This window comes from Streptomyces sp. NPDC007901, from assembly GCF_042959465.1.
Classification (GTDB): domain Bacteria; phylum Actinomycetota; class Actinomycetes; order Streptomycetales; family Streptomycetaceae; genus Streptomyces.
This window is the reverse complement of the sequence record NZ_JBIBKW010000014.1, coordinates 57,282-171,176: the sequence shown is the minus strand read 5'-3', so window position 1 is coordinate 171,176 and position 113,895 is coordinate 57,282. Positions and strand designations below refer to the sequence as shown.

102 protein-coding genes, 2 tRNA genes and 1 riboswitch (1 of these 105 cut by a window edge) are annotated in these 113,895 nt (G+C 71.7%); of the genes, 64 read left to right on the top strand and 40 right to left on the bottom strand.

Features of this window, described 5'->3' with window-relative positions:
• Positions 1-245: 245 nt before the first annotated feature.
• The 10 genes from ACFZDK_RS37145 to ACFZDK_RS37100 all read left to right on the top strand — a co-directional run bounded on the left by ACFZDK_RS37145 (position 246) and on the right by ACFZDK_RS37100 (position 13,214).
• A complete protein-coding gene (locus ACFZDK_RS37145; RefSeq protein WP_390978996.1) occupies positions 246-665 on the top strand; it encodes a hypothetical protein in 420 nt (139 codons plus the stop codon).
• Positions 666-712: 47 nt separating this feature from the next.
• On the top strand, positions 713-1,603 hold the full coding sequence (locus tag ACFZDK_RS37140; protein WP_390978994.1) for a TatD family hydrolase: 891 nt from the start codon (positions 713-715) through the stop codon (positions 1,601-1,603).
• Positions 1,604-1,760: 157 nt separating this feature from the next.
• The gene (locus tag ACFZDK_RS37135; RefSeq protein ID WP_390978992.1) at positions 1,761-3,290 is read left to right on the top strand and encodes a ubiquitin-like domain-containing protein; all 1,530 of its coding nucleotides are present in this window, start codon (positions 1,761-1,763) and stop codon (positions 3,288-3,290) included.
• 38 nt (positions 3,291-3,328) lie between these two features.
• Positions 3,329-4,207 carry a 16S rRNA (adenine(1518)-N(6)/adenine(1519)-N(6))-dimethyltransferase RsmA gene (gene rsmA / locus ACFZDK_RS37130; RefSeq protein WP_390978990.1) on the top strand — a complete coding sequence of 293 codons (879 nt, stop codon included), beginning with the start codon at positions 3,329-3,331 and terminating at the stop codon, positions 4,205-4,207.
• Entirely contained in the window at positions 4,204-5,118 is a 915-nt protein-coding gene (locus ACFZDK_RS37125; protein ID WP_390978988.1) for a 4-(cytidine 5'-diphospho)-2-C-methyl-D-erythritol kinase, read from the top strand. Before rsmA ends, ACFZDK_RS37125 begins: the two co-directional genes overlap by 4 nt.
• A gap of 276 nt (positions 5,119-5,394) precedes the next feature.
• Positions 5,395-6,435: an N-acetylmuramoyl-L-alanine amidase gene (locus ACFZDK_RS37120; RefSeq protein WP_390978986.1), complete on the top strand. Its 1,041-nt coding sequence runs from the start codon at positions 5,395-5,397 to the stop codon at positions 6,433-6,435.
• Positions 6,436-6,504: 69 nt separating this feature from the next.
• A complete protein-coding gene (locus ACFZDK_RS37115; protein ID WP_390978984.1) occupies positions 6,505-8,307 on the top strand; it encodes an ATP-binding cassette domain-containing protein in 1,803 nt (600 codons plus the stop codon).
• Between the two features lie 349 nt (positions 8,308-8,656).
• Positions 8,657-10,492 (top strand): hypothetical protein, encoded by a 1,836-nt coding sequence (locus ACFZDK_RS37110; protein ID WP_390978982.1) that lies wholly within the window; start codon positions 8,657-8,659, stop codon positions 10,490-10,492.
• 81 nt (positions 10,493-10,573) lie between these two features.
• Entirely contained in the window at positions 10,574-12,319 is a 1,746-nt protein-coding gene (locus ACFZDK_RS37105) for a PQQ-binding-like beta-propeller repeat protein (protein ID WP_390978980.1), read from the top strand.
• A 202-nt stretch (positions 12,320-12,521) separates the two neighbouring features.
• Positions 12,522-13,214, top strand: coding sequence for a response regulator transcription factor (locus ACFZDK_RS37100; protein ID WP_365694041.1), 693 nt, complete (start codon positions 12,522-12,524; stop codon positions 13,212-13,214).
• 79 nt (positions 13,215-13,293) lie between these two features.
• Here the strand turns inward: ACFZDK_RS37100 and ACFZDK_RS37095 are convergent, their stop codons facing one another.
• Entirely contained in the window at positions 13,294-13,635 is a 342-nt protein-coding gene (locus tag ACFZDK_RS37095) for a hypothetical protein (protein WP_390978978.1), read from the bottom strand.
• 27 nt (positions 13,636-13,662) lie between these two features.
• Entirely contained in the window at positions 13,663-15,363 is a 1,701-nt protein-coding gene (locus ACFZDK_RS37090) for a sodium/solute symporter (RefSeq protein WP_390978976.1), read from the bottom strand.
• A gap of 136 nt (positions 15,364-15,499) precedes the next feature.
• On the opposite strand from ACFZDK_RS37090, the gene galT reads away from it, so the two are divergent.
• The 3 genes from galT to galK are packed head-to-tail and all read left to right on the top strand — an operon-like array spanning position 15,500 to position 18,675.
• Complete coding sequence (gene galT / locus ACFZDK_RS37085; RefSeq protein WP_390978974.1) at positions 15,500-16,558, top strand: galactose-1-phosphate uridylyltransferase; 1,059 nt, start codon at positions 15,500-15,502, stop codon at positions 16,556-16,558.
• A complete protein-coding gene (galE, locus tag ACFZDK_RS37080; protein WP_390978972.1) occupies positions 16,558-17,520 on the top strand; it encodes a UDP-glucose 4-epimerase GalE in 963 nt (320 codons plus the stop codon). The genes galT and galE overlap by 1 nt, the downstream gene beginning before the upstream one ends.
• Complete coding sequence (gene galK, locus ACFZDK_RS37075; RefSeq protein WP_390978970.1) at positions 17,521-18,675, top strand: galactokinase; 1,155 nt, start codon at positions 17,521-17,523, stop codon at positions 18,673-18,675.
• 3 nt (positions 18,676-18,678) lie between these two features.
• Here the strand turns inward: galK and ACFZDK_RS37070 are convergent, their stop codons facing one another.
• Complete coding sequence (locus ACFZDK_RS37070; RefSeq protein ID WP_390979163.1) at positions 18,679-19,137, bottom strand: GNAT family N-acetyltransferase; 459 nt, start codon at positions 19,135-19,137, stop codon at positions 18,679-18,681.
• 260 nt (positions 19,138-19,397) lie between these two features.
• Between ACFZDK_RS37070 and ACFZDK_RS37065 the strand changes: the two genes are divergently transcribed.
• Positions 19,398-20,171, top strand: coding sequence for a response regulator transcription factor (locus ACFZDK_RS37065; protein ID WP_355708682.1), 774 nt, complete (start codon positions 19,398-19,400; stop codon positions 20,169-20,171).
• A gap of 151 nt (positions 20,172-20,322) precedes the next feature.
• Here the strand turns inward: ACFZDK_RS37065 and tamR are convergent, their stop codons facing one another.
• Positions 20,323-20,820, bottom strand: a complete 498-nt coding sequence (gene tamR, locus ACFZDK_RS37060) for a MarR family transcriptional regulator TamR (protein ID WP_390978968.1) — start codon at positions 20,818-20,820, stop codon at positions 20,323-20,325.
• An 89-nt stretch (positions 20,821-20,909) separates the two neighbouring features.
• Between tamR and ACFZDK_RS37055 the strand changes: the two genes are divergently transcribed.
• A complete protein-coding gene (locus tag ACFZDK_RS37055) occupies positions 20,910-21,725 on the top strand; it encodes a trans-aconitate 2-methyltransferase (protein WP_390978966.1) in 816 nt (271 codons plus the stop codon).
• Positions 21,725-22,087 carry a glyoxalase gene (locus ACFZDK_RS37050; RefSeq protein WP_390978964.1) on the top strand — a complete coding sequence of 121 codons (363 nt, stop codon included), beginning with the start codon at positions 21,725-21,727 and terminating at the stop codon, positions 22,085-22,087. The genes ACFZDK_RS37055 and ACFZDK_RS37050 overlap by 1 nt, the downstream gene beginning before the upstream one ends.
• Here ACFZDK_RS37050 and ACFZDK_RS37045 read toward each other — a convergent pair.
• Both ACFZDK_RS37045 and ACFZDK_RS37040 read right to left on the bottom strand, forming a co-directional pair.
• Complete coding sequence (locus ACFZDK_RS37045; RefSeq protein ID WP_355708689.1) at positions 22,084-22,761, bottom strand: TetR/AcrR family transcriptional regulator; 678 nt, start codon at positions 22,759-22,761, stop codon at positions 22,084-22,086. The genes ACFZDK_RS37050 and ACFZDK_RS37045 overlap by 4 nt on opposite strands.
• A complete protein-coding gene (locus ACFZDK_RS37040) occupies positions 22,758-23,768 on the bottom strand; it encodes a fatty acid desaturase (RefSeq protein ID WP_390978962.1) in 1,011 nt (336 codons plus the stop codon). Before ACFZDK_RS37040 ends, ACFZDK_RS37045 begins: the two co-directional genes overlap by 4 nt.
• 308 nt (positions 23,769-24,076) lie before the next feature.
• On the opposite strand from ACFZDK_RS37040, the gene ppc reads away from it, so the two are divergent.
• Entirely contained in the window at positions 24,077-26,809 is a 2,733-nt protein-coding gene (gene ppc, locus ACFZDK_RS37035; protein ID WP_390978960.1) for a phosphoenolpyruvate carboxylase, read from the top strand.
• 56 nt (positions 26,810-26,865) lie between these two features.
• Here ppc and ACFZDK_RS37030 read toward each other — a convergent pair whose 3' ends face one another.
• The 7 genes from ACFZDK_RS37030 to ACFZDK_RS37000 all read right to left on the bottom strand — a co-directional run bounded on the left by ACFZDK_RS37030 (position 26,866) and on the right by ACFZDK_RS37000 (position 32,592).
• The gene (locus ACFZDK_RS37030) at positions 26,866-27,366 is read right to left on the bottom strand and encodes a hypothetical protein (RefSeq protein WP_390978958.1); all 501 of its coding nucleotides are present in this window, start codon (positions 27,364-27,366) and stop codon (positions 26,866-26,868) included.
• A 64-nt stretch (positions 27,367-27,430) separates the two neighbouring features.
• A complete protein-coding gene (gene pth / locus ACFZDK_RS37025; protein ID WP_390978956.1) occupies positions 27,431-28,048 on the bottom strand; it encodes an aminoacyl-tRNA hydrolase in 618 nt (205 codons plus the stop codon).
• Between the two features lie 74 nt (positions 28,049-28,122).
• On the bottom strand, positions 28,123-28,719 hold the full coding sequence (locus ACFZDK_RS37020; RefSeq protein ID WP_390978954.1) for a 50S ribosomal protein L25/general stress protein Ctc: 597 nt from the start codon (positions 28,717-28,719) through the stop codon (positions 28,123-28,125).
• A gap of 231 nt (positions 28,720-28,950) precedes the next feature.
• On the bottom strand, positions 28,951-29,931 hold the full coding sequence (locus ACFZDK_RS37015) for a ribose-phosphate diphosphokinase (RefSeq protein ID WP_390978952.1): 981 nt from the start codon (positions 29,929-29,931) through the stop codon (positions 28,951-28,953).
• Positions 29,932-30,072: 141 nt separating this feature from the next.
• Complete coding sequence (gene glmU, locus ACFZDK_RS37010; protein ID WP_390978950.1) at positions 30,073-31,521, bottom strand: bifunctional UDP-N-acetylglucosamine diphosphorylase/glucosamine-1-phosphate N-acetyltransferase GlmU; 1,449 nt, start codon at positions 31,519-31,521, stop codon at positions 30,073-30,075.
• A 116-nt stretch (positions 31,522-31,637) separates the two neighbouring features.
• Positions 31,638-31,708, bottom strand: a tRNA-Gln gene (locus ACFZDK_RS37005).
• Positions 31,709-31,719: 11 nt separating this feature from the next.
• Complete coding sequence (locus tag ACFZDK_RS37000) at positions 31,720-32,592, bottom strand: hypothetical protein (protein WP_390978948.1); 873 nt, start codon at positions 32,590-32,592, stop codon at positions 31,720-31,722.
• A 166-nt stretch (positions 32,593-32,758) separates the two neighbouring features.
• On the opposite strand from ACFZDK_RS37000, the gene ACFZDK_RS36995 reads away from it, so the two are divergent.
• Positions 32,759-34,090, top strand: a complete 1,332-nt coding sequence (locus ACFZDK_RS36995; protein WP_390978946.1) for a histidine kinase — start codon at positions 32,759-32,761, stop codon at positions 34,088-34,090.
• A gap of 26 nt (positions 34,091-34,116) precedes the next feature.
• On the opposite strand, the gene ACFZDK_RS36990 is transcribed toward ACFZDK_RS36995, so the two are convergent.
• Both ACFZDK_RS36990 and ACFZDK_RS36985 read right to left on the bottom strand, forming a co-directional pair.
• Positions 34,117-34,614: an SUKH-3 domain-containing protein gene (locus tag ACFZDK_RS36990; RefSeq protein ID WP_390978944.1), complete on the bottom strand. Its 498-nt coding sequence runs from the start codon at positions 34,612-34,614 to the stop codon at positions 34,117-34,119.
• 54 nt (positions 34,615-34,668) lie between these two features.
• Positions 34,669-35,214: a YwqJ-related putative deaminase gene (locus tag ACFZDK_RS36985; protein ID WP_390978942.1), complete on the bottom strand. Its 546-nt coding sequence runs from the start codon at positions 35,212-35,214 to the stop codon at positions 34,669-34,671.
• A 298-nt stretch (positions 35,215-35,512) separates the two neighbouring features.
• Between ACFZDK_RS36985 and ACFZDK_RS36980 the strand changes: the two genes are divergently transcribed.
• The 5 genes from ACFZDK_RS36980 (at position 35,513) to ACFZDK_RS36960 (ending at position 42,211) form a co-directional block, all read left to right on the top strand.
• Complete coding sequence (locus ACFZDK_RS36980) at positions 35,513-36,496, top strand: HNH endonuclease (protein ID WP_390978940.1); 984 nt, start codon at positions 35,513-35,515, stop codon at positions 36,494-36,496.
• A gap of 7 nt (positions 36,497-36,503) precedes the next feature.
• Positions 36,504-39,440: an SUKH-4 family immunity protein gene (locus ACFZDK_RS36975; protein ID WP_390978937.1), complete on the top strand. Its 2,937-nt coding sequence runs from the start codon at positions 36,504-36,506 to the stop codon at positions 39,438-39,440.
• Between the two features lie 114 nt (positions 39,441-39,554).
• Complete coding sequence (locus ACFZDK_RS36970) at positions 39,555-40,490, top strand: RNA polymerase subunit sigma-70 (RefSeq protein ID WP_390978935.1); 936 nt, start codon at positions 39,555-39,557, stop codon at positions 40,488-40,490.
• A 114-nt stretch (positions 40,491-40,604) separates the two neighbouring features.
• On the top strand, positions 40,605-41,162 hold the full coding sequence (locus tag ACFZDK_RS36965) for a dihydrofolate reductase family protein (protein ID WP_390978933.1): 558 nt from the start codon (positions 40,605-40,607) through the stop codon (positions 41,160-41,162).
• 161 nt (positions 41,163-41,323) lie between these two features.
• Entirely contained in the window at positions 41,324-42,211 is an 888-nt protein-coding gene (locus tag ACFZDK_RS36960; RefSeq protein WP_390978931.1) for a cellulose-binding protein, read from the top strand.
• Here the strand turns inward: ACFZDK_RS36960 and ACFZDK_RS36955 are convergent.
• The 3 genes from ACFZDK_RS36955 to ACFZDK_RS36945 form a co-directional block, all read right to left on the bottom strand.
• The gene (locus ACFZDK_RS36955; protein ID WP_390979160.1) at positions 42,177-43,772 is read right to left on the bottom strand and encodes a cation acetate symporter; all 1,596 of its coding nucleotides are present in this window, start codon (positions 43,770-43,772) and stop codon (positions 42,177-42,179) included. The genes ACFZDK_RS36960 and ACFZDK_RS36955 overlap by 35 nt on opposite strands.
• Before the next feature lie 26 nt (positions 43,773-43,798).
• Positions 43,799-44,227 carry a DUF485 domain-containing protein gene (locus ACFZDK_RS36950; protein WP_390978929.1) on the bottom strand — a complete coding sequence of 143 codons (429 nt, stop codon included), beginning with the start codon at positions 44,225-44,227 and terminating at the stop codon, positions 43,799-43,801.
• Between the two features lie 190 nt (positions 44,228-44,417).
• The gene (locus ACFZDK_RS36945; protein ID WP_390978927.1) at positions 44,418-45,911 is read right to left on the bottom strand and encodes an MFS transporter; all 1,494 of its coding nucleotides are present in this window, start codon (positions 45,909-45,911) and stop codon (positions 44,418-44,420) included.
• A gap of 489 nt (positions 45,912-46,400) precedes the next feature.
• On the opposite strand from ACFZDK_RS36945, the gene ACFZDK_RS36940 reads away from it, so the two are divergent.
• The 18 genes from ACFZDK_RS36940 to ACFZDK_RS36855 all read left to right on the top strand — a co-directional run bounded on the left by ACFZDK_RS36940 (position 46,401) and on the right by ACFZDK_RS36855 (position 70,255).
• Positions 46,401-47,189, top strand: coding sequence for an ATP-binding cassette domain-containing protein (locus ACFZDK_RS36940; RefSeq protein ID WP_390978925.1), 789 nt, complete (start codon positions 46,401-46,403; stop codon positions 47,187-47,189).
• Positions 47,186-49,765 (top strand): FtsX-like permease family protein, encoded by a 2,580-nt coding sequence (locus ACFZDK_RS36935; protein WP_390978923.1) that lies wholly within the window; start codon positions 47,186-47,188, stop codon positions 49,763-49,765. Before ACFZDK_RS36940 ends, ACFZDK_RS36935 begins: the two co-directional genes overlap by 4 nt.
• Positions 49,766-50,015: 250 nt before the next feature.
• The gene (mfd, locus tag ACFZDK_RS36930) at positions 50,016-53,549 is read left to right on the top strand and encodes a transcription-repair coupling factor (protein ID WP_390978921.1); all 3,534 of its coding nucleotides are present in this window, start codon (positions 50,016-50,018) and stop codon (positions 53,547-53,549) included.
• 112 nt (positions 53,550-53,661) lie between these two features.
• On the top strand, positions 53,662-56,049 hold the full coding sequence (locus tag ACFZDK_RS36925; protein ID WP_390978919.1) for a hypothetical protein: 2,388 nt from the start codon (positions 53,662-53,664) through the stop codon (positions 56,047-56,049).
• 199 nt (positions 56,050-56,248) lie between these two features.
• Complete coding sequence (locus tag ACFZDK_RS36920) at positions 56,249-56,968, top strand: DUF1524 domain-containing protein (RefSeq protein WP_390978917.1); 720 nt, start codon at positions 56,249-56,251, stop codon at positions 56,966-56,968.
• Positions 56,969-57,022: 54 nt separating this feature from the next.
• Positions 57,023-57,766: a GNAT family N-acetyltransferase gene (locus ACFZDK_RS36915; RefSeq protein ID WP_390978915.1), complete on the top strand. Its 744-nt coding sequence runs from the start codon at positions 57,023-57,025 to the stop codon at positions 57,764-57,766.
• Between the two features lie 234 nt (positions 57,767-58,000).
• On the top strand, positions 58,001-58,624 hold the full coding sequence (locus tag ACFZDK_RS36910) for a hypothetical protein (RefSeq protein WP_390978913.1): 624 nt from the start codon (positions 58,001-58,003) through the stop codon (positions 58,622-58,624).
• Positions 58,621-60,159, top strand: a complete 1,539-nt coding sequence (locus tag ACFZDK_RS36905) for a protein kinase (protein ID WP_390978911.1) — start codon at positions 58,621-58,623, stop codon at positions 60,157-60,159. Before ACFZDK_RS36910 ends, ACFZDK_RS36905 begins: the two co-directional genes overlap by 4 nt.
• A gap of 78 nt (positions 60,160-60,237) precedes the next feature.
• Positions 60,238-61,065, top strand: a complete 828-nt coding sequence (locus ACFZDK_RS36900) for a glycoside hydrolase domain-containing protein (RefSeq protein ID WP_390978909.1) — start codon at positions 60,238-60,240, stop codon at positions 61,063-61,065.
• Between the two features lie 148 nt (positions 61,066-61,213).
• Positions 61,214-61,861, top strand: a complete 648-nt coding sequence (locus ACFZDK_RS36895) for a SurA N-terminal domain-containing protein (protein ID WP_390978907.1) — start codon at positions 61,214-61,216, stop codon at positions 61,859-61,861.
• 92 nt (positions 61,862-61,953) lie between these two features.
• Positions 61,954-62,994: a nucleoside triphosphate pyrophosphohydrolase gene (locus ACFZDK_RS36890; RefSeq protein ID WP_390978905.1), complete on the top strand. Its 1,041-nt coding sequence runs from the start codon at positions 61,954-61,956 to the stop codon at positions 62,992-62,994.
• A 27-nt stretch (positions 62,995-63,021) separates the two neighbouring features.
• Complete coding sequence (locus ACFZDK_RS36885) at positions 63,022-64,296, top strand: cytochrome P450 (protein ID WP_390978903.1); 1,275 nt, start codon at positions 63,022-63,024, stop codon at positions 64,294-64,296.
• A gap of 178 nt (positions 64,297-64,474) precedes the next feature.
• Entirely contained in the window at positions 64,475-65,458 is a 984-nt protein-coding gene (locus tag ACFZDK_RS36880) for a transglycosylase family protein (RefSeq protein WP_390978901.1), read from the top strand.
• A 197-nt stretch (positions 65,459-65,655) separates the two neighbouring features.
• Positions 65,656-65,856, top strand: a riboswitch (cyclic di-AMP (ydaO/yuaA leader).
• A 4-nt stretch (positions 65,857-65,860) separates the two neighbouring features.
• Entirely contained in the window at positions 65,861-66,535 is a 675-nt protein-coding gene (locus ACFZDK_RS36875) for a transglycosylase family protein (protein WP_390978899.1), read from the top strand.
• 332 nt (positions 66,536-66,867) lie between these two features.
• Complete coding sequence (gene eno, locus ACFZDK_RS36870) at positions 66,868-68,154, top strand: phosphopyruvate hydratase (RefSeq protein ID WP_390978897.1); 1,287 nt, start codon at positions 66,868-66,870, stop codon at positions 68,152-68,154.
• Between the two features lie 103 nt (positions 68,155-68,257).
• On the top strand, positions 68,258-68,734 hold the full coding sequence (locus tag ACFZDK_RS36865) for a septum formation initiator family protein (protein WP_390978895.1): 477 nt from the start codon (positions 68,258-68,260) through the stop codon (positions 68,732-68,734).
• 28 nt (positions 68,735-68,762) lie between these two features.
• Positions 68,763-69,317, top strand: coding sequence for a DUF501 domain-containing protein (locus ACFZDK_RS36860; protein ID WP_390978893.1), 555 nt, complete (start codon positions 68,763-68,765; stop codon positions 69,315-69,317).
• Positions 69,314-70,255: an exopolyphosphatase gene (locus ACFZDK_RS36855; protein ID WP_390978891.1), complete on the top strand. Its 942-nt coding sequence runs from the start codon at positions 69,314-69,316 to the stop codon at positions 70,253-70,255. The genes ACFZDK_RS36860 and ACFZDK_RS36855 overlap by 4 nt, the downstream gene beginning before the upstream one ends.
• Here the strand turns inward: ACFZDK_RS36855 and cutA are convergent.
• Complete coding sequence (gene cutA, locus ACFZDK_RS36850) at positions 70,209-70,526, bottom strand: divalent cation tolerance protein CutA (protein WP_390979158.1); 318 nt, start codon at positions 70,524-70,526, stop codon at positions 70,209-70,211. The genes ACFZDK_RS36855 and cutA overlap by 47 nt on opposite strands.
• Before the next feature lie 371 nt (positions 70,527-70,897).
• Here cutA and ACFZDK_RS36845 point away from each other — a divergent pair, with 371 nt between their 5' ends.
• Together ACFZDK_RS36845 and ACFZDK_RS36840 are read left to right on the top strand one after the other, a co-directional pair.
• The gene (locus tag ACFZDK_RS36845) at positions 70,898-72,277 is read left to right on the top strand and encodes an NAD(P)/FAD-dependent oxidoreductase (RefSeq protein ID WP_359212913.1); all 1,380 of its coding nucleotides are present in this window, start codon (positions 70,898-70,900) and stop codon (positions 72,275-72,277) included.
• Positions 72,278-72,488: 211 nt separating this feature from the next.
• A complete protein-coding gene (locus tag ACFZDK_RS36840) occupies positions 72,489-73,775 on the top strand; it encodes a class I SAM-dependent methyltransferase (protein ID WP_390978888.1) in 1,287 nt (428 codons plus the stop codon).
• Positions 73,776-73,838: 63 nt separating this feature from the next.
• On the opposite strand, the gene ACFZDK_RS36835 is transcribed toward ACFZDK_RS36840, so the two are convergent.
• On the bottom strand, positions 73,839-76,367 hold the full coding sequence (locus ACFZDK_RS36835; RefSeq protein ID WP_390978886.1) for an FtsX-like permease family protein: 2,529 nt from the start codon (positions 76,365-76,367) through the stop codon (positions 73,839-73,841).
• Complete coding sequence (locus ACFZDK_RS36830) at positions 76,367-77,140, bottom strand: ABC transporter ATP-binding protein (RefSeq protein WP_355716271.1); 774 nt, start codon at positions 77,138-77,140, stop codon at positions 76,367-76,369. The genes ACFZDK_RS36835 and ACFZDK_RS36830 overlap by 1 nt, the downstream gene beginning before the upstream one ends.
• A gap of 410 nt (positions 77,141-77,550) precedes the next feature.
• Between ACFZDK_RS36830 and ACFZDK_RS36825 the strand changes: the two genes are divergently transcribed.
• Positions 77,551-77,633 (top strand) — tRNA-Leu (locus tag ACFZDK_RS36825).
• Between the two features lie 31 nt (positions 77,634-77,664).
• Here ACFZDK_RS36825 and ACFZDK_RS36820 read toward each other — a convergent pair.
• Positions 77,665-77,925, bottom strand: coding sequence for a hypothetical protein (locus tag ACFZDK_RS36820; RefSeq protein ID WP_359212922.1), 261 nt, complete (start codon positions 77,923-77,925; stop codon positions 77,665-77,667).
• A 143-nt stretch (positions 77,926-78,068) separates the two neighbouring features.
• Complete coding sequence (locus tag ACFZDK_RS36815) at positions 78,069-78,467, bottom strand: transcriptional regulator (RefSeq protein ID WP_390978883.1); 399 nt, start codon at positions 78,465-78,467, stop codon at positions 78,069-78,071.
• A 228-nt stretch (positions 78,468-78,695) separates the two neighbouring features.
• Between ACFZDK_RS36815 and ACFZDK_RS36810 the strand changes: the two genes are divergently transcribed.
• The 6 genes from ACFZDK_RS36810 to ACFZDK_RS36785 all read left to right on the top strand — a co-directional run bounded on the left by ACFZDK_RS36810 (position 78,696) and on the right by ACFZDK_RS36785 (position 84,344).
• Positions 78,696-78,911, top strand: coding sequence for a hypothetical protein (locus tag ACFZDK_RS36810; RefSeq protein ID WP_207921928.1), 216 nt, complete (start codon positions 78,696-78,698; stop codon positions 78,909-78,911).
• A gap of 52 nt (positions 78,912-78,963) precedes the next feature.
• A complete protein-coding gene (locus ACFZDK_RS36805; RefSeq protein WP_355716335.1) occupies positions 78,964-79,182 on the top strand; it encodes a hypothetical protein in 219 nt (72 codons plus the stop codon).
• Positions 79,183-79,269: 87 nt separating this feature from the next.
• Positions 79,270-81,174 (top strand): hypothetical protein, encoded by a 1,905-nt coding sequence (locus ACFZDK_RS36800; RefSeq protein WP_390978880.1) that lies wholly within the window; start codon positions 79,270-79,272, stop codon positions 81,172-81,174.
• Positions 81,175-81,282: 108 nt separating this feature from the next.
• Complete coding sequence (locus tag ACFZDK_RS36795; RefSeq protein WP_390978878.1) at positions 81,283-81,957, top strand: hypothetical protein; 675 nt, start codon at positions 81,283-81,285, stop codon at positions 81,955-81,957.
• A 192-nt stretch (positions 81,958-82,149) separates the two neighbouring features.
• A complete protein-coding gene (locus ACFZDK_RS36790; RefSeq protein ID WP_390978876.1) occupies positions 82,150-83,325 on the top strand; it encodes a 4-hydroxybenzoate 3-monooxygenase in 1,176 nt (391 codons plus the stop codon).
• Between the two features lie 158 nt (positions 83,326-83,483).
• A complete protein-coding gene (locus ACFZDK_RS36785) occupies positions 83,484-84,344 on the top strand; it encodes a Bax inhibitor-1/YccA family protein (RefSeq protein WP_390978873.1) in 861 nt (286 codons plus the stop codon).
• 74 nt (positions 84,345-84,418) lie between these two features.
• On the opposite strand, the gene ACFZDK_RS36780 is transcribed toward ACFZDK_RS36785, so the two are convergent.
• Positions 84,419-84,649, bottom strand: coding sequence for a DUF4287 domain-containing protein (locus ACFZDK_RS36780; RefSeq protein ID WP_355716349.1), 231 nt, complete (start codon positions 84,647-84,649; stop codon positions 84,419-84,421).
• 118 nt (positions 84,650-84,767) lie between these two features.
• Here ACFZDK_RS36780 and ACFZDK_RS36775 point away from each other — a divergent pair, with 118 nt between their 5' ends.
• On the top strand, positions 84,768-85,079 hold the full coding sequence (locus tag ACFZDK_RS36775) for a hypothetical protein (protein ID WP_390978871.1): 312 nt from the start codon (positions 84,768-84,770) through the stop codon (positions 85,077-85,079).
• 34 nt (positions 85,080-85,113) lie between these two features.
• Here ACFZDK_RS36775 and ACFZDK_RS36770 read toward each other — a convergent pair whose 3' ends face one another.
• The 3 genes from ACFZDK_RS36770 to ACFZDK_RS36760 form a co-directional block, all read right to left on the bottom strand.
• Positions 85,114-85,896 carry a hypothetical protein gene (locus ACFZDK_RS36770; protein ID WP_390978869.1) on the bottom strand — a complete coding sequence of 261 codons (783 nt, stop codon included), beginning with the start codon at positions 85,894-85,896 and terminating at the stop codon, positions 85,114-85,116.
• A 295-nt stretch (positions 85,897-86,191) separates the two neighbouring features.
• Positions 86,192-87,412: an acetyl-CoA C-acetyltransferase gene (locus tag ACFZDK_RS36765; RefSeq protein ID WP_390978867.1), complete on the bottom strand. Its 1,221-nt coding sequence runs from the start codon at positions 87,410-87,412 to the stop codon at positions 86,192-86,194.
• A gap of 231 nt (positions 87,413-87,643) precedes the next feature.
• Entirely contained in the window at positions 87,644-88,693 is a 1,050-nt protein-coding gene (locus tag ACFZDK_RS36760; RefSeq protein WP_390978865.1) for a GDSL-type esterase/lipase family protein, read from the bottom strand.
• A 150-nt stretch (positions 88,694-88,843) separates the two neighbouring features.
• Between ACFZDK_RS36760 and ACFZDK_RS36755 the strand changes: the two genes are divergently transcribed.
• Positions 88,844-90,235, top strand: coding sequence for a cystathionine beta-synthase (locus tag ACFZDK_RS36755; RefSeq protein WP_390978863.1), 1,392 nt, complete (start codon positions 88,844-88,846; stop codon positions 90,233-90,235).
• Between the two features lie 351 nt (positions 90,236-90,586).
• Here ACFZDK_RS36755 and ACFZDK_RS36750 read toward each other — a convergent pair whose 3' ends face one another.
• From ACFZDK_RS36750 to ACFZDK_RS36725, 6 genes are all read right to left on the bottom strand, one after another.
• The gene (locus ACFZDK_RS36750; protein WP_390978861.1) at positions 90,587-90,994 is read right to left on the bottom strand and encodes a hypothetical protein; all 408 of its coding nucleotides are present in this window, start codon (positions 90,992-90,994) and stop codon (positions 90,587-90,589) included.
• Between the two features lie 72 nt (positions 90,995-91,066).
• The gene (locus ACFZDK_RS36745; RefSeq protein WP_390978859.1) at positions 91,067-91,741 is read right to left on the bottom strand and encodes a carbonic anhydrase; all 675 of its coding nucleotides are present in this window, start codon (positions 91,739-91,741) and stop codon (positions 91,067-91,069) included.
• A 133-nt stretch (positions 91,742-91,874) separates the two neighbouring features.
• A complete protein-coding gene (locus ACFZDK_RS36740; protein ID WP_390978857.1) occupies positions 91,875-92,804 on the bottom strand; it encodes a glycine betaine ABC transporter substrate-binding protein in 930 nt (309 codons plus the stop codon).
• Between the two features lie 10 nt (positions 92,805-92,814).
• A complete protein-coding gene (locus tag ACFZDK_RS36735) occupies positions 92,815-93,477 on the bottom strand; it encodes an ABC transporter permease subunit (protein ID WP_390978855.1) in 663 nt (220 codons plus the stop codon).
• A 1-nt stretch (position 93,478) separates the two neighbouring features.
• The gene (locus ACFZDK_RS36730; protein ID WP_355717305.1) at positions 93,479-94,120 is read right to left on the bottom strand and encodes an ABC transporter permease; all 642 of its coding nucleotides are present in this window, start codon (positions 94,118-94,120) and stop codon (positions 93,479-93,481) included.
• The gene (locus tag ACFZDK_RS36725; RefSeq protein WP_390978851.1) at positions 94,117-95,160 is read right to left on the bottom strand and encodes an ATP-binding cassette domain-containing protein; all 1,044 of its coding nucleotides are present in this window, start codon (positions 95,158-95,160) and stop codon (positions 94,117-94,119) included. Before ACFZDK_RS36725 ends, ACFZDK_RS36730 begins: the two co-directional genes overlap by 4 nt.
• A 141-nt stretch (positions 95,161-95,301) precedes the next feature.
• Here ACFZDK_RS36725 and ACFZDK_RS36720 point away from each other — a divergent pair, with 141 nt between their 5' ends.
• From ACFZDK_RS36720 to ACFZDK_RS36710, 3 genes are all read left to right on the top strand, one after another.
• Positions 95,302-96,810 carry an aromatic amino acid lyase gene (locus ACFZDK_RS36720; protein ID WP_390978849.1) on the top strand — a complete coding sequence of 503 codons (1,509 nt, stop codon included), beginning with the start codon at positions 95,302-95,304 and terminating at the stop codon, positions 96,808-96,810.
• The gene (locus ACFZDK_RS36715) at positions 96,807-97,649 is read left to right on the top strand and encodes a MurR/RpiR family transcriptional regulator (RefSeq protein WP_390978847.1); all 843 of its coding nucleotides are present in this window, start codon (positions 96,807-96,809) and stop codon (positions 97,647-97,649) included. The genes ACFZDK_RS36720 and ACFZDK_RS36715 overlap by 4 nt, the downstream gene beginning before the upstream one ends.
• 96 nt (positions 97,650-97,745) lie before the next feature.
• Positions 97,746-98,348, top strand: a complete 603-nt coding sequence (locus ACFZDK_RS36710) for a hypothetical protein (RefSeq protein WP_390978845.1) — start codon at positions 97,746-97,748, stop codon at positions 98,346-98,348.
• A 12-nt stretch (positions 98,349-98,360) separates the two neighbouring features.
• On the opposite strand, the gene ACFZDK_RS36705 is transcribed toward ACFZDK_RS36710, so the two are convergent.
• From ACFZDK_RS36705 to ACFZDK_RS36685, 5 genes are all read right to left on the bottom strand, one after another.
• Complete coding sequence (locus ACFZDK_RS36705; protein WP_355717317.1) at positions 98,361-98,735, bottom strand: hypothetical protein; 375 nt, start codon at positions 98,733-98,735, stop codon at positions 98,361-98,363.
• A 16-nt stretch (positions 98,736-98,751) separates the two neighbouring features.
• On the bottom strand, positions 98,752-99,252 hold the full coding sequence (locus ACFZDK_RS36700; RefSeq protein ID WP_390978842.1) for a roadblock/LC7 domain-containing protein: 501 nt from the start codon (positions 99,250-99,252) through the stop codon (positions 98,752-98,754).
• A gap of 31 nt (positions 99,253-99,283) precedes the next feature.
• Positions 99,284-100,078 (bottom strand): transcriptional regulator, encoded by a 795-nt coding sequence (locus ACFZDK_RS36695; RefSeq protein WP_390978840.1) that lies wholly within the window; start codon positions 100,076-100,078, stop codon positions 99,284-99,286.
• A complete protein-coding gene (locus tag ACFZDK_RS36690) occupies positions 100,075-100,464 on the bottom strand; it encodes a hypothetical protein (RefSeq protein ID WP_359212981.1) in 390 nt (129 codons plus the stop codon). Before ACFZDK_RS36690 ends, ACFZDK_RS36695 begins: the two co-directional genes overlap by 4 nt.
• 171 nt (positions 100,465-100,635) lie before the next feature.
• Entirely contained in the window at positions 100,636-102,024 is a 1,389-nt protein-coding gene (locus tag ACFZDK_RS36685; protein WP_390979156.1) for a diaminopimelate decarboxylase, read from the bottom strand.
• 179 nt (positions 102,025-102,203) lie between these two features.
• On the opposite strand from ACFZDK_RS36685, the gene hutU reads away from it, so the two are divergent.
• From hutU to hutI, 4 genes are read left to right on the top strand one after another with little or no spacing between them, the layout of a single operon-like run.
• Entirely contained in the window at positions 102,204-103,868 is a 1,665-nt protein-coding gene (hutU, locus tag ACFZDK_RS36680) for a urocanate hydratase (RefSeq protein ID WP_390978838.1), read from the top strand.
• On the top strand, positions 103,865-105,082 hold the full coding sequence (locus ACFZDK_RS36675) for an allantoate amidohydrolase (RefSeq protein ID WP_390978836.1): 1,218 nt from the start codon (positions 103,865-103,867) through the stop codon (positions 105,080-105,082). Before hutU ends, ACFZDK_RS36675 begins: the two co-directional genes overlap by 4 nt.
• Positions 105,079-106,419: a formimidoylglutamate deiminase gene (locus ACFZDK_RS36670; RefSeq protein WP_390978834.1), complete on the top strand. Its 1,341-nt coding sequence runs from the start codon at positions 105,079-105,081 to the stop codon at positions 106,417-106,419. Before ACFZDK_RS36675 ends, ACFZDK_RS36670 begins: the two co-directional genes overlap by 4 nt.
• 20 nt (positions 106,420-106,439) lie before the next feature.
• Positions 106,440-107,618: an imidazolonepropionase gene (hutI, locus tag ACFZDK_RS36665; RefSeq protein WP_390978832.1), complete on the top strand. Its 1,179-nt coding sequence runs from the start codon at positions 106,440-106,442 to the stop codon at positions 107,616-107,618.
• Position 107,619: 1 nt separating this feature from the next.
• Here hutI and ACFZDK_RS36660 read toward each other — a convergent pair whose 3' ends face one another.
• Both ACFZDK_RS36660 and ACFZDK_RS36655 read right to left on the bottom strand, forming a co-directional pair.
• The gene (locus ACFZDK_RS36660) at positions 107,620-109,104 is read right to left on the bottom strand and encodes a ricin-type beta-trefoil lectin domain protein (protein WP_390978830.1); all 1,485 of its coding nucleotides are present in this window, start codon (positions 109,102-109,104) and stop codon (positions 107,620-107,622) included.
• 147 nt (positions 109,105-109,251) lie between these two features.
• Positions 109,252-110,145, bottom strand: a complete 894-nt coding sequence (locus tag ACFZDK_RS36655) for an RNA polymerase sigma factor SigF (RefSeq protein WP_355717470.1) — start codon at positions 110,143-110,145, stop codon at positions 109,252-109,254.
• Positions 110,146-110,450: 305 nt separating this feature from the next.
• Between ACFZDK_RS36655 and ACFZDK_RS36650 the strand changes: the two genes are divergently transcribed.
• The 5 genes from ACFZDK_RS36650 to ACFZDK_RS36630 form a co-directional block, all read left to right on the top strand.
• Positions 110,451-110,837 (top strand): anti-sigma factor antagonist, encoded by a 387-nt coding sequence (locus ACFZDK_RS36650; RefSeq protein WP_390978828.1) that lies wholly within the window; start codon positions 110,451-110,453, stop codon positions 110,835-110,837.
• 182 nt (positions 110,838-111,019) lie between these two features.
• Positions 111,020-111,538, top strand: coding sequence for an ATP-binding protein (locus ACFZDK_RS36645; RefSeq protein ID WP_390978826.1), 519 nt, complete (start codon positions 111,020-111,022; stop codon positions 111,536-111,538).
• Between the two features lie 214 nt (positions 111,539-111,752).
• Positions 111,753-112,451, top strand: coding sequence for an LPXTG cell wall anchor domain-containing protein (locus ACFZDK_RS36640; RefSeq protein ID WP_390979154.1), 699 nt, complete (start codon positions 111,753-111,755; stop codon positions 112,449-112,451).
• Positions 112,452-112,480: 29 nt separating this feature from the next.
• Positions 112,481-113,350, top strand: coding sequence for a hypothetical protein (locus tag ACFZDK_RS36635; RefSeq protein WP_390978824.1), 870 nt, complete (start codon positions 112,481-112,483; stop codon positions 113,348-113,350).
• Between the two features lie 62 nt (positions 113,351-113,412).
• Positions 113,413-113,895 carry the 5' end (the start) of a hypothetical protein gene (locus tag ACFZDK_RS36630; protein ID WP_390979152.1) on the top strand. 522 nt of this gene lie beyond the right edge of the window, so 483 of the gene's 1,005 nt are visible here — the first part of the coding sequence; the start codon lies at positions 113,413-113,415; its stop codon lies beyond the right edge, outside the window.

The window sequence follows — 113,895 nt, the reverse complement described above, 5'->3', positions numbered from 1 at the left end:
TCCTCTGAGCGCGCGCCCCACGGGACGGTAAAGCGAAGAGGGGAAAGGCAAAGCCAATCCCCCCGTCGCGAGGCCGATTTGGCAAGCAAAGTCCAAAACGGCTCCAACACTCGGCAGGCCAGTCGCATTCGCGTCGGCGAAGGCGTCCACTGGTCAGCAGGGACGCACCCGTCCCTCGTCCCCAGGGGATTCCGGGGGGAATTCCCGCGCCGGGGACGCTTGTCCAGCGGACAGCAGGAGCTGGCATGAGTGAGATCGCAGGGCAGACGGGCCTCCGCGGTGCAGCCACAGCCGTCGTTCACGAGTCGTATTCGTTCGCCTGCATGCGATGCGGGCACGGCTGGGAGCAGTCGTTCGAGATAGAGCACCACACCGACGCGGACAACCACGAGTTCGTCACGTACGTGGCGGACGGCCGGGTCGTCCCGTCGCCGCTGAGCAGGCCCTCGTGCCAGAACTGCGACGGCCAGGTCGTGCGCATCATGCGCGCGGGACAGGTCTCGTCGGTGCGGAGCGCGGCGCAGCGGTCGTCGCGGCCGTCGGCGCAGGGCCGTCCGGCCGGTGCGGAGCCGGAGGAGGCGACGGAGGCCGGCGCCGAGGTCGGGGAGCCGCACCACTGGCACCTGTCCGACCTGCTGCACGCGTTCCAGCGCAAGGCGAGCTGACCCGGGCGCGGGTCCGGCGGGGCATGCCTCTTTCGTAGGATCGGGGCATGCCTTCGAACGCCTCCCGCACGGCCGACAAGAACGCGGCGCCGCCGCTCCCGGAACCCCTCCGGGTGCCGGTCGCCGACTCGCACACCCACCTCGACATGCAGTCCGGCACGGTCGAGGAAGGCCTCGCGAAGGCCGCGTCGGTGGGGGTGACGACCGTCGTCCAGGTCGGCTGCGACCTCAAGGGCTCGCGGTGGGCGGCCGAGACCGCCGCCGCGCACGCGAACGTGCACGCGACCGTCGCCGTGCACCCCAACGAGGCCCCGCGCATCGTGCACGGCGATCCCGACAACTGGTCCCGGCAGGGCGCCCGTGCGGGCGGCGGTGACGCGGCGCTGGACGAGGCGCTCGCCGAGATCGACCGGCTGGCCGGGCTGCCCCAGGTGAAGGGCGTCGGCGAGACCGGCCTCGACTACTTCCGCACCGGGCCCGAGGGCAAGGCCGCCCAGGAGCGCTCCTTCCGTGCCCACGTCGAGATCGCCAAGCGGCACGGCAAGGCCCTGGTCATCCACGACCGGGACGCCCATGCCGACGTGCTGCGCGTCCTCAAGGAGGAGGGCGCCCCCGAGCGGACCGTGTTCCACTGCTACTCCGGGGACGCCGAGATGGCCGAGGAGTGCGCCCGTGAGGGCTACTTCATGTCCTTCGCCGGCAATGTCACCTTCAAGAACGCCCAGAATCTGCGGGACGCGCTCGCGGTCGCCCCGCTGGAGCTGGTCCTCGTGGAGACCGACGCGCCCTTCCTGACCCCGGCGCCGTACCGCGGACGGCCCAACGCCCCGTATCTCGTTCCGGTCACGGTGCGCGCGATGGCCGCCGTACGCGGCATCGACGAGGACGCGCTGGCGACGGCGCTGAGCGCCAACACGGCCCGCGCCTTCGGTTACTGAGCGTATAGCGATCATAACTGTCGCATAACGCCCGCGGCGGCGCCCCTCGGGTCCGATCGCGACCGTGCGTAGTCGTGCCACTTTGGAGAGTCACCGGTGCTCCGCTAGGTTCTGGGGGCCCGATCCGGACCCGCCTGGCCCTCTGGAGCGTGTCGGCGTGAGCACACCGCAGTACGAGACGTTTGAGGCGTACGGCCCCTACACCGCGCCGGGAGCGCACGGCGCGAGTGGCGCGCACGGGGCGCACGGCACGCAGGGCGCGCCTGGCGCGCAGGGTAAGCCGGGAGCGCACGGGGCGCCGGGTACGCGTGGTGCGCCGGGTACGCGTGGTGCGCCGGGCGCGCCCGGTACGCATCGTGCGCCGGGCGTGCACGACGCCGAGACGCTGGCCTACGCCACGCCGTACGGGAACGACACCTACCGGCCGGCGTACGAGGTCGCGGCGGGCGCGGCGCCCGGGCGGGCGGGCGAACCGGCGCTGCCGCGGCAGGGCGGCGGGCGGATGCCGGAGAGCGGGGCCCCCGGGACGGACGGACGCGAGGTGGTGGGCCGGCGGGCCGGACGGCGGCGGAAGACGCGGTACGGCACGCGCTCGGAGTCGGCCGTGCGCCGGCTGCTGCCGCAGGCACTGGTCGTCGCCTTCCTCGCCGGCGGCACCACCGCGTTCCTCGCCAAGGACAAGGCGATCGAGCTGACCGTCGACGGCCGCCCGCGCACCCTGCACACCTTCGCGGACGACGTGACCGAGCTGCTGACCGAGGAGGGCGTACCGGTGGGGGCGCACGACGTGGTGGCGCCCGCCCCCAGCACGGCGTTGGCCAGCGGCGACGAGGTCGTGGTGCGCTACGGCCGCCCCGTACGACTCACGCTGGACGGCGAACGGCGCGAGGTGTGGACCACGGCGCACACGGTGCAGGGGGCGCTCGACCAGCTGGGGGTGCGTGCCGAGGGCGCGTATCTCTCGGCCTCGCGCTCCCGGAACATCGGCCGCGCCGGGCTCGCGCTCGACGTACGCACCGAGCGCACCGTCACGATCCTGGCCGATGGCCGGACCCGCACCATCCGCACCAATGCCGCGACCGTCCGCGAGGCCGTCGAGGAGGCCGGGATCTCCCTGCACGGCCAGGACACCACCTCCACGCCCCTCGACGGCTTCCCGCGCGACGGGCAGACGGTGACCGTGCTGCGCGTCACCGGCAGCAGGGAGGTGCGCGAGGAGGTGATCCCGTTCGAGGTGCGGCGGACCGCCGACCCCACCCTGTTCAGGGGGACCGAGGTGATCGAGCAGGCGGGCCGGCCTGGCCTGCGCCGGGTCACCTACTACCTGCGGACCGTCAACGGCGTCCGGCAGAAGCCGCGCCGCCAGACCTCCGAGCTGGTGCGCGAGCCGCGCACCCAGCTGGTGAAGGTGGGCACCAAGCCGCACCCGGACTCCGTGAAGGGCGCCGACGGACTGAACTGGCACGGTCTCGCCGCCTGCGAGTCCGGCGGCCGGCCGCACGCGGTGGACGCCTCCGGGACGTACGGCGGGCTGTACCAGTTCGACGCCCGCACCTGGCACAGCCTCGGCGGCAGCGGGCGCCCGCAGGACGCGCCCGCCGAGGAGCAGACGTTCCGCGCGAAGAAGCTCTACCTGAGCCGCGGCTCCACCCCCTGGCCGCACTGCGGGGCGCGCCTGCACAGGTGACCGCCGGAGGCGTTCCCGGCGGCCCGTACCCTTGTCCCGTGAGCAGCCCCACCCCCGACGCCCTTCTCGGCCCCGCAGACATCCGCGAACTCGCGGCCGCGCTCGGTGTACGCCCCACCAAGCAGCGCGGCCAGAACTTCGTGATCGACGCCAACACGGTCCGCCGTATCGTCCGCACCGCCGGGGTCCGCCCGGACGACGTCGTCGTCGAGGTCGGCCCGGGACTGGGGTCCCTCACCCTGGCCCTGCTGGAGGTCGCCGACCGGGTGACCGCCGTCGAGATCGACGACGTCCTGGCGGGCGCGCTGCCCGCCACGATCACGGCGCGCATGCCGGCGCGCGCCGACCGGTTCGCGCTGGTGCACTCCGACGCGATGCATGTCGCCGAGCTGCCCGGCCCGCCGCCGACCGCGCTCGTCGCGAACCTCCCCTACAACGTGGCCGTCCCCGTCCTGCTGCACATGCTCGACACCTTCCCGAGCATCGAGCGGACGCTGGTGATGGTGCAGTCCGAGGTCGCCGACCGGCTCGCCGCCGCACCCGGCAACAAGGTGTACGGCGTGCCCTCCGTCAAGGCCAACTGGTACGCCGAGGTGAAGCGCGCCGGAGCGATCGGGCGGAACGTCTTCTGGCCCGCGCCGAACGTCGACAGTGGACTGGTCTCCCTCGTGCGGCGCGCGGAACCGCTCAAGACGACGGCCTCGAAGAGAGAGGTCTTCGCGGTGGTCGACGCGGCGTTCGCGCAGCGGCGCAAGACCCTGCGGGCGGCGCTCGCCGGCTGGGCCGGGTCCGCTGCTGCCGCCGAGGCGGCGCTGGTCGCGGCCGGGGTCTCGCCGCAGGCCCGCGGTGAGTCGCTGACGGTCGAGGAGTTCGCGAGGATCGCCGAGCACGCCGAGCACAGGGAGTCCGGTCAGTGAGCGTCACGGTACGCGTCCCCGCCAAGGTCAACGTCCAGCTCGCGGTGGGCGCCGCCCGCCCCGACGGCTTCCACGACCTCGCCAACGTCTTCCTCGCCGTCGGCCTGTACGACGAGGTCACGGTCACCCCCGCCGACGAGCTGACGATCACCTGCGAGGGCCCGGACGCCGACCAGGTCCCCCTGGACCGCACCAACCTCGCCGCGCGCGCCGCCCTCGCGCTCGCCGCACGCCGGGGCATCGAACCGGCCGTCCACCTCCACATCGCCAAGGACATCCCCGTCGCCGGCGGCATGGCCGGGGGGAGCGCGGACGGGGCGGGCGCGCTGCTCGCGTGCAACGAGCTCTGGCAGGCGGGCGCCTCCCGCGCCGAACTCCTCGCCATCTGCGCCGAGTTGGGCAGCGACGTGCCCTTCAGCCTGGTCGGCGGCGCCGCCCTCGGCACCGGCCGCGGTGAACGCCTCACCGCGCTCGACGTCGGCGGCACCTTCCACTGGGTCTTCGCGATGGCCGGGCGCGGGCTGTCCACCCCGGCCGTCTTCCGCGAGTTCGACCGGCTCGCCGAGGGCCGGGACATCCCGGAACCCGTCGCCTCCGCCGACCTCCTCGACGCGCTCGCCAAGGGTGACCCCGACGCGCTCGCCGCCGCCGTCTCCAACGACCTCCAGCCCGCCGCGCTCTCCCTCTTCCCCGAACTCGCGGCCACCCTCGACACGGGCCGCGCGGCCGGCGCCCTCACCGCCCTGGTCTCCGGCTCCGGCCCGACCACGGCATTCCTCGTCCGCGACCCCGCCTCCGCGGAGAAGGTCGCCGAAGCCCTCCTCACCTCCGGCACCTGCCGCACGGCCCGCACCACGACGTCCCCCGCACCGGGCGCCACCATCCTCACCTCGGCGCACGCCGGAGCCTGACCGCAGCCCGCACTCCGGCGCACGAGGGGGGCGTCCCCGAGCCGGTGCGGGCCGCGCTTTTGCGTTGCGTTCACAACAAGTGCGGTATCTCCACCGGGAATTGGCCTGGATTACTACTGCCGCAGTACGCGTGGGGCTGCTGGGACGGATAAGTTCGTTTGACGTTTCAACCGATCATCCGAACGACCGAGCGCCCGAACGTCTGCGGAAGGCACGTCCGTGTCCGAATCCCCCACCCCGTCCCATCGCAGGAAACCGTCCCTGTCCCGTCGAGGCGTGATCGGGGCCGCCGGCGCCGTGGCCGCGGGAGCCGCGCTGACCCCGGTGGTGTTCGCGGCCACCGACTCCTCCGGCACGGCCGGCGACACCACCGGCACCGAACCCGAGACCTTCCCGGCGACCCGGACGGCCGCCGCCACCGGCACCGGCACGGCCACCACCGCCTTCGCCGCCGCCTTCGTCGGCGTCCGCTGGGACGGCACCGAGGACGGTGTCTCCATCCGCTTCGCGGGCGGTGACAGCAAGCCCGTCACGCCCGGCTGCGCGACCCTGGAGGACGGCGGCCGTACGGCGCTGATGGCGGCCGGCAGCGCCAAGGCGTACGACCTGACGGCACCGGACGGCACGACGGGCCTCGGCTCCCTCGCGATCGACACCACCGGTGGCCCCGACCGCACCTTCCAGGTGCCGAAGGAGCCGACCCGCGTGCGGGGCGTGCGGTACCTGTCCCGTCCGGCCTGGGGCGCCGACGAGTCGAAGCGGTACAAGAACGGCGAGGTGAACTCGCCGGAGAAGTACTACGCGCCGCAGTCGATCACGGTCCACCACACGGACACGCCCAACAACGACCCCGACCCGGCCGCCACCGTCCGCGCGATCTACGAGTACCACGCGGTCACCCTGGACTGGGGCGACATCGGCTACCACTTCCTGATCGACGAATCCGGCACCGTCTACGAGGGCCGCTACTCCGGCGCCGACGGCATCCCCGCCTTCGACCCCGACGGCAACGTGGTCACCGCGTTCCACACCTCCGGCTACAACTCCGGCAACATCGGCATCGCCCTCCTCGGCACCCTCGTCGACCAGGGCCCCACCGACGCCGCCAAGGCCTCCCTGACCCGGCTGATCAAGGTGATCGCCCGCTTCAAGGGCCTCGACCCGAGCGCGAGGATCACCTACGTCAACCCGGTCAACGGCGTCACCAAGGACGTCACCACGGTCTCCGGCCACCGCGACTGGCTGCAGACCGACTGCCCGGGCCGGACCATGTACGACCTCCTCGACGAGGTACGCGCGCGGGCGGGCGGAAAGTAGCTCCCGGCCAGGCGGCCTCCCGGCGCGCATTACGCTGGGAGGCTGACCGTCCCCGTGCGCAGGAGTGAAATGGCCGTCAACCTGGTCAATGTCGAGAACGTCAGCAAGGTCTACGGCACCCGTGCCCTGCTGGACGGCGTCTCGCTCGGCGTGTCGGAGGGCGACCGCATCGGTGTGGTGGGCCGTAACGGCGACGGCAAGACCACCCTCATCCGGATGCTCGCCAAGCAGGAGGAGGCCGACACCGGCCGCGTCACGCACTCCGGCGGACTGCGCCTCGGCATCCTCACCCAGCACGACTCCCTGGACCCGGCCGCCACCGTCCGGCACGAGGTCATCGGCGACATGGCCGACCACGAGTGGGCCGGCAACGCCAAGGTCCGCGACGTCCTCACCGGCCTCTTCGGCGGCCTGGACCTGCGGGGCTTCCCCAAGGGCCTGGACACCGTCATCGGCCCGCTCTCCGGCGGCGAGCGGCGGCGCATCGCGCTCGCCAAGCTGCTCATCGAGGAGCAGGACCTGCTCGTCCTGGACGAGCCCACCAACCACCTCGACGTCGAGGGCATCTCCTGGCTGGCCCGGCACCTGCGCGGGCGCCGCTCGGCCCTCGTCTGCGTCACCCACGACCGGTGGTTCCTCGACCAGGTCTGCACCCGCATGTGGGACGTCCAGCGCGGCGACGTCTACGAGTACGAGGGCGGCTACTCCGACTACGTCTTCGCCCGCGCGGAGCGCGAGCGGATCGCGGCCACGGAGGAGACCAAGCGGCAGAACCTGGTCCGCAAGGAGCTGGCCTGGCTGCGCCGCGGCGCCCCCGCCCGTACCTCCAAGCCGCGCTTCCGCGTCGAGGCCGCCAACGAGCTCATCAAGGACGTGCCGCCGCCGCGCGACACCTCCGAGCTGATGAAGTTCGCCTCGTCCCGGCTCGGCAAGACCGTGTTCGACCTGGAGGACGTGACCGTCCAGGCCGGGCCCAAGGTGCTGCTCAAGCACGTCACCTGGCAGCTCGGCCCCGGCGACCGCATCGGCCTGGTCGGCGTCAACGGCGCCGGCAAGACCTCGCTGCTGCGTGCCATGGCCGAGGCCGCGCGGACGGAGGGCGAGGCGCAGCCGGCGGCCGGCCGGGTCGTCGTCGGCAAGACCGTCAAGCTCGCCTACCTGTCCCAGGAGGTGGCCGAGCTGAACCCCGCCACCCGGGTCCTGGAGGCCGTCCAGCAGGTCCGCGAGCGCGTCGACCTCGGCAAGGGGCGCGAGATGACCGCCGGGCAGCTGTGCGAGACGTTCGGCTTCAGCAAGGAGAAGCAGTGGACGCCGGTCGGCGACCTGTCCGGTGGTGAGCGCCGCCGCCTCCAGCTGCTGCGGCTCCTCATGGACGAGCCGAACGTCCTCTTCCTCGACGAGCCCACCAACGACCTCGACATCGAGACCCTCACCCAGCTGGAGGACGTCCTCGACGGCTGGCCCGGCTCGATGATCGTCATCTCCCACGACCGGTTCTTCGTCGAGCGGACCACCGACCGCGTCTTCGCTCTCCTCGGCGACGCCACGCTGCGGATGCTGCCGCGCGGTATCGACGAGTACCTGGAGCGACGGCAGCGCATGGAGGAGACGGTCGCCGCCACCGCCGTCGCCCCCAAGGCCCCCACGGCCGAGCGCAGCGCCGCCGACCAGCGCGCCGCCAAGAAGGAGCTCCAGAAGATCGAGCGTCAGCTGGACCGCGTCTCCGAGAAGGAGACCAAGCTGCACGACCAGATCGCCGCCAACGCCACGGACTTCGCCAAGGTCGCCGAACTCGACACCCAGCTGCGCGACCTGGCCGGCGAGCGCGAGGACCTGGAGATGCGCTGGCTGGAGCTGGCGGAGGACGCGTAGCGCTCCGCCGAGGGGGCCGCGGATGGGCCGTCGGTCGGGTGCGGGTGCGGGTGCGTGGTGGCTGGTCGCGCCGCGCGGCGGTAGCCGCATGTCGACACAGCCCCGCGCCCCTTCGGGGGCGCTGACCGTCGTGAATCAGCCGTGCGCGATTCCCTTGCGTGCGGGTGGTGAAGGCGCGTAACGGAGGCATCACGGGGCGGTTCTCCCTTGGGAACGGGGGCTTGGACGGCCCCGTGGGCTGTCGGTGCCGAGTGGTAGAAAGGTCCGTCTGAGAACACTCTGAGAGCGCCCTGAGTCCGTCACGGGCCTCGGGATTGGCCAGAAATCAGTGAACGGGGGAAGACCGCTGATGAGCCAGCCGCCCAATCAGCCGCCGCAGCAGGGCGGTTACGGAGCACCACAGGACCAGCCGCCGCCGGGCGGCGGCTTCGGTGCGCCGCAACAGCCGTCGGCGCAGGGCGGTTTCGGCGCGCCCCCGCCGCCTTCCCAGCCGCCCCACGCGCCCTCGGTTCCGCCGCAACCGCAGCCCCAGCCCGGCTACGGCTACCCGCAACAGCCCGGCGGCCCCTACGCGCAGCAGCCGCCCGGCCCCTACGGCGCACCGGGACCGTACGGCGCACCCGGCCCGTACGGCACGCCGGGCCCCTACGGCTCCTCGCAGCAGCCGACGCCCCCGCAGCCCGGATACGGCTACCCCCAGCAGCCGCCGCAGTACCCGGGCGGGCCGGGCATGACCCCGCCGCCGGGTGGCGGAGGTGGTGGCCCGTTCAAGGGGAAGCCCGCGTTGATCGTCGCGGCGGCGGTGGCGGGCCTGTTGGTCGTCGGCGGGACGGTGTACGCCGTGACCGGCGGCGGGGACGGCGGCAAGAAGCCGGTCGCCCAGTCCTCCGGCGACCCCAAGGCCTCCGGCACCGACACCCCGGCCGACCTCGGTGACGGCAGCGGCGGCGGCGCGGACCCGGAGAACCTCAACGAGGGCCGCAAGTCCGGCGAGGCCAAGGTGCTCTGGTACAAGTCGGCACCCGACGCGCCCGCGTCCGGCGCCGACGCACCCGGCATGTGGATCACCGGGAAGACGGCGGTGAAGGCGGCGTACAAGCAGGTCTTCGGCTACCGCGTGGCCGACGGCGACCCGGCCTGGGCCCCGATCACCTTCCCGCAGAAGATCTGCGCGGTCACCTCGGGCAAGTCGGCGGACGACAAGGTCGTCGTGGCGTACATGAACGGCACCAGCGACCGGGCCAAGTGCAACCAGTTGCAGGAGATCGACCTCGACACCGGCAAGAAGGGCTGGACCGCGACCGTCGCCGACGGCGGGCTCTTCGACAGCGCGATCAGCGTCGAGCTGACCATCAGCGGCAAGACGTTGATGGTGGGCCGCTCCCAGTCGGGCACGGCGTACGACCTCGCCAGTGGCGGCAAGCTGTACGACAAGGAGAAGTACGGCGCGGCCTGCTTCCCGACGGCGTTCGCGGGCGGCACGAACCGGCTGATCGAGGTGGCCTCCTGCGCGGCCGGCGCGAGCAACGAGCACGACGAGATCTCGGAGCTCGACCCGGCCACCGGCAAGGTCAGGTGGACCCAGCCGGTGAAGAAGGGCTGGACGGTCGAGCGGACCTACTCCGTCGATCCCCTCGTGGTCTACATGACCAACGAGGCGAAGAAGGCCTGGAACATCTCCACCCTGGACGCCAAGGGCGCGTTCCGCTCCGAGGTGAAGGTCGACGAGAAGTTCGCGCCCGAGTGCGGCTGGGCCTTCCTCGCCCGTGACCTGCAGGGCTGCCAGGGTGTCGCCGTCGACGCGAACACCCTCTACCTGCCGACGGACACCAGCGGCGGCGCCAACGAGATCGTCGCGATCAGCCTCGCCGACGGCAAGGCGAAGTGGCGTGCCAAGTCCCCGACGGACGAGTCGATGTACCCGGTCGAGGTCGAGGGCGGCAAGCTCGTCGCGTACGTGAAGCCGTCGTACGACGCGGGCGGCCGGGTCGTGTCCATTCCGACCGCCGGCTCCGCCCACGGCACCACCACGCTGCTGCAGAACCCGCGGCACACCGCCGACATCGAGGACGGCTTCTACGACGGCGCGGTCGACTGGGTCGACGGCCGCTTCTACCTCTCCTCCACCCGGCTGACCGGCAGCGACGACGCGAAGGAGAAGCTGATGATGGCCTTCGGTGACTGAGCGCGCCCGTTCCCTGTCGTCCGCCATCAGCCCGCGTCGTCCCCAGCCGTCCCACGCGCCGTCCTCCGAGGTACCTCCGTCATGACCCAGCCGCCCCCGCCGCCGCCCAACCAGCCCCCGCAGCAGCCCGGTTTCGGCGCCCCCGCCGGCCCGCCGCAGCAGCCCCAGCCGGGCTACGGCTACCCGCAGCAGCCCCCGCCCCAGCCGGGCTACGGCTACCCCGCGCAGCCGCCGGCCGCCCCCAACCCGTACGCCCAGCAGCCCCCCGCGGCCGCCAACCCCTATGCCCAGCAGCCCGGTTACGGCTACCCGCAGCAGCCCCCGCAGGGCTACCCCGGCCAACCCGGCCATCAGGGCGGCTCCGGTGGCTCCGGCGGCTCCGGCGGCAACAAGGCCACGCTGCTCATCGTCGTCGCCGCGGTCGTCGCGATCGCGCTGATCGTCGGCGGCGGAATCTGGTACTCCAAGTCCTCCGGTTCCTCCGGCGACGACGGAAAGAAGAACGACACCGCGCACTCCAGCGGCGGCAGCACCGGCGGCCAGGACACGGACGGCGGCAAGGGCGGCAGCGAGAAGGTGCCCGCCGACCCCGCCTCCAAGGTCCTCTTCCGGGTCCCGCTGCCCGCGGCGAAGGACACCACCGTCACCTCCGGTTCCTGGCTCACCGACAAGGTGTACGCCAAGAGCGGCATCGCCGAGATCACCGGCTACGACCCCGACTCGGGCGCCAAGCTGTGGACGGTCCCGCTGTCCGGCCCGGTCTGCTACGCGAGCGGGCACGTCAGCGAGGACGGCAGGACGGCGGTCGTCTTCCAGCCGAAGACGCCCCCGAAGGGCTCCACGGCGGGCTGCACCCGGATCGCCGCGATCGACCTGAACGCCGGTAAGAAGCTGTGGACGCAGACGGTCAAGTCCGGTGATGTTCCGGTCAACTTCAACAATGTGACGGTCTCCCAGCACACCGTCGCGGTCGGCGGCACCAGCGGCGGCGCCGCCTTCGACCTCTCCTCCGGCAAGATCCGCTGGCAGCCGAAGCCGGCCGACAGCTGCTACGACGCCGGGTACGGCGGCGGCGCCAAGCTGGTCGCGGTCCGCAAGTGCGGCAGCGGCGACTCCGGCCAGCTGCACATCCAGACCCTCGACCCGGTCTCCGGCAAGGTGGTCTCCGAGTACAGGATGACCTCGGGCATCGACTACGCCAGCGTCGTCTCGACCGACCCGCTGGTGGTGGCCGCCGACGTCAACAACAGCGCCGGCGACGGCAGCGGCTTCTCCGACGTCTTCTCCATCGACAACAGGACCGGCGCGCTGCGCACCCGTATCTCCACGCCGGGCAGCTCGTACGCGGTCCGCTGCGACAACATCTACCAGGTGGAGAAGTGCACGGGACTGGCGGTCGGCAACGACCGGCTGTACCTGGCGACCGAGGAGCACGACGGCGACGGGGACTTCGCCAAGACCAACGAGATCGTCGCTTTCGACCTCGCCACCGGCAAGCAGACCGGTCAGCGCGCCGACGCAGGTGACAACTACACGATCACGCCGCTGCGCATGGACGGTCCGAATGTGATCGCGTACAAGAGCCCTCCGTACGACAAGGGCGGTCAGATCGTCAGTATCGACGGCGGCTCGTTCAAGGAGACCAAGCTGCTGGAGAACCCGGCGACCGAGGCGGTCAAGGCGGTGGAGACCAGCATGTCGCCGGAGTACGCGGAGGTCCTCTACTCCCAGGGGCACCTGTACATGTCCGCCGAGTACGCCCACACCGCCGGCCCGTCGTCCTCGGGGAAGTCGTACCTGGTCGTCGCGTTCGGCGCGGGCGGCTGACGTCACGTCAAGCGCGCGAATACCAGAAAAGCAAGAGATTCCTCCGATCCGGGGCACTTCTCACCAGTAGGGGCAGCGCGACGTCGAACAAGCGTGTAGCTTCCGGGGGCATGAAGGACGAGGTGCCGGGGGGCCCTCTGTCCATGCGGTCCAGTGGGCATCCATAGTGGGGCATCCATTGGGGGGACTGGGGGGTTGCTCTATGGGAGTGCGGCTCATGGTGGTCGACGACCACCGGTTGCTCGCGGAGGCGCTGGCCTCCGCGCTGAAACTGCGCGGCCACCGGGTGCTGGCCGCGGCGGCGCCGGCGGCGGGCGCGGCGGAGCTGGTGATCACACGGGCACCCGAGGTGTGCCTGCTCGGTACGGCGACACCGGCCGAGCCGGGCATCTTCGACCCGGTGGTGCGGATCAAGAAGGAGCGGCCGCAGGTCGCGGTGCTGGTGCTGGGCCCGGTGCCGTCCCCGCGGGGCATCGCGGCGGCCTTCGCCGCGGGCGCCTCCGGATACGTACGGCACGACGAGCGGATAGAGGGCGTCGAGCGGGCCATCATGAAGGCGCGGGCCGGGGAGGCCGCCGTGGCCCCCGCCCTGCTCCAGGGCGCGTTCGGCGAACTCCTCAACCCGGCCGCCCAGCCCGACGACGAGGGTCAGCGCCTCCTCCAGATGCTCACCCCGCGAGAGGTCGAGGTCCTGGTCCGCGTCGCCGACGGCGAGGACACCCGCCTCATCGCCGCCGGCATGGGCATCGCCCCCAGCACAGCCCGCACCCATGTGCAGAGGGTCCTGATGAAACTGGGCGTGGGATCGAGGCTGGAGGCGGCGGCCCTGGCGGCAAGGACAGGCCTACTGGACAGGGCGGGCCCTCTCAACGGCGGAACTGAAGCGCCCCGATAGGGGCGCGGGACTGTATCGATGTGCGGCTGTCGCCGCGTGGGCGCGCTCAGCCCCCACGCACCCGCAGGCGACAAACGACCTACTCCGCTTCTTTCTCCTCCTCCGCAGGAGGAAGCGGCGGCGGCGTGGGACGCAACTTCAGCCACGCCAGGAAGAACACCCCGAGCAACAGCATTCCGATGCCCGTCCACAGGTTGATGTTGATCCCCTGCGCCTTGTCGATCTCGGCCTGCGAGTCGGTGATCCCGGTGATCGTGACGATGATCCCGTACACGACGAACAGCCCGCCGATGATCCGCCGCAGGTCGAAGATCCGCGCGGCGGTCGTGGACCTGCTCTCCAGCTCCGTGACCTCACGCTGGACGTCCTGCTCGGAGTAGTGGAACCCGGAGTGCTCCGAGTGCCCGGAGTCGTCGGTCATGGTTTCTCCATCCTCCCGCGACCGGGACTAGAACGAGAACGGGATGTAGCAGAGGGCGGCGATGATCACGGCGCCCCAGCCGAGCAGCGCCGGCCGGCGGTACCAGGCCTCGTCGCCGGGCGCGGGCGCCTCGGTCATCCCCGGGGACGTCGTGCCGTAGACGAGCCCCGCGAGCTCCGCGTCCGGCTTGGGCGCGGTGAACAAGGACACGATCACCATCACCACCGCGCCGGCGACGAAGCCGGCGATCGCGGAGACGAAGTTGGCGCCCTGGTCGGAGGGGATGCTGATGATGTCCTTCTTGTAGAGGACGAAGTAGTTGACCATCGCGGTCACCGTCCCCGCGAGCAGCCCCCAGAAGCCGGATTTCGCCGAGGCGCGCTTCCAGAACATGCCGACGATGAAGACGACGAACATCGGCACGTTGAAGAAGGAGAACAGCGTCTGGAGGTAGCTCATGATGTTCGAGAAGGACGACGCGAGGAACGCCGTCCCGACGGACGCGCAGACGCCGATCACGGTGATGAGGCGTCCGAAGCGCACGTAGTACGCGTCCTCCCGGCCCCTGACCACGTACTTCGCCCAGATGTCGGTGGTGAACACGGTGTTGAAGGACGACACGTTGGCCGCCATGCCGGCCATGAAGGCCGCCAGCAGACCGGTCACCGCGATGCCGAGCACGCCGTTGGGCAGCAGCTGTGACATCAGGTACGGGATCGCGTCGTTGTACTGGAGTCCGGACGCGGACGTGCCGATGTTCGGCACCAGCGCGGCGGCGACCAGGCCCGGGATCATCACCAGGAAGACGATGAAGATCTTCGGGTAGGCGGCGATCAGCGGGGTGCGCTGGGCGGCGGAGAGGTTCTTCGCCGACAGGGCGCGCTGGACCTCGGCGAAGTTCGTCGTCCAGTAGCCGAAGGAGAGCACGAAGCCGAGGCCGAGGACGATGGTCAGCCAGTTCGCGCCGAGCGGGTTGGCGGAGCCGATGCCGGTGCCGCCCCAGGCGGTCGTGAAGTTGTGGCCGTGGGTGGCGGTGAGCTTGTCGACCAGGCCGTCCCAGCCGCCGGCCTTCTTCAGGCCGAGCACGGACAGCGGGATGAGGGCGGCCAGGATCACGAAGAACTGGAGCACCTCGTTGTAGATGGCCGAGGAGAGGCCGCCGAGGGTGATGTACGCCAGCACGAACGCGCCGGCCACCACGATCGCCACCCACTGCGGCCAGCCCAGCAGCGCCTCGACGACGATCGCGAGGGCGTACAGGTTCACACCGGCGATCAGAATGGCCGCGAAGGCGAACAGGATCGAACTCAGCAGGTGTGCGGCTCTGTCGAAGCGGAGCAGCAGCATCTCGGGGACCGAGCGCACCTTGCTGCCGTAGTAGAAGGGCATCATCACCAGGCCGAGGAAGACCATGGCCGGAATGGCGCCGATCCAGTACCAGTGCACGGTGTACGCGCCGTACTGCGCGCTGTTCGCGGCCATGCCGAGGATCTCGGTGGCGGCCAGGTTGGCCGAGATGAACGCGAGGCCGGTGATCCACGCGGGCAGCGACCGTCCGGAGAGGAAGAAGTCGAGGCTGGTCTTCACCGAGCGGCGGGCCGCGAAGCCGATGCCCAGGACCACGACGAAGTAGATCGCGAGGATCGTGTAGTCCAGGCCGTTGGTGGGGAGCCGGAGCTCCGCCGCGAGGTATGGGGGGGATGTGGGGGCATTTGTGGGGTTCTGCACCCAGTAATTCAACACTTTCGTTGTCTCACCTTGATTGATTGCGATGTTGACTGACCTGGTGAGTTGTGTTTTGGTGTGTTCGGTTCTGTTTGATGATTGGCTGACTCGAACAACGCTCGATTTTCGGGAGTCCGCAGTGAAGAAGACCTCGACCCGACTGGCCGACGGTCGCGAGCTCATCTACTACGACCTGCGCGACGACACCGTGCGGGACGCGGTGGACCGCCGCCCGCTGGAGCGGACGCACACCACCTCGGAGATCCGCCGCGACGCGCTGCTCGGCGACCAGGTCGCCATCGCCTCGCACCGGCAGGGCCGCACCTACCACCCGCCGGCCGACCAGTGCCCGCTGTGCCCGACCCAGGGCGAGCGGCTGAGCGAGATCCCGGACTCGTCGTACGACGTGGTGGTCTTCGAGAACCGTTTCCCCTCGCTGGCGGGCGACTCCGGGCGCTGTGAGGTGGTCTGCTTCACCTCGGACCACGACGCGTCCTTCGCGAGCCTCACCGAGGAGCAGGCGGGGCTGGTCCTCGACGCGTGGACCGACCGGACCTCGGAACTGTCGCATCTCCCCTCCGTCGAGCAGGTGTTCTGCTTCGAGAACCGCGGCGAGGAGATCGGCGTGACGCTCGGTCACCCGCACGGCCAGATCTACGCCTACCCGTTCACCACCCCGCGCACCGCGCTGATGCTGCGTTCACTCGCGGCCCACAAGGAGGCGACCGGCGGCGAGAACCTGTTCGACGCCGTCCTGGAGCGTGAACTCGCCGGCGAGCGGGTCGTCCTTGAGGGTGAACACTGGGTCGCCTTCGTGCCGTACGCCGCGCACTGGCCCTACGAGGTCCACCTGTACCCGCGGCGCCGGGTCCCCGACCTGCTCGGCCTCGACGAGGCGGCACGCTCAGAGTTCCCCCAGGTTTATCTGGAACTCTTGAGGCGCTTCGACCGTATCTTCGGTGAGGGTGAACCTCCCACGCCCTACATCGCCGCCTGGCACCAGGCGCCGTTCGGGACGCTGGAGGAGTTCGACGGTGTCACGCGCGACGACTTCGCGCTCCACCTCGAGCTTTTCACCATCCGCCGAACGTCCGGCAAGCTGAAGTTTCTCGCGGGTTCCGAGTCCGGCATGAGCGTGTTCATCAACGACGTGCCGCCGGAGCGCGCGGCCGAGCGACTGCGAGAGGTAGCGAGTTGATGAAGTACCTGGTGACGGGCGGAGCGGGTTACGTCGGCAGTGTGGTCGCCCAGCACCTGCTGGAGGCGGGCCACGAGGTCACCGTCCTCGACAACCTCTCCACCGGCTTCCGCGAGGGCGTCCCCGCGGGCGCCGCCTTCGTCGAGGGCGACATCCGCGACGCCGCCAAGTGGCTCGACTCCTCCTACGAGGCGGTGCTGCACTTCGCCGCCTTCTCCCAGGTCGGCGAGTCGGTCGTGAAGCCCGAGAAGTACTGGGACAACAACGTCGGCGGCACCATGGCGCTGCTCGCCGCGATGCGCGAGGCCGGCGTCCGCAAGCTGGTCTTCTCCTCCACGGCGGCCACCTACGGGGAGCCGGAGGAGGTCCCGATCGTCGAGACCGCCCCGACGCAGCCGACGAACCCGTACGGCGCCACCAAGCTCGCCGTCGACCACATGATCACCGGCGAGGCCGCCGCCCACGGCCTGGGCGCGGTCTCCCTGCGCTACTTCAACGTGGCCGGCGCCTACGGCGCGCAGGGCGAGCGGCACGACCCCGAGTCGCACCTGATCCCGCTGGTCCTCCAGGTCGCCCAGGGCCGCCGCGAGGCCATCTCCGTCTTCGGCGACGACTACCCGACGCCCGACGGCACCTGCGTCCGCGACTACATCCACGTCGCCGACCTCGCCGACGCCCACCTGCTGGCCCTCACGGCCGCGCGGCCCGGCGAGCACCTGATCTGCAACCTGGGCAACGGCGAGGGCTTCTCCGTCCGCCAGGTCATCGAGACCGTCCGCCAGGTCACCGGCCACCCGATCCCCGAGGTCGTGGCCCCCCGCCGGAGCGGCGACCCGGCCGTCCTGGTCGCCTCGGCGGCCACCGCCCGCGAGAAGCTGGGCTGGAACCCGACCCGCGCGGACCTCGCGGGGATCGTCGCGGACGCCTGGGAGTTCGCTCAGCACATCGCAAGGGAGCAGTAAGTGGGGGCACAGCAGGTGCACGACGGTTTCGTGGAGCTCTACGGAACCGCGCCCGACGGCGTCTGGTCGGCGCCCGGCCGGGTCAACCTGATCGGCGAGCACACCGACTACAACGACGGCTTCGTGATGCCGTTCGCGCTGCCGCACGTGACGACGGCCGCGGTCGCCCGCCGCAGCGACGGCGTGCTGCGCCTGCATTCCTCGGACATCGAGGGCGGGGTCGTCGAGCTCGCCCTCGACGCCCTGGAGCCCGGCACCGACCAGGAGTGGACGGCGTACCCGGCGGGCGTGGTCTGGGCGCTGCGCGAGGCCGGCCACCCGGTCACCGGCGCCGACGTCCACCTCGCCTCCACGGTCCCGACCGGCGCCGGCCTGTCCTCCTCCGCGGCCCTGGAGGTGGTGATCGCCCTCGCGCTGAACGACCTGTACGAACTGGGCCTGCAGCGCTGGCAGCTGGCCCGGCTGTGCCAGCGCGCGGAGAACGTCTACGTCGGGGCGCCGACCGGCATCATGGACCAGACCGCGTCCGCCTGCTGCGAGGCCGGTCACGCCCTGTTCCTGGACACCCGCGACCTCTCGCAGAGGCAGATCCCCTTCGACCTCGCGGCCGAGGGCATGCGGCTGCTGGTCGTCGACACCCAGGTCAAGCACGCCCACAGCGGCGGCGAGTACGGCAAGCGCCGTGCCGGCTGCGAGAAGGGCGCGGCCCTGCTCGGGGTGGACGCCCTGCGGGACATCCCCTACGACGAGCTGGACGCCGCGCTCGACCGCCTCGGCGACGAGGAGGAGGTACGGCGCCTGGTCCGCCACGTCGTCACCGAGGACCAGCGCGTGGAGCAGGTGGTGGCCCTCCTGGAGGCGGGCGACACCCGCGCGATCGGCCCGGTCCTCACCGCGGGCCACGCCTCGCTGCGCGACGACTTCCGGATCTCCTGCCCGGAGCTGGACCTGGTCGTCGACGCCGCCCTGGCCTCCGGCGCCCTGGGCGCCCGGATGACCGGCGGCGGCTTCGGCGGCTCGGCGATCGTCCTCGCCGAGGCGGCCGACGTGGACACGATCACCAAGGCGGTCGAGGAGGCCTTCGCGGCCGCCGGCTTCAAGGCGCCGAGGACGTTCGAGGCGGTGCCGTCGGCGGGCGCCCGCCAGGAGGTCTGAGCCTCAGCCCAGGCGCTTGGTCAGCGTGTACTCCGTGATCCCCGGCGGATAGTCGGGGATCACGCACACCACCTCGTAGCCCTGCTTCTTGTAGAACTCCGGGGCCTGGAAGTCCCAGGTCTCCAGCCGGGCCGCGGTGCAGCCGCGGTTCCGCACGGCGATGCGCTCCGCCCGGGACAGCAGCCGGCCGCCCAGCCCCGCGCCGCGGTGGCGGCCGTCCACCCACAGGTACGTGACGTGCAGCCAGGACGTCCAGGTGTGGCCGACCAGTCCGCCCGCCAGTTCGCCGGAGCGCTCGTCCATCGCCCAGACGTGCAACGGCACTTCGCGTTCGCCGGGCGTGCCCCGCAGGGCCGCGAGGACCGGGGACGCCGCTGTGTTCGTGTTCCGCAACCGTGTGCGGAGGAGATCTCGCCGTTCCTTGTCGACTTCCGCCTCAATACGAAACATGCGGCACACCATAAACGCGTCGGCCGGGCAGTTCTGCAAATTGCCTTCCGCTCTGGGCCCCCGGCCGTACTCTGAGGAGCGGTACCGGTGGGGGCCGGTGCTGATCAGGGGGCGAGACAAGTCGGGTACGACGCCCGCGGTGGGGGTAGCAGTTCAGGCACGGCGGCGGCCGTGCGGTTCCGTCCTCCCGTGGGTGTCGTATCCGCGTGGTTGGCCGTTCTGAGGACCTTGGGGTATCCCCTGCTCGTAAGGAGCTTGGGGGAGGGGGTTACGTGGTTCGTATTCGAGTTCTGGTCGTCGACGACCACCGCATCTTCGCCGAGTCGCTCGCCGCGGCCCTGGCCGCAGAGCCGGACGTCGACGTCTCCGCGGCCGGCAGCGGTCCCGCCGCGCTGCGCTGCCTGGAGCGTGCGGTCGCCGAGGGCCGCCGCTACGACGTGCTGCTCGTCGATGCCGACCTGGGCGGTCAACTGCCCGTCGGCCGCCCGGCCGTGCCGGTGCAGGAGGGCAACGAGGACGGCATCGTGGACGGGATATCGCTGGTCGCGGGCGTCCGCTCGGCCCAGCCCGCCGTCCGGATCGTGGTTCTCGCCGAGAAGGACGACCCCCGGCGCGCGGCCCTGGCCCTGCAGGCCGGCGCCTCCGGCTGGGTCGCCAAGGACTGCTCGCTCTCCCGCCTGCTGAACGTCATCCGGGGCGTGCTGCGCGACGAGACCCATCTGCCGCCGGCCCTGCTCACCGGTGTGCTGCGGGAGCTGACGGCCGCCCGCAAGCACCGCACGGAGAGCGAACGGCTGGTCGAGTCCCTCACGCCGAGGGAGCGGGAAGTGCTCCGGTGCATGGTGGCGGGCCTGGGGCGCAAGGCGGTCGCCGAGCGCCTGTTCCTGTCCCCGCACACCGTCCGTACCCATATGCAGAACGTCCTCGGCAAGCTGGGCGTCCACAGCACCCTGGCCGCGGTCGCGCTCGCGCGCCGGGCCGGGGTGGGGCCGGTCGACCTGGGGCCCACCGGGCGGATCATGTCGGAGGAGAGCAGCAGCGCCTGATCGACGCCGGTGAGCGACAGCGCCCCCAAGGGGGCGCTGGGGGTACCGCCGGCCGAAGGCTGGGGGAGGAACTGCGCGACCAGCCACGACGAAGCCGCGGACGCCGACGGCCCATCGCGGCACGACCCAAGCGGCTCTCCCAGCGGAGCGCCTAGCCGGGGATGTTGTCGAACGGCGCGGTCAACTGGCGGAGCAGTCCGGCCAGTTCGCCGCGCTGGGCGCGGGAGAGCTCCGCGAGGATCGCCCGTTCCTGGGCGAGGAGTCCGGCCAGGGCCTGGTCCGCGCGGTCCTGGCCCTCCTCGGTCAGCCGCACCAGCACACCGCGCCGGTCGCTGGGGTCCGGCAGCCGCTCCACCAGGCCCTTCTTGGTCAGCCGGTCGATCCGGTTGGTCATCGTGCCCGAGGTGACCAGGGTCTGCGTCAGCAGCTGCCCGGGGGAGAGCTGGTAGGGCGTGCCCGCGCGCCTGAGCGCGGTCAGCACGTCGAACTCCCAGGGCTCCAGGCTGTGCTCCGCGAAGGCCAGCCGACGTGCCCGGTCCAGATGCCGGGCCAGCCGGCTCACCCGGCTGAGCACCTCAAGCGGTTCCACGTCGAGGTCCGGGCGCTCCCGGCGCCACGCAGCCACCAGCCGATCGACCTCGTCCTCCATGACGATCAGTGTAGTGGTTGTGTCGACGTGAAGTCTCTTGATGTCGAGTCTCTTGACATCAAGAGAAGTCGCCGGGGAAGGTGGAGCACATGACGACTCCCGCCTGGGACCCCGCCCAGTACCTCCGGCACGCCGGCCACCGCGCCCGCCCCTTCATCGACCTCCTCGCCCGCGTTCCCGACCTGCCCGGACGGCCCCCGGTCGTCGCCGACCTCGGCTGCGGCCCCGGCAACATGACCGCCCTGCTCGCCGACCGCTGGCCCGCCGCGCACATCACCGGCTACGACAACTCGCCGGAGATGCTCGACAAGGCGCTCGTCGAGTACGAGGGCCCCACGGCCGGCGGCGGCCGGCTGGACTTCTCCCACGCCGACGTCCGCACCTGGGCGCCCGAGCGGCCGTACGACCTGATCATCAGCAACGCCACGCTGCAGTGGGTCCCCGGGCACGCCGAGCGCTTCGCCGACTGGATCGACGCCCTCGCCCCCGGCGGCACCTTCGCCTTCCAGGTCCCCGGCAACTTCTCCGCCCCCAGCCACCGGCTGATGCGCACCCTCGCCCACTCCGCCCGCTGGCACGACCGCCTCGCCGAGACCCTCCGCCACGACGACGCCGTCCTCACCCCCGGGGCCTACCTGGAGCGGCTGACCGCCCTCGGCTGCACCGCCGACGTCTGGGAGACCACGTACCTCCACCTGCTCACCGGCGAGGACCCGGTCCTCGACTGGGTGAAGGGCACCGGACTGCGCCCGGTCCTCACCGCCCTCGCCGACGATCCGGCCGCCCGTGACGCGTTCCTCGCCGAGTACCGGGCCGCGCTGCGCGAGGCCTACCCGGCCGGCCCGCACGGCACCCCGTTCCCGTTCCGGCGCGTGTTCGCCGTGGCCCGGAAGGGGAAACACTGATGCTCGCCGCCCTCGATCATGTCCAGCTGGCATCGCCACCGGGCTGCGAGGACCTGCTGCGCGCGTACTACGTCGACGTACTGGGCATGACCGAGGTGCCCAAACCGCCCGCGCTCGCGGCGCGCGGCGGCTGCTGGTTCCGGGCGGGGGCCGTGCACCTGCACCTGGGGATCGAAAGGGACTTCCGTCCTGCGCGCAAGGCCCACCCCGGGCTTCGCGTCACGGGCATCGGGGCCTACGCCGACCGGCTCGAAGCGGGCGGCGCCCCCGTCACCTGGGACCACGACCTCCCCGGCCACCGCCGTTTCTACTCCGAGGACCCCGTCGGCAACCGCCTGGAGTTCCTGGAACCCCTCGCCTAGGCCTTCCGGTGGCCTATCAGCCGCGGCTTCTGCTCCAGGCCGTCCAGGCCGTGCCAGGACAGGTTCACCAGGTGGGCGGCGACCTCCGCCTTCTTCGGGCGGCGGACGTCCAGCCACCACTGGCCGGTCAGCGCGACCATGCCTACCAGCGCCTGCGCGTACAGCGGGGCCAGCTTGGGGTCGAAGCCGCGGGACTTGAACTCGCGGCCCAGGATGTCCTCCACCTGGGTGGCGATGTCCGAGATGAGGGACGCGAAGGAACCGGTCGACTGGGGGATGGGGGAGTCCCGGACCAGGATCCGGAAGCCGTCCGTGTACTCCTCGATGTAGTCGAGGAGGGCGAAGGCCGCCTGCTCAAGGAGCTCCCGCGGATGCCCGGCGGTGAGGGAGCTGGTCACCATGTCCAGCAGCCGGCGCATCTCGCGGTCGACCACGACCGCGTACAGCCCCTCCTTGCCGCCGAAGTGCTCGTACACCACCGGCTTGGAGACCCCGGCCTTCGCCGCGATCTCCTCCACCGAGGTGCCCTCGAACCCCTTCGCCGCGAAGAGGGTGCGACCGATCTCCAACAGCTGCTGGCGACGCTCCGCCCCGGTCATACGGGTGCGACGCGCCCGCCGCTGCTTGCTGTCGGGACTGGGGGTGCTGGAGTCGGTCGCCACGCCGTCAATCATGCCGCCTTCGCGGCCTCCGCCCCCTGCCGGGAGCCGCTGTCGTCGCTGTTACGGCGCGAATCGATACGTGAGCGTGACGGCCAGCGCACGTCGTACGCCCAGCCCAGCTGCTCGCACCAGCGGATGATCCGCGCGGAGGAGTCCACCTGGCCCCGCTCCACACCGTGCCGCGCCGAGGTCGGGTCGGCGTGGTGCAGGTTGTGCCAGGACTCGCCGCAGGACAGCACCGCCAGCCACCACACGTTGCCCGAGCGGTCGCGCGACTTGAACGGCCGCTTGCCCACCGCGTGGCAGATCGAGTTGATCGACCAGGTCACATGGTGGAGCAGTGCCACCCGCACGAGTGAACCCCAGAAGAACGCGGTGAACGCGCCCCACCAGGACATCGTCACGAGCCCGCCGATCAGCGGGGGCAGCGCCAGCGACAGCATGGTCCAGTAGATGAACTGCCGGGAGATCATCCGGATCGCCGGGTCCTTGACCAGGTCGGGCGCGTACTTGTCCTGCGGGGTCCGCTCCTCGTCGAACATCCACGCGATGTGCGCCCACCAGAGGCCCTTGAGCAGCGCCGGCACCGTCTCGCCGTACCGCCACGGCGAATGCGGGTCGCCCTCCGCGTCGGAGAACTTGTGGTGCTTGCGGTGATCGGCCACCCACCGCACCAGGGGCCCCTCCACCGCCATCGAGCCCGCGACGGCCAGCGCGATCCGCAGCGGCCGCTTCGCCTTGAAGGAGCCGTGGGTGAAGTACCGGTGGTAACCGATCGTGACGCCGTGACAGCCCAGGTAGTAGAAGAACACCAGCAGGCCCAGGTCGAGCCAGCTCACGCCTCCCCAGCTCCACGCCAGCGGCACCGCCGCCAGCAGCGCGAGGAACGGCACGACGATGAACAGCAGCAGGGTGATCTGTTCGAGCGATCCCTTCCGCTCGCCGCCCAGGGTGGCGGACGGGACCGGGCCGTCCGCCTTCCGGGGGTCTTCGATCACATCGGAACTAGACGAGGTCATGCGCGTCCCCTGTGGGGTCGAGGGTTGAGAGAGGTGCCGATCCGCGGCGACCGAACGGGACGATAGAGGTCCTTCCCTACGGTTCCGTAACCTACGGCGACGTAAGTATGGCAGCGAGGCGTCTCACAGCAAGAGCCCGACAGCCTGCGCGTCCTCATGGACACCTATCCTTGAAGTCGGTCGGACAGCGCGGTCCGCTCTGTTTCCTTCCCGGATGTCCGGCCCGTATGCGGGGCACGCACGCCACCGCGCGGCCGACGGCCGGGTTCCCCTCCAGACGAGCTTCACCACTGCAAGGAGCCGCACCTGTGAGCAGTGCCGACGACCAGACCACCACGACCAGCAGTGAGCTGCGCGCCGACATCCGCCGACTGGGTGACCTCCTCGGCGAGACCCTCGTCCGGCAGGAGGGCCCCGAGCTGCTGGAACTCGTCGAGCGGGTCCGCCACCTGACCCGCGAGGACGGCGAGGCCGCCGCCGACCTGCTGCGCGGCACCGAACTGGAGACCGCAGCCAAGCTGGTCCGCGCCTTCTCCACCTACTTCCACCTCGCCAACATCACCGAGCAGGTCCACCGCGGCCGGGAACTGCGCGCCCGCCGCGCCGCCGAGGGCGGCCTGCTCGCCCGCACCGTGGACCGGCTGAAGGACGCCGACCCCGACCACCTGCGCCAGAGCGTCCAGAACCTCAACGTCCGCCCGGTGTTCACGGCCCACCCCACCGAGGCCGCGCGCCGTTCGGTCCTGAACAAGCTCCGGCGCATCGCCGCGCTCCTGGACACGCCCGTCATCGAGTCCGACCGCCGCCGCCACGACGTCCGGCTGGCGGAGAACATCGACCTGGTCTGGCAGACCGACGAGCTGCGCGTGGTCCGCCCGGAACCCGCCGACGAGGCCCGCAACGCCGTCTACTACCTGGACGAGCTGCACGCCGACGCGGTCGGAGACGTCCTGGAGGACCTGACCGCCGAGCTGGAGCGGGTCGGGGTGAAGCTCCCCGACGACACCCGCCCCCTCACCTTCGGCACCTGGATCGGCGGCGACCGCGACGGCAACCCCAACGTCACCCCCCAGGTCACCTGGGACGTCCTGATCCTCCAGCACGAGCACGGCATCAACGACGCCCTGGAGACCATCGACGAGCTGCGCGGCCTGCTCTCCAACTCCATCCGCTACACGGGTGCCACCGAGGAACTCCTGGAGTCCCTCCGCGCGGACCTGGAGCTCCTCCCCGAGATCAGCCCCCGCTACAAGCGCCTCAACGCCGAGGAGCCCTACCGGCTCAAGGCCACCTGCATCCGGCAGAAGCTGACCAACACCAAGCAGCGCCTGGCCAAGGGCACCCCGCACGAGCCCGGCCGGGACTACCTCGGCACCGCCGAACTCCTCAGCGATCTGCGCCTGATCCAGGCCTCCCTGCGCGAGCACCGCGGCGGCCTGTTCGCCGACGGCCGTCTGGCCCGTACGATCCGCACGCTGGCCGCCTTCGGCCTCCAGCTCGCCACCATGGACGTCCGCGAGCACGCCGACGCCCACCACCACGCCCTCGGCCAGCTCTTCGACCGCCTCGGCGAGGAGTCCTGGCGCTACGCCGACATGCCCCGCGAGTACCGCGCCAAGCTCCTCGCGAAGGAACTGCGCTCGCGTCGGCCGCTCGCGCCGACCCCGGCGCCGGTGGACGCGGCGGGGGAGAAGACCCTGGGCGTCTTCCAGACTGTGAAGAAGGCCCTGGAGGTCTTCGGACCCGAGGTCATCGAGTCGTACATCATCTCCATGTGCCAGGGCGCCGACGACGTCTTCGCCGCCGCGGTGCTGGCCCGCGAGGCCGGTCTGGTCGACCTGCACGCCGGCTGGGCGAAGGTCGGCATCGTGCCGCTCCTGGAGACCACCGACGAGCTCAAGGCCGCCGACACCATCCTGGAGGACATGCTCTCCGACCCGTCCTACCGCCGGCTGGTGGCGCTGCGCGGGGACGTCCAGGAGGTCATGCTCGGCTACTCCGACTCCTCCAAGTTCGGCGGCATCACCACCTCGCAGTGGGAGATCCACCGCGCCCAGCGCCGGCTGCGCGACGTCGCCCACCGCTACGGCGTGCGGCTGCGCCTCTTCCACGGCCGCGGCGGCACCGTCGGCCGCGGCGGCGGCCCCTCGCACGACGCGATCCTCGCCCAGCCCTGGGGCACCCTGGAGGGCGAGATCAAGGTGACCGAGCAGGGCGAGGTCATCTCCGACAAGTACCTGATCCCCTCCCTGGCCAGGGAGAACCTGGAGCTGACGGTCGCGGCCACCCTGCAGGCCTCCGCCCTGCACACGTCCCCCCGCCAGTCCGTGGAGGCCCTGGCCCGCTGGGACGCCGCGATGGACGTGGTCTCGGACGCCGCCCACGCGGCCTACCGCCGCCTGGTGGAGGACCCCGACCTGCCGACGTACTTCCTCGCGTCGACGCCGGTGGACCAGCTCGCCGACCTGCACCTGGGCTCCCGGCCCTCCCGCCGCCCCGGCTCCGGCGTCTCGCTCGACGGACTGCGGGCCATCCCCTGGGTGTTCGGCTGGACCCAGTCCCGGCAGATCGTCCCCGGCTGGTTCGGCGTCGGCTCCGGCCTGAAGGCGCTGCGCGAGGCGGGCCTGGACACCGTCCTGGACGAGATGCACGAGCAGTGGCACTTCTTCCGGAACTTCGTCTCCAACGTCGAGATGACCCTCGCCAAGACGGACCTGCGGATCGCCCGGCACTACGTGGACACCCTCGTCCCCGACGAGCTCAAGCACGTCTTCGACACGATCCGCGAGGAGCACGCGCTGACCGTCGCCGAGGTCCTCAAGATCACCGGCGAGAGCGAACTGCTGGACGCCACCCCGGTGCTGAAGCAGACCTTCACCATCCGCGACGCCTACCTGGACCCGATCTCCTACCTCCAGGTCGCCCTGCTCAAGCGCCAGCGTGACGCCGCGGCGGCGGGCACCGAGCCCGACCCCCTGCTCGCCCGCGCCCTGCTCCTCACCGTCAACGGTGTGGCGGCGGGCCTGCGCAACACCGGCTGACCGTTCTCAGCACGGCGGTGCCCCCGGGGTCGTCCACCCCGGGGGCACCCGTCGTCTCACTGCAGGGCGGCGAACGCCGCGGTGAGCAGCGCGATCCCGGTACCGCCGAGGATCCACGCCACCCGCGTCAGCCGCAGCCCGCCGGCCACCACCACCGACGCCAGCAGCAGCGCGCCGCCCAGCGGCACCCAGGAGTACAGGACCCCGGCGGGGCCCGACCGGACCACCTCGTCGGTGCCGGGCTTCACGATCACGTTGTAGGTTTGCCCCTTGCGCACCGCGACCGACTTGTCGATGACGACAGCGGCGCGCTTCGACGCGCCGGCCGAGACGGGCGTGAACGGGCCCGTGCAGGTGTCCGCACCGCACGCGGACACCTCGATCGTGCCCCGCTCCTTGCCCTTGGTCAGCATCACGTGCTGCGCCGTGCCCCAGGACCCCCACACCCCGGCGACCAGGATCAGCACGGCGACCGCGCCCATCGACACGACACGCAGCGCGTCGACCGGAGCCGTACGGGAGGAAGCGGCGGAGGCAGCAGGCATGGCCGGGATCATTGGCCATTTCCCTACGGTCGGTCAACTGCCGTGGGGGACAGGCAGGGTACGAACAAGTGACAAGTCAGGAGTTGTACGTGCTTTGCGCCCGCTCCAGACCCTCGGTCACCAGCGCCTCCACCGCGTCGGCCGCCCGGTCCACGAAGTAGTCCAGTTCCTTGCGCTCGGCGGAGGAGAAGTCCTTCAGCACGAAGTCGGCGACCTGCATCCGGCCCGGAGGGCGCCCGATCCCGAACCGCACCCGGTGGTAGTCCGGGCCCATCGCCTTCGTCATCGACTTCAGCCCGTTGTGCCCGTTGTCCCCGCCGCCGAGCTTCAGCCGGAGGACGCCGTAGTCGATGTCCAGCTCGTCATGGATCGCGAGGACGTTGGCGAGCGGCACCTTGTAGAAGTCACGCAGCGCGTTGACCGGGCCGCCGGAGAGGTTCATGAACGACATCGGCTTGGCCAGGATCACCCGCCGGTTCGCCGGTCCGGGCGCCCCGATCCGCCCCTCCACGACCTGTGCCTGCGCCTTCCCGGCCCGCTTGAACTTCCCGCCGATCCGCCCGGCGAGCAGGTCCACGACCATGAAACCGACGTTGTGCCGGTTCGCCGCGTACTCGGGCCCGGGGTTGCCGAGACCGACGATCAGCCAGGGGGCGTTGGCGGGGGAGCCGCCTGCGGGGGTGGTCACGTCCATGTCTCCTTGATACGCGCCAGCCGCCGCTCCCGGGAGGAAGCAGCGGCTGACGAACGATGAAACGAAGGTGAGGATCAGGCCTCGGCGGCCTCTTCGCCCTCGGCGCCCTCGCCCTCGGGGGCCTCCTCGGCCTGCGCGGCCAGGACCTGGAGGACGACCGCGTCCTCCTCGACGGCCAGGGTCACGCCGGACGGCAGGGTGATGTCCTTGGCGAGGACGGAGGCGCCGGCCTCCAGGCCCTCGACGGAGACGGTGACGGCCTCGGGGATGTGGGTGGCCTCGGCCTCGACCGGAAGCGCGTTGAGCACGTGCTCCAGCAGGTTGCCGCCGGCGGCCAGCTCGCCCTCGGTGTGCACCGGGATCTCGACCGTGACCTTCTCGCCGCGCTTGACCAGCAGCAGGTCGACGTGCTCCAGGAAGCCCTTGATCGGGTCGCGCTGCACGGACTTCGGGATCGCCAGCTCGTTGGTCTTGCCGTCGATGTCCAGGGAGATCAGGACGTTCGGCGTGCGCAGCGCGAGCAGCAGGTCGTGGCCCGGGAGGGTGAGGTGCAGCGGGTCCGAGCCGTGGCCGTAGAGGACACCGGGGACCTTGGACTCGCGGCGGATACGGCGCGCGGCACCCTTGCCGAACTCGGTGCGCGACTCGGCGGCGATCTTAACTTCGGCCATGTTGATCACTCCTCGTAGAGGTAGATGCGATGGGGGTCCCCCCGCTCGAGCGAATTCGAGAGTGGGGGAGGTCACCCGGCCACGAACGGCCTGCTACGAAGAGCGCGTCGATAACGGAGGCGTGGCCTCCCTCGCCGAGCAACTGGAGAAGTCTACTCGGCGAGGAAGGCCACAGAGAAATCGATCAATGCCCTCCGGGCGCGGGCGATCATGCAGAAGCGTTTTTACAGCTCACTGCTCGTCGAAGAGGCTCGTGACCGAACCGTCCTCGAACACCTCGCGCACCGCGCTCGCGATGGTCGGAGCGATCGACAGCACCGTGATCTTGTCCAGGTCGCGGCTCAGCTCACCCGGCGTCGGCAGCGTGTTCGTCAGCACGAACTCGCTCACCCGGGAGTTCTTCAGCCGGTCCGCCGCGGGGCCGGAGAGCACGCCGTGCGTGGCGGTCACGATGACGTCCTCCGCGCCGTGCGCGAACAGCGCGTCGGCCGCCGCGCAGATGGTGCCACCGGTGTCGATCATGTCGTCGACCAGGACACACACGCGCCCCTTGACCTCACCCACGACCTCGTGGACGGTCACCTGGTTCGCCACGTCCTTGTCGCGCCGCTTGTGCACGATCGCCAGCGGCGCGCCCAGCCGGTCGCACCAGCGGTCGGCCACCCGCACCCGGCCGGCGTCCGGGGACACGATCGTCAGCTTGTCCTTGTCCACCTTGTTGCCCACGTAGTCCGCCAGCAGCGGAAGGGCGAACAGGTGATCGACCGGGCCGTCGAAGAAGCCCTGGATCTGGTCCGTGTGCAGGTCGACCGTGAGAATCCGGTCCGCGCCCGCCGTCTTCATCAGGTCGGCGATGAGGCGCGCCGAGATCGGTTCACGGCCCCGGTGCTTCTTGTCCTGCCGCGCGTAACCGTAGAACGGCACGATGACGGTGATGGAGCGTGCCGACGCGCGCTTCAGCGCGTCGATCATGATCAGCTGCTCCATGATCCACTGGTTGATCGGAGCCGTGTGGCTCTGGATCACGAAGCAGTCGGCTCCACGCGCCGACTCCTGGTATCGGACGTAGATCTCGCCGTTCGCGAAGTCGAAGGCCTTCGTCGGGACGACCCCGACACCCAGCTGGTGGGCGACCTCCTCGGCAAGCTCGGGGTGGGCGCGGCCGGAGAAGAACATCATCTTCTTCTCGCCGGTCGTCTTGATCCCGGTCACAGCACTGTCTCCTCAGAGGTGTGTCAGCCGTACAGCAGGCTGTCCAGCGACCTCTCGGCTGGGCGCGAGAGGCCGATTCAGCTGGTTAGGTGCGGGTGTGCACTTATCACGGTACGACGTCTTCGGCGCACCTGTTTCCGGTCAGTCCTCGCTCGCGCCCTGCCGGGACGCCGCCTCGGCGGCCTTCGCCGCCGCGCTCCCCGGACGCTTCCGGGCCACCCAACCCTCGATATTCCGCTGCTGACCGCGGGCCACGGCCAGCGAACCGGGCGGCACGTCCTTCGTGATCACGGACCCGGCGGCGGTGTACGCACCGTCCCCGACCGTGACAGGCGCCACAAACATGTTGTCCGAACCCGTCTTGCAGTGCGACCCGACGGTGGTGTGGTGCTTGTTCTCGCCGTCGTAGTTCACGAACACGCTGGCCGCACCGATGTTCGAGTGGTCGCCGATCGTCGCGTCGCCCACGTAGGAGAGGTGCGGAACCTTCGTCCCCTCCCCGATCGTGGCGTTCTTCGTCTCGACGTACGTGCCGATCTTGCCCTTCGCCCCCAGCCGGGTCCCCGGCCGGAGGTAGGCATACGGTCCCACGGTCGCGTCCGGACCGATATGGGCGGAATCGGCCACCGTGTTGTCGACCCGTGCCCCGGCGCCGACCCGGGTGTCCTTCAGCCGGCTGTTCGGCCCGACCTCCGCGCCCTGCCCCAGATGCGTGGCGCCGTGCAGCTGCGTCGCCGGGTGCACTACGGCGTCCTGCTCGAACGTCACCGTCACGTCGATCCAGGTGGTCGCCGGGTCCACGACCGTCACGCCGGCGAGCATGGCCCGCTCCAGCAGCCGGTCGTTCAGGATCCGGCGGGCCTCCGCCAGCTGCACCCGGTTGTTGATGCCGGCGATCTCCCGGTGGTCGACGGCCACCGAGGCCCCCACCCGGTGCCCGGCCTCCCGCAGGATCCCGAGCACGTCGGTCAGGTACTCCTCGCCCTGGCTGTTGTCGGTCCGCACCTTGCCCAGCGCGTCCGAGAGCAGCTGCCCGTCGAAGGCGAACACACCCGAGTTGATCTCCTGGATCGCCCGCTGCGCCTCGGAGGCGTCCTTGTGCTCGACGATGGCCGTCACGGCCCCCGAGGCGCCGTCGCGCACGATCCGGCCGTACCCCGTCGCGTCCGGGACCTCCGCCGTCAGCACGGTCACGGCGTTGCCGTCGGCGTGATGCGTCCCGGTGAGCGCCTTCAGGGTCTCCCCGGTCAGCAGCGGGGTGTCCCCGCAGACCACGACCACGGTTCCGTCGACCGCCCCGCCCAGCTCCTCCAGTGCCATCCGTACGGCGTGCCCGGTGCCGTTCTGCTGCTCTTGTACGGCGGTACGGACGTCGGCGTCGACCTCACCGAGATGCGCGGCGACCTGCTCACGCGCGTGCCCGACGACGACGACCAGGTTCTCGGGGTCCAACTCACGGGAGGCGGCGAGCACATGACCCACCAGGGAACGGCCACAGATGTCGTGCAGGACCTTGGGTGTGGCCGACTTCATACGGGTGCCCTCACCCGCTGCGAGAACGACGACGGCTGCCGGGCGAATGGCGCTCACGGAGTTGCCCTTCGGCTTTTGGATGGTGGGGGTGACATCCGCAGGATACCGGGGCGTTTCGCGGGGGACATGGGAGCGGGCCCTGACGGTGCTGTCAGGGCCCGCTACTTGTCATGCTCCCGGAGAAGGATTCGAACCCTCATTCAACGGACCAAAACCGTTTGTCCTGCCCTTAGACGATCCGGGATGGTTTTTTCGCTATGTCCGATTCTGTTGATCGGCTTCGCGTGCGGAACCCACTATGCCGTACCAGGCGCCCTCGATGCGACGGTACAAGTCGGCACCCTTCAGGACTTTGATCACCAGGCAACCCCGGTAGCTGTCGCCTGTGTTCTTGCGTACCGTTTTGGGGTTGTGCCTCTTGAGGGTCGTCTTGTTGAAGGCGGAGGGGTCGGAGCGTACGAGGTTGGCCCAGTATTGCTCGGCAGCGGTTACGTCCGCGTTCTCGTGAATCATCACCGTATACCGGAGGCGCTCACGTTCCACTCCGAGGAGTTTGAGCCAGGCGAGGAAGACCTCGATCATGCCTGGATCGCTGTTGACGAACGTGACGTTTTCGCGGCGGGCGTATGGCTTGTCCTTGGCGCCTTCGGCCCAGTAAAGGCCAACGCCCACGAGGAACAGTTCGCGAGCGGACAGGCTGCCCACCGACTCTTCGGCTTCCTTCTTTACGCGTTGCCGTTCCTCGTCGCGGATGGCCAGTTCGTGCTCCCAGCGCCTATGTGATGCCAGCCTGGCCTGTTCGGCGGGGTTGCGCCGCTCCGGCTTCGGCAGATCCCGTACCCACAACGAGATCGAACTCTTCGAGCACCCCAGCTCCACCTGGATCTGGTCGTACGTCCGCCCCTGGAGCCGCATCTCCCGTGCCCTCTCCCTCAGGTCGTCCTTGGCGTTGGGGCGGTTCGTCCAGGGCGGGGGTGGCTCGCCCTCCAGGAGACGGTTGAGGATGTCGTTGTTGTCGACGTGGAGGCGGTCGCGGATCTGGCGGCGGCTGAGTCCGTCCCGTCGCAGCGCCACCGCCTGCTCTCGTAGCCCCTCGAAGTCCCGGTATTTGCTGTGTGGATGTGCCATAGGCATACCGTCCGGGCGGAATGGTCGGTTCCGGGGTCGAACGTGGGTGGTTCAGTAGTTCGAGGGATTCCAGTGGGTTTCGGCGTTGTTCGGTTACGGAGTGTGGTGTAGGCGAGTAGACGAAACTCACCGGAAAAGCCCACCCTCGCGCCCGTAGGCTGGAGGCATGACCACGACGGGGGCAGACCACGTGACGGCCTTGACCGGGCCGTGGTGGTGGGTGCGGTGGCGTAGTGCGGTGTTGGACGTGGGGCTCGCGCTGGTGTCGGCGCTGGAGTGTGCCGCGGAGGGGATTCCGTTCGCGCGGGACGCGGGGATCCCGGTGTCGGCGGGGATCGTGTTCGGTTTGCTGGCCGGTTCCGTGCTGGTGTTGCGCCGGAAGTGGCCGATAGCCGTGGTGCTGGTCGCGATCGCGATCACGCCGGCCCAGATGGGTTTCCTGATGGGCATTGTCGGCCTGTACACGCTGGCGGCGGCGGAGCTGCCGCGGCGGATCATCGTGGCGCTGGCGGGGATGACGTTCCTGGGGACGTTGATCGTGACGTTCGTGCGGGTGCGGCAGAGCATGGCGCGGGGGGACCTGACGCTGGGGGACTGGTTCGTTCCGTTCGCGTCGCTGGCGACGTCGTTGGGGTTGACGGCGCCTCCGGTGCTGCTGGGGTTGTACGTGGGGGCTCGGCGCCGGCTGATGGAGAGCCTGCGGGAGCGGGCGGACAGCCTGGAGCGGGAGCTCCAGCTGCTCGCGGAGCGGGCCGAGGAACGCGCGGAGTGGGCCCGGGGTGAGGAACGGACCCGGATCGCGCGGGAGATGCACGACGTCGTCGCGCACCGGGTGTCCCTGATGGTGGTGCACGCGGCGGCGCTGCAGGCGGTGGCGCGCAAGGACCCGGAGAAGGCGGTGCGCAACGCGGCGCTCGTCGGCGACATGGGGCGCCAGGCGCTGACGGAGCTGCGCGAGATGCTGGGCGTGCTGCGCTCGGGCGAGGGGATACCCGGTCGTACGGCCCCGGCCTCGGCGTCCGCCCCGGCGTCCGCCGTGGTGCCGTTGGCGGCGGTCGGGGTGGCGGCCGCGGCGGCCGCTTCGCGGGTGGTCGAGGAGGACGGGCCCTGGCTGTCGGAGCTGGAGGTACTGATCGGGCAGTCGGCGGCGGCCGGGATGGTGGTGGATCTGTCGGTGGAGGGGGAGGTCCGCTCGTACACGGTGGAGATCGAGCAGACCGCGTTCCGGGTGGTGCAGGAGGCGCTGACGAACGTCCACAAGCATGCGGCGGGCGCGAAGACGCACGTACGGCTGGCGCACCGGGTGGCGGAGATCGCCATGCAGGTGGAGAACGAACCGCCGCCGGAGCCCGCGTCGGCCGCGTCGGCGGGGCTGCCGTCGGGCGGGAACGGTCTGGTGGGGATGCGTGAGCGGGTGCTGGGGCTCGGCGGGGTGTTCGTGTCGGGGCCGACGGACGCCGGGGGTTTCCGGGTGTCGGCGGTGATCCCGGCGGCCTGAACGCCGGTCCGGTCAGGCGTGGGTGGTCAGGCGTGGGTGGTCAGCCGCTGGGGTTCGACGCCCGCGATGAGCGTGGTGAGCGCGTGGTCGATGTCGGGGCCGACGTACCAGTCGCCGGTGTGGTCGAGGGTGTAGACCCGGCCCTCGGCGTCGATGGCGAGCAGGGAGTGGGTGTCGGTCTCCGCGCCCAGCGGGCAGATCTCGGTGTGCAGGGCGCGGCCGAGGTCGCCGAGGGTGCGGGCGAGATGGAGGCCGTGCAGGGGGTCGAGGTGGAGGGCGGCGGGGGCGATCTGACGGCCGGGACCGCCGGGGCTGATGCGCAGGCCCCCGAACTCGGCCCAGGCCTCCACGGCGGCCGGGAACACGGCGTGCCGGTGCCCGGCGGGCGAGGTGTGCTCGCGCAGGGTGTCGGCCCAGACCTCGGCCTGCTTTATGTCCCAGCGTCCGGGCTGCCAGCCGGCGGCGCGCAGCGCGGCGTCGACGGGCACGGAGAAGCGCGTGGTCGTGGTGCGGTCGGGGTGCATCTGCCCTTCGTTCGTGTGTGGTGCGGGTGCGGGTGCTGTGCGGGCCGGGGTGCGTCAGCCGTCGGTGGCGGTGGCGGTGGGGTCGACGACGCGGACACCGAAGTGGGCGGTGAGCGCGGCGCACGCCCGGCAGGGGGCGGCGAAGCTGCCGTGCAGGGGGTCGCCGTCCTCACGTATGCGGCGCGCGGTGAGCTTGGCCTGCTTGAGGGCCCTGCGGGCCTCGCCGTTGGTCATGGGTTTGCGCAGGGCGCGTTTGCTGCGGGCGCCGTCGGCGGCGCTGATGTGCCGTGAGATGAGGATGGCCTCGGCGCAGCGGCCGGTGAAGCGGTCGCGCTGTCCGCTGGGCAGCGTGTCGAGGAACTCCTGGACCAGCGGGTGCAGCGGGGGCGGCTGGTCGCCGCGGGCGGCGGTGCCGGTGAGGGTGGCACCGCGGACGGAGAGGGCGGCGGCGACGGTGGGCAGAATGCCGTCGCGGCGGTGCTGGAGGCTGGGCACGGGAGGTATGTCGGTGCTGCTCCAGCCGATGCGGGGGTCGCCGTTGGAGGCGCCGTGGCCGGCGCCGGACATGGCGGTGTGCGGTCCCGTCTGTGTGGCGTTCATGATCGTCTTCCCCTCCCGGGCATCCCCCCGAAAGTCACAGACTGCCAAATCCCGTGGCGGGTGCGGAAGCTGGGGCGGTGCGACACGCCCGTGTTTGGGCACGCTGTCACGGCGGGGTGACGGCTGGTCACGGAACCGGAGGGCCGATGACCGGGGTTCGCGTACCGCATAGGCTGTCGGCACCGCGATGGGCGCGGTCGACGCGTCTGGGACGTGGGAGAGACAGCCGGATACGGGCCGTGGCGCGCCGCAGGGGTGTGGTTCCGGTTCGTACAGAGTGCCGCAGGGGGCAACCGTCATGACGACAGGTCGGCTCGGGCAGGCCGCGCCGCCGAACGCGGCCTATGCCGGGCAGGTCGTGCATTTCCCGGATCCGGTCCGGGCGGCACGTCACCCGAGAGGGGTACGTGTCGACGAGCGTGGCTACCCCGATTTCTCGCCCTACGCGCGTGCGGCGGCGGAGATCGCCGACCCGCCGGAGGGTTTCGGTGTCGACGAGTTGCGGCTGACGGACTTCGTGTCCGCGAACGCGGTGCAGGCGGCATCCGGTCATGAGCTGTGGGACACGGTGCCGGCGGTGGCGACCCCGCACGGCTGGACGTGGCACCACGTGGTGGGCTCGCGCCGGCTGGAGCTGGTCCCGGTCGAGGTGAAGGCGTTGCTGCGGCACCACGGTGGCGTGGCGACGACGCGTGTCGACCAGGGCAAGCGCGGGACCCGGCCGTTGCAGGAGACGCGTCCGGCGCACTTCGGGCTGCCGAAGTCGGGTCTGGCGGTGACGGAGTCGCAGGTGCAGGGGGTCGAGGAGGACCTCGGGTACCGGCTGCCGGGCGCCTACCGCTCGTTCCTGAAGGCGGCGGGCGGCTGCGCGCCGGTGGGCACGGCCCTCGACGCCGAGCTCGGACTCCTGCTGGACCAGCCGTTCTTCACGGTCCGCGACGAGGCGGCGGTGAACGACCTCGTGTACGTCAACAAGTGCCTGCGCGACCACCTGACCAAGGACTACCTGGGCGTCACCTTCGTACAGGGCGGTCTGGTCGCGGTGAAGGTGAGGGGCGACCGGCTGGGCTCGGTGTGGTTCTGCGCGTACGACGACGTGCGCGACGCGGACCCGTCGTGGTCGCCGGCCGAGCGCGTGGAGCGGCTGCTGCTGCCCTGTGGTGAGGACTTCGACGTGTTCCTGTCGCGGCTGGCGGGGTCCCCGCCGGAGCTGGAGACGGTGGCGAACCTGATGGTGGACGGCGGTTTCGCGCATGCCGTTCCCGCCGGGGCGGGGGAGTGAGTTCGGCATGGTGACGTTCGCGCAGGCGCAGGAGCGCGCGGAGGAATGGGTCAACGGGGACGTCCCGGCCTATCAGCACCGTGAGGTGCGGGTACGGGAGTTCGGCCTCGGGTTCGTGGTGTGGGGCGAGGACCGGGCCGAGGGCCCGCGCTCCGACGCGGGCGGGCAACGGCTGGTCATCGCCCGCGACAGCGGCGAGGCCACGCTCTGGCCGGCGCTGCCGGTGGGCGAGGTGATCCGCCGGTACGAGGAGGAGTACGGCCGTGAGGCCGAGGTCGCCGACGCGGTGCCGGCACCGGCGGCCCGGGTCGACCTCAACCAGACGTCGTTCCTGTTGAGCCCCCCGGAGTGGCTCCAGGAGGCGGCGGACAAGCTGGGCATTCCGGATCGGCGGTCCGGGGCTGACGGGACGTCGGCCGGTGCAGGTGAGACGCCGGTCGGGCTCGCCGAGACGCAGGCGGGGGTGCCGGCGGCCTCTGGCGGCGCAGGTGCGGGTGCGGGTGCGGGTGCCGGGGCGCCCAACGTGCCCGCCGGTGCGACTCCTTGGGCCGGTACCGACACCAACGCCGACGCCGGTGACGACCGTTCCGTCCCGCTCCCCGCGACCGTCTTCGCGCCGCCGCTGAGCGACGCCGACGACGGCGCCCTGGGCGACGCCGAGACGGCACTGATGGCGGGCGGCAGCCAACTGCCGCCCACGGCGGTGTCCCCGGCTCTGGACGGCACGGAGGCGCCGGGTGTGCGCGGTGGCGCCCCGGGCGGGCCGGGCGGGCCGGGCGGTGTGCCGGGCTCGCGCGGTGGTGTGTCCGGGACGGCGGGTGCGCCGGGGGTGCCCGGTGCGCCCGGGGTGCCTGCCGCACCGCAGGGCAGCAGCACGCCTCCGCCTCCGCCGCCTCCGCCGGGTGCCCAGTCGTACGGCTACCCGCAGGCACCGGCGGCTCCGGGCACACCCCCGCCGGGCGCGCCCGGATATCCCCAGACACCCGCGTCGCCGCCGCCCGCGCCTTCCAACGGCTACCCGCAGGGGCCCGGCGCCCCGGGATACGGCTATCCCCAGGCGCCCCAGTCGCCGGCCGGTCCGGCCACCCCGGGTCCGGCCGGTCCGGCCACCCCGGGTCGGCCTCTCGCGCCGAACGCGGGTGACATAGCGGACGCCGCGACGAGCAGGGCCGCGCCTCCTCCGCGCAGGGCGCGTGGCGGGGCGGGCGCGCCGCCTCCGCCGCCGGGCGCACCCGGAACGCCGGGCGTGTACCCCGGTGGTGCGCCTCAGCCGCCCGCGCCGGGTGGGCCGGTGGGCGGGTATGTGCCGACGCAGATGGTGTCGGCGCTGGGTCCCGAGGGACCGGAAGCTCCGGCGGGCGCGGGACCGGCGCCGGGCGCCCCCAACTCGCCCGGTGCGCCGGGCACTCCGCCCGGCACGCCCCCCGGCGATGTCCATCGCGCGGCCACGATGATGGCCGGCCCGAGCGTGGTGGGAGGGGGCGCTCCCGGCGCTCCCGCCGCTCCGAATCCGCCCGGCGCTCCTGGAGCACCGGGCGCCCCGGGCGTACCCCCCGCGCCGGGCGCACCGCAGCCGCCGAGCGCCCCCGGCGCCCCGGGTGCACCTTTCGCGCCCGGCGCACCACAGGCCCCAGGAGCTCCGGGCGCTCCGGCTGCTCCCGGTGCCCCGCAGCCTCCGGGCGCCCCCGGCATGCCTCCCGCCCCCGCCCCGCAGGGCTCCGCCGGAGGTGCGGGCGGGGCGGTGCACCACGCCGAGACCGTGCTGGCCGCGCCCCCGGTGAACGTCCCGGGCGGATACGCGCCCCCGCCGCCGCCCGCCCCCGGCGCACCGCACGCCCCGGGCGCCCCCGGCATGCCGCCGGGCGCTCCGCAGGCGCCGCCGTCGATGCCGGCCGGTGCGATGCCGCCGCCTCCCGGGCAGCCCGGGCCGGGGCAGCAGCCGCCGGCGTACGGATATCCGCAGCAGGGGCAGCCGACCGTGGGCCCCGGCTACCAGGCGGTGCTGCGCTACCGGGCGCAGGACGGTTCGGAGCAGCAGCTGATCCGGCGTTCGGCGCCGGGCACCCCGCACCCGGAGTGGCAGATCTTCCACGAGCTGCGCGCCATGAACGTGCCGCCGGACCAGGTGCTGGAGCTGCACACGGAGCTGGAGTCCTGCGAACTGCCGGGCGCCTACTGCGCGCGGATGATCCGGGAGCAGTGGCCGCAGGCGCGGCTCGCGAGCATCGCGCCGTACGGGACGGACCACGCGAGCCGGCAGCAGGGCATGCGGCAACTGCTGGCGCACCAGGGCGAGTTGCACCAGGTCGCGGCGGGTCCCGCGCGGCCCGCGCCGGTACGGGCGCCGCTGCCGCAGGTGCAGGCGGCGCCGCCGATCCCGCCGGAGGCGATTGCGCAGGAGCTGGCGGCGGCGTTCGGGCCGGGCGTGTTCCGGTTCGAGCAGGCGGCGGTGGACCGGCAGGGCGTGCCGCCGATCGTGGCGCACACGCTGGTGGCGGCGGGGCTGCCGCTGGACATGGGGCCGTTCTTCTGGGCGCAGGCCCAGCCGGGCCGCCCGGTGCCGACGCTGGCCGAACTGGCGCAGGAGCGCGGGGTGCAGCCGGCGCCGGACGCGGCCTCGTACCTCGTCATGGGCACCGACTTCGGCAAGGCGCTCTGTGTGCAGTACGGCACCGCGAACATCGTGGCCGTGCCGGTGGAGGCGGGGCCGGGCGGGGCGTCCGTGCCGCCGCAGTTCGTCAACACCGGGCTGCCGGAGTTCGCGCGCTGCCTGGCGCTGCTGGGCCGGATGTGGCGGCTCAGGTTCGGCCTGAACCAGGAGCAGGCGGGCCGCTGGACCGTCGACTTCCAGGCCCAGCTGGCCTCCCTGGACCCGGCGGCGCTCGGTTCGCCGGAGAGCTGGTGGTCGGTGCTGCTGGAGCAGATGTGGGACGGGCTGCTGTAGCCGGACCGCCGTAGCGGGCAGTCAGGACGGCCGTGCGGGGCCGGTCCGGTCGGGTGACCGGGCCGGCCCCGCACGCGCGTGCGCGTCCACCGCCCCTGCGGGCATGATGGGCGGGTGGACTTCGAGCCGTACCGGGGCGAGTTGGTGGCGTACTGCTACCGGATGCTGGGCTCGTTCCACGAGGCCGAGGACCTGGTGCAGGAGACCATGCTGCGCGCCTGGAAGGCCCGTGACCGCTACGACCCCGCGCGGGCGTCCGTGCGGACCTGGCTGTACCGGATCGCGACGAACGTGTGTCTGACGGCACTTCAGGGGCGGGCGCGGCGGCCGTTGCCGTCGGGACTGGGGGCGCCCAGCGGGGACCCGGAGGCGCCGCTCACGCCGGCGCTCGACGTGCCCTGGCTGGAGCCGTTCCCCGACGCGCGCTTCGACGTGGAGGCGCGCGCGGATCTGCGGCTCGCGCTGGTGGCGGCGCTGCAGGTGCTGCCCGCGCGGCAGAGGGCCGTGCTGGTGCTGCGCGAGGTGCTGGAGTTCAGCGCCGCCGAGGTCGCCGACCAGCTGGCGACCTCGGTGCCGGCCGTGAACAGCGCGCTGCAGCGGGCGCGCGCCGCGCTCGCGGGCGTGGGCGCCGCGGACGAGGTGACCGAGCCGGACGACGCCGTCGTGCGGGAGACGGTCGGCAGGTATGTGCGGGCGTTCGAGGCGGCCGATGTGCCCGCGCTGGTGCGGCTGCTCACGGACGACGCCGTCCTGGAGATGCCGCCGGTTTTGCTGTGGTACCGGGGCCGTCGCGAGTACGGCCTGTTCATGGAGCGGGTGTTCCGGCTCCGCGGGACGGGCTGGCGGATGCGCTCCCTCACCGCCAACGGCCAGCCCACGCTCGCCGCGTACGCCCCCAAGCCCGGCGGCGGGCACCGGCTGCACACCGTGCAGGTCCTCACGGTCACCGGCGGCGGCCGGGTCGCCTGCAACGTGGTGTTCGCGGACCCGCGCGTGCTGTCGGCGCTCGCGCCGGCGCAGCCGCCCGCGCCCTCCGCCCCCACCGGCTGACACCGGCGGAACCCCCGCCGAAGAGAATCCCCCGAAGAAAATCCGGCGACGGCGATGAGTCCGCCCGGTGCCGCCGGTATGTACCGGTGACCATCGAGCGAAGGGACCACCGCCATGAGCGTTGTCGTCATCGAATTCACCACTGTGGACGGGATCGTGTCCGACCCGGACGGCTCCGGGGGCACGCCCTACGGCGGCTGGATCTTCCGGTTCGGCCGGGAGGAGATCGCCGGGGACAAGTTCCGTCTCGGCCGCACCCTGGACGAGGGGGTCGTCCTGCTGGGACGGTCCACCTGGGAGGCCTTCGCGCGCCTGTGGCCGGGCCGCGACGACCCCTTCTCCGCGCGCCTGAACGCCGTACCGAAGCTGGTCGTCTCCCGCACTCTCTCCGACGTGTCGGCGTGGGCCAACTCCCGTCTCGTGGAGGGCGATCTGCTGGACGCGGTCAAGACCGAGCAGCGGGACGTGGTCGTGATGGGCAGCATCGGTGTCGTCCACGCGCTGGCCGCCGCCGACCTGGTCGACGAGTACCGGCTGCTGACCTTCCCCACCGTCCTCGGCACCGGCCGGCCGCTCTTCCCGGCCGGCGGTCCGCCCGCCGAGCTGGAGTGCGTGTCCGCGGAGCGTTCCGGCGCGGCGGTGCTGACCCGCTACCGCAGGGCGCGCGGCTGAGATTTCGCGCCCCCGGACGCGTCGGCACCCCCGAAACGACCCGTGCGGTGCTTCGACCGTGACATCTCTGCGGAGTGTCGCGTTATGAACACTTAAGACCTATCCATCAAGATGTGCGCGAAATCATCATTTCGTGCGGGTCTGCGGAGAGGGGTTCCAGGGTGAGCAGCGCATCGGTGTCGCCGAACGGTTTCGTGACCGTCCGGGGGCGTGGTTACCGCCCCGAGCAGGTCGACACGTTCATGGCGGCGCTCTCGGAGGACCGGGACGCCGCGTGGGAGCGGGCCGCGCGGCTCACCGTGCTCGCCAAGGAGATGGAGGCGGAGGCCGAGCGGCTGCGGGTCGTCGTCGCGGAGCTTCCGCCGCAGACGTACGAGACGCTCGGGGACCGCGCGCAGCGGGTGTTCCGGCTGGTGCTCGACGAGGCGGCGGCCGTCCGCAACAGCGCCCTGCGGGAGCTGACGGAAGGGGTCGCGGAGGTCGAGGAGCGCGCCGAGAGCATGTGCCGGGCGGTGCGGGAGCAGGCCGACGCGCTCCGCGCGGACGCCGAGGAACGCTCCCGCCAGCTGCTCCTCGCCGCCCGTGCCGAGGCCGACGACCTGCGCATCGGCGCCCGGCTGGAGGTGAAGGAGTGGCGCGGCGAGGCCCTCGGGGCGCTGCGCGAGGTGCGGCAGCGCACCACCGCGATGCTCGCCGACCAGGCCAAGGAGCACGCCGAACGCTGGGCCGAGGCGGAGCGCGAGGAGGCCGCGAGCGCCGCCGCGGTCGACGCGCACAACGCCGAACGCATCGCCCGCGCGGAGGCGGCCCTGGCCGAGGCCGAGCGTGCCCGGGTGGAGGCGGAGGACTCGGAACGCCGGTACCAGGAGGCGGCCCGGGTGCGGGCCGCCGAGATCCTGGAGGAGGCGCGGGTCCGGGAGGACCGCATCGCGCGGGAGACCGAGCGGGTGCTGCGCGAGCACGGGGAGACCTGGGACGACGTGCAGGCGCACATGGATCACATGCGCGACAGCCTCATGACCCTGACGGGACGCGCGACGGCGGAGTAGCACCGGCCAGGATGCGGCCCTCCACCGCCTCGTACTGCCGCCGCTGTTCCGCGGCCCGGCGCCGGCCGGAGGTCACCGTCCCCAGCCACCCCAGGAAGAAGCCGGCCGGGATGGAGACGATGCCGGTGGTGGTGAAGGGGAACCAGTTGAGGTCGGCGTGCGGGAAGGCGGCGCCCGGCGAGCCCGAGACCAGGTTGGTGCCCGGCATCAGCAGCAGCACGGTGAGGGTGCCGCCGAGCAGCGTGCACAGCAGGCCGGTGCGGGTGTAGCGGCGCCAGAAGAGGCCGTAGACCAGGGCGGGGGCGAGGGCGGAGGCGCCCACGCAGAAGGAGAGGGTGACCAGGGGCTGCAGGCTGTGGTGCTGCACCAGGGTCGCCAGCAGGATCGTCGGAACCCCTATGGCGAGTGCGGAAGCCCGGGCCAGGGTCATCTCGCGGCGGGCCGGCAGCTCCCGGGCGCGGGTCGCGAAGACGTCGTGGGCGAGGGAGTTGGCGCAGGCGAGGATCATGCCGGCGACGGAGGCGAGCAGGGTCAGGAAGATCGCCGTGGTGACGGTGGTGAAGAGCAGGCTCTCCGCCGTCGACACGTCGGTCCCGAACGCCGCGCGGGAGCCCAGCAGATAGGCGGTGTTGCCCTGCGGGTCGGCCGCGGCGATCGCACTCCGGCCGACCAGGGCGGTGGCGCCGAACCCGATCACGCTGATGATCAGCACGAACAGGGCCACACTCGACACCGCCCAGGACATCGAACGGCGTACCTGGCGGGCGCTGGAGGCGGTGTACATGCGCATCGTGATGTGCGGCAGGCAGGCGCCGCCGAGGACGATGGTCAGCTCCGACGTGATCATGTCGAGGCGGGCGGCGGGCCCGCCGGTGAACTGGAGGCCCGAGTGCAGGAAGGCGGGGCCGGCGCCGCTGCCCCGGGCCGCCGCGGTGAGCAGGGCGCCCGGGTCCCAGTCGAAGCGGTGCAGGACCAGCAGGGCGACGACCGTGCCGGAGCCGAGCAGCATCACGATCTTCAGGATCTGGATGAGGGCGGTGCCCTTCATGCCGCCGATGGCCGCGTAGCTGATCATCAGGGCGCCGAGGCCGACGACACAGCCGGTCTGCACGGCCTCGTTGGAGAAGCCGAGCAGGAAGGCCATCAGCTGCCCGGCGCCGGCGAGCTGGACCAGCATCAGCGGCAGCAGCGCGGCGATGGTCACCGCGCAGGCCGCGATCCGCACGCTCCGGCCGGGCATCCGGCGGGCCAGCGCGTCGCCCATGGTGAACCGGCCCGCGTTGCGCAGCGGTTCGGCCAGCAGGAACATCAGCAGCATCAGCGACAGGGCCGTGCTGAGGGCGAGCACGACACCGTCGTAGCCGCACAGGGCGATCACCCCGCCGGTGCCGAGGACGGTGGCCGCGGAGATGTAGTCACCGGCGATCGCGAGGCCGTTGCGGAGCGGGGAGAGCGAGCCGTAGCCGGTGTAGAACTCGGCGAGGTCGTCGCGGTCCGGGCCGGTCATCACGCACAGCAGGAGGGTGAGGGTGGCGACGACGGTGAAGGCGACCAGCGACATGGACTGCGCGGTACCGCTGAAGCCGCTCACCGTACGGCCCCCCGCCGGGCGTCCAGCTCCGCGGTTCTGCGGATGCGCTCGGCGAGCGGGTCGACATGGCGGCGCGCGGTGTGCTCGTACAGGGCGATCGCCAGCCAGGTGACGGGGAGCTGGAGGAGCGCGAGGAGCAGGCCGGTGGGGACGCCGTCGGCGACCGTGCTGGTCATCACGGACGGGGCGAACGCCGACAGCACCAGGAAGAGGGTGAAGTAGCCGAGCGCGGTGAGGGTCGCGGTGCGCCGCTGCAGCCGGTAGGCGCCGCGCAGCACCCGCAGGTCGCTGTGGTGCCCGACCGGCTCCCGGTGCGGCACATGGCGGGGCCGCGGCGGCTCCGGCGCCGGCGGCTGCCAGGGGTAGGTGTACGACGGCTCGCGCGGGGACGACGGTGGGGAAGGCGGGGACGGGTCGTAGGACATCCCGGTGCTCCTTGCGTGGCTCGGGTCCGTGGCGGCGGACCGCAGGGAGAGGTGGGGAGCGGGGCACGCACGTTACTCGCAGGTATCCGGGGCGCGCGGCCTTTTCCGGCAACTGGCCGGTCGGTATGCGCTTACTGCGGGAGAGCGTTGTTGACCTGGGGTGTTACCCGCGTTAACTCCGGGGCGGGAGTCAGTCCTTGAGGACCGGGAAGCGTCGCGGCGCGACGAACAGCAGGACCAGGAACGCCAGTGCGGCCGCGCACGCCGCTCCGAGGTACACCGCGTGCACCGCGTCCGCGATCGCGTGGCGGGTGGCCTCGGGAACCGCGCCGTCGTCCAGCGCGCGGGTGACCGAGTCGAGGTCGCCCGCACCGCCCAGCCGGGCCGCCAGCACCCCGTTGGCGACCGCGCCGAACACCGAGGCGCCGATGGTCTGCCCGGTCTGCCGGCAGAACAGCACCGACGCGGTCGTGGTGCCCCGCTCCGCCCAGCCCACCGTCGACTGCACGCCCACGAGCAGCGGCAGCTGGAACAGGCCGAGCGCGGCGCCCAGCAGGAGCATCAGCAGCGTCGGCTGCCAGGCCGACCCCGGATAGGGCAGGAAGGGGAACGCGAACAGGATCAGCGCGGCCGCGCCGATGCCGAGCATCGCGGTGTCGCGGAAGCCGATGCGCCGGTAGACGTGCTGGCTGAGGGCGGCCGACACCGGCCAGCTCAGCGTCCACACCGACAGCACGAAGCCGGCGGCCACCGGCGCGAGCCCGAGGACCGACTGCGCGTACGTCGGCAGGAACACCGTCGGCGCCACCATCAGCAGGCCCAGCGCGCCGAGCGCCAGGTTGACGGCCGCGATCGTACGGCGGCGCCACACCCACCCCGGGATGATCGGCTCCGCCGCCCGGCGCTCGATCCACACCACGAGCCCCGCCAGCCCCAGCCCGCCGGCGAACAGCGCGCACGACGGCGCGGACCACCACGCCCACGCCACCCCGCCCTGCACGAGCGCCGTCAGCAGCACGCCCCCGCAGGCGAAGACCGCCAGCGCGCCCGCCCAGTCCACCTTCGGGGGCGTGCGCGGCGCGCGCTCCGGCTCGTGGAGGTGACGCACTATCAGCCAGAGCGCCGCCGCGCCGATCGGCAAGTTGATCAGGAAGATCCACCGCCAGTCCGCGTACGCGGCCAGCACCCCGCCGAGCCCCGGCCCGGCGACCGCCGACACCGCCCACACCGTGGAGAGCTTCGACTGGATCTTCGGCCGCTCCTCCAGCGGGTACAGGTCGGCCGCGAGGGTCTGCACGGTGCCCTGCAGCGCCCCGCCGCCGAGGCCCTGCACGATCCGGAAGGCGATCAGCGCGGCCATGTTCCAGGCGGCCGCGCACAGCAGCGACCCCAGCAGGAACACCGCGGCGCCCGCGACCAGCACCGGCTTGCGGCCGAAGGTGTCGGAGAGCTTGCCGTACACCGGCAGGGTCACGGTCACGGCCAGCAGATAGCCCGAGAACAGCCAGGAGAAGACGGAGAAGCCGCCGAGGTCGCCGACGATCTGCGGTACGGCGGTGGAGACGACGGTGGAGTCGAGCGCCGCCAGCGCCATCGAGAGCATCAGCGCGGCCACCACGGCCCCGCGCCGGCCCGTCCCCGTCTCCCGGCCCGCCGCGCGTATCGCGGGTGTCGTGCTCCCCACCCCGGATCCCCTCCCCGTGTGCCCCTCATGCATCTATGTCGTGTACGACAGCTTCCCATCCGTCCGCACCCGGCGGGAGTACGTGTCCACCTGGCAAGAACGGGCCGCCACCCGGCGGGAACCGGCGGCGGCTTGACCCTCACGCCACGGGAGGGTGGAGGCTGCCCCGGTCGAAGGGTGGAGCCCGACCCCGAGAAGGGCTCCACCCGGCGGTGGACGTCCCCTAGGGGGGTCCTCCGTACTACGGCTCGGGGAGGGTTCGTACCGCCGGAGGAGGAGACGGCACCCCGTCCGTCCTTAACCTGGCTTTACGCCGCCGGGGGGCGGTTGACCGAACCGGCGGGGGTGGGGTTTTCCCCCGGGCAAGACGGGGCTCCGCACCAGCGCGGAGCGACCCCGCCGACCGCGAGACTCATCGTCGTACCGAACGCAGCACGGCAAGGCGCAGCACCACGCTGTCCCTTCGCCGACCGACTTAGGAGACATACCGTGACATCGGCTGTGACCATTCCCAGGCACGGGGGTACTGGAGGGCGAACGGCCGTTGCCGCGCGGGCGCGGCAGGTCGTCAAGGCGTACGGGGCCGGAGAGACCCGGGTCGTCGCCCTCGACCACGTCGACGTGGACATCGCGCGGGGCCAGTTCACCGCGATCATGGGCCCCTCGGGCTCCGGAAAGTCCACCTTGATGCACTGCCTCGCCGGGCTCGACACCGTGACGAGCGGTCAGATCCACCTGGACGAGACCGAGATCACCGGCCTCAAGGACAAGAAGCTCACCCAGCTGCGCCGGGACCGGATCGGGTTCATCTTCCAGGCGTTCAACCTGCTGCCCACCCTGAACGTGCTGGAGAACATCACGCTGCCCATGGACATCGCCGGGCGAAAGCCCGACAAGGAGTGGCTGGGGCGTGTGGTCGACACCGTGGGGCTCGCGGACCGGCTCAAGCACCGCCCCACGCAGCTCTCGGGCGGCCAGCAGCAGCGCGTGGCCGTGGCGCGCGCCCTCGCCGCGCGCCCCGAGATCATCTTCGGTGACGAGCCGACCGGAAACCTCGACTCCCGGGCCGGCGCGGAGGTGCTGGGCTTCCTGCGGACCTCCGTCGACGAGCTGGGCCAGACCATCGTCATGGTCACCCACGACCCGGTCGCCGCCTCCTACGCGGACCGTGTCCTGTACCTCGCCGACGGCCGGATCGTCGACGAGATGTTCCGGCCGACCGCGGACGCCGTCCTGGACCGCATGAAGGACTTCGACGCGCGGGGGCGTACGTCATGACCGTCATGAAGACCTCGATGCGCAACTTCTTCGCGCACAAGGGGCGCATGGCCCTCTCGGCGATAGCCGTGCTGCTGTCCGTGGCGTTCGTGTGCGGCACCCTGGTGTTCACCGACACGATGAACACGACCTTCGACAAGCTGTTCGCGGCGACCTCGGCCGATGTCACGGTCAGCGCCCGGAGCGCCTCCGACACCGGTGAGACCACCTCCGACAACGGCAAGCCGCCGGTCATGCCGGCCTCGGTGCTGGCCAAGGTCCGCGCGGCGGACGGCGTCAAGTCGGCGGAGGGGACGGTCTTCTCGACGTCCGTCACCGTCGTCGACGCGAAGAAGGACAGCCTGTCGCCGTCCAGCGGCGCGCCGACCATCGTCGGCAGCTGGAACTCCAACGACGCCCGCACCATGAAGATCACCTCCGGTACGGCGCCCGCCAACTCCGGCCAGGTCATGGTCGACGCCGACACCGCCGACAAGCACCACCTGAAGCTCGGCGACGAGATCGGCGTGATCAGCGCGGTCGGCACCCACACCGCGAAGATCTCCGGCATCGCCGACTTCACCGTCACCAACCCCGGTGCCGCGATCTTCTACCTCGACACGAGGACCGCGCAGCAGACGCTCGTCGGGCAGACCGGCGTCTTCACCAACGTCAACGTGACGGCCGCGCCGGGCGTGACCGACCCGCAGCTGAAGAAGAACGTGACCGGCGAACTCGGCGCCCGCTACAAGGTGCAGACCGCCAAGGAGACCGCCGACGCCAACCAGAAGGACGTCGAGAGCTTCATGAACGTCATGAAGTACGCGATGCTCGGCTTCGCCGGGATCGCGTTCCTCGTCGGCATCTTCCTGATCATCAACACCTTCTCGATGCTGGTCGCCCAGCGCACCCGCGAGATCGGCCTGATGCGGGCCATCGGCGCCGGCCGCCGCCAGGTCAACCGGTCCGTGCTCGTCGAGGCCCTGCTGCTCGGCACGGTCGGCTCGGTCCTCGGCGTCGGCGCGGGCGTCGGCATCGCGGTCGGCCTGATGAAGCTCATGGGCTCCATGGGCATGCATCTGTCGACGAGCGATCTGACGGTCGCCTGGACGACCCCGGTGGTCGGCGTCGTCCTCGGTGTCGTCGTCACCGTCCTCGCCGCCTACCTCCCCGCGCGGCGGGCCGGCAAGGTCTCCCCGATGGCCGCGCTGCGCGACGCGGGCGCCCCCGCCGACGCCAGGGCCGGTGTCGTCCGCGCCCTGGTGGGCCTCCTGCTGACCGCCGGCGGCGGCTACGGCCTCTACCTGGCCTCGCAGGCGAACCAGGCCAAGGCGGGCGCCGGCTGGCTCGGCCTCGGCATCGTGCTCTCGCTCATCGGGTTCGTCGTCATCGGCCCGCTGCTCGCCGGCGGGGTGGTACGCGTCCTGGGCGCCGTCCTGCTGCGGATGTTCGGCCCCGTCGGACGCATGGCCGAGCGCAACGCGCTGCGCAACCCGCGCCGCACCGGCGCCACGGGCGCCGCCCTGATGATCGGCCTCGCGCTGGTCGCCTGCCTCTCGGTGGTCGGCTCCTCCATGGTCGCCTCCGCGACCGACCAGCTCGACAAGACCGTCGGCACGGACTTCATCATCCAGTCCGACAGCGGCCAGCGGATCACCCCGCAGGCGGTCAAGGCCGTCAAGGACGTGCCGGGGCTCGCCCGGGTCACCGAGTACCGGGACACCACCGCCGACTACACCACGCCCGACGGCAAGACCCTCAAGGACACCGACATCACGGCGGCCGACCCGACGTACGCCACCGACCTGCGCACCAAGACCGTCGCCGGCGACCTCAAGAACGCCTACCTGCCCGACTCGATGTCCGTCCACGAGAAGTTCGCCAAGGCGCACGGCATCCACCTCGGCTCGAAGATCACCGTCAAGTTCAAGGACGGGGGCACGGCCCACCTGACCGTCCGCGCGATCACCAGCAGCGACGTCGTCATCGACCAGGGCGCCAAGTACATCTCCATCGCCACGCTCGCCCAGTACGTGCCGGCCGCCAAGATGCCGCTCGACGAGCTGGTCTTCGCCACGGCCAAGGACGGGCAGCAGGACGCCGCGTACAAGTCCCTCAAGTCCGCCCTGCACGACTACCCGCAGTACACCGTGCGCGACCAGACCGACTACAAGCAGGCGCTCAAGGACCAGATCGGCCAGCTGCTGAATCTGATCTACGGCCTGCTCGCCCTCGCCATCATCGTCGCGGTCCTCGGCGTGGTGAACACCCTGGCCCTCTCCGTCGTCGAGCGGACCCGCGAGATCGGCCTGATGCGGGCCATCGGCCTCTCCCGACGCCAGCTGCGCCGCATGATCCGCATGGAGTCGGTGGTCATCGCCCTCTTCGGCGCCCTGCTGGGCCTGGGGCTCGGCATGGGCTGGGGCGCGACGGCCCAGAAGCTGCTCGCCCTCCAGGGCCTGAAGGTCCTGGAGATCCCGTGGCCGACCATCATCGGGGTCTTCGTCGGCTCCGCCTTCGTCGGCCTCTTCGCCGCCCTGATCCCGGCGTTCCGCGCGGGCCGCATGAACGTCCTGAACGCCATCGCCACGGACTGAGGCGACAGCGAGAGCCACCGCATACGGGGGTTGCGGGGGAAAGCCCGGTGCCGGGGAGTCCTGGGGACTCTCCGGCACCGGGCATAGGCTTCGGGGGTCCAGGGGGCGGAGCCCCTTGGTACGGCCAGGGCAGCGGAGGTTATCCACAGCCCCGGCGCCCGCGCCCGCGTAGTCGTACGCTGGAGACCCCCCGGTCGCAGCCCGCGCCGGGCACTTCGCGTTGCCCACCCCCCGACGAAAGCCGCCCTGAATGAGCCTGCACGGTCTGCTCGACGCCGTCGTCAAGGACCCCGCCCTCGCGGAAGCGATCAAGGCAGCCGGGGACGGCAACCGCATGCACGTCGACCTGGTCGGCCCCCCGGCGGCCCGCCCCTTCGCGGTCGCCGCCCTGGCCCGCGAGACCGGCCGCCCCGTGCTCGCGGTCACCGCCACCGGCCGTGAGGCCGAGGACCTGGCAGCCGCCCTGCGCACGCTCCTGCCCTCCGAGGGCGTCGTGGAGTACCCCTCCTGGGAGACGCTCCCGCACGAGCGGCTCAGCCCGCGCAGCGACACCGTCGGCCGCCGGCTCGCCGTCCTGCGCCGCCTCGCCCACCCCCGCCCCGACGACCCCGAGACCGGCCCGGTCTCCGTGGTCGTCGCGCCCGTACGATCCGTGCTCCAGCCGCAGGTCAAGGGCCTCGGCGACCTGGAACCGGTGGCGCTGCGCACCGGGCAGAGCGCCGACCTCAACGACATCGTCGAAGCCCTCGCCGCGGCCGCCTACGCGCGCGTGGAGCTCGTCGAGAAGCGCGGCGAGTTCGCCGTCCGCGGCGGCATCCTGGATGTCTTCCCGCCCACCGAGGAACACCCCCTGCGCGTCGAGTTCTGGGGCGACGACGTCGAGGAGATCCGCTACTTCAAGGTGGCCGACCAGCGCTCCCTGGAGGTCGCCGAGCACGGCCTGTGGGCGCCGCCCTGCCGCGAGCTGCTGCTGACCGACGACGTCCGCGCACGCGCGCGTGCGCTCGCCGAGGAACACCCCGAGCTGGGCGAGCTGCTGAACAAGATCGCCGAGGGGATCGCGGTCGAGGGCATGGAGTCCCTCGCCCCGGTCCTCGTCGACGACATGGAGCTGCTGCTCGACGTGCTGCCCAAGGGCGCGATGGCCGTCGTGTGCGATCCGGAGCGGGTCCGCACGCGCGCCGCCGACCTGGTCGCGACCAGCCAGGAGTTCCTGCAGGCCTCCTGGGCTGCCACGGCCGGCGGCGGCGAGGCGCCCATCGACGTCGGCGCGGCCTCCCTGTGGTCGATCGCCGGCGTCCGCGACCGTGCGCGCGAGCTGGACATGATGTGGTGGTCGGTGTCGCCGTTCGCCGCCGACGAGGAGCTGTCCGCCGACACCCTCAAGCTCGGCATGCACGCCCCCGAGACCTACCGCGGCGACACCGCCAAGGCCCTCGCGGACACCAAGGGCTGGCTGGCCGACGGCTGGCGCACCGTCTTCGTCACCGAGGGCCACGGCCCCGCCTCCCGCACCGTCGAGGTGCTCGGCGGCGAGGGCATCGCCGCCCGCCTGGACGTCGACCTGGGCGAGGTCAGCCCCTCGGTCGTGCACGTGTCGTGCGGCTCGATCGACTACGGCTTCGTCGACCCGGCGCTCAGACTCGCCGTCCTCACCGAGACCGACCTGACCGGCCAGAAGGCGGCCGGCAAGGACGGCGCCCGGATGCCGGCCCGCCGCCGCAAGACCATCGACCCGCTCACCCTGGAGCCGGGCGACTACATCGTCCACGAGCAGCACGGCGTCGGCCGCTACATCGAGATGGTGCAGCGCACCGTCCAGGGCGCCACCCGCGAGTACCTGGTCGTCGAGTACGCCCCCGCCAAGCGCGGCCAGCCCGGCGACCGGCTGTACATCCCGACCGACCAGCTGGAGCAGATCACCAAGTACGTCGGCGGTGAGGCGCCCACCCTGCACCGGCTCGGCGGCGCGGACTGGACGAAGACCAAGGCGCGTGCCAAGAAGGCCGTCAAGGAGATCGCCGCCGACCTGATCAGGCTCTACAGCGCGCGCATGGCCGCCCCCGGCCACTCCTTCGGCGGGGACACGCCGTGGCAGCGCGAGCTGGAGGACGCGTTCCCGTACGCGGAGACCCCCGACCAGCTGACCACCATCGCCGAGGTCAAGGAGGACATGGAGAAGTCGATCCCCATGGACCGCCTGATCTGTGGCGACGTCGGCTACGGCAAGACGGAGATCGCGGTCCGGGCCGCCTTCAAGGCGGTCCAGGACGGCAAGCAGGTCGCCGTCCTCGTCCCCACCACCCTGCTGGTGCAGCAGCACTTCGGGACGTTCTCCGAGCGGTACTCGCAGTTCCCGGTGAGCGTGAAGGCGCTCTCCCGGTTCCAGACCGACACCGAGGCGAAGGGGACCCTGGAGGGCCTGCGCGAGGGCGCGGTCGACGTCGTCATCGGCACCCACCGGCTGTTCTCCTCCGAGACCAAGTTCAAGGACCTCGGCCTGGTCATCGTCGACGAGGAGCAGCGCTTCGGCGTCGAGCACAAGGAGCAGTTGAAGAAGCTGCGCGCCAACGTCGACGTGCTGACCATGTCGGCCACCCCGATCCCGCGCACCCTGGAGATGGCGGTCACCGGCATCCGCGAGATGTCCACGATCACCACGCCCCCGGAGGAGCGGCACCCGGTGCTCACCTTCGTCGGGCCGTACGAGGAGAAGCAGATCGGCGCCGCCATCCGCCGCGAACTGCTGCGTGAGGGCCAGGTCTTCTACATCCACAACCGGGTCGAGTCCATCGACCGCGCGGCGGCCAGACTCCGTGAGATCGTCCCCGAGGCGCGCATCGCGACGGCCCACGGCCAGATGTCGGAGTCGGCGCTGGAGCAGGTCGTCGTGGACTTCTGGGAGAAGAAGTTCGACGTCCTCGTCTCGACGACGATCGTCGAGTCCGGCATCGACATCTCCAACGCCAACACGCTGATCGTGGAGCGCGGCGACACCTTCGGCCTGTCCCAGCTGCACCAGCTGCGCGGCCGGGTCGGCCGTGGCCGCGAGCGCGGGTACGCGTACTTCCTGTACCCGCCGGAGAAGCCGCTCACCGAGACCGCGCACGAACGGCTCGCCACCATCGCCCAGCACACCGAGATGGGCGCCGGCATGTACGTGGCGATGAAGGACCTGGAGATCCGCGGCGCCGGCAACCTGCTCGGCGGCGAGCAGTCCGGGCACATCGCGGGCGTCGGCTTCGACCTGTACGTCCGCATGGTCGGCGAGGCCGTCGCGGACTACCGGCGGCAGCTGGAGACCGGGGAGATCGAGGAGGAGGCGCCGCTCGAGGTCAAGATCGAGCTGCCCGTCGACGCGCACGTCCCGCACGACTACGCGCCCGGCGAGCGGCTGCGCCTCCAGGCCTACCGTTCCATCGCCTCCGCCAACTCCGAGGACGACATCAGGGCCGTCCGCGAGGAACTCACCGACCGCTACGGCAAGTTGCCCGAGCCGGTGGAGAACCTGCTGCTCGTCGCCGGGCTGCGGATGCTCGCGCGCGCCTGCGGGGTCGGCGAGATCGTGCTCCAGGGCACCAACATCCGGTTCGCGCCGGTCGAACTGCGCGAATCGCAGGAGCTGCGGGTCAAGCGTCTGTACCCCGGGACCGTCATCAAACCGGCCGTCCACCAGGTGCTGGTGCCCCGCCCGAAGACCGCGAAGGTCGGCGGAAAGCCGCTGGTCGGGAGGGAGTTGCTGGGCTGGGTGGGCGAGTTCCTGGCCTCGGTCCTGGGCTCGTAGAAAACGCCCGGGGGCGCGGCCTTCGCCGGTTTCCTTGACACCGGCCGCGCCCCCTCCTCATCGTTGACGCACCGGTGCCTGCCAGGCGCCCCGTTCATTCCCAGGGGGAGGAATGAACAGCGTCGTCTTCGGCAATCTCGGCGTCACACTCACCGACCGGCACGGCGCTCGCGTCACCCGCCTGCCGCACCGCCCGCCCGGCCCGGCGCCCGTCCCGCTCCCGCACCGACCGGGCGCGGGCCCACCGCCGTACCTCGTGGGCCGCACCCGCGAACTCGACCTGGTGCACCGGGCGGTGCGCGAGCGCGGGGCGGTCGAGTTCACCGGGCCCTGCGGATCGGGCCGGACCACCCTGCTGCGGAACGCGGCGGCCCTCGGCGGCAGCTACACGCGCGTGGGCCGCACCGAACTGGAGGACCTGCTCCAGGACCTGATGCGCCAGTTCTACGTCTACCCGGGCCCGGACGGCACCCGGCTCGGCACCGAGGAGTGCGCCGGGGCCCTCGGCGGCGTCCGCGGAGTCGTCGTACTCGACGATGTGCCCTACGGCCCGCAGCACCTCGCATACCTGCGGCTGGTGCTGCCGGGCTGCGCGCTGCTGACCGGTACCGGCACACCGGCGCTCGGCGCGCTCGGGACCTCGCACGCGCTGCCCGGGCTGCCGGAGACGGCGGCCCTCGCCCTGCTCTCGCGCGAACTGGGCCGCTACCTCCCCGAACCCGAACAGGCCGCCGTACGACGGCTGGTGGCGGCCGTCGGCGGACAGCCGCTGGCGCTGCGGCAGGCGGCCGCGCTCGTCCGGTTCGACGGCCACACCTTCGCCGACCTCGCGGCGCGGGCGGAGGCCGACCCGGGGGTCCTGGACGAGCTGAGCATCTCGGCCGTGGGGCCCGAGGCCAGGCGGGCCCTGGCGGTGCTCACCCTGGTCGGCGGTGTGCTGCTGCCGGCCGGCCTGCTCGCGCAGATGGCCGACATCGCCTATGTGGCCGAGACCCTGGAGTCGCTGTCCTCGCGCGGACTGGCCGAACAGCGTGAGGACCGCTTCGGCCTACCCGTCTGCAAGTCCGAGCCCTACCGGCGGATCCTGTACCGCTCCATCGGCCTCGCCTCCGCCGTGCGCGCGCTGGCCGCCTGGCTGGCCTCCGGCGACCCCACGGGTGAGGAGGCGCGCGGGGCCGCCGAGGCGGCGCTCGGCCTGCTCGGCATCGCGGCCGAACGGCGCGAGTGGCAGGCCGTCGTCGAGATCGTCACCGCCGTCGAACGCGTGCTCTTCGTGCAGGGGCACTGGCAGGCCTGGCAGCAGACCCTCGCGCAGGGCATCACCGCGGCGCAGGCGGTCGGGGACCGGGCCGCCGAGGCGTACTTCACCCATCAGCAGGGCGTCCAGCACTTCCTGCACGACCGCACCGAGCACGCCCGGCGCCTGCTCCGCCGCGCCCTCGACCTGCGCACCGAACTCGGCGACACCGCGGGCGCCGCGGTCACCGCCGCCAACCTCGCCCTCCTCGAACCCGTGCCGTCCCCACCGCCGCCGCCGGCCGATCCGCAGGGAACGCGGCGGCCCTGGCAGCGGGCGCTGATCGCGGTCGCCGCGGTGGTGGCGGTGCTGGTGGCCGGCACGGTGATCGGGCGGGCGCTGGGCGGTTCGGGAGGCGGCAGCGACGACGTGGGGTCGTCCCCCATGGCCTCGGCGGACGGCGGGACGGGCGGCGGGGCGGTGGACGGCGGCACGAGCGGTTCGGCGGCGGACGGCGGCACGACGGTCGGCGGGACGAACACCGGAACCAGCAACGGAACGAGTGTCGGGACGGTCAACGGGACGAGCGTCGGAACCAGCCGTGGCACATCCGTGGGGCAGACGACGAACGGCAACGGCGGATCACCCCTGTTGCTCGGGCCCGTCATCTCCCCGGCCTCGTACGACTTCGGCCAGGTGAACATCTCCCCGGTCTCGGACACGCCGGAACACGACATCACCGTCACCAACCCCAACAGCCAGGCCATCGAGCTCGGCGCGGTGACGGTCCCCGCCGACAGCGGCTTCTCGGCGGTGGCCGGCACCTGCGGGAGCCGGCTGGAAGCGGGCGCCTCCTGCACGGAGACCGTCGAGTTCCAGCCGAGCCGGCTCGGCGCCGCGAGCACGAGGCTCACCGTCGCCTCGGGCGGGAAGTCCTACACGGCCGGGCTCACCGGCACCGGAAAGGCCCTGCTCACGATCGACTTCGCCGGGGCGTCCGACCGCACGGTGTGGATCAAGGACGGCCAAGGCACGATTCTCTGCGAGGCCAAGGACGACTCCGAAGAGGACGAGGCCGGACCCGGTCCGTGCGAAGTCACCGTGGCGGACCCGGAGACGAAGCTGAACGCGAGCATCTCGGACACCAGCTTCCGCTTCCTCGGCTGGTCCGGTGACGCCTGCACCGGCGACAACCCCTGTGTGCCGGTCCTCGACCAGAACGGCACGGAGACCGTGACCTTCGCCCCGCCCAGGCTCAGTTGACGCCCCGGCGAGGCGTGAGCGGGCGCGCGGGAGCGTGGGCCGGGCTTCGCCCCGGGCGGCAACGGGGTGATGGTGCGAGCGAGTTGCGGGTATCCGTCCCTCTGGGGCCCGGCCGGGCCCGAAAACCCGGCGGATAGCGTGGGACCTGCGAAGATCCGCCCGTGCGGAGGCGGACGAGGGCGAGAAAGAGGGGGCGCACGTGGCGCGTCTGAGGGGCGGGGCGGTCATCGCTGTCGTCATGATCTTTGCCGTGGCCGGCTGCAAGGACCTGGAGGACAAGGGGAGTCCGGGCGCCCAGGGCACGGGCGGCGGCGGGGGAGCGGCGCTGACCGCGGCCGACTCGCTGACCGTCAAGGGCCGGGCGCCCAAGACCGGGTACACCCGGGAGAAGTTCGGCTCGGCCTGGGCGGACACCGACTCCAACTCCTGCGACACCCGCGACGACATACTCAAGCGGGACCTGAAGGACGTGAAGTTCACCGACGGCGACTGCAAGGTCTCCTCCGGGGTGCTGAAGCCGGACCCCTACTCCGGCAAGGAGATCACCTACACGCGGGGCCGCAGCCTGGTGGACATAGACCACCTCGTCGCCCTGTCGGACGCCTGGCAGAAGGGCGCCAAGTACTGGGACGCCAGCAAGCGCATAGCCCTGGCCAACGACCCGCTCAACCTCCTGGCCGTCGACGCGAGCGCGAACCGCGGCAAGGGCGACGGCGACGCTGCCACCTGGCTCCCGCCCGGCAAGGCCTACCGCTGCACCTATGTCGCCGCGCAGGTCGCCGTGAAGAAGAAGTACGGCCTGTGGGTCACCGCCGCCGAGAAGGCCGCGATGAAGAAGGTCCTCGCCGACTGCCCCGACCAGAAGATCCCCTCGGGCGGCAACCCCACCAAGGCGCCCTCGCGGTTCAAGGCGCACTGAGCCGCTGCGGAAACTCCCTCGCCGCGGCCGTCCCCGCCGCCTACGGTGACCGGTATGGATGTCAAGGTGGCGAGCCTCGCCGAGCGGCCCGACCGGCTGGAGCGGGTCCTCGGGATGGCCGACACCTGGCCGGAGTTCGTGGTGAACGACCCGGTGGGCAACGCCCATTACGGCCGTATCCCCACCGAACTGCCCGAGTACGCGCTGTTCGCCGAGGACGAGCACGGCGAGGTCGTCGCCCACGCCTACAGCGTGCCGTTCGCCCTCGCAGCCGAGGGCCGCGGCACCCTGCCCGCCCGGGGCTGGGACGAGGTGCTGCTGTGGGCCTTCGCCGACCTGCGCCGCGGCACCCGCCCGGACACGGTCAGCGCGATCTCGGTGGTCGTCGCCCCGCACGCCCAGGGCCGGGGACTGTCCGCCGTGCTGCTGAAGGCGATGCGCGACAACGCCCGCGCCCACGGCTTCCGCGAGGTCGTGGCCCCCGTCCGGCCGAGCGCCAAGCACCTGGAACCGCGCACCCCGATGAGCGAGTACGCGTACCGGGTGCGCGCCGACGGCCTGCCGCAGGACCCCTGGCTGCGTGTGCACGCCAGGGCCGGCGCCGTCGTCGACTCGGTCGCGCCCGCCTCCATGACCGTGGCCGCCGCACTGGAGGACTGGCGGCGCTGGACCGGGCTGCCCTTCGACACCGAGGGTGACGTCGAGGTGCCCGGCGCGCTCACCCCGGTCCGCTGCGAACCCGGGCGCGGCTACGCCGTGTACGTCGAGCCCAACGTGTGGATGCGCCACCCGCTCTGACCTCACGCACCCCTCGCTCCGATCCCACGCGCCCCTCGGCCGACCCCGCGCCGTGGGGTGCGCGGTCGCGTCCGGCGCTCGGCACGACAACGGTTCGATACAACCCGGACCGCACGTCGGTGTCGGGCCATATGCTCGAACCGACCATCGCGCGTCCGATGTTGTCCGCGAGCGGACCGCACCGGACGGGCACGTACGCCCTTTTCCGGCAATACAGGCAACACAGGAGCGATCATGCAAGGCCAGGGCCATGCGCAGCCGGTGCAGCGGCCGCCGCACGACGCGGTACTGGTCCTGTTGCGTGTGGTGTTCGTGGCGCTCGGAGTGTTCAGCGCGGGCTTCCTGGCCTGGGCGATGATGCTGCGGCTGGCCGTCGTGACCCGCAGGTCGGTGGATTTCGGCCTGCTGGTGACGGTGATGGCGGCCGACATCCTCAGCGTCGTGCTGCTGGCCAGCGAACCCGGCGAGGAGGTCCACACCCCCGGCGGCTACCTGGGCATCACGCTGCTGTTCGGCGGGCTCCTCGCCACGGTCGTCTACTACCTCGCCGCCGATGTGCGCCACTTCCAGCGCCGGCGCGAGGCCTACGCGGCGCAGGCGTACGGCTACCCGCCCCCCGCCTCCCCGTACACCACGACGACCACGCCCCTCGGCGTGCAGGCCCCGCACACCCCGCCCCCGCACACCGTGCCGCCGGTCTCCCGGCCGCCGCTCGCCCAGCCCCAGCTCGCCCAGCCCCCGATACCCGCGCCGCCCCAGCGTCCGGCGCCCGCGCGGATCGAGCAGGTGCGTGCCGAGCTCGACGAGCTCAGCGACTATCTGCGCAAGCACGACGGCCGGGACGAGGGCGGTAGATGACCGTGGCCGCGGGACGGATCGTCGCCGGCCGGTACGAGCTGTCCGCGCTCATCGGGCAGGGCGGCATGGGCCAGGTCTGGACGGCGTACGACCAGCGGCTGGACCGGCGGGTGGCGGTGAAGCTGCTGCGCCCCGACAAGGTGGCGGGCGCCGACGCCGACGAACTGCGCCGGCGGTTCCTGCGGGAGTGCCGGGTGACCGCACAGGTCGACCACCCCGGCCTGGTCACGGTGCACGACGCGGGCACCGAGGGCGAGGAGCTGTTCCTCGTCATGCAGTACGTGGACGGCACCGACCTCGCCGGCCACCTCGCCGAGCACGCCCCGTACCCCTGGCCCTGGGCGGTCGCGGTCGCCGCCCAGCTGTGCGCCGTGCTGAGCGCCGTGCACGCGGTGCCGATCGTCCACCGCGACCTCAAGCCGCGCAACCTCATGGTGAAGCAGGACGGCACCATCACCGTCCTGGACCTCGGTGTCGCCTCCGTGATGGACACCGACACCACCCGCCTCACCCACACCGGCACCCCCATCGGCTCGCCCGCCTACATGGCGCCCGAGCAGGCGATGGGCGGCGCGGTCGGCCCGTACACGGACCTCTACGCACTCGGGGTGCTGCTGCACGAACTGCTCAGCGGGGAGGTGCCGTTCGCCGGCTCCACCTCGCTCGGGGTGCTGCACCGGCACCTGTACGAGCAGCCGGTGCCCGTGCGCCGGCACCGCGCGGAGGTGCCCGAGCCACTGGAGGCCCTGGTGCTGCGGCTGCTCGCCAAGGACCCCCAGCACCGTCCCGCCTCCGCGCAGGAGGTGTACGAGGACCTCGTCCCGCTGCTGCCCGCGCGCGGCAGCCACACCGGGGCGCCGCTGGATCCCACCCGCCCCTTCCTGCGCCCGCACGCCCCCTGGCCGGACCGCGCGCGGACGCCCGCGCCGCAGCCCGCCGCACCCGTGGCCGCCGTACCCGCCGGGCCCGCCGCACCCGATGTCGCCGCCGCGGTCGACGAGGTGAAACGGCTGCTCGGGGAGGGACGCATCACCCAGGCCGTCGACATCCTGGGCGCGATCCTGCCGGTCGCCGCCGACCAGCACGGCGAGCGCTCCACGGTCGTACGGACTTTGCGCAAGCAGTACGCGGCCACCCTGATGGACGACGGCCAGTACCGGCGCGCGCTGCCCGAACTGCGCCGGCTCGCCGACGAACGCGCCGCCGAGGCCGGCCAGGCCGACACCCAGTCGCTGCGCTTCCGCTACGAGGCCGCCCAGTGCCTGGAACAGCTCGGCGAACCGGCCGCGGCGCTCGCCGAGTACCGCGCGCTATTGCCGTACTACGAGAACCAGTACGTGGCCGGCGACCCTCAGCTCGCCCACGAGGTGCGGCGCCGGATCGGGCATCTGCTGCTCGCCCTCGGCGACCGGCCGGCCGCCCACGACACGCTCGCGCGGCTGCTGTTCGACGTGGAGCGGCTGCACGGGCCCGGCCACCCGACGGCGGGCGAGATCCGGCGGACACTGCTGTGGCTGGGGCAGGTGCGCGGCTAGCCGTACCGCTCCTGATAGGTTGCCGTCCGTTTTCCTCGAACTTCCTTGCATAGTGAACACACAGGGGTGGGGTCCGGCATGTCCAGCCATCGGCAGTCGAAGAAGCGCAGATACGTCACCTGGGGCGTCGCGGGTGCCGCCGTCCTCGCCGGGGCCGGGATCGCCGCGCAGACCTCCATGGCGGCCACCACCTGGCCCGCCCAGAAGACGTACACCGGCCGCGCCTTCGACACCTGCGCCGCGCCCTCCCTCGCCGCGATGAAGGCCTGGCACGGCGGCCTCTACGGCGCCGCCGCCGTCTACATCGGCGGCAAGAACCGCGGCTGCGCCCAGCCCAACCTCACCGCCTCCTGGGTCAAGTCCGTCACCACGGTCGGCTGGAAGCTCATCCCGCTCTACGTCGGCGCCCAGCCGTCCTGCCAGACCGGCTCCAACCCGGAGAAGATGACGACCGCCAACGCCGCCTCCCTCGGCACCGCGGACGCCACCGACGCGGTCGCCAAGGCCGCCGCCCTCGGCATGAAGGCCGGCAGCCCGATCTACCTCGACATGGAGGCGTACGACACGACGAACACGTCGTGCAACAACGCCGTGCTGACCTATGTGCGCGCCTTCGACAAGCAGCTGCGCGCGAAGACGTACCGCGCGGGCTTCTACGGCTTCACCAGCTCCAGCGCCAAGGCGATCGCCAACGCCACGGACAGGACGGACCTGCCGGGCAACCTCTGGTACGCGCTCTGGGACAAGAACAACACCACCACGGCGGACTGGCCGTTCGGCGCGACCCAGTACACCGGGCACAGCCGGGCGCACCAGTACATGGTGAACAGCAAGGAGACCCGCGGCGGTTACACGATCACCGTGGACCGGGACGCCTGGGACGCACCGGTGGCGATCACGGGCTGATCCGCAAACCCTTCCGGGGGGTGGCGCGGCGGTGCCGGAAGCGGCTGTGAATCGTTGGTCGAATGGGTTGGCCAGAGCTTGCCCACTGCCTACCATCGATCACCGCAAGACTTTGTGCACCGTCGCACAATCTCCTCGGGAGGCATCCTTGCACCGCCGCCGTCGCACCGCGCTCGTCCTGTCCGCCGCGATCGCCGCCGCGGCCCCCCTTCTCACCGCCTGCGGAAGCGACGCGCACCCGGGCGCGGCGGCCGTCGTCGGCGGTCAGCGGATCACCGTGGCGCAGCTGGAGAACCGCGTGAGCGAGGTGCGCCGGGCACAGCGCGCGGCGGTGCCGGACGAGACGCAGTACCAGCAGGTGCTCGCCGCCACCAGCAGCCTCACCCGGGACACCCTGTACAGCATGGTCCTCGACCAGGTGCTGCACCGGGCCGCCCAGGACGCCGGCATCGGCGTCAGCCGCAAGGAGGTCGAGGAGATGCGCTCCGGCCTCGAACAGCAGGCCGGCGGCGCCGAGGCGCTGCAGACCGCCTGGCTGCAGAAGTACGGCGTCGCGCCCCAGCGCCTGGACGACAACCTGCGCTTCCAGGTGGAGGCCGACAAGCTCGCCCAGCTGCTCGGCACCGACACCTCGCAGCCCGTCTTCTGGCACGCCCTCGCCAAGGCCTCCAAGGAACTGCGCGTCGACCTCAACCCGCGCTACGGCACCTGGGACGTCCAGAAGAGCAGCCGGGTGGACGCCAGGACGCCGTGGGTACGGGAGGTCACGACCGGCGGGACGCAGACGGCGGCCTAGGAAGAGGTTCAGGCGGTCATACGATCGCTTGATCATCCCCACCCTGTGGATAAACCGCGAGGTCGGCGGCGGCCGTGCGTTACGTTCGGAGCGTGAACACCACCAGGCCCGAACCCGTCACCCCGGAACCCTCTCCCGCCCCCGAGGCCGCCGAGACCGGCCGCGTCGTGCTGCTCACCACCAGCCACCGGGTCGCCCCCGGTCTGCTGTCCTGGCCCGCCTGGCAGGCGCTGCGGGCGGCGGACCGGGTGCTGTGCGCGGACGGCGCGCATCCGCAGCTGCCCTATCTGCGGGAGGCCGGCATAGTCGTGCACGAGGCCGCCCCCACTGCCCAGGAGCTGGTCGACGCCTGCGCCGGCGGCCGCACGGTGGTGGTCGTGGCGACCGGCGAGGGCGAGCCCGCGCTCACCGACGGCCTGGCCCGCCTCGCCGGCTCCGGCCGGGTCCACATGCCCGAGCTGGAGCTGCTCCCCGCCTCCTACGACCTGCCCGGCGCCCGCCTCCTCGACCTCGTCCAGGTCATGGACCGCATCCGCGTGGAGTGCCCCTGGTCGTCGCAGAAGACCCACAAGGGTCTGGCGAAGTACGCCATCGAGGAGGCGTACGAACTCGTCGAGGCGATCGAGGACGGCGACCGCGACGAACTGCGGGAGGAACTGGGCGACGTGCTGCTCCAGGTCGTCTTCCACGCGCGCATCGCGGAGGAGGACCCCGACGCCCCCTTCTCTGTCGACGACGTGGCGGGAGGCATCGTCACCAAGCTCATCCACCGCCACCCGCACGTCTTCGGCGACGAGACCGCCTCCACCCCGGAGGAGGTCAAGGAGCACTGGCTGCGCACCAAGGCCCAGGAGAAGCGCCGTGCCTCGGTCACCGACGGCGTCCCCCTCGGCCAGCCCGGCCTCGCCCTCGCCGCCAAGCTCACCTCCCGCGTCCGCACGGCCGGCCTCGACGTCCCCCTCCCGGCCGGCGAGGGCATCGGCTACGACCTGCTCGCCCTGGCCGCCCGCGCGGAGGCCGACGGCGTGGACCCGGAGGCGGCCCTGCGCGCGGCGGCCCGGGCCTACCGGGACGCGGTGCGGGCGGCGGAGGGCGTGGAAGGCGGGAAGGGAGTGGAGGGCGTGGAGGGCTGACCGCCGGCCACCGGATACCGTCGAGAAGTGACCGACCAGCCCCGCCCCGACGACACCGCCCCCGAGCTCTTCACCTGGGAGTTCGCGACCGACCCCTACCCCGCGTACGCATGGCTGCGTGACCACGCCCCCGTTCACCGGGCCACGCTCCCGAGCGGCGTGGAAGCCTGGCTGGTCACCCGTTACGCCGATGCCAAGCAGGCGCTCGCCGACCCCCGGCTCTCCAAGAACCCGGCGCATCACGACGAGCCGGCGCACGCCAAGGGGAAGACCGGGATCCCCGGCGAGCGCAAGGCCGAGCTCATGACGCATCTGCTGAACATCGACCCGCCGGACCACACCCGGCTGCGCCGGCTGGTCAGCAAGGCGTTCACGCCGCGCCGGGTGGCCGAGTTCGCGCCCAGGGTGCAGGAGCTGACCGACCGGCTCATCGACGGGTTCGCGGAGAAGGGGGAGGCGGACCTCATCCACGAGTTCGCCTTCCCGCTCCCCATCTACGCCATCTGCGACCTGCTGGGCGTCCCTCGCGAGGACCAGGACGACTTCCGGGACTGGGCGGGAATGATGATCCGACACGGGGGAGGGCCGCGGGGCGGGGTCGCGCGGTCGGTGAAGAAGATGCGGGGCTACCTGGCCGAGCTGATCCACCGGAAGCGGGAGGCGCTGCCCGCCGAGGCCGGTCCGGGCGAGGATCTGATCTCCGGGCTCATCCGGGCCTCGGACCACGGCGAGCACCTCACCGAGAACGAGGCCGCCGCCATGGCCTTCATCCTGCTGTTCGCCGGGTTCGAGACGACCGTCAACCTGATCGGGAACGGGACGTACGCCCTGCTCACCCACCCCGAGCAGCGCGCGCGGCTGCAGGACTCCCTCGCCGTCGGCGAACACGGTCTGCTGGAGACCGGCGTCGAGGAACTCCTGCGCTACGACGGACCGGTGGAGCTGGCCACCTGGCGGTTCGCCACCGAGCCGCTCGGCATCGGCGGGCAGCGCATCGCGGCCGGCGACCCGGTGCTGGTCGTCCTGGCCGCGGCGGACCGGGACCCGGAGCGGTTCGCCGAGCCGGACACCCTGGACCTCTCGCGGAGGGACAACCAGCACCTCGGATACGGCCACGGCATCCACTACTGCCTGGGCGCCCCGCTCGCCCGCCTGGAGGGCCAGGCCGCGCTCGCCACCCTCCTCACCCGGCTGCCCGATCTGCGACTCGCGGCGGATCCGGGCGAGTTGCGCTGGCGCGGCGGGCTCATCATGCGCGGACTGCGCACCCTTCCGGTGGAGTTCACCCCCGTCGCCCGGTAAGTCACCGGTAAGCCCCTTACCAGCCAAAGGTGACCAGCACTCAAGTCTGTGATCTTCACGTGATCTGCGCGGCATTAACTTGTGACAAGTGATCGTCTGCCTATACGTTCACCCATCAGTGCGGCGCCCCTGCGGGACCCGCCGCACCGGTCACCGCTGTCGCTCGAAAGGTTTCCGCATGCTCTCCGGGAACGGTCGTCACCGTCGCCCCCGTCAGGCTCCGGCTCTCCTCGTCGCGGCCGGAGTGACCGGCTCCGCCATCGCCCTCCCGCTGCTCGGCGCGGCGAGCGCCAACGCGGCCGACGGCACCACCTGGGACCACGTGGCCAACTGCGAGAGCGGCGGCTCCTGGAGCATGGACACCGGCAACGGCTACTACGGCGGCCTGCAGATGTCGCAGGACGACTGGGACGCGTACGGCGGCACGCAGTACGCCACCACGCCCGACCTGGCGAGCCGTTCGCAGCAGATCGCGGTCGCCGAGAAGATCCTCGCCGACCAGGGCACCAAGCCCTGGCGGACCTGCGCCCTGCTCGCCGGGCTCTCCTCGGACGACGCCTCGGTGAACGTCGACCCGGGCGCCGGCGGCTCGGATGATTCGTCCGGTTCATCCGACTCGTCGGACTCGTCCTCCGGACTGTCGGATTCGTCCTCCTCCTCGGGTTCCGATTCCTCCTCGGACGCCACGGACTCCGGGGAAGCCTCCGTCACTCCCTCCCCGAGCGCGAGCGCGAGCGGCGACTCCAAGACGGACACCCCCAGCGAATCCACCAAGACGGACAAGTCGGAATCATCCAAGTCCGATGCCTCGAAGGCCGACGAGAACCCCGTCGTGCCCCAGGCCGACGACTCGGACAATTCGTGGCAGACCGGCGGGTCTTGGAGTCTGGTCGACACGGGGACCGCGAGCACCGGCGGCAAGCACCGCGGTGGCTCGGCGGACGAAAGTGCGACAAACGGTCAGAAGGTCACCTCCTCCGGGCGTCACGTCTCCCGCGACAGCGGCACCTACACCGTCCGCGACGGCGACACCCTCGCCTCCATCGCCGACTCCCTTGACCTCGACGGCGGATGGCGCGCGCTCTACGCCGCGAACAAGGCGGACATCGGCGCCGACCCGAACGCCATCGCCCCCGGTCAGACCCTGAAACTCAGCAGCTAATCGGGCGAAAAGCAGCGGGAGTTGGCGCCCCGCTTCGACGCTAATGTCCGGTTTGGTGAAAGTGTGGGATGAGTCTCAGAAGCCCTGATCATCTTTGAAATTCACCTGATGCCCTGTTTACGGTCAAGGCCGCTCGTCACCACGAGCCCCGGCCGTCGCAACGCCGAGTCCTGCCAGCGGCCGTCCGGGAACAGTCGTCGCGTCAAGCGCCGTAGGCAGGAGCGGGGGACCCAAGGTAAGTGCCGGGTCCGGCAGTTGAGCCCTCAGGGGCCTCATGGCCGAAAGGCCGCCGGAACCGGCTCGGGGTGAAGCCGCGCACCGACAGGCAGGTGTGCGGCCGGGCAACTCAACCGGCCCGAACCCGACAGCTCACCTCGCAGGCGTCGGTGAGGGGATCGATCCATGCTGTTTTCCGGCAAGGGCAAGCACCGCCGTCCGTCCAAGGCCGTCCGGGCCATCGCCGTCGCCGGGGTCACCGGCGTCGCCGTCGCCGCCCCGCTGATGGCGGCCGGCAGCGCCTCCGCCGCCACCGCCTCCGAGTGGGACACCGTCGCCCAGTGCGAGTCCGGCGGCAACTGGTCCATCAACACCGGCAACGGCTACTACGGCGGCCTGCAGTTCTCCGCCTCGACCTGGGCCGCGTACGGCGGCACCGCCTACGCCGCGCAGGCCAACCAGGCCACCAAGGCGCAGCAGATCACGATCGCCGAGAAGGTCCTCGCCGCGCAGGGCAAGGGTGCCTGGCCGGTCTGCGGCACGGGCCTGTCCAGCGCCACCTACACGGGCAGCAGCGCCGGCTCCTCCAACTCGTCGAGCACCAGCACCCGCTCGACCGACACCCAGGCCGCCTCCCGCTCCGCCGAGCGTCCGGCCGCCAAGAAGACCGTCACCACCCCGACCGGCAAGAAGGTCAAGAAGGGCGACGGCGAGTACAAGGTCGTCAAGGGTGACACCCTCAGCTCGATCGCCGAGAAGCACAAGGTCAAGGGCGGCTGGCAGGAGCTGTTCAAGCTGAACAAGGGCATCGTCGACGATGCCGACTTCATCTACCCCGGCCAGCAGCTGCACCTGAAGTAAGACCTGGCTGAACCACAGCCCCCTCACAGCCGTGGTCCTCATAGTGGGGACCACGTGAGGGTCACCCCCGTCCCCCACGGGCCCCCCGCCTCGGTGCGTTTTCCCCCGTACGCACCGGGGCGGGGTTTCTCTTTGGCCCGTTCTTCTCCCGTTCTTCATCCGGCCCCCCTTTGTTCCGGGGGTGAACAATAGATACCGTCTGTCCTTGTCCACGGGACGGTCGGTCGACGGCCGACGGCCCCGGGGCGGTTAGGCTCTAGTCGCAAGGCTGAGCAAGGGCCGACAAGGCCCGCGTGCGCCCCGCACAACCAGCGTCACATCCCAAGAAGGAGATGCTCGTGCCGTCCATCGACGTCGTCGTAGCCCGGGAAATCCTGGACTCCCGAGGCAACCCCACGGTCGAGGTCGAGGTCGGCCTCGACGACGGCAGCACGGGTCGTGCCGCCGTTCCGTCCGGCGCCTCCACCGGTGCCTTCGAGGCCATCGAGCTCCGTGACGGCGACCCCAACCGCTACCTCGGCAAGGGTGTCGAGAAGGCCGTCCTCGCCGTGATCGAGCAGATCGGCCCGGAGCTCGTCGGCTACGACGCCACCGAGCAGCGCCTGATCGACCAGGCCATGTTCGACCTGGACGCCACCGACAACAAGGGCTCGCTCGGCGCCAACGCCATCCTCGGCGTCTCCCTGGCCGTCGCGCACGCCGCCTCCGAGGCGTCCGACCTCCCGCTGTTCCGCTACCTCGGTGGCCCGAACGCGCACCTGCTGCCCGTCCCGATGATGAACATCCTCAACGGCGGCTCGCACGCGGACTCCAACGTCGACATCCAGGAGTTCATGATCGCCCCGATCGGCGCGGAGTCCTTCTCCGAGGCGCTGCGCTGGGGTGCCGAGGTCTACCACACCCTCAAGAAGGTCCTGAAGTCGAAGGGTCTGGCCACCGGCCTCGGCGACGAGGGCGGCTTCGCCCCGAACCTCGGCTCCAACCGCGAGGCCCTCGACCTCATCCTGGAGGCGATCAAGCAGGCCGGGTACGTCCCCGGTGAGCAGATCGCGCTCGCGCTCGACGTCGCCGCGTCCGAGTTCTACAAGGACGGCAAGTACGAGTTCGAGGGCAAGTCCCGCTCGGCCGCCGAGATGACCGAGTACTACGAGGAGCTCGTGGCGGCCTACCCGCTCGTCTCCATCGAGGACCCGCTGTTCGAGGACGACTGGGCCGGCTGGAAGGTCCTCACCGACAAGCTCGGCGACAAGGTGCAGATCGTCGGCGACGACCTGTTCGTCACCAACCCCGAGCGACTCGCCCGCGGCATCGAGGAGGGCACCGCCAACGCCCTGCTGGTCAAGGTGAACCAGATCGGTTCGCTCACCGAGACCCTGGACGCCGTCGAGCTCGCCCAGCGCAACGGCTTCAAGTGCATGATGTCGCACCGTTCCGGTGAGACCGAGGACGTCACCATCGCCGACCTCGCCGTCGCCACCAACTGCGGCCAGATCAAGACCGGCGCCCCGGCCCGCTCCGAGCGCGTCGCCAAGTACAACCAGCTGCTGCGCATCGAGGAGATCCTCGATGACGCGGCGGTGTACGCCGGCCGCTCCGCGTTCCCGCGCTTCAAGGGCTGACCCTTACGGAGCCAAGCCTTAGCCAGTCGTACGTACGTCCCCGTACCCGGTCCCGTACCGTGTGCGGGGACGTACGCACGTATCAGGTCAGGGAGGCGGGGACATGGCCGTGAAGGACCGGGACCGGTTCTCCACCGCGACCAGGCTCAAGCTGCTCGGCGAGCAGACGGCGGCCCGGGTCTACCGCTCCCAGACCCGGCGCCAGGCCCGCCGCTCCCGGCTCACCGGCCGCGCGGCGCTGCTCGCGATCGTGCTCTGCACGATGATCGTCGCACTCGCCTACCCGATGCGGCAGTACGTCTCCCAGCGCGCCGAGATCGCCGATCTCGAACGCCAGCAGCAGCAGGCCCGGCAGCGGGTCGAGCAACTGCGGGACGTCAAGGCGCGGTGGCAGGACGACGCGTACGCCGAGCAGCAGATCCGGCAGCGGCTGCACTATGTGATGCCGGGTGAGACCGGGTACGTCGTGATCGACCCCGGTACGGCCAAGCAGGCGCACGCCTATCTGGGGGCGGCCGACCGGCCCTGGTACGCGAACGTCTGGGACGGCGTCGACAAGTCCGACGCGTCCGACCAGTGAACCGACAGAAAGCCACGCAGAACCAGTCATGCACACGCCTCCACCCTCCACCCCGCGTACCGAGCCGACCGACGCGGACGTCGAGGCCTTCAAGCAGCAGCTCGGACGGCCGCCGCGCGGACTGCGGGCGATCGCGCACCGGTGCCCGTGCGGGCAGCCGGACGTCGTGGAGACCGCGCCGCGGCTGCCGGACGGGACGCCGTTCCCGACGCTGTACTACCTGACGTGCCCCAAGGCCGCGTCCGCCATCGGGACCCTCGAGGCCAACGGCGTGATGAAGGAGATGACGGCACGGCTGGAGAGCGACCCCGAGCTGGCCGCCGCCTACCGCGCCGCGCACGAGGACTACATCCGGCGCCGGGACGAGATCGAGGAGCTGACGGGCTTTCCGAGCGCCGGCGGCATGCCGGACCGGGTGAAGTGCCTGCACGTGCTCGTCGCCCACTCGCTGGCGGCGGGGCCGGGTGTGAACCCCCTCGGCGACGAGGCGATCGCCATGCTGCCGGAGTGGTGGGCCAAGGGGGCGTGCGTGACGCTCGCCGGTGACAGCGCGCCGGCGCACACCCGGGAGGACGACAAGTGACCCGCGTCGCCGCCATCGACTGCGGTACGAACTCCATCCGTCTCCTCGTCGCCGACGTCGAGCCCGCGACCGGTGAACTCGTCGACCTGGACCGCCGTATGACGATCGTGCGGCTCGGGCAGGGCGTCGACCGGACCGGCCGGCTGGCCCCCGAGGCGCTGGAGCGGACGTTCGCGGCGTGCCGGGAGTACGCGGCGGTGATCAAGGAGCACGGCGCGGAGCGGCTGCGGTTCGTGGCCACCTCCGCCTCCCGGGACGCCGAGAACCGGGACGAGTTCGTGCGCGGGGTGCTCGACATCCTCGGTGTCGAGCCCGAGGTCATCACCGGCGACCAGGAGGCCGAGTTCTCCTTCACCGGCGCCACCCGGGAGCTGAGCGGCCGCGAGGACCTCGCCAAGCCCTTCCTCGTCGTGGACATCGGCGGCGGTTCGACGGAGTTCGTGGTCGGCGAGGAGCACGTGCGGGCGGCGCGGTCCGTGGACGTCGGCTGCGTGCGGATGACCGAGCGGCACCTGGTGCACGAGGGACACGTCAGCGACCCGCCCACCGAGGCTGAGACCGCCGCCATGTGGGCCGACATCGAGCGCGCCCTCGACCTCGCGGAGGAGACCGTACCGCTGCGCGAGGCGCACACCCTGGTCGGTCTCGCCGGGTCCGTCACCACCCTCTCCGCGATCCACCAGGACCTCCCGGCCTACGACTCCGCCGCCATCCACCACTCCCGCATCCCCTACACCCGGGTCCGGGAGATCACCGAGTGGCTGCTCCGCTCGACACACGCCGAACGCACGGCGATCCCCTCCCTGCACCCCGGCCGCGTCGACGTCATCGCCGCCGGCGCCCTCGTCCTCCAGTCGATCATGGAGCGGGTGGGTGCCCAGGAGGTCGTGGTCAGCGAGCACGACATTCTGGACGGCATCGCCTGGTCCGTCGCCTGACTCGTGGTGGGTACTGGACGAGCTTGCGCGCCTCCAGTCCGGCGTACCGGCTTTGCCGGGTCTTCAGCAACAGCTGCCGTTCCTCGCCGGTGCCGAACTCGCCGTCGTGCCAGAAGGCGGAGACCACGGGACCGATGATCTGCGCGCCCGCGGCGAGTCGTCCCTGGACGGCCGACCGGGCCGGTTCGACCGCCTGCTCACGTGTTTCCGTCGCTGTGGACACCCTCGATTGAGCAGGCGCGGTATGCGAATGAGCGGCTTCTGAGCCCATGACACGCCGTGCCACGACACCTCGGCGGAAAAGTTCGTGAAGTTCTTCACAAGGAATTCGGTGCAGGTGAGGGGTCCGCGGGGCGGTGTTGGCCCGTTCGGGGCCTCAACAGGCCCGGGGGCGTGCTCAGGAGAGCGTCACGGGGGTGTTCCGGGGGGTGCTCGTGAGGGTGACATCGGGTGCCTTCACGGTGCCCCCGGAAGCCTGGAGCGGCAGCTCACGCGGCATTGACAACGGGTCGTATCGGAAGTGGGTTCCCGCCGATGACCATGACCTGTGTCACGTGGGCGGCGGAGTGTAGCACGACCCCCGTGGAAGCTTGTGAAGGGGCGCACGAGCGCCCCCCTCGGGGCGGGTGGATACTCGATGCCATGAGCACCACGGAGCGTCCCAGGATCCTCGTAGTAGGCGGTGGGTACGTAGGCCTGTACGCAGCTCGGCGCATTCTCAAGAAGATGCGCTACGGCGAGGCGACCGTCACGGTCGTCGACCCCCGGTCGTACATGACCTACCAGCCCTTCCTCCCCGAAGCCGCCGCCGGCAGCATCTCCCCTCGGCACGTCGTCGTCCCGCTGCGACGCGTGCTGCCGAAGGCGGAGGTCCTCACCGGCCGGGTCACCACCATCGACCAGGACCGCAAGGTCGCCTCGATCGCGCCGCTGGTCGGCGAGGCGTACGAGCTGCCCTTCGACTACCTGGTGATCGCGCTCGGCGCGGTCTCCCGCACCTTCCCGATCCCCGGCCTCGCCGAGCAGGGCATCGGTATGAAGGGCATCGAGGAGTCCATCGGTCTGCGCAACCACGTCCTGGAGCAGCTGGACAAGGCCGACTCCACGACCGACGAGGAGATCCGCCGCAAGGCCCTCACCTTCGTCTTCATCGGTGGTGGCTTCGCGGGCGCGGAGACCATCGGCGAGGTCGAGGACATGGCCCGCGACGCGGCCAAGTACTACAAGAACGTGTCCCGTGAGGACATGCGCTTCGTGCTCGTCGACGCCGCCGACAAGATCCTTCCCGAGGTCGGCCCCAAGCTCGGCCTGTACGGCAAGGAGCACCTGGAGAGCCGCGGCGTGGAGATCTACCTCTCCACCTCGATGGACTCCTGCGTCGACGGTCACGTGGTGCTGAAGAACGGCCTCGAGGTCGACTCCAACACGATCGTCTGGACGGCCGGCGTCAAGCCGAACCCGGCGCTCGCCCGCTACGGTCTGCCGCTGGGTCCGCGCGGTCACGTGGACACCGCTCCCACCCTCCAGGTGCAGGGCACCGACTACATCTGGGCCGCGGGCGACAACGCCCAGGTGCCGGACGTCGCCGCCCGCAAGGCCGGTGTGGAGAACGCCTGGTGCCCGCCGAACGCGCAGCACGCGCTGCGTCAGGCCAAGGTCCTCGGCGACAACGTGGTCTCCGGTATGCGGGGCTTCCCGCAGAAGGAGTACAGCCACGCCAACAAGGGCGCGGTCGCCGGTCTGGGTCTGCACAAGGGCGTCGCGATGATCGTCCTGGGCAAGACGAAGATCAAGGTCAAGGGCCGCCTGGCCTGGTACATGCACCGCGGCTACCACGGTCTGGCCATGCCGACCTGGAACCGCAAGATCCGCATCTTCGCCGACTGGACGCTCGGCATGTTCCTCAAGCGCGAGGTCGTGTCCCTGGGTGCCATGGAGAACCCCCGCGAGGAGTTCTACGAGGCCGCCAAGCCGGCGCCGGTCGCCGCGCCGAAGGCCGAGGAAAAGGCCAAGGCCTCCTGACCAGGTAGCCGAACCGGTCGCTGAACCAACCGAAGGGCCTCCCGCCATCCGTGGTGCGGGAGGCCCTTCGGCGTTCCCGGGATCCCGCACAACTACATGTTGGCTACATCTTTTTTGCCCAGTCGTAACTCCTTTGCGGGACTGCGCTGCCGCCCTCACGGTGTTTACGTGGTAACCGGCATCCGGGATCGACGTCTTGGAGGTGTGCGCCATGGCCGACGCCGCGTCGCGGCTGAGGAGTGTTGCCGAGCAGGTGCTGGGAGTCCCGCTCCCGGTACGGCTGCGGGCCTGGGACGGATCGCAGGCCGGACCGCCGGACGCGCCGACAATCGTCGTGCGCAACCGCCGTGCCCTGCGCCGCATGTTGTTCAAGCCGGGTGAACTGGGCATGGCCCGCGCCTGGGTCTCCGGCGACCTGGACATCGAGGGCGATCTGTACAGCGCCCTGGCCGCGATGTCCGGACTGATCTGGGAGCGCGACGAGGGCGGCCGTACCCTCGCGCAGGCGCTGCGCGACCCCGGCGTGCGGGCCGCCGTCCGAGAGCTGCTGAGACTCGCGGGACCGCCCTTCCCGCCGGCCCCGCCCCGCGAGGAGATGCGCAGACACCGCCATCTGCACACCCGCCACAGCGACAGGCAGGCCATCAGTCACCACTACGACGTCGGGAACGACTTCTACGAGATCGTCCTCGGCCCGTCGATGGTGTACTCGTGCGCCTACTGGGAGGACGACAGCACCCTGGAGACCGCCCAGCGCGACAAGCTCGAACTCGTCTGCGCGAAGCTCGGTCTGAGCCCCGGTCAGCGGCTGCTCGACGTCGGCTGCGGCTGGGGCTCGATGGCGATCCACGCGGCCCGCGAGCACGGGGTGAGCGTCGTCGGGGTGACCCTCTCCCAGGAGCAGGCCGCGTACGCCCGTAAACGGGTCGCGGACGAGGGTCTGACGGACCGGGTGGAGATCAGGGTCCAGGACTACCGGGACGTCAGGGACGGGCCGTACGAGGCGATCTCGTCGATCGGGATGGCCGAGCACGTGGGCGCGGAGCGGTACCTGGAGTACGCGCGGAGTCTGTACGGGCTGCTGAAGCCCGGCGGGCGGCTGCTCAACCACCAGATCGCCCGGCGGCCGCAGCGCGACGAGTCGGCGTACGACGTGGACGACTTCATCGACGCCTACGTCTTCCCGGACGGCGAGCTGGCCCCGATCGGCACCACCGTCACCCAGCTGGAGCGGGCCGGGTTCGAGGTGCGGGACGTGGAGTCGATCCGCGAGCACTACGCCCGCACCCTGCGCCGGTGGGTGCTCAACCTGGAGGGCGAGTGGGCGCGGGCCATGCGGCTGACCAGCCCGGGGCGGGCCCGCGTCTGGCGGCTGTACATGGCCGCCTCCGCCCTCGCGTTCGAGCACAACCACATCGGTGTCAACCAGGTGCTGGCCGTCCGGACCCCTGAGTCGGGCGCCTCCGGGCTGCCGCTGCGGACCCGTACCTGGAACTGAGGACGCACACGAAAGGGGCCCCACGGCGCGCGTGGGGCCCCTTCGCGTACCTGCCGTGCGCCGCTACTCGGACTTGATCGCCGACAGCATGTTCAGCTTCGCCGCCCGCCGGGCCGGCCACAGGGCGGCCAGGACGCCGACCGTGCCGGCCAGCAGGAGGAAGACGGCCATCCGGGTCCAGGGCAGGACCAGTTCGTACGTCGGCATCTTCGCGCCGACCAGCCGGCCGGCCGCCCAGCCGAAGAACACGCCCAGGCCGAGGCCCAGCACCCCGCCGAAGAGCGAGATGACCAGGGACTCCAGGCGCACCATCCGCTTGACCGCCTTGCGGTCCAGGCCGATCGCGCGGAGCATGCCGATCTCCTGGGAGCGCTCGAAGACCGACATGGCCAGGGTGTTGATGACGCCGAGGACCGCGACGATCACCGCCATCGCGAGCAGGCCGTAGACCATGTTCAGGATCAGCGTGAACGCCTGCGCGATGGAGTTCGACAGGTCCTGCTTGTCCTGGACCTTGATCGCCGGGTTGGAGCCGAGGGCCTGCTCCAGCCGGTCCTTGGTCGCGCTCGACGCGCCGTCCGCCGTCTTGACCATGACCTGCATGTCGGCGGGGTCGGTCTCGTGCGGGGTGAGGACGGCGTTGTCGAGCATGATCCCGCGGATCATCTGGTTGCCCTCGTAGACCCCGGCGACCGTCATCCGCTGCGCCTTGCCGTCCTCGTAGTGGACGGTGAAGGTGGAACCGGCCTTCCAGCCGTGCGACGTGGCGGTGTCGTCGTCCACGACGACGTCCGAGCCGCCGACCTTGAAGGAGCCGCTGTCCACCGCGAGGTCGGTCAGCTTGCCGATCGCCGCGCCGTCGACGCCGGTCAGGAACTCGGTCTCGCCGTCGATCCGGGAGGCCGCGTTGCGCAGCGGGCTGGAGGCGGTGACCCCGTCCGTGGCCGCGACCTTCTTCGCGACATCGGGGGAGAGCGGGTTGCCGTTGGCCATCGAGACGACGTAGTCCGCGCGGATCGCGGCGCTCGCCATCTTGTCGATGGACTTCTGCAGGCTGCCCGCCATGACCGTCATGCCGGTGATCAGGGTCAGGCCGATCATCAGCGCCGAGGCGGTGGCGGCGGTACGGCGCGGGTTGCGCACCGAGTTCTGCCGCGCGAGCTTCCCGGAGACGCCGAAGGCGCGCAGCAGCGGGGCGGCGGCCGCGATCAGCGGGCGGGACAGCAGCGGGGTGAGGACGAAGACGCCGACGATGAGGAGTACGGCGCCCAGGCCCATCGGCGCCTGGCCGTCCGAGCCGCTCATCGTCGTGGCCGCCACGATCACCGCCGCGCCCGCCGCCGAGAACAGGGCGCCGATCGTGTTGCGCAGCACCAGCGACTTGGTGGTCGGGGCCGAGTGCAGCGCGCTCATCGCGGCGACCGGCGGGATCTTCGCGGCGCGGCGGCCGGGCAGCCAGGCGGCCAGCATGGTGATGACGACACCGACGGCGAGGGCCGCGGCGACCGTGCCGGGGGTGACGACCAGCGGGCCGTCCGGGACGGTCGCGCCGATCGAGCCCAGCAGCGAGCGCAGCCCGGCGCCGATGCCGATACCGGCGACCAGACCGGTCACGCCGGCCACCGCGCCGACCACGAACGCCTCGATCAGCACCGAGCGGGTGACCTGGCGGCGGGAGGCGCCCACCGCCCGCAGCAGCGCGAGCTCCTTGGTGCGCTGGGCGACCAGCATGGTGAAGGTGTTGGCGATGATGAACGTGCCGACGAACAGGGCGATGCCGGCGAAGACCAGCAGGCCCTGGCGCAGCCCGCTCATGCTGCTGGAGATCTGCTCCGCCTGGTCGTCGGCGAGCTTCTGGCCCGTGGTGGTCTCCACGAGCTTCTTCGGAAGGGCCGCGTCCAGCTGGGACTTGAGGGCGGCCTGGCCGGTGCCCGCCTTCGCGGTCACGTCGATCTCGTCGTACGCGCCCTTCTTGCCGAACAGCTGCTGCGCGGTCGCCGTGTTGAACAGGGCGAGGCTGCCGCCGGCCGCGACATTGCCGTCGTCGGTGGTGAAGATGCCGGCGACGGTGGGCTTGAGGACCGGGCCGTCGACCGAGATGCGTACGGTGTCGCCGACCTGGTAGCCGGCCCGTTCGGCGGTCCTGGAGTCGATCAGGACCTCGTTCTTCCCGCTCGGCGCGTGGCCGCTGACGAGCGGGTAGCGGGCGTCCTCGGTGCCCCAGTAGTTGCCGCCCTCGGACTGCCAGCCGCCGCCGATCAGCTTGCCGTCCTTGTCGGCGATGGCGGTGAAGCCGGAGACGACGCCGGTGGCGGAGGCGGCCCCGGGGACCTTCGCGGCCTTGTCGAGCACGGCCTGGGTGAGGTCGGGCGTCTTGCCGACCTGGTCGCCCTTGGAGTCCTGGTACTTGGCCTGGACGGCCACGTCGACGCCGTCGAAGCCCTTGGCGGAGCTGTTCTGGTAGGCGTCCGAGATGGTGTTGGTGAAGACCAGGGTGCCGGAGACGAACGCGACGCCGAGCATGACGGCGAGCACGGTCATCAGCAGCCGGGCCTTGTGCGCGAGTACGTTGCGCAGGGCGGTGCGGAACATCAGCTGGTCCGGCCCTTCGCGTCGAACTGCTTCATGAAGTCCAGGACCGTCTCGGCGGTCGGCCGGTACATCTCGTCCACGATCCGGCCGTCCGCGAGGAAGACCACGCGGTCCGCGTAGGCGGCGGCGACCGGGTCGTGGGTCACCATGACCACCGTCTGGCCCAGCTCCCGCACCGAGTTGCGCAGGAAGCCGAGGACCTCGGCGCCGGAACGGGAGTCGAGGTTTCCGGTCGGCTCGTCACCGAAGATGATCTCCGGCCGGGAGGCGAGCGCGCGGGCCACGGCGACGCGCTGCTGCTGGCCGCCGGAGAGCTGCGCGGGGCGGTGGCGGAGCCGGTCCTTCAGACCGACCATCTGGATCACGCTGTCCAGCCACGCCTGGTCCGGCTTGCGCCCCGCGATGTCCATGGGCAGCGTGATGTTCTCCAGGGCGGTCAGCGTCGGCAGCAGGTTGAACGCCTGGAAGATGAACCCGATCTTGTCCCGGCGCAGCTTGGTCAGCTGCCGGTCCTTCAGCGAACCCAGCTCGGTGTCACCGATCCGCACCGAACCGGAGGAGAAGGTGTCGAGGCCGGCCACGCAGTGCATCAGCGTGGACTTGCCGGAGCCGGACGGCCCCATGATCGCGGTGAACTCGGCCTGCCGGAACTCGACGGTGACCCGGTCCAGGGCGACCACCTGGGTCTCGCCCTGGCCGTAGATCTTCGAGAGGTCCGTGGCGCGAGCGGCCACGGAGGTGGTCCGCCGGTCGGCGATAGGTGTGGTGGACACGGAGGGCGCTCCTGTCGGGACGGTGGTGTTCATGGCGACCGCACCATCGTCTCGGCCGTCGCGGCCCGTGTAGTCAGCCGCTGTTCCGGTTCCGGGGGGCGACCAAGGAGGGACCGCGGGGGTGCCGCGTCATACCTGGGGATGACGGCGACCCCGAGACCCGGATCCGGAGCGGGTCGCTCCCAGTCGTCGAGAACAGGTGGAGCCCCCTTGTTCGGACGGTGAAATTCCGTCATTTCACGTACGCGCGCACCCACCGCGCGTAACGCTATTGGCAAGTGCGGATGGCTCGTTCCGGGTGCTGATGCTCCCTCAGACGTCAATAAAATAAGACAACATCGGGTCGTCCGTCCGCTGTTCGGGGGACGCCTCCCGATAGGGTCGGAGCCTCGTAGCGGAGCCCATGGCCTGCCCGGATGGTGGAATGCAGACACGGCGAGCTTAAACCTCGCTGCCCCTCGCGGGCGTACCGGTTCAAGTCCGGTTCCGGGCACCTCCCGCGCCCTCTCGGGGGCGGCGCCGGTTCAGCCTTCGTAGACGGTCAGGACCGCGCCGTCGACCTCGATGCGGCGGCCCGCGCGCATTCCGTTGCGGCGCAGGGCGCGCAGGCACTCCTCGAAGAGCGTGAGCTCGCCGGCGTCCAGGATGGCGGCGGCCAGGTCGAGCAGTTCGCTCACCGACGCGTCGGTGAGCACCTCGGGGAGTTCCCCCGACAGCAGGACGACGGACTCGCCGTCGGGTCCCCGGACCACGGCTGTCGCCGGTCCGCCGTGCACGAACAACACATGTCCCCCTGAGAGCCCGTGGTCGTGCGGCTCTCGCGTCCCGGGCAGGACGAGACACTAGTCCTGGATCTTGACGCTTTCGTGCGGAGTTGGATTCTTTTTCCGAGTTGACGGAAGAACGTCCGAGGGGTGACCGATGGCGGTCACTTGTCCTGGGCGGGTCCGGCGGAGCGGTCCAGCAGGGACTCGACGAGCGCGGTGACATGGCGGCGGTCGTCGGCCGACAGCTTCTGGACGCTCGCGATGAGGAGCGCGACCTCGGGGTCGGAGGCGGCGCCGTCCGGGCCGGCCTGCGGCGAGGTGTCGTACACGTGGATGCCGCAGGCCTCGGCGGCGGCCCGGCGCACCGTCTCCAGCGGCAGTTCCAGCCCCTTGGCCAGGCCTTCCAGCGTCGAGGTCTGCGGCATGCGGACCACGCGCTCGGTGGTGGCCAGGTGGTGGACGGTGGAGCGGGGGACGGAGCCGCGGCGCGCCACGTCGCCGTAGGACCAGCCCTTGCGGTCGAGGTGCTCACGGATCAACTGCTGCAGTGCGTTGGCCACTGAGTCACTTCCTGCTCGCCGCCTGCGGATTCCGCCATGTCCCGGCCGATTCTACGGTCGGGTCGGCGATCGGCCGAGTGGGTGATTTTCGGAAGGGGTTGCGCGGGGGGTTCGCCAGGGCCTAGTGTCCAATCTCGTTGGACAGCTCGTCCGACCAGATTGGACGGAGTCCGGGGGGAACCTGACCCGTCCCGATCGGAAATGTCTATCCCTGAGGGGGAAAAGATCATGATGGACGCCCATGAGCTCGAGGCCGAGTCCGCGGAGCTGCTGCCGGGTCGCGAGGCCCTGGGCCGCCTGAAGTTCGGCTTCGGCAAGACGGTCAACGTGACCAAGCACGTCGCCAACATCAGCGCCCACAACGAGTCCGCCGCGCTGAACGACCACTCCTCGTGGTCGGTGGCCGACTCCGGCGCCGCCCAGACCATCAGCGTCACCCAGTAGCACCGCCCCCACACCCGAACTCTGAAGCACACCGCACGAAAGGACATCCGTCATGAGCATGGACATGAACGAGCTGGAGAACGAGTCCGCCGAGCTGCTGCCGGGCCGTGAGGCCCTCGGGCGCCTGAAGTTCAGCTTCGGCAAGACGGTCAACGTCACCAAGCACGTCGCCAACATCGACGCGTCCAACCAGTCCGCCGCGCTGAACGACCACTCGGCCTGGTCGTCCGCCCAGTCGTCGGCCGCGCAGACGATCAGCGTCACCCAGTAGTTCCCGGGAGCGCCACCGCCGTCGCCCCGGCGGTGGCGCTCGCGTCATGGGGGGGAACTGCATGCGGGATCCGGGGGGAGACCACATATGACGGTGCTCGGAGACGGGACCGCCGCGCTGTACGACACGGGCCCGGTGCCCGGACCCGGCGGCTGGCCGGTGACCTACGAGCAGGTGGCGACGGGCAGCCTGCCGGTGGTCGACCCGGCCTCGCCGGTCCCGAGGCTGAGCGCGGGACTGCGGCTGCACGGCGAGTACCAGGGGTCGGGCTTCACCGAGCCCAAGTACATCGCCCGTCGGGGGGACGGGCAGGTCGTCCAGCTGTCCAGGCTGCTGTACCTGGTGGCGTCGTCGGTCGACGGCGTCCGCGATGCCGAGGCCATCGCCCACCGGGTCAGCGCCCGCTTCGGCCGCGAGGTCAGCGGGGAGAACATCCGCTTCCTCGTCGAGAAGAAGCTGGAACCGCTGGGGGTGACGGTCCCGGAGGGCCAGGAGGACGACGAGGTCGACGCCCCGCGCTCCGACCTGCTCCTCGCCCTCAAGGGCCACCGGGTCATCTTCGACGAGAAGCGGACGGCGAAGATCGCGCGTTCGCTGGCGTGGCTGCACCGGCCGGCCGTGGTCGCGCTGGTGCTGGGCTCGGCCATCGCCATGGACGTCTGGCTGTTCGGGTTCTTCGGGGCGATCGAGCCCGTCCTGGAGGTGCTCGACCAGCCGGTCCTGATCCTCGTGGTCTTCGTGCTCACCGTGGCCTCCCTCGTCTTCCACGAGTTCGGCCACGCCTCCGCGTGCAGATACGGCGGAGCCCGTCCCGGCTGCATCGGGTGCGGGCTCTTCCTCATCTGGCCCTCGATGTACACCGACGTCACCGACGTCTACCGGATCGGACGGGGCGGCCGGCTCCGCACCGACCTGGGCGGCGTCTACTTCAACGTCGTCTTCATGCTGGCCATGGCCGGCGCCTACTTCGCCACCGGGGCCCAGTTCTTCCTGGCCACGGTGTACCTCGGGCACTTCGAGATCATGGAACAGCTGATGCCGGCCGTACGGCTGGACGGCTACTACATCCTCGGTGACCTGGCCGGAGTCCCGGACCTGTACGGCAAGATCAAGCCGATCCTGCTCGCGCTGGTGCCGGGAGCCAAGGGCGGCAAGGCCCGCGAGGAGGTCGCCGGGCTGAAGAAGTCGGCGCGCGCCATCGTCGCCACCTGGGTGCTGACGATGGTCCCGCTGATCATCGGCGAACTCGGCTACGCGCTGTGGAACCTGCCCCGGATCCTCACCACGATGACCCGCTCGCTGACCGAGCAACTCCTCGGCACCGGCTCGGCGTTCGTGGACGGGAAGATCGTCGAGGGTCTGGTCGGGACGATCGGCAGCGTGATGCTGCTCTGCCCGATGGCCGGTGTCGTCTACCTGTCCGTGAAGATCGGCGGGCGGATCATCCGGGCCGCGAAACGCACCACCGCGGGCCGGCCCCGGCTCCGGCTGGCGATCTGCGCCCTCGCCCTCGCCGGGCTCACCGGGCTCAGCTATGCCTGGATGTCCGGGGTGACCCCGAAGCCGCTGCCCAAGCAGCCGCCGATCGCACCGATCCTCCAGCCGGGGGTGCCGACCGAGGAACCGCCGCCACGGCGGGCCTCGACCCCGGACGAGCCGGAGGACTCCGGTGCTCCGTCGGACACCGTGTCCGGCCGGCCGGCCCCCTCGGCCGGGGCGGACGCGGGGCCCTCGGCCCAGCAGACCTCGCGGGGCGCCTCCGCCTCGGCGTCGCCGTCCGCGTCGGTGCCCGGTGGGTCCGGCCAGGGGCCCACCAAGTCGCCGGCGCCGGCCACCGGAGGGACGGCCACCGCGCCGACGCCCTCGCCGTCCGAGAGCGTCCCGGCGTCCCTGACGCCCACCCCCTCGGAGAGCGTCCCGGTGTCCCCGACGCCCAGCCCGTCCTCGCCGCCGGTCAGCGACTCGCCGAGCCCGGCCCCGGCCACGTCCTGACGCGCGGCACCGGGCCGCCGTACCGGGTTCGCCGGCCGCGCGCCGCCGTACCGGGTTCGCCGGCCCCACGGTCACCGCACCACTCACCGCTTACCGCAGGAGCAATCCATGAGCAGTCACCGAAAACCACGCACCACCGCAGGTCCGCTCACCCGGCGGGCCGTCCGGATCGGCCTGTTCGCCGCCGGGGTCGCCGGGGCGGCCACCGCCGTACCGGCCCAGGCGGCCACCGCCGCGCCGCACGCCGCGTTCGCCTCCGACCATGTCTTCAGCCACGCCGACCGGGGCCACCACACCCAGGCCAGGGACTCCTTCACGGTCCGTCAGTTCGGCACGGTGAACGCGGCCACCGCACGCAACCAGGCCAACGCCGTCGGGGCCGGCTGCTCGGCGGACGACCACTGCCGGTCGGTCGCGCTGTCCTTCCAGATCGTCACGATCGCCGGGGAGCGCACCCACCTGAACGCGGTGAACCTCAGTGACGCCGCCAACAAGGAGTGCACCGGCTGCCAGACCCTGGCCGGCGCCTACCAGTTCGTGGTCTCCACCCCGAATGCGCTGCGCTTCGACGACGCCACCCGCGGCAAGCTGGACGACATCCACCGCCGGCTCGACGCGCTGACCCGCTCCACCCTGCCCGCCGCCGACCTGCGCACGCGGGCCGACGGACTGGCCGCCGAGGTCACCGCCGTCCTCCACGACGCGGTCGCGAACGCCCCCAAGGGCGACCCGAAGACCGACGTCACCCTGCACCGCCACCTGGACGGCTGGCCGGGCCACTGACCCCGCCCCGCCGTCCCGTTTCCGGCCGCCCGGCCCACGACCGCCTCCAGCGGGCCGGGCGGCCGGGCGCGTCCATTGACAGGGAGTACGACCCGGCGGAGACTCGGGGGAACACGGTGAAGGAAATTTCACCAGACGAACCACACGGCAAGAGCGGGGCGACGGCGCCCCCTCCGCGGAAGGGAACGACCGATGCGCACCACCGTCGGCATCATCGGAGCCGGACCCGCCGGGCTCCTCCTCGCGCGGCTGCTGCACAACGCGGGCATCGACTCGGTCGTCCTGGAGAGCCGCGACCGCTCCTACGTCGAGCACCGCCAGCGCGCCGGGATCCTGGAGCAGGGCACGGTGGACGTGCTGCGCGCGGCCGGCGCCGGGGAGCGCATGGACCGCGAGGGCCTGCGCCACGACGGCATCGAGCTGCGCTTCGCCGGACAGCGCCACCGCGTCGACTTCCCCGGCCTCACCGGCGGCCGGTCCGTGACGGTCTACGCCCAGACCGAGGTCTGCAAGGACCTCATCGCCCTCCAGCTCAAGGAGGGCGGCCCGCTGCTCTTCGAGGCGGAGGCGCTGGCGGTGGAGGACGCCGAGAGCGACCGGCCGCGGATCCGGTTTCGCCACGAGGGTCGCGAGGACGTCCTGGAGTGCGACTACGTCGTCGGCTGCGACGGCTTCTGGGGAGTGGCCCGCACCGCGTTCCCCGAGTCCCTCTCCCGGGTCTTCGAGCGCACGTACCCCTACGCCTGGCTGGGCATCCTCGCCGATGTCGCCCCCTCCCACGACGAACTGGTCTACGCCCGCCACGAGCGCGGCTTCGCCCTTCTGTCCATGCGCTCCCCGTCCGTCTCCCGCCTCTACCTCCAGGTCCCGGCCGGCACGGAGGCCGAGGACTGGACCGACGACGCGATCTGGGACGAGCTGGAGCGGCGCTTCGAGACCGACGACGACTGGCGCCTGGAGCGCGGCCCGATCACCCAGAAGTCGGTCACCCCCATGCGGTCCTACGTCCACGAGCCCATGCGGCACGGCCGGGTCCTCCTCGCCGGCGACGCCGCCCACATCGTGCCGCCGACCGGCGCCAAGGGCCTGAACCTGGCGGTCGGCGACGTGGTCACCCTCGCCCGCGCCCTGGCCCACGAGAAGGGAACCGGATCCCCCGAACTCCTTGAGTCGTACTCGGCGACCTGCCTGCGCCGGGTGTGGCAGGCCGAGCGGTTCTCGTACGACATGACGACCCTGCTCCACCCCGGCCCCGACGACACCCCCTTCGACGCCCGGCTCCAGCTGGCCCGGCTCGGCCGGATCGCCTCCTCCCGGGCCGCCGAGACCGATCTCGCGGAGGCGTACACGGGCTTTCCGCTGCAATGAAGTTGGAATGAAGCCCTCCATGGCCGGGAATCAGGGCTCCGCGTAGCGTGTTGCGCAGCACGGTGAGGGAAAGATCCTCCGCAGGTAGCAGGGTCATCCTTTTGCCAATCCATTACTCTTGACGCCAAGGCCACGCAGAGTGGCCATGGAGGAGTGAAATGAGGAGCAGCAACCCGGTCTTCTCGCGACGGGGGTTCAGCCGCGACAACGGCTACGCGGGCTTCAACACCGCGCCGCAGGCCGGGTACGCACAGGGCAACCCGTACGCGCAGAACCCGTACGCGAACAACCCCTACGCCCAGCAGGACGTCCAGCAGGGCGCCCCGCCGCAGGCCCCGGCCGCCACCGGCCGGATGACCATGGACGACGTCATCACGCGCTCCGCGATGACGCTCGGCACGGTCGCCGTCGGCGCGGTCCTAGCCTGGGCCCTGCTGCCGGTCTCCAGCACCAGCTACGGCCTGGCCATCGGCTCCGCGATCGTCGCGTTCGTCCTGGCCATGATCCAGAGCTTCAAGCGCACCCCGGTGCCCGCGCTGATCCTGGGATACGCCGCCTTCGAGGGCGTCTTCCTCGGCGTCATCAGCGAGATGTACAACACCCAGTGGAGCGGCGCCCCGTTCCAGGCGGTGCTCGGCACCATGGCGGTCTCGGGTGCGACCCTGCTGGTCTACCGGGCCGGCTGGATCCGGGTCACCGCCCGCTACGCCCGCATCGGCATGGCCATCGCCATCGCCTTCGTGGTGGTCATGGCGGTCAACCTGCTGCTGGTCGCGTTCGGCGTCGCCGAGGACGGCGGTCTGCGCAGCTTCGGTCCGCTCGGTGCGATCGTCGGCATCATCGCGATCCTGCTCGGCGCGTTCTTCCTGACCCTCGACTTCAAGCAGATCGAGGACGGCATCGCCTACGGCGCCCCGAAGAACGAGGCCTGGCTGGCCGCGTTCGGCCTCACCATGACGCTGGTGTGGATCTACGTCGAGATGCTGCGCCTGGTGGCGATCTTCAGCAGCAACGACTAGCCGCGCGAGACGAGCCGAAAAGGGCCCCGGGGTCGTCACCCCGGGGCCCCTTCGCCGTCTGTGTGCGTGCGCGCCTAGAGAAGTTTGCGCGCGGCCCTCCTCAGGTCGTACTCGTGGATCAACGCCTTCGCGTGGCCGTACGCGAGGTTGTGTTCGTGGCGGAGCCAGCTGACCTTCTCCTCGAAACGGAAGAGGGACGGGCCTTCGTCGACGGTACGCAGCCAGTCGGACACTTCACGACCGGTGCAGTGGGGGATGCGGGCGAGCATGTTGCGATGGGTCTCCTCGGAGAAGACTTGGGACATCGGCGCCTCCGGTGCGCAAAGGGGGTTGTAGCCGGTCCTTCACGTCACGGTGCCTGAGTGTTGGCGTGTTGGCAACAGTCCTGACAGGACAGCCGACGGCACGCGTTACGCTCACGCCGTGGTTGATACGACGCCTCTCACCCGTGCCGTGGAGCACTTCGCCGACAAGTTGCGGGCGGCCCCGCAGAGCCGCCTGCAGCGGGGCGCCGCCGCGGAAGCGCTGGCACTGGCCCGGCAGTTGGCCGACTGGGCGCGGACCGTCGAGGAACCGGACTCCGCCGCGCGCGAGATGCCGGACGCGGGGATGTTCGCGGTCGCCGACCAGATCACCGTGGCCGGGAACGACCTGGCGGTGGTGCTGGAGAGCGAGGCCGAGGTCGGGGACGCGGTGCGCCTGGTGGAGGAGGCGCAGAAGAGGGCGGGGGTGTGAGGGACCCGACGAAGCACCGAGGCGCCCCGACGCATCACAGGGACGCTATGACCCGGTCCGCCAGGATGTACACGTTCTCTTCCCCGCAGGCGAACGTCAGTGTGTACGCGCCCGAGATCCCGGACCCGCCCAGCAGGAACGGCGTCTCACCGGCGCCGAGGGCGGCAGCCAGCCGCTCCGCCGTCTCCCGGTGCCCCGGCGTCATGCACAGGGTCGTGCCGTCGGCGAAGACATAGACGTCCAGCGTGCCCAGCGGGCCGGGCCGCACGTCGGAGAGCTCGACCTGGGACTCGGCCAGCTGCTCCAGCGTCGCGACCGTCCGCTCATGGTCGTTCACGACCGGCGACTGCACCGGTACGAAGTCCGGGTGGGACGGGTGCCGACGGCGGGCCGCGGACAGTTCCGGGGACTCCCCGGCGAACTCGTCGGCCTCCGTCGCCGGCTCGGCGACCGGCTCCAGGCCCACGAAATCGCTCTGCCGGGGCAGGAACAGCTCACTGTCCGTCAGACCCAGCAGCGACGGCGCGTCGGAGACGTCACGCGCCTCCTGCGCGGCCCAGAAGGCGCGTGCCTCGGCCAGCTCCCGCTCCCGCTCCTCGGCCAGCGCCTCCGCCACGGCGGCGCGTATCTCCTCCGTGTCGGCGTGGCTGCGGGCGGCGGGCAGCAGGGCCCGCATCGTCGCGGCCTGGTTCTGGGCAAGCTGGGTGTGCAGCTCGGCGACCTGACGGCGCAGCTTCAGAACGGTGCGCAGGACAGCGACGCCCACGGCGCCCGTGGCGGCCGTGGTGAGCAGCAAGGCGATCGGCATGGCGCTCACTGACGTACTCCCGGTTCAAAGTCGACCCCCGACTTCCTACATCAGCTTGAAGGGTGGACTATCCAGCTGTCAGTGCGTAACGTCACGAAACGGACAGGACTTTGGTCCTCGGGTTTACCCGGACAGTGGCGCTGACCTGCGGAGATATCCCCGCAGAGGGAGATAGGTCACATCCTGAGGGAGATTGGATCACAAATCGGCCCGGTGTTCGGGGTTTTCTCGAACACCGGGCCGTGGTGTCACGTTGGGTTCCGTGACGGTCACTCAGGGGGGTCGTTCGGGTCGTGAAGGCCGGTCAGCTGAGGCGCTCGATGACCATCGCCATGCCCTGGCCGCCGCCCACGCACATCGTCTCCAGGCCGAACTGCTTGTCGTGGAACTGGAGGGAGTTGATGAGCGTGCCGGTGATGCGGGCGCCGGTCATGCCGAAGGGGTGGCCGACGGCGATGGCGCCGCCGTTCACGTTCAGCTTCTCCAGCGGGATGTTCAGGTCCCGGTAGGAGGGGATCACCTGCGCGGCGAACGCCTCGTTGATCTCGACCAGGTCGATGTCGTCGATGGTCAGGCCGGCCCGCTGCAGCGCCTGCTTGCTCGCCTCCACCGGGCCGAGGCCCATGATCTCGGGGGAGAGGCCGGTGACGCCGGTGGACACGATGCGGGCGAGCGGGGTGAGGCCGAGCTCGCGGGCCTTGGTGTCGCTCATGATGACGACCGCGGCGGCGCCGTCGTTCAGCGGGCAGCAGTTGCCGGCCGTGACCAGGCCGTCGGGGCGGAACACCGGCTTCAGACCGGCCACGCCCTCCAGGGTGACTCCGGCGCGCGGACCGTCGTCCTTGCTGACGACCGTGCCGTCGGGGAGGGTCACCGGGGTGATCTCGCGCTCCCAGAAGCCGTTCTTGATGGCTTCCTCGGCGAGGTTCTGGGAGCGGACGCCGAACTCGTCCATGTCCTGGCGGGTGACGCCCTTGATCCGGGCCAGGTTCTCCGCGGTCTGGCCCATCGCGATGTACGGGTCGGGGAGCAGGCCGTCCTCGCGCGGGTCGTGCCAGGTCGAGCCCTCGGACGCGGCGGTGGCGGCGGTACGGGCCTGGGCCTCGTCGAAGAGCGGGTTCGTGGTGCCCGGGAGGCCGTCCGAGCTGCCCTTGGCGTAGCGGGAGACCATCTCGACACCGGCCGAGATGAAGACGTCGCCCTCGCCGGCCTTGATGGCGTGCAGCGCCATCCGGCTGGTCTGCAGGGACGAGGAACAGTAGCGGGTGATCGTGGTGCCGGGCAGGAAGTCCATGCCCATCTGCACGGCGACGATCCGGCCGAGGTTGTAGCCCTGCTCGCCGCCGGGGAGGCCGCAGCCGAGCATCAGGTCGTCGATGTCCCTGGGGTCCAGCTCGGGGACCTTGGCGAGGGCGGCCTGGATGATCGTCGCGGTGAGGTCGTCGGGGCGCAGGTCCTTCAGAGAGCCCTTGACGGCGCGGCCGATCGGGGAACGTGCGGTCGAGACGATGACGGCTTCGGGCATCTCGCGGCTCCATTGGCGTGCGTACGGACTGGCAGGGGTGTTTGGGAAGTTACCCGTACGTATGTCATCGGTCACGGGTGTCGGGGTGTGACACTGGCCGCACTTTCTAAGCGCTTGCTTTTCGCCTGCGGGCCGGTGGGGGCTGGTCGCGCCCACGCGGCGGAGCCGCACATCAGTACAGTCCCGCGCCCCTTGCGGGGCGCCTCAGCCGGCGCATCTCCCACTGGCTCCCTAGTCGGTGGTACCCGCCCTCGGCCTCGCCTCCTCGGAAGCCTGGTCGGACGGGAGCGCCTCCACGTGCTGGCGCCGGCGGCGTTTCAGGAGGGCCCAGGGGCCGCGCGGGCCCGTCGGCATCGCTGCCGTGACCTCGGTGCCGGCCTCGGCCGCGGCCTCCGCTGCCGCACGGGCGACCGGGAGGAAGCCCTCGCGGCGGGTGACGTCGGGGCGCTCCTCGTCCGCCGGCCAGAGGCCGAGGGCCGCGCAGACCGTGGGGAGGATGGCCATCGCCGCCGTGGCGTAGCCCTCCGCCGAGGGGTGGTAGTTGTCGGGGCCGAAGAGCTCACGGGGGTTCGCCGCGAACTCGGGGCCCAGCAGGTCGCCCAGCGACACCGTGCGGCCGCCCTGCTCCACCGTGCCGATGGTCTGGGCCGCCGCCAGCTGCCGGGAGGCCCGCCGGGCCAGCCAGCGCAGCGGCTGCCGTACCGGCTCGATCGTGCCCAGGTCGGGGCAGGTGCCGACGACGACCTCCGCGCCCGCCGTGCGCAGCCGTCGTACCGCCGCCGAGAGGTGGCGCACGGAACGGGTCGGCGGCATCCGGCGGGTGACGTCGTTGGCGCCGATCATGATCACGCAGACGTCGGGGACCGGTGAGGCGGTGCCCAGGACGAGCGCCACCTGGCGGTCCAGGTCGTCGGACTGGGCGCCGGGCTGGGCCACGTTGCTGAAGTCGACCGGGCGTTCGGCCACGGCCGCGAGGCCGGACGCCAGCAGCGCACCGGGCGTCTGGGCGCCCCGGTGCACGCCCTGCCCCGCCGCCGTGGAGTCGCCGAGCATCGTCAGCCGCAGGGGAGGCTCATCGCTGTCGTACGCGTCGCCGTAGCGGCCGTCGGCGGCCGGTACCCGTCCGCCGCTGTTGCCGTTGCCCACCGCTGTCCTGGCCATCCGCACCTCGGCCAGCACCACCCCGACCGCGGCCGCACCGACCAGCCCGATCCCGCCGCCGCCGTACGCCGCCCCGGCCGCGATCCGCCGGGCCACCCGCGCCCTCGACATGTTCGTCATGCGTCGCCGCCACCTCCTCGTTGCCGCTCATCCACTCCTTGCCCCGTACAGCCCGTGCGTCAATCTCAACGGGGAGTGAACCTCCGGAGCGGGGCCTTAGGCTGGCCACACCACTAGGACCACACCTTTTGCAAGCAACCGGAGACAACGGTGCGATTCCACGACTCGATGATCAGCCTCGTCGGCAACACCCCGCTGGTGAGACTCAACAGCGTCACCCAGGGCATCCAGGCCACCGTGCTCGCCAAGGTCGAGTACTTCAACCCGGGCGGTTCCGTGAAGGACCGCATCGCGCTGCGGATGATCGAGGCTGCGGAGAAGAGCGGGGAGCTGCAGCCCGGCGGCACGATCGTCGAGCCGACCAGCGGGAACACCGGTGTGGGGCTGGCGATCGTGGCCCAGCAGAAGGGGTACAAGTGCATCTTCGTGTGCCCCGACAAGGTGAGCACCGACAAGATCAACGTGCTGCGCGCGTACGGCGCCGAGGTCGTGGTCTGCCCGACGGCCGTGGACCCGGAGCACCCTGACTCGTACTACAACGTCTCCGACCGGCTGGTCCGGGAGACCCCGGGCGCCTGGAAGCCGGACCAGTACTCCAACCCGAACAACCCCCTTTCGCACTATCACTCGACCGGCCCCGAGCTGTGGGAGCAGACGGCGGGGAAGATCACCCATTTCGTGGCGGGCGTCGGCACCGGCGGCACCATCTCCGGTACCGGCCGCTACCTGAAGGACGCCAGCGACGGCCGCGTCCAGGTGGTCGGCGCCGACCCGGAGGGCTCCGTGTACTCCGGCGGGTCCGGGCGGCCGTACCTCGTCGAGGGCGTGGGGGAGGACTTCTGGCCGACCGCCTATGACCGGACCGTCGCCGACGAGATCGTCGCCGTGTCGGACAAGGACTCCTTCCAGATGACCCGGCGGCTGGCCAAGGAGGAGGGGCTGCTGGTCGGCGGCTCCTGCGGGATGGCCGTCGTGGCCGCGCTGCGGGTGGCGGAGCGGCTCGGCCCGGACGACGTGGTCGTCGTACTCCTCCCGGACAGCGGCCGTGGTTACCTCAGCAAGATCTTCAACGACGAGTGGATGGCCGACTACGGCTTCCTGGAGGACGAGGGCCCGAGCGCCCGCGTCGGCGACGTGCTCAGCGACAAGGCCGGAGCCACCATCCCCTCCCTCGTCCACATGCACCCGGACGAGACCGTCGGACAGGCCATCGAGGTGCTGCGCGAGTACGGCGTCTCGCAGATGCCCGTGGTGAAGCCGGGCGCCGGCCACCCGGACGTGATGGCCGCCGAGGTCGTCGGCTCGGTCGTCGAACGCGAGCTGCTGGACGCGCTGTTCAACAAGCGGGCCTCGCTGGAGGACCCGCTGGAGAAGCACATGTGCGCGCCGCTGCCCCAGGTCGGCTCCGGCGAGCCGGTCGCGGACCTGATGACGGTGCTGGGCGCGGCCGACGCGGCGATCGTCCTCGTCGAGGGCAAGCCGACCGGCGTGGTCAGCCGGCAGGACCTGCTGGCGTTTCTCGCCAAGGGCGGCAAGCAGTAGCGAACGTGCGGTGAACTGGCCGTGACGCCGGGGAACTTACGGTTTCCTGTCCGGGTGGTGGACTTCGCGGAAGTGGTACGAGCGTGTCACGTCCGCGCAGCACACGCTTAACACGGGTCCGGCAGATTAGTGGGTGTCGGCAGGGCGGGAGCGGCTCCCCGCCCCGGCCGGCACCGAACGTCCAAGGACCTCCGGAGCGGCTCCCGGACCTCCATGGACGCCCGGACGCGCAAGCCCGGCCCTGACCCGGCTCGCGTCCCTCGCGGGGACCGCCGTCGTCCCGCCCCCCGGTAACGGGGGTGCGGCGGTCCCCGCGCATTACTTTTCCGGCCTCGACCCGTGTGTCCGGGCTCAGTCCTCGCGGTCGCCCCGGCGGAACAGGTCGGGGTTGAGGCGGACCGCCTGGGCCGCGTTGACCCCGACGATGCCGACCCAGGTGGCGATCAGGCCCGTCATGCCCGCGAAGGCACCGCCGATCGCCGACAGCGGGATCGCCAGCACCAGCGAGACGATCCCGAAGCCGAACCGCTCGCCCCAGGAGTCGCTGCCCTTCGGCCGCCGCGCACCCCGGGCCACCTGCATCTGCTGCTCGGCCAGGCCACGGCGCAGCCGCCGCTCCACCGCGCCGTCGATGCGCTGGTCGAGCTTCTCCAGGAAGGAGTCGGCCAGCTCCGACTCGTACTCCTGCCCCAGTTCCCTGCGGGCGTGCAGGGTGGCGGCGAGGTCCTTCTGCAGGTCGGTGTCACGCGCGTCCGTCATGCCGCCCACGGTAGAGAGCGGGGGCGCCCGCCGCACTGGGGTAATCCCCCGCGTTCGTGCGGGGGGCCGCCCTCACGGCAGCAGCGACACCAGCCCGCTGTCCAGGTCGAACCGTGCCGCGACCACCGAGGCCGCCGCGAACGCGGGGTCCGCCCGGATCGCGTCCCGCACCCACGCGGTGTGGGCCCGCATGGTGTGCTCGGCCCAGTCGCCGGGCAGCGCCCTGGTGCGGCGGGCGGCCGGGGCGATCTCGGCGACGAGGAGTTCCAGATGGCCCGGGACGGGTGTGCCGGAGCGGAGATGGTCCAGGGTGGCGGCGACGGCGCCGCAGCGTTCGTGACCGAGGACCAGGACCAGCGGGACGCGCAGCTCCGCCACGCCGTACTGGATCGAGCCGAGCACGGCCTCGTCCAGCACCTGCCCGGCCGTCCTTATGCACAGCAGGTCGCCGAGGCCCTGGTCGAAGACCAACTCGGGCACGACCCGGCTGTCGATGCAGCCGAGGACCACCGCAAACGGGTGCTGTCCGGCGGCCAGCCGGCGGCGGTGGCCTGCGATGTCGCGCGGGCGGCGGGGCCGGCCGGCCGCGTACCGCCGGTTGCCGGCGAGGAGTTCGTCCAGCGCGGCGGCGGCCGTCGCGGGTGCGGTGCCGGCCGCCGCCGGGGCGGAGACGGTGGCCAGGAGGCCGACGGCGGTGGCGGTGGCGGTGGCGGTGGCGGTCAGAAAGGCCCTGCGGTTCGAGGCCATGACGCTTCCTCAGGAGTGTGGTGCCGATGACGCCTCATCACCGTAGGCAGCCGACCGGTTACTCCCTGTGCCTGTTTGCGGATATTTGACACTTTCGTCGGTGGATCATCGGCCGCCGTGTACGCGGTGGCGGTCAGGCCAGCCCGTGCTGCTTCGCGTATGCGGCCGCCACGTCCTCCGGGTCCTTCTTGTCGTTGTCGACCTGGCTGTTGAGCTGGGTGAGCTGGTCGGTGGTGAGGACGTTGCCCAGCCGGGCGAGGGCCTTGCGGACGGTGTCGTCGGCCTTGCGGTCGGCGATCAGCGGGACGATGTGCTGGCTGGGGATCAGGTTCTTGGGGTCGGCCAGCACCACCCAGTCGTTGGCCGCGATGTCGGTGTCGGTGGTGAACAGGTTCGCCACGTCGACGTCGCCCTTCTTCAACGCGCCCTTGACCAGCGGCCCGTCGGAGTCCAGCGACTTGAACTCCTTGAACTCGACCCCGTACACCTCCTGCAGGCCGACCGCGCCCACCCGCCGCTTCTTCACCTCGGGCGCGGCCCCGATCACCAGCTTGCCGTTCTGCTTGGCCAGGTCGGCGAGCGAGGCCAGGCCGTACTTCCGCGCGGTCGCCCGGGTGACGACGAAGCAGTCGGAGTCGGCCGCCTGCCCGTACGGCAGCACCTGGAGGCCGGCGGGCAGCGCCAGGGTGAGCGCGTTCTGCATGGTGCCCGGCTCGGCGGAGGCGTCCTTCGGGGCCAGGTAGTTGAGGAGGGCGCCCTGGTACTCGGGGAGCAGGTCGATGTCGCCGGCCTTGAGCGCGGGGATCACGATCTCCCGGGTGCCGAGGTTCGGGCGGACCTTCACCTTCACCCCGGCCTTCTGGAGCACGGCCGCGTAGAGGTAGCCGAGCACCTGGTTCTCGGTGAAGTTGGCGGTGCCGATGGTGATCCCGCCCTTGCTGGAGCCGCCGCCGGCGGTCGAACCGCTGCTCTCGTTCAGGGAGGTGATGCCGCTGGAGCAGGCGGCGAGGGCGGGGACGGAGCCGGCGGCGAGCAGGCCACCGAGGAGGGTACGACGGTTCATCTCGGGTTCCCTAGGCAGTGCGGTGGCGGAAGAGGAAGCGCTGGAGGGTGCTCAGCAGCAGATCGAGGACGACGGCGACGAGCGCGACCAGGACCGCGCCGCCCAGCACCTGGACGAGGTCGCGCTGGGCGAGTCCGTCGAAGACGTAGCGGCCGAGGCCGCCGAAGGAGACGTAGGCGGCGATGGTGGCGGTGGCGACGACCTGGATGAGCGCGAGGCGCAGGCCGGTCATGATCAGGGGAAGGGCCAGCGGCAACTCGACGTGGAGCAGGACCTGGTGGCCGCGCATGCCCTGGCCGCGGGCCGCGTCGCGGACGTCCGGGTCGACGGCCGTCATCCCGGCGTAGGTGTTGGTGACGATCGCCGGGACCGCGAGGGCGACCAGTGCCACGTACACCGGCAGCATCGAGAGCCCGCCCGCCAGGAAGACCAGCACCACCAGGCCGACGGTCGGCAGCGCGCGGCCGAAGGACGCCAGGTTGATGGCGAGGAAGGCGCCCTTGCCGGTGTGGCCGATCAGCAGGCCGAGGGGGAGGCCGATCGCGGCGGCGATCAGGGTGGCGAGCAGCGAGTACTGGAGGTGTTCGCCGAGGCGGTGGGCGATGCCGTCCTGACCGGCCCACTGGGAGCCGCTGGTCAGCCAGGTGCCGAGGTTCTTGAAGAGTTCGAACATGTCAGGCTCGCCTCCGCCGCCACGGGGTCAGTACGTACTGGAGCGCCACCAGCAGCGCGTCCGCGACCACGGCGAGCAGGATCGTGAGGACCACGCCCACGATCACCGGGGTCGGGAAGTCGCGCTGGAAGCCGTCGGTGAAGAGCTGGCCGAGACCGCCGTCGCCGATGTAGGTGGCGACCGAGACCAGCGAGATGGACATGACCGTCGCGATCCGGATACCCGCGAAGATCACGGGGAGCGCGAGCGGGAGCTCGACGGTGAGGAGGGTGCGCAGCGGGCGCGTTCCCATCGCCTTCGCCGCCTCCTTGGTCTTCGCCGGAACCGAGTCCAGGCCTTCGACCGTGTTCCGGAGCAGCACGACCAGCGTGTACACGGTCAGGCCGATGACGGTCGTGGTCCGGGTCAGGCCGCTGATCGGCAGCAGCAGGACGAAGATCGCGATCGAGGGGATCGTGAAGAGCACGTTCGAGAGGCCGAGCAGGAAGCCGCGCAGCGGGCGGACCCGGTGGGCGAGGACGGCGAGCGGCAGCGAGATCAGCAGGCCGAAGAAGACGGCGGTCATCGCGGCCTGGAGGTGCGAGAGGGTGAGGCTGGTGAGGTCGTCGGTGTGGTCGCCTATCCACGACCAGTCGATGGTCATGCGGCCACCACCCGGGCCTCGGAGTGCGCCTGGCCGGCGTGCACGTGGATGTCGTCGCGGGACGAGACACCGGTCAGCACGCCCTGCGCGTCGACCCGGGCGACCAGCCCGGTCGGGGAGGCGATCGACTCGTCGAGGGCCGAGAGCAGCGAGTCGCCGTCCTTCAGCGGCCGTACCGGGAGTTCGGTGCCGGTCGACTCGGACGCCCAGTGCAGGGGCTTGCGTTCGGCGTCGAGTACGAGGGTCCAGGCGCCGCCCTCGGGGGCCGGGCCCTGCGGGACCCCGGCGAGGGTCTTCAGGGAGAGCAGCTTCAGCCCGCGCTCGGCGCCGAGGAAGTCGGCGACGAAGTCGTCGGCCGGGCGGGCCAGGAGTTCGGCGGGCGGGGCGCACTGGACCAGGTGGCCGCCGGTGCGGAAGATCGCGATCCGGTCGCCGAGCCGGACCGCCTCGTCGACGTCGTGGGTGACGAAGACGATGGTCTTGTTCAGCTCCTTCTGGAGCCGGAGCAGTTCGTCCTGGAGCTGGGTGCGGACCACCGGGTCGACCGCGCCGAACGGCTCGTCCATCAGCAGCACCGGCGGGTCGGCGGCGAGCGCGCGGGCCACGCCGACGCGCTGCTGCTGGCCGCCGGAGAGCTGGTGAGGGTAGCGCTTGCCTGCGTCGGCGGCGAGACCGACGGTCTCCAGGAGTTCGGCGGCGCGAGCGCGGGCCTTCTTCCGGTTCCAGCCGAGCAGCAGCGGGACGGTGGCGACGTTGTCGAGCACCGTGCGGTGCGGGAAGAGGCCGGCCTGCTGGATGACGTACCCGATGGAGCGGCGCAGTTCGGCGGCGTCCTGCGCGGTGACGTCCTTGCCGTTCACCTTGATCGCGCCGGAGGTCGGTTCGACCATCCGGTTGATCATCCGCAGGGTGGTGGTCTTGCCGCAACCGGAGGAGCCGACCAGGACGGTGACCCCGCCCTCCGGCATCTCCAGGGAGAGATCATGGACTGCTGTCGTGCCGTTGGGGAAGCGCTTGTGGACCGCGTCGAACTGGATCATGAGATGTCCCTTGCCCGGCTGTATAACGTCATGCAGAGTTCTCGGTAAGTGAATGGATTGTCAACGGTCTGGCGTTAATCCGAGGTAACGGATGACCGCAACGCAAGATCGAGTGTCCTGATTGAGGGGAGTTTGGACGTTATGTCGTCTCGTAGCGTGGACACTCTCGGAACAGCGCACTCTGGCCTGGTGGTCCTAGACGGCATCGGCATGGGTGTCGAGGACGTCGTCCGGCTCGCCGACGGCACCGCCCGGCCGGTCCCTGGCACGGACGGGATGCGCCGTGCGGAGGAGTCCTGGGACGCCGCCCGGCAGATCGCCGCGACCGGCCGCGTCTACGGACGCTCGACCGGCGTCGGGGCCAACCGGAACGAGACCGTGCCCACCGAGGCTGCCGCCGGACACGGACTGCGGCTGCTGCGCAGCCACGCCGGGGCGATCGGCGACGAACTGCCCGCCCGGCAGGTCCGCGCGATGCTCGCGGTGCGGGCCAACCAGCTGCTCGCGGGCGGCGCCGGGCTGCGGCCGAGCGTGGTCACCGCGCTGTGCGAGGCGCTGGAGTCGGGCGCGTACCCGGCCGTCAACGAGTTCGGCTCGGTGGGCACCGGGGACATCGCGGCGCTGGCCCAGGTGGGCCTCGCGCTGGTCGGGGAGCACCCCTGGCGGGGCGCCGGCGCACCCGCGCCGCAGCCCCTCGACAACAACGACGCCCTCGCCCTGATCAGCAGCAACGCCCTCACCCTCGGCCAGTCGGCGCTCGCCCTGCACGAGCTGCGCGGCCTGATCGAGGCCACCCAGGTGGTGGCGGCGCTGTCCCTGCTGGCCGTCGACGGCTCCCACGAGGCGTTCGCGGCCCCCGTGCACGCGGCCCGCCCGCACCGGGGGAGCGCCGAGGTCGCCCGCCGGATGCGGGAGCTGATCGGCGCCGCCGACCGGCCGACCCCGCCGCTCGGCCGGATCCAGGACCCGTACGGCTTCCGCTGCCTGCCCCAGATCCACGGCCCGGCCCAGGACGCGGCCGACGCCCTGGAGCAGGTCCTCGCCATCGAGATCAACGCCGCCGCCGAGAACCCCCTCATCTCGGCCGAGGACCTCGCCGCCTACCACCACGGCGGCTTCTACCAGGCCCAGCTCGCCCTCGCCCTGGACCACTTCCGGCTCGCGGTCACCCAGGTCGCGCGCCTGTCCACGTCCCGCCTCTCCTCCCTCAACGAGCCGGCCTTCACCCGCCTGCGCCCCTTCCTCGCCGACCAGGAGCCCGCCTCCTCCGGCGTGATGATCCTGGAGTACGCCGCCGGCGCCGCCCTCGGCGATCTGCGCGCCTTCTCCGCGCCCGCCTCCCTCGGGCACGCTGTACTCTCCCGAGGCGTCGAGGAGCAGGCCAGTTTCGCCTCGCTCGCCGCCCGTCAAACGCTGCGCGCCTGTCGTGCGTACCGTCTGGTGGTCGGCTGCGAACTCGTCGCCGCCGTACGGGCGCTGCGCCAGCGCGAACTGAGGCCCGAACCCGGGCTCGGGGCGGGCAGGGCGCTGGAACTCGCCGAGGCGGTGCTGGAGGCGGACCCGGCCGACCGGCCGCTCACGGACGACGTCACGGCGGCGGCCGCGCTGCTCGACCGGTTCACGGACATCTGGAGGGGGAGCACGTCATGAACGTGACCGACAGCCCTGCGACTCGCTTGCAGGCGCTCTTCGAGGGGCACCGGCTCACGCCGACCCAGCGGCGCATCGCGCACAGCATGGTGCGGCGCGCCGCCGACGTGCCCTTCCTGTCCAGCGTGGAGCTGGCCGAACTGGCCGGGGTCAGCCAGCCCTCCGTCACCCGCTTCGCGGTCGCCCTCGGCTTCGACGGCTACCCGGCGCTGCGCAGGCACCTGCGCGAGGTCGTGCCCTCGGAGCAGACGGCCGGCTCCGGGTCGTACAACGAGTACCAGCAGGCCGTCGAGGCCGAGATCGAGAACCTGCGGCACCTGGCCGAGGTGCTCGCCGACCCGCGCCCGGTGCAGCAGGCCGGCCGGCTGCTGGCCGCCTCCCGGCCGCTGCCGGTCCTCGGCCTGCGCGCCGCCGCCTCCCAGGCGTACGGCTTCGCCTACTTCGCCGCCAAGGTGCACCCGGACGTCCGGCTGCTCAACGAGGGCGGCACGATGATCCACGACCGGATCGACGCGGCCGTCCTCGCCGGCGCCTCCACGCTGCTGTGCTTCGCGCTGCCCCGGCATCCGCGCGAGGTCGTGGACACCCTGGGCTATGCCAAGGAGGCCGGGCTGACCGTCGTGACCGTCGCCGACTCCGCGTTCGCGCCGGTGGCCAAGGTCTCCGACCTGCTGCTGCCCGCCGCCGTCGGCACCGGCCTCGCCTTCGACACCGCGTGCGCGCCGATGCTGCTCGGGCGGGTGCTGCTGGAGGCGATGTGCGACGACCTGCCGGACGCGCAGGCCCGCCTGGAGGAGTTCGACACCCGGGCGGCGGCCCGGGGCCTTTTCGTGGAGTGAGTTTCCGCGCCGGGCCCGGCTTTAAGACTCGTCTCACGTTCGCTGGTTAGCGTCCCACCCTACGGACAGGGCGAGACCGGCGAGGAGGCAGCGGACATGGCGCGTGCGGGACGAGAAGGGCGCGGCGGACAGGGGCTGGCCCGGGTGGCCGTGGTCGTACGGGCCGGGGCCGCCCCGCTGTGGTGGTCCGGGGTGTTCGCGGCCGGCGTCGGCGTGCTGCCCCCGGGGATCACCGGGCGGCGGATCGGGGTGCTGGCCGGCGCCGCGCTGTTCCTCGTCGGCGCCGCCGTCGTGGCGCTCACCCGCCGCAAGCGGTACACCGCGCTGCTGCACGGTGCCGCCCGGGCCGGGAAGCACGACGTCCTCCAGGACCGGGCGGTGACCGTGCGCAACTGGCGCCGGGGGCACCGCTGGTGGCTGCTGCTGGCCTTCGCCGTCGCGTTCGGCAGCTCCTTCGCGGTACCCGCCGCGGGCGGCATGCTGCTCGCCGGGACCGGCACCGGGCTGCGGCTGAAGGCGGCCTGGCTGGGCCGCCGGGAGAAGGCCGAGGAACAGCTGATGTGGCTGCGCGTCGACTGGCTCGACCAGCGCGGCGGCCGCCCGGCCGGCAAGACCGTCAAGTCCTACCGCGGCACCGGCATCGCGGCGGGCGACGCGGCCCCGGGCGGGTCCCGCCGGCGCACCGCGGCGCTGGTCTGATCCGAAGGTCTTCTAGACCTCCAGGTCCTCCTCGATCCGCTTCAGCTGGTGGCGGGCCATCGCCAGGTTGGCGCGGGCCTGGTCGAGGACCAGGTAGAGGAAGAGGCCGTTGCCGCCGCGGCCCTTGAGCAGCCGGATCAGGTGGTACTGGTTGGAGAGCGTGATCAGGATGTCCTCGATGTCGCCCTTGAGGCCGAGGTGCTCCATGGTGCGCATCTTGGCGCGGATCACGTCGGTGTTGCCGGCGGCGGCCACGTTCAGGTCGAAGGACTTGCTGCCGCCCATCGTGCCCAGCGCCATCCCGCTGGTGTAGTCGACGAGCGCCACGCCGGTGGCGCCCTCGATGGAGGTCAGGCACTCTTTCAGGGCGGTTTCGGTGTTGGCCATGACTTTCTGGTTCCTCTCAACTGTCGGTTGCGGTGCGCGCGTCGGTGGTGGTGCTGGTCCGTGGCGTGCGCGTGGTTCTGGTCCGTGTGGTGGTGGCGCGGGCGGGCCGCAGGGCCTTGGCGGCGTCCTCGGCCGCGTCCACCAGCTCGCCGATCCGGGCGGCGGCGCGGCGCCCCTCCAGGTGCAGCCGGCCGACGTTCACCCGGTCCTCGGCGAGCAGGGTGAGGACGGCACTGCGGCCGGCGGCGTAGGTGGCGACATAACCGTCCTCGCCGCGCACCAGCAGCTCCCTGAGCTCGCCCTTGCCGGTGGCGTCGGAGACGCGGACGGCGACGCCGAGCTCGGCCGCGGTGAGCGCGGCGAGGCCCTCCGGGTCGACGCCGGGGAGGTCATGTGCGACGACGAGGCCGTCGACGCCGGCCGCGAGCGCGCCGGTGAGCTGGGGCATCCGGCTGCGCAGCCGGCGTAGTTCGTCGAGGACGGCCTCTCTGTCGGAGCTGCCGGGTTCTGCCGCCATCAGCTGTCTCCTCTCGGCGGGGCGGTGCCGTTCAAAGGGCCTCCAGCGCATCCCTGAGCCTCTTCAGCAGCGCGATGTCGGGGTCGGTGACCGGGGGGATCCGGGGCGGGGCGGCGACCACGGGGCGCCCCTTGACGAGGAGCCCGGCCGCCGCCAGCCGTCGTACGTCCACCAGCGTGTGGAAGGCCGGCCGGCCCAGCTCGCGGGCGATCTCCGGGGCCGTGCGGACGCCGTCCACCCGGTCCAGGACCGCCCGCTGCCGGAGGGTGACCGGCGGCGGCGCGAGGGGGTCGGCGCGGATCAGCGGGGCGCCGTCCATCGCGGGGTCGGGCCACAGGCGGTGCAGCAGCTCGCGCCGGCGCAGGGTCTCGCGGTCCAGGGCGGTGACGGGGATCGCGGGCAACGGTCCGGCCGCGGAGGTGGCGCCGTACCGGAACCGGCCCGGGGTGCTGCTCGGCGCGAGTGCGAAGTACCCGGCGTCGAACAGCGCGCCGAGCCGGGCGACCTCCAGCGCGCCCCTCGGCAGCAGACCGGCGGCGAGCAGCCGGTGGGCGGCGGCCGGTATGTCGTCGGTCCACGGCCAGACCGCCGGGTCGAGCGTGCCGTGGGCCGTGAGGAGCACGTCGAGGCCGGGGGCGAGCGGGCTCTCGGCGTGCACCACGCGGCCCTCGGCCAGGTGCAGGGTGCCGTGCTCGCGGATCAGGACACCGGTGGCCCGTTCCTCGGCGAGGCGTATCAGCATCGGGGAGAGCGCGCCGGGCGCCCGGTCCGGTGCGGCCGTCCGGTCCCGGACCGGCAGCGGCGGAGGTGTTTCGACCACGGTCATCCCAGCACCAGCCGCTCGGCCATCTCGCCGAGCCGGATCCGGGCGAGGGCGAGGTTGCCGTCCTCGCGGGCCAGCCACAGATGCAGGAACACCGTGGCGTCGAAGGACGTGACCACGAACCGCAGCAGGTGGTAGCTGTCCCGGTTGCTGACGATCAGGTCCTCCACCGGAGGACTCACATCGATGTCGTCCCCGGTGCTGAACGCCCCGTGCTCGGCGGCCAGCCGGGCCAGCTCGGCGGCCTCCGCCGCGGTGGTCTCGTGGTCACCGCCCGGTGCCTCCCCGACCGTGCCCAGGGCCAGCCCGCTCGTCCAGTCCACCAGCGCGGCCCCCCGGGCACCGGGCAGACGCATCGCTTCCAGTAAGCACTCGTCGATTCCGGGCACCGTGGCTCCCCTCCCGCCCCCTGGGACTCCGGTTGAGTGACGCAGACACTACGCAACGTGTGCGGGAGGGGTGAGTCGTTTGGCATTTTCCAGTGGAACGTGCGTCCGGCAGGCTAGTGTTGGTCAACTGGGCTGCTTTTCACACCAGTTGATCCCTGTGTCCCTCCTGTCTCAATGGCGCTCGGAAGCGCGCAGGGTGGTGAGCGCGTCCGCGTGCGCCCCGCCGGAATCGGCCACGACCTCGGTCACCGTCTGCGGCTCCCGTACGACAGCGAACGCCAGGCCCCCGTCGCCGTCCGGCGCGAAGCCGTAAACCCCCGGCCGGGCAAGGGAGTTGTAGGAGTAGTGGGTGCCGAAGTAGTACGCCCCGGTGTCCAGCGCGACGGCGAAGTCCCCCTGTTCCAGCAGCGGCAGCGCGCGCCCCTCGGCGAGCAGGTCGCCGGAGAAGCAGGCCGGTCCCGCCACGTCCTGCACCACCGCCGGCCCCTCCTTCGGCCGCCCCTTGTCGTCGTACGCGGCGATCCTGAGCGGCCATGTCTCCGGCACGTACACCGTCCGGGACGCCACCTGCACCCCCGCGTGCGTCACCGCGATCCGCCGCCCGCCGGAGCTCTTGGCGTACTCCACCCGGGCCACCACCGTCCCGTGCCGGGCCAGCAGCGACCGCCCGAACTCCGTCACCAGCCCGTACCGCCCGTCGAACAGCCCCGGCACCGCCTCCGCGAGCAGCCGCGCGTACTGCGCGTACGTCGGCTCCGTCACCTCCGACGCGAGGTTGACCGACAGCCCGCCCCCGATGTCGAGGGTGTCGATCTGCCGCCGCCCGATCCGCGCGTTGATCTCCTCGGCCAGCGCGTACGTCTCCGCCACGCCCCGTGCCAGCAGCGACAGCGAGATCCCCTGCGAACCGATGTGCGCGTGCAGCCGCGTCAGCCACGGCCGGTCCGCGAACGCCTGGATCACCCACTCCCGGGCCCCCTCGTCGCGCAGCCCCACCCCGAACTTCGAGGTCGCGGTGGCGGTGGAGGTGGCCCCGATCGTCCCGGCCCCGATCTGCGGGTTCACCCGGAGCCCGAGCGCCGAGCGGGTGGCGCCGCCGCCCCGGACGAGGGCGTCGATCCGCCGCAGCTCCTGCGGGTTGTCCGCGTTCACGGCGATGCCCAGCGCCAGCGCCTCGCGCAGTTCCGCCTCGGTCTTCGCGGGCGCGTCGAACACCGTCCGCGCCACTGGCACCGCGGCCGCCCGGGCCAGCGCCAGCTCGCCCGCGCTCGCCACCTCGGCGCCGATGCCCTCCGCGGCCAGCAGCCGCACCAGCGGCACCAGCGGGTTCGCCTTCACCGCGAAGGCGTGCAGGATCGCGGCGCCCGGCGCCGCGACCGCCTGGAACGCCCGGTGCAGCGCCGCGGCCGAGGCACGGATGCCCGTCACGTCCAACAGGCCTACGATCGGCGCGTCCGGCCCCAGCAGCCCTTGCTCCACCGCCGCCCGCACGGCGGCGTCCCGCCGTACGACCCGCTCACCGTCGTCCCCGCCCGCTTCGATCTCTTCGGTCTCTTCGATCTCTTCGATCTCTTCGTTCGCTTCCACGACGCTCCCCGACATGTCGTCGTCCGCACCGATAAGGCCCATAAGTCCAGCCAAACATCCGGATCGGGCGCGCGCTGGCGGACGAATGTATTGACTAGTTCTATTCATCGGGTCAGGATATGAATAACCGTAGAAACACCAGGAGGCAGACCATGTCAGGACCCCGCCCCGTACGAGCGCCGCGCGGTACGGAACTGAGCGCCCTGGGATGGCAGCAGGAAGCCGCCCTGCGGATGCTGCAGAACAACCTCGACCCCGAGGTCGCCGAACACCCCGACAAGCTCGTCGTCTACGGCGGCACCGGCAAGGCCGCCCGCGACTGGCGCTCCTTCGACGCGATGGTCCGCACCCTGCGCACCCTCAAGCAGGACGAGACCATGCTGGTCCAGTCCGGCCGCCCGGTCGGCGTGATGCAGACCCACGAGTGGGCCCCGCGCGTCCTCATCGCCAACTCCAACCTCGTCGGCGACTGGGCCAACTGGGAGGAGTTCCGCCGTCTGGAGGCCCTCGGCCTGACCATGTACGGCCAGATGACCGCCGGCTCCTGGATCTACATCGGCACCCAGGGCATCCTCCAGGGCACCTACGAGACCTTCGCCGCCGTCGCCGCGAAGAAGTTCAACGGCACCCTCGCCGGGACCATCACCCTCACCGCCGGCCTCGGCGGCATGGGCGGCGCCCAGCCGCTCGCCGTGACGATGAACGACGGCGTCGCGATCTGCATCGACTGCGACCCGCGCGCCATCGAGCGCCGCATCGAGCACCGCTACCTGGACGTGAAGGCCGACAGCCTGGAGCACGCCCTCCAGCTGGCCACCGAGGCCCGCGACGCCCGCCGCCCGCTCTCCATCGGCCTGCTGGGCAACGCGGCCGAGCTGCTGCCGCGGATGCTCGCCGAGGGCGCCCCGGTCGACATCGTCACCGACCAGACCTCGGCTCACGACCCGCTGTCGTACCTGCCGGTGGGCGTGGCCTTCGCGGACATGGCGGACGCCGCGGCCAAGGACCCGGCCGGGTTCACGACCCGCGCCCGTGAGTCGATGGCCCGCCACGTCGAGGCCATGGTCGGCTTCATGGACGCCGGCGCCGAGGTCTTCGACTACGGCAACTCCATCCGCGGCGAGGCACAACTGGCCGGATACGACCGGGCGTTCGCCTTCCCCGGCTTCGTCCCCGCCTACATCCGCCCGCTCTTCTGCGAGGGCAAGGGCCCCTTCCGCTGGGCGGCCCTGTCCGGCGACCCCGCCGACATCGCCAAGACCGACCGGGCGATCCTCGACCTCTTCCCGGAGAACGAGTCCCTCGCCCGCTGGATCAGGATGGCCGGCGAGCGGGTCCAGTTCCAGGGGCTGCCCGCGCGGATCTGCTGGCTCGGGTACGGCGAGCGGGACAAGGCCGGGGAGCGGTTCAACGACATGGTGGCGAGCGGAGAGCTGGCGGCACCGCTGGCCATCGGGCGTGACCACCTCGACGCCGGATCGGTCGCCTCGCCGTACCGCGAGACCGAGGCCATGCTCGACGGCTCGGACGCGATCGCCGACTGGCCGCTGCTCAACGCCATGGTCAACGTGGCCTCCGGTGCCTCCTGGGTCTCCATCCACCACGGTGGCGGGGTCGGCATGGGCCGCTCCATCCACGCCGGGCAGGTGACCGTCGCCGACGGTACGAAGCTGGGCGGCGAGAAGATCCGCCGCGTGCTCACCAACGACCCCGGGATGGGCGTGATCCGGCACGTGGACGCCGGGTACGACATCGCGGAGTCGGTCGCGCAGGAGCGGGGCGTGCGCGTGCCGATGCGTGAAGGTGACGACGCGTGACCTTCCACAGCATGTGGGCGGAGCTGCTGCCGGTCGGCCGCAGCTCCGCCTCCGGCGGCTACCGGCGCTACGCCTGGACCGGCGCCGACACCGACTGCCGCGCCTGGTTCCAGGAACAGGCCGAGGCACGCGGACTGACCTACGAGGTCGACCGCAACGGCAACCAGTGGGCCTGGCTCGGTGACCCCGCCGCCGGGAACGCCGTCGTCACCGGGTCGCACCTGGACTCCGTGCCGGACGGCGGCGCCTTCGACGGCCCGCTCGGAGTCGTGTCCTCCTTCGCCGCGCTCGACGAACTCCGGGGGAGGGGAACGGAGTTCGACAGGCCCCTCGCCATCGTCAACTTCGGCGACGAGGAGGGCGCCCGGTTCGGGCTCGCCTGTGTCGGGTCGCGGCTGACGGCGGGCCGGCTGACCGTCGAGCAGGCGCACCGGCTGACCGACGGCGACGGGATCAGCCTCCCGCGGGCCATGGAGGCCGCCGGGTACGACCCCGACGCCATCGGCGCCGACCCCGAGCGGCTCGCCCGCATCGGCGCCTTCGTCGAGCTCCATGTCGAACAGGGCCGGGCGCTGGACCTGTCCGGCGACCGGGTCGGCGTCGCCAGTGCCATCTGGCCGCACGGACGCTGGCGGTTCGACTTCCGGGGCGAGGCCAACCACGCCGGCACCACCCGGCTGGCCGACCGCCGCGACCCCATGCTGTCGTACGCCGAGACCGTGCTCGCCGCCCGCCGCGAGGCCGAACTCGCCGGTGCCGTCGCCACCTTCGGCAAGATCGCCGTCGAGCCGAACGGCGTCAACGCCATCCCCTCCCTGGTGCGCGGCTGGCTCGACTCCCGCGCCGCCGACCAGGCCACCCTCGACACCGTCGTCGGCGGCATCGAGAAGGCGGCCCGGGAGTACGCGGAGGGGCACGGCATCGATCTCGACGTCGTCCGGGAGTCCTTCACCCCGGTCGTGGAGTTCGACCACGCCCTGCGGGACGAACTGGGCCGCATCCTCGGCCGGGACACCGGTCTGACCGTGCCCGTCCTGGGCACCGGTGCCGGACACGACGCCGGGATCCTCTCCGGGAGCATCCCGACCGCCATGCTGTTCGTGCGCAACCCCACCGGCGTCTCGCACTCCCCGGCCGAGTTCGCGGCCGAGGACGACTGCGTGGCCGGGGTGAGCGCGCTCGCCGACGTACTGGAAGGGCTGGCCCGCGCGTGACGACACGGACGACGTACTGGTTGGAGTACGCCTGGCTGGACACCCACGTCGAGCCGGGCGTCGCCGTGGAGGTGGCCGACGGCCGCATCACCGCCGTACGGACGGAGGTCCCCTCCCCGCCGCCCGGCGCCGAGATCCTGCGCGGTCTCACCCTCCCCGGCCTGGCCAACGCCCACTCGCACGCCTTCCACCGCGCCCTGCGCTCCACCGTCCAGGTCGGCTCCGGGACCTTCTGGACCTGGCGCGAGCTCATGTACACCTTCGCCGACCGACTGACCCCGGACACCTACCACGCGCTCGCCCGCGCGGTGTACGCCGAGATGGCGCTGGCGGGCATCGCCTGCGTGGGTGAGTTCCACTACGTGCACCACGCCCCCGACGGCACCCGGTACGCCGACCCCAACGCCATGGGCGAGGCGCTGATCGCGGCCGCCGCCGACGCCGGTATCCGCATCACCCTCCTCGACACCGCCTACCTCTCCTCCGGCTTCGGCGAGCCGCCCAACGCCCACCAGCGCCGCTTCTCCGACGGCAGTGCGCAGGCCTGGGCCGAACGCTGTTCGGTTCTCAAGGAACGGGATCACGCACGGATCGGAGCGGCGATCCACTCCGTACGGGCGGTGCCCGCGGACCAGTTGGCGACCGTGGCCCGCTGGGCAGAGGAGCGGCGGGCCCCGCTCCACGTACACCTCTCCGAGCAGACGGCGGAGAACGACGCCTGCCTCGCCGCCCACGGCCGCACCCCCACCCGGCTGCTCGCCGACCACGGTGTCCTCGGCCCGCGCACCACCGGCGTCCACAACACCCACCTCACCGACGAGGACATCGCCCTGCTCGGCGGCACCGGCACCGGCACCTGCATGTGCCCGACGACCGAGCGCGACCTGGCCGACGGCATCGGACCGGCCGTCGCCCTCCAGCGCGCGGGCTCCCCGCTCTCCCTCGGCTCCGACAGCCACGCCGTCATCGACCTGCTCGAAGAGGCGCGCGCCATGGAGCTCAACGAGCGGCTGCGCACCCGCACCCGGGGCCACTGGACGGCCGCCGCCCTGCTGCGCGCCGCCTCCGCCGACGGCCACGCCGCCCTCGGCTGGGACGACGCGGGCGCCATCGAGACCGGCATGCTCGCCGACCTCACGACGATCGCGCTCGACTCCGTCAGAACAGCGGGACCGGTGCCGCGACTCGGCGCCGAGACGGCCGTATTCGCGGCGACGGCAGCGGACGTACGGCACACGGTCGTCGCGGGCCGCCACGTCGTACGGGACGGCGCGCACACCCTCGTCCCGGACGTGCCGTCGGCACTGACGGACGCGATCGAAGCCCTCCGAGCCTGATGTTCACCCACGAGGCCACCATGAACAGCAGCACCGTCATCACCAACATCGCCACGCTGGTCACCAACGACCCCTCCCTCGGTGACGGCTCCCCTCTCGGTCTGATCCAGGACGCGGCCGTCGTCGTCGACGGCGACCGTGTCGTGTGGACCGGTGAATCCAGCAAAGCACCCGCCACTGACAACCGGGTCGACGCGGGCGGCCGGGCGGTGCTGCCGGGCTTCGTGGACTCCCACTCCCACCTGGTCTTCGCGGGCGACCGCACCCAGGAGTTCAACGCCCGCATGTCCGGCCGCTCCTACACGGCCGGCGGCATCCGTACGACGGTCGCGGCGACCCGGGCGGCGACGGACGAGGAACTGGAGCGGAACCTCACCCGTTACCTCGCCGAGGCCCTCCGCCAGGGCACCACCACCTTCGAGACCAAGTCGGGCTACGGCCTGACGGTCGAGGACGAGGCACGGGCCCTGCGCATCGCCGCGCAGCACACCGACGAGGTCACCTACCTCGGCGCCCATATCGTCTCCCCGGACTACGCCGACGACCCGGCCGCCTACGTCTCCCTCGTCACCGGCGAGATGCTGGACGCCTGCGCCCCCCACGCCCGTTGGATCGACGTCTTCTGCGAGAAGGGCGCCTTCGACGGCGATCAGGCCCGCGCGATCCTCACGGCGGGCCGGGCGAAGGGCCTGACCCCGCGCATCCACGCCAACCAGCTCTCCTACGGCCCCGGCGTCCAGCTCGCCGTCGAACTGGACGCGGCGAGCGCCGACCACTGCACCCACCTGACGGACGCCGACGTGGACGCCCTCGCCAACGGCCGGACGGTCGCCACCCTCCTCCCCGGCGCGGAGTTCTCCACCCGCGCCGAATGGCCGGACGCCCGCCGCCTCCTCGACGCGGGCGTGACCGTCGCCCTCTCCACGGACTGCAACCCGGGCTCCTCCTTCACCTCCTCCGTCCCCTTCTGCATCGCCCTGGCCGTACGGGACATGCGCATGACCCCGGACGAGGCGGTCTGGTCCGCGACGGCGGGCGGCGCGAAGGCCCTGAGGAGGGACGACATCGGCCGCCTGAGCACCGGCGCGTACGCCGACCTGATCCTTCTCGACGCCCCGAGCCACGTCCACCTCGCCTACCGGCCGGGCGTTCCGCTGGTCAGCGGGGTGTGGCGGCGGGGCGTACGGGTCGCCGGCTGAGTCAGCGCGCCCCCGCCCGCCAGCGCTGGGGGGTGGTGTCGTCGACCCGGTCCAGGGAGAGCTGGTTGTCGCCGTTCGGGGTGAGGGCCGTCTCCAGGGCGATGGCCGGGCGGATCTCGCCGTCGGGGGTCACGGTGAAGCGGAGGTTGATGCCGTGGTCGCCGTCGACCGAGGAGCACTGCCAGATGCCGACGCCGTTGTCGACCGAACCCCGGCTGTCCAGGCAGAAGTCGGGGTCCTCGGCGGACTGCAGGACGCCTCGGGACTCGTCGACGCGCCAGCGCTGGGTGGCGGAGCCGGAGCAGGGGGCCGTGACGACGTCGGTGCCGTTGTCGAAGTCGGCGTCGAGGACGTCCAGACAGCGGGCGGTGGCGGCGTTCACGACCTGGGCGTAGGCGGTGCCCGGCGGCTTCGGGGCGGGGGACGGGGTCGGGGACGGTACCGGGCCGCGTGACGTTTTGCCGGGCGTGGGGGTGGGGGTGGGCGAGACGGGGGCCGGCTCGGGGGAGACGGTCGTCGTCGCCGTCACGGTCACCTGGGGGCTCGGGGGCGGTGGTGTCGTGGCCGCCCCGGTCCGGGCCGGCGCGTCCGGGCGGGTCAGCAGGTAGAGGAGCAGCGGTATCAGGGCCGCGGCCAGGGCCGTGGAGGTCAGCAGGAGGCGGCGGGACGGGGGCCAGCGCCGGTGCGGCGGTCGGGGGTCGGCGGGCGGCGCCGGCGGGGTGTCGTGTCGTACGTACGCGGTTCCGGCCCAGGGCAGCAGCCCCTCCGCCAGCGTCTCGCGCGGGGTGTCCCGCAGCGCGGTGAGGTCCTCGAACGCCGCCGTGCAGTGGGGGCAGCGCGCCATGTGCGCGTGCAGGTCGGCGCTGTGCCGGGGGCTCTCCGGGCGTACCGACTCCTCGATCAGGCGGCGGAAGTCCGCGCAGCGGGGGTCGTCGGAGGCGGCCAGCCGGATGCGGAGACAGGCCTGGGCCAGGGAGTGCAGGGCGGGCGGGGTGCCGTGGCGGACGTCCTCGGGGGTCAGGCCGAGGTGGGCGACGGTCAGGGCGCGGGGTGCGCGGTCCACGACGTCGTACCAGATCAGGCCCTGGGCGCGGGACGGCAGGGACTGGAACGCCGGCAGCAGGGGCGGGGTCGGGGCGCCGCCGATGCCGGAGGAGTTGAGGACCAGGAGGAAGGTGGGCTCCAGGGCGGCGGAGCGCTCGTCGCGCGACCAGTCGGCGGCCAGCCGGGCGGTCAGCAGGAGCAGGTGGTGGCGGAGCGGGACGACCGGCTCGGCGCCGCCCGCGATCTCGCGGGCGGCGGTGGCGAAGGTGTCCGCGGTCAGCCGGCGGGCCGCCGCGTCGCCGGCCGTGCACAGGCGGGCGTAGGCGAGCACCGCGGAGTGGTGGCGGCCGCGGAGTTCCTGGAGCGCGGGGTACGCGGTGGCGGTGGAGGTGCGCAGGAGTTCGGTCAGGCGCGCGTCCGAGGGCGGGTTGTCCTGGACCATCGTGCACCCCTTGTCGCCGGGCATCCGTGCTGACGTACCGGCCAGTTTGGGGTGTGGGCGCTGCTGCGCGTGGAGCTTTGGCCAAAGACGCGGCGGGCCGGGGCGCGGGTCCCCCCGTCGCCCCGGCGGTACGACCGCCGACCCGGCTCACTCCTCCAGCGTCAGCGCCTTGCGCAGCTGTACCAGCGTCCGGGAGAGCAGCCGGGACACATGCATCTGGGAGATGCCGAGTTCGTCGCCGATCTCCGACTGGGTCATGCCCGCGACGAAGCGCAGGGAGAGGATCTTGCGGTCCCGGGGCGGGAGTTCGGCGATCAGCGGCTTCAGGGACTCGATGTACTCGATGCCTTCGAGGCCGTGGTCCTCGTAGCCGATGCGGTCCGCCAGGGCGCCCTCGGACTCGTCCTCCTCCGGCTGCGCGTCCAGGGACGACGCGGTGTACGCGTTGGAGGCCGCCATGCCCTCGACGACCTCGTCGTTCGAGAGGCCGAGGCGTTCGGCCAGCTCCGCGACGGTGGGGGCGCGGTCCAGCTTCTGGGCCAGTTCGTCGCCCGCCTTCGCGAGGTCCAGCCGGAGCTCCTGGAGGCGGCGCGGGACCCGTACCGACCACGACGTGTCGCGGAAGAAACGCTTGATCTCGCCGATGATCGTCGGCATCGCGAAGGTGGGGAACTCGACACCGCGGGACAGCTCGAAGCGGTCGATCGCCTTGATCAGGCCGATCGTGCCGACCTGGATGATGTCCTCCATCGGCTCGCTGCGCGAGCGGAAGCGGGAGGCGGCGAACTTGACCAGCGCGAGGTTCAGCTCGACGAGGGTGTTGCGGACGTACGAGTACTCGTACGTGCCTTCCTCCAGCGACTCCAGCCGCTCGAAGAGGGTCTTGGACAGGGCTCGCGCGTCGACCGCGCCGACCTCGTCGTACGGGGGGATCTCGGGGAGTCCGAGCCCCGCGACACTGCCCTCGATGGCATCCAGTTGTTCCGGTGGGGGTGTCGACGTCGCCGTCCGGGTATGCGATGCGTCGAGCCGGGGTGACATGGTGTCCTCCATCGTTCTCGGCATAAGGCTGCCGAAGCCGTGCGTGCACTGCGGTGTGCGGCGCCTCCAAAGCCGGCCGTGTCGGTTTGCGTGTCCCTACTAGCCCTACCCGCTCCGCCGAGCCACTCGCAAGTCCGTTCTATTAGCATGTGTCCGGATTTGAGAGGTTGTTCGGGTGTCGGGTTGCGTGCAGAAGGCGTAATGTTCGAGGGCGTCGACACGGCGTTCGGCGGACATCGGTGGGCATCGTCAGACATCGGTCAGACGGTGGCAAAAGCGGTCACGACCTCGGGAGAGAGACGGCAATGGACCACGGGACGGTCGGCAGCGCACAGTCGGGCCGGCTGCTGGTGGAGGTGCGGGAAGAAGGCTCCAGCGCCGTCGTGATTCCGGCGGGTGAGCTCGATCACCACACCGCCGATCTGCTGCGCGAGCCGCTCGACGATCTCCTCGACAAAGGCTTCTCACGCCTTGTCGTCGACTGCTCACGCCTTGAGTTCTGCGACTCCACCGGGCTGAACGTGCTGCTCGGCGCCCGGCTGCGGGCCGAGGCCGCCGGTGGCGGGGTGCATCTCGCGGGGATGCTGCCCGTCGTCGCCCGGGTCTTCGAGATCACCGGGGCCGAGGCGGTCTTCACCGTCCACGACTCCGTCGAGGCGGCCCTGGCCGGCGAAACCGGCGACAAGGGCTGAGCCCGGGCCCGGCGTCCGGAACCGGGGGGTGTTCCGGCGGATCGGTCGGGCAGGAGAGATTCTGGATCTGTTGGCGACCCACCCGGCCACGCTTGAGTGGCTCATGCCGACGGGTCCGTACGAGACTGCAGCACGCGAACTCTTTGAATCGTGAACCGGTGAAACGGTGAGGTGAAGCGCTGATGAGCACCACCCGGCCTTACCCGCCGGGCGACCGCGGCCCGGAGCCCAGCGGCGCTTCCGGGACGTCCGAGGGGGCGGCGTCCGAGACGCCGTCGGCCTCGTCGGGGGGTCGTCAGGTCCGCAGGATCCGTCTCGACGGTGAGAGCGGGGTCGTTCCGCTCGCCCGCGACTTCGCCCGGCAGGCGTTGTACGCGTGGGGGTGGCTGCCGGCGGCGACCGCCGACCGGCGGGCGGCCGCCGAGGATGTGCTGCTCGTGGTCTCCGAGCTCGTCACCAACGCGTGTCTCCATGCGGAGGGGCCGGACGAGTTGTTCCTGGCCTGCGACAACAAGGTGATCCGGGTGGAGGTGTCCGACCGGGGGGCCGGGCAGCCGGCGCCGCGGACGCCGCATCGGGCGGGGCGGCCGGGTGGGCACGGGATGTTCATCGTGCAGCGGCTGTGTCTGGACTGGGGGGTCGTACGGACGCCGGGGGCGGCCGGTAAGACCGTTTGGGCGGAGTTGGGGGCACCCGCCTGAGAGGCAGCGGCTTGGTGTCCGTGCGCGGCTGCGGGTGAGTGGGGGCTGATCGCGCAGTTCCTCCCCCAGCCTTCGGCCGGGGGCACCCCCAGCGCCCCCTCGGGGCGCGCTGGTATCCCCACACTTCCGCCACGCCCTTTCTCTTCCCTCCTCATGAGCCCCGGCGTACCTTGACGGCCCATCTGATACGCCGTCAGGAATGAGGTGGACCGTCGTGTCGTCCTCCAAACGAACCGCCGCGCTCGCGTCCGCCGCCGCGCTGGCCGGCTCGGCGGTGCTGTTGGCCGCCCCGGCGGCGCACGCCACCGTCGTCGAGGTCAACTACGCCTGCAAGACGCCGATCGGCAACAAGAGCGCCGTCTCCCCGATCGACATCAAGGGCGTCAAGAGCGGCAGCGGCTACAAGATCACGATGTCCTGGCAGAAGGGCGTCTCCTCCAGCCCCGTCGAACTCGGCAAGGGCGCGATGAACCCCAGCGCCACCATCAAGCTCGGCGGCGCCGACAGCGGCACGATGAACGTGACCGGCTCGCCCAACCAGGCCGCGATCCCCGCCAACACCCCCATCAAGATCAACGACTTGAGCGGGACCTACACGCCGGAGAAGAGCGGCAAGGTGACCTTCACACCGGGCACGCTCACCATCAAGGCGCTCGGTACGACGACGACCTGCAACCCCACCAACAACCCCGGCCCGGCCCTGACGCTGGACGTGACGGCGTCGGGCTCCGGTTCGACCGGTTCCGGCTCGTCGTCCTCCGGCGGCACCGGCGCCGACTCCGCGGGCACCCTCCCGAAGACCGGTCCCGAGGACTCGTTCGTCGCTCTCGGCACCCTCGGCGGCACCGTGCTGCTCGCGGGCGCGGCCGGCGCCCTCTGGCTGACCCGGCGGAACCAGACCGTACGCCGCTGACCCGCCGGGTCCGACCGCTGGAGCCGCCCATGCCGTCCGCCCAGTCCGCCGCCCGTGTCCTCGGCGTCACCGTCCTGACCCTGCTCGCCGCCGCCCCGCGCGCGGCGGCCGCCGAGGGCTGGTCCCTCGCGCCCGCGGGCGGCGGCCGCCCGTCCTTCTACGCCGAGGGCGCCCCCGGAGCGGTCCTCCAGGACACCGTGTCGGTGCGCAACCCCGGCGGACGGCCGGTCACGGTACGGCTGTCGGGCACCGGCGTGTCCCTCACCTTCGCCGAGCCGGGCATCCGCGTCCCGGCCCGCACCCGCGCCGACGTCCCCTTCACGATGACGGTGCCGACCGGCGCAGCCCCCGGCGACCGCTCCGGCACGCTGGTCGCCAAGGACGCCGACGGCCGCACCGCCACCGTCCGCATCCGCCTCCGGGTCGGCGGCCCCACCCTGTCCGCGCTGACCGTCGAACACGTCGCCGTCCACGGCGACCGCATCACGTACGAGCTGGTCAACAGGGGTACGACCGTGCTCGTACCGAAGCTGGCGGTGCGCGCCCACGGCCTCCTCGGCCGGGTCCTGCTGGACCGGGCGCCGCGTGCCCTCCCGGTCCGCCTCGCCCCCGGCACCCGCACCGAGCTCACCGAACCCTGGTCCGGCCACCCGGCCCTGGACGCGGTCGACGTCCGGCTGACGGCGACGGCGGCGGGCGGCGCGCACGACACCGCGGGCACGAGCACCCGGTTCGTGCCCTGGGGCGCGGTGGCCGGGGCCGCGGGCGGGCTGACGGCCGGGGCGGCGGGGGCCGCCGTGACGGTCGTACGACGGCGCGGGCGGCGCGGGAACGGGTCGGCCGCACCCCTGCCGACGGACCCGGACACGGAGTTCGAGTTGACGGGAGCGGCGAGGTGAGAGTGCGTGCGGTCCTGATACTGGCGGCGGTGTGCGCGCTGCTGCTGGCGCCCGCGGCGCCCATGGCGGCGGCGGCCGGCGGTCCGTCCGTCAAGGTCTCCGAGTCCCAGGCCGGAACCGGCGGTTCGATCACGGTCAGCGGCACCGGCTGGCGGTCGCACACCCTGCTGATGATGCTGATCTGCGGCCAGGCCAGCCCGTCCCGGGGCGTGATCGGCGGCACCAACTCCTGCGCCAACGCCGACGGCCGGGCCGTCACCACCGACGCCGACGGCCACTTCAGCAAGCGGCTCCCGGTCGCCGAACCGCCGGTGCCCTGCCCCTGCGTGGTGCACGTGGCCACCGTGACCGGGGCGGACGCCGACGCGGACGCCGTCTTCCAGGTCGCCGGACACCCCGTGAAGGCGCTGCCCGCCGAGTCCACCGGCGGCCGGCTGTCCCTCCTCACCGACACCCGCCTCGACGGCTCCTCGGGCCTGCTGACCTGGTTCGGCGCGCCTCCCTCCAGGACCCTCGTCCTCACCATCGGCAACGCGGGGTCGAGC

What these genes read in the sequence shown, in the direction of transcription:
- ACFZDK_RS37145 (WP_390978996.1), top strand. Translation starts at nt 246, where the DNA reads ATGAGTGAGATCGCAGGGCAGACGGGCCTCCGCGGTGCAGCCACAGCC.
- ACFZDK_RS37140 (WP_390978994.1), top strand. Translation starts at nt 713, where the DNA reads ATGCCTTCGAACGCCTCCCGCACGGCCGACAAGAACGCGGCGCCGCCG.
- ACFZDK_RS37115 (WP_390978984.1), top strand. Translation starts at nt 6,505, where the DNA reads ATGGCCGTCAACCTGGTCAATGTCGAGAACGTCAGCAAGGTCTACGGC.
- ACFZDK_RS37110 (WP_390978982.1), top strand. Translation starts at nt 8,657, where the DNA reads ATGAGCCAGCCGCCCAATCAGCCGCCGCAGCAGGGCGGTTACGGAGCA.
- ACFZDK_RS37105 (WP_390978980.1), top strand. Translation starts at nt 10,574, where the DNA reads ATGACCCAGCCGCCCCCGCCGCCGCCCAACCAGCCCCCGCAGCAGCCC.
- ACFZDK_RS37100 (WP_365694041.1), top strand. Translation starts at nt 12,522, where the DNA reads ATGGGAGTGCGGCTCATGGTGGTCGACGACCACCGGTTGCTCGCGGAG.
- ACFZDK_RS37095 (WP_390978978.1), bottom strand. Translation starts at nt 13,635, where the DNA reads ATGACCGACGACTCCGGGCACTCGGAGCACTCCGGGTTCCACTACTCC.
- galE (WP_390978972.1), top strand. Translation starts at nt 16,558, where the DNA reads ATGAAGTACCTGGTGACGGGCGGAGCGGGTTACGTCGGCAGTGTGGTC.
- ACFZDK_RS37070 (WP_390979163.1), bottom strand. Translation starts at nt 19,137, where the DNA reads ATGGTGTGCCGCATGTTTCGTATTGAGGCGGAAGTCGACAAGGAACGG.
- tamR (WP_390978968.1), bottom strand. Translation starts at nt 20,820, where the DNA reads ATGGAGGACGAGGTCGATCGGCTGGTGGCTGCGTGGCGCCGGGAGCGC.
- ACFZDK_RS37055 (WP_390978966.1), top strand. Translation starts at nt 20,910, where the DNA reads ATGACGACTCCCGCCTGGGACCCCGCCCAGTACCTCCGGCACGCCGGC.
- ACFZDK_RS37050 (WP_390978964.1), top strand. Translation starts at nt 21,725, where the DNA reads ATGCTCGCCGCCCTCGATCATGTCCAGCTGGCATCGCCACCGGGCTGC.
- ACFZDK_RS37045 (WP_355708689.1), bottom strand. Translation starts at nt 22,761, where the DNA reads ATGATTGACGGCGTGGCGACCGACTCCAGCACCCCCAGTCCCGACAGC.
- ACFZDK_RS37040 (WP_390978962.1), bottom strand. Translation starts at nt 23,768, where the DNA reads ATGACCTCGTCTAGTTCCGATGTGATCGAAGACCCCCGGAAGGCGGAC.
- ACFZDK_RS37030 (WP_390978958.1), bottom strand. Translation starts at nt 27,366, where the DNA reads ATGATCCCGGCCATGCCTGCTGCCTCCGCCGCTTCCTCCCGTACGGCT.
- pth (WP_390978956.1), bottom strand. Translation starts at nt 28,048, where the DNA reads ATGGACGTGACCACCCCCGCAGGCGGCTCCCCCGCCAACGCCCCCTGG.
- ACFZDK_RS37020 (WP_390978954.1), bottom strand. Translation starts at nt 28,719, where the DNA reads ATGGCCGAAGTTAAGATCGCCGCCGAGTCGCGCACCGAGTTCGGCAAG.
- ACFZDK_RS37000 (WP_390978948.1), bottom strand. Translation starts at nt 32,592, where the DNA reads ATGGCACATCCACACAGCAAATACCGGGACTTCGAGGGGCTACGAGAG.
- ACFZDK_RS36995 (WP_390978946.1), top strand. Translation starts at nt 32,759, where the DNA reads ATGACCACGACGGGGGCAGACCACGTGACGGCCTTGACCGGGCCGTGG.
- ACFZDK_RS36990 (WP_390978944.1), bottom strand. Translation starts at nt 34,614, where the DNA reads ATGCACCCCGACCGCACCACGACCACGCGCTTCTCCGTGCCCGTCGAC.
- ACFZDK_RS36985 (WP_390978942.1), bottom strand. Translation starts at nt 35,214, where the DNA reads ATGAACGCCACACAGACGGGACCGCACACCGCCATGTCCGGCGCCGGC.
- ACFZDK_RS36980 (WP_390978940.1), top strand. Translation starts at nt 35,513, where the DNA reads ATGACGACAGGTCGGCTCGGGCAGGCCGCGCCGCCGAACGCGGCCTAT.
- ACFZDK_RS36975 (WP_390978937.1), top strand. Translation starts at nt 36,504, where the DNA reads ATGGTGACGTTCGCGCAGGCGCAGGAGCGCGCGGAGGAATGGGTCAAC.
- ACFZDK_RS36965 (WP_390978933.1), top strand. Translation starts at nt 40,605, where the DNA reads ATGAGCGTTGTCGTCATCGAATTCACCACTGTGGACGGGATCGTGTCC.
- ACFZDK_RS36955 (WP_390979160.1), bottom strand. Translation starts at nt 43,772, where the DNA reads ATGTCGCTGGTCGCCTTCACCGTCGTCGCCACCCTCACCCTCCTGCTG.
- ACFZDK_RS36950 (WP_390978929.1), bottom strand. Translation starts at nt 44,227, where the DNA reads ATGTCCTACGACCCGTCCCCGCCTTCCCCACCGTCGTCCCCGCGCGAG.
- ACFZDK_RS36935 (WP_390978923.1), top strand. Translation starts at nt 47,186, where the DNA reads ATGACCGTCATGAAGACCTCGATGCGCAACTTCTTCGCGCACAAGGGG.
- mfd (WP_390978921.1), top strand. Translation starts at nt 50,016, where the DNA reads ATGAGCCTGCACGGTCTGCTCGACGCCGTCGTCAAGGACCCCGCCCTC.
- ACFZDK_RS36925 (WP_390978919.1), top strand. Translation starts at nt 53,662, where the DNA reads ATGAACAGCGTCGTCTTCGGCAATCTCGGCGTCACACTCACCGACCGG.
- ACFZDK_RS36915 (WP_390978915.1), top strand. Translation starts at nt 57,023, where the DNA reads ATGGATGTCAAGGTGGCGAGCCTCGCCGAGCGGCCCGACCGGCTGGAG.
- ACFZDK_RS36910 (WP_390978913.1), top strand. Translation starts at nt 58,001, where the DNA reads ATGCAAGGCCAGGGCCATGCGCAGCCGGTGCAGCGGCCGCCGCACGAC.
- ACFZDK_RS36905 (WP_390978911.1), top strand. Translation starts at nt 58,621, where the DNA reads ATGACCGTGGCCGCGGGACGGATCGTCGCCGGCCGGTACGAGCTGTCC.
- ACFZDK_RS36900 (WP_390978909.1), top strand. Translation starts at nt 60,238, where the DNA reads ATGTCCAGCCATCGGCAGTCGAAGAAGCGCAGATACGTCACCTGGGGC.
- ACFZDK_RS36880 (WP_390978901.1), top strand. Translation starts at nt 64,475, where the DNA reads ATGCTCTCCGGGAACGGTCGTCACCGTCGCCCCCGTCAGGCTCCGGCT.
- ACFZDK_RS36875 (WP_390978899.1), top strand. Translation starts at nt 65,861, where the DNA reads ATGCTGTTTTCCGGCAAGGGCAAGCACCGCCGTCCGTCCAAGGCCGTC.
- eno (WP_390978897.1), top strand. Translation starts at nt 66,868, where the DNA reads ATGCTCGTGCCGTCCATCGACGTCGTCGTAGCCCGGGAAATCCTGGAC.
- ACFZDK_RS36865 (WP_390978895.1), top strand. Translation starts at nt 68,258, where the DNA reads ATGGCCGTGAAGGACCGGGACCGGTTCTCCACCGCGACCAGGCTCAAG.
- ACFZDK_RS36860 (WP_390978893.1), top strand. Translation starts at nt 68,763, where the DNA reads ATGCACACGCCTCCACCCTCCACCCCGCGTACCGAGCCGACCGACGCG.
- cutA (WP_390979158.1), bottom strand. Translation starts at nt 70,526, where the DNA reads ATGGGCTCAGAAGCCGCTCATTCGCATACCGCGCCTGCTCAATCGAGG.
- ACFZDK_RS36845 (WP_359212913.1), top strand. Translation starts at nt 70,898, where the DNA reads ATGAGCACCACGGAGCGTCCCAGGATCCTCGTAGTAGGCGGTGGGTAC.
- ACFZDK_RS36840 (WP_390978888.1), top strand. Translation starts at nt 72,489, where the DNA reads ATGGCCGACGCCGCGTCGCGGCTGAGGAGTGTTGCCGAGCAGGTGCTG.
- ACFZDK_RS36835 (WP_390978886.1), bottom strand. Translation starts at nt 76,367, where the DNA reads ATGTTCCGCACCGCCCTGCGCAACGTACTCGCGCACAAGGCCCGGCTG.
- ACFZDK_RS36810 (WP_207921928.1), top strand. Translation starts at nt 78,696, where the DNA reads ATGATGGACGCCCATGAGCTCGAGGCCGAGTCCGCGGAGCTGCTGCCG.
- ACFZDK_RS36805 (WP_355716335.1), top strand. Translation starts at nt 78,964, where the DNA reads ATGAGCATGGACATGAACGAGCTGGAGAACGAGTCCGCCGAGCTGCTG.
- ACFZDK_RS36800 (WP_390978880.1), top strand. Translation starts at nt 79,270, where the DNA reads ATGACGGTGCTCGGAGACGGGACCGCCGCGCTGTACGACACGGGCCCG.
- ACFZDK_RS36795 (WP_390978878.1), top strand. Translation starts at nt 81,283, where the DNA reads ATGAGCAGTCACCGAAAACCACGCACCACCGCAGGTCCGCTCACCCGG.
- ACFZDK_RS36790 (WP_390978876.1), top strand. Translation starts at nt 82,150, where the DNA reads ATGCGCACCACCGTCGGCATCATCGGAGCCGGACCCGCCGGGCTCCTC.
- ACFZDK_RS36785 (WP_390978873.1), top strand. Translation starts at nt 83,484, where the DNA reads ATGAGGAGCAGCAACCCGGTCTTCTCGCGACGGGGGTTCAGCCGCGAC.
- ACFZDK_RS36780 (WP_355716349.1), bottom strand. Translation starts at nt 84,649, where the DNA reads ATGTCCCAAGTCTTCTCCGAGGAGACCCATCGCAACATGCTCGCCCGC.
- ACFZDK_RS36765 (WP_390978867.1), bottom strand. Translation starts at nt 87,412, where the DNA reads ATGCCCGAAGCCGTCATCGTCTCGACCGCACGTTCCCCGATCGGCCGC.
- ACFZDK_RS36760 (WP_390978865.1), bottom strand. Translation starts at nt 88,693, where the DNA reads ATGACGAACATGTCGAGGGCGCGGGTGGCCCGGCGGATCGCGGCCGGG.
- ACFZDK_RS36750 (WP_390978861.1), bottom strand. Translation starts at nt 90,994, where the DNA reads ATGACGGACGCGCGTGACACCGACCTGCAGAAGGACCTCGCCGCCACC.
- ACFZDK_RS36745 (WP_390978859.1), bottom strand. Translation starts at nt 91,741, where the DNA reads ATGGCCTCGAACCGCAGGGCCTTTCTGACCGCCACCGCCACCGCCACC.
- ACFZDK_RS36740 (WP_390978857.1), bottom strand. Translation starts at nt 92,804, where the DNA reads ATGAACCGTCGTACCCTCCTCGGTGGCCTGCTCGCCGCCGGCTCCGTC.
- ACFZDK_RS36735 (WP_390978855.1), bottom strand. Translation starts at nt 93,477, where the DNA reads ATGTTCGAACTCTTCAAGAACCTCGGCACCTGGCTGACCAGCGGCTCC.
- ACFZDK_RS36730 (WP_355717305.1), bottom strand. Translation starts at nt 94,120, where the DNA reads ATGACCATCGACTGGTCGTGGATAGGCGACCACACCGACGACCTCACC.
- ACFZDK_RS36725 (WP_390978851.1), bottom strand. Translation starts at nt 95,160, where the DNA reads ATGATCCAGTTCGACGCGGTCCACAAGCGCTTCCCCAACGGCACGACA.
- ACFZDK_RS36720 (WP_390978849.1), top strand. Translation starts at nt 95,302, where the DNA reads ATGTCGTCTCGTAGCGTGGACACTCTCGGAACAGCGCACTCTGGCCTG.
- ACFZDK_RS36715 (WP_390978847.1), top strand. Translation starts at nt 96,807, where the DNA reads ATGAACGTGACCGACAGCCCTGCGACTCGCTTGCAGGCGCTCTTCGAG.
- ACFZDK_RS36710 (WP_390978845.1), top strand. Translation starts at nt 97,746, where the DNA reads ATGGCGCGTGCGGGACGAGAAGGGCGCGGCGGACAGGGGCTGGCCCGG.
- ACFZDK_RS36705 (WP_355717317.1), bottom strand. Translation starts at nt 98,735, where the DNA reads ATGGCCAACACCGAAACCGCCCTGAAAGAGTGCCTGACCTCCATCGAG.
- ACFZDK_RS36700 (WP_390978842.1), bottom strand. Translation starts at nt 99,252, where the DNA reads ATGGCGGCAGAACCCGGCAGCTCCGACAGAGAGGCCGTCCTCGACGAA.
- ACFZDK_RS36695 (WP_390978840.1), bottom strand. Translation starts at nt 100,078, where the DNA reads ATGACCGTGGTCGAAACACCTCCGCCGCTGCCGGTCCGGGACCGGACG.
- hutU (WP_390978838.1), top strand. Translation starts at nt 102,204, where the DNA reads ATGTCAGGACCCCGCCCCGTACGAGCGCCGCGCGGTACGGAACTGAGC.
- hutI (WP_390978832.1), top strand. Translation starts at nt 106,440, where the DNA reads ATGAACAGCAGCACCGTCATCACCAACATCGCCACGCTGGTCACCAAC.
- ACFZDK_RS36660 (WP_390978830.1), bottom strand. Translation starts at nt 109,104, where the DNA reads ATGGTCCAGGACAACCCGCCCTCGGACGCGCGCCTGACCGAACTCCTG.
- ACFZDK_RS36655 (WP_355717470.1), bottom strand. Translation starts at nt 110,145, where the DNA reads ATGTCACCCCGGCTCGACGCATCGCATACCCGGACGGCGACGTCGACA.
- ACFZDK_RS36650 (WP_390978828.1), top strand. Translation starts at nt 110,451, where the DNA reads ATGGACCACGGGACGGTCGGCAGCGCACAGTCGGGCCGGCTGCTGGTG.
- ACFZDK_RS36645 (WP_390978826.1), top strand. Translation starts at nt 111,020, where the DNA reads ATGAGCACCACCCGGCCTTACCCGCCGGGCGACCGCGGCCCGGAGCCC.
- ACFZDK_RS36635 (WP_390978824.1), top strand. Translation starts at nt 112,481, where the DNA reads ATGCCGTCCGCCCAGTCCGCCGCCCGTGTCCTCGGCGTCACCGTCCTG.